The 92,566-nt window shown below is 63.2% G+C and carries 83 protein-coding genes, 3 pseudogenes and 1 riboswitch (1 of these 87 cut by a window edge); of the genes and pseudogenes, 32 read left to right on the top strand and 54 right to left on the bottom strand.

The features are described from left to right. Window positions 1-112 (bottom strand): transposase (locus ABLE85_RS07700; RefSeq protein ID WP_348792133.1); only part of this gene is annotated, 112 nt, incomplete at its 3' end. 403 nt (window positions 113-515) lie between these two features. On the opposite strand from ABLE85_RS07700, the gene ABLE85_RS07695 reads away from it, so the two are divergent. The 4 genes from ABLE85_RS07695 (at window position 516) to ABLE85_RS07680 (ending at window position 4,032) form a co-directional block, all read left to right on the top strand. After that, on the top strand, window positions 516-857 hold the full coding sequence (locus ABLE85_RS07695; protein WP_348792098.1) for a metalloregulator ArsR/SmtB family transcription factor: 342 nt from the start codon (window positions 516-518) through the stop codon (window positions 855-857). Next, a complete protein-coding gene (locus tag ABLE85_RS07690) occupies window positions 854-1,780 on the top strand; it encodes an SRPBCC family protein (protein WP_348792097.1) in 927 nt (308 codons plus the stop codon). Before ABLE85_RS07695 ends, ABLE85_RS07690 begins: the two co-directional genes overlap by 4 nt. Before the next feature lie 35 nt (window positions 1,781-1,815). Beyond that, window positions 1,816-2,481 (top strand): hypothetical protein, encoded by a 666-nt coding sequence (locus ABLE85_RS07685; protein WP_348792096.1) that lies wholly within the window; start codon window positions 1,816-1,818, stop codon window positions 2,479-2,481. Between the two features lie 81 nt (window positions 2,482-2,562). After that, entirely contained in the window at window positions 2,563-4,032 is a 1,470-nt protein-coding gene (locus tag ABLE85_RS07680; protein WP_348792095.1) for a DUF3300 domain-containing protein, read from the top strand. Window positions 4,033-4,163: 131 nt separating this feature from the next. Here the strand turns inward: ABLE85_RS07680 and ABLE85_RS07675 are convergent, their stop codons facing one another. Together ABLE85_RS07675 and ABLE85_RS07670 are read right to left on the bottom strand one after the other, a co-directional pair. After that, window positions 4,164-5,831 carry an SbmA/BacA-like family transporter gene (locus ABLE85_RS07675; RefSeq protein WP_348792094.1) on the bottom strand — a complete coding sequence of 556 codons (1,668 nt, stop codon included), beginning with the start codon at window positions 5,829-5,831 and terminating at the stop codon, window positions 4,164-4,166. 682 nt (window positions 5,832-6,513) lie between these two features. Next, window positions 6,514-8,145 carry a tetratricopeptide repeat protein gene (locus tag ABLE85_RS07670; RefSeq protein ID WP_348792093.1) on the bottom strand — a complete coding sequence of 544 codons (1,632 nt, stop codon included), beginning with the start codon at window positions 8,143-8,145 and terminating at the stop codon, window positions 6,514-6,516. Between the two features lie 198 nt (window positions 8,146-8,343). On the opposite strand from ABLE85_RS07670, the gene ABLE85_RS07665 reads away from it, so the two are divergent. The 5 genes and pseudogenes from ABLE85_RS07665 (at window position 8,344) to ABLE85_RS07645 (ending at window position 11,407) form a co-directional block, all read left to right on the top strand. Next, entirely contained in the window at window positions 8,344-8,682 is a 339-nt protein-coding gene (locus tag ABLE85_RS07665; protein ID WP_348792092.1) for a DUF1127 domain-containing protein, read from the top strand. 14 nt (window positions 8,683-8,696) lie between these two features. Then, window positions 8,697-9,422: a hypothetical protein gene (locus tag ABLE85_RS07660; protein ID WP_348792091.1), complete on the top strand. Its 726-nt coding sequence runs from the start codon at window positions 8,697-8,699 to the stop codon at window positions 9,420-9,422. A 357-nt stretch (window positions 9,423-9,779) separates the two neighbouring features. Further along, a complete protein-coding gene (locus ABLE85_RS07655) occupies window positions 9,780-10,178 on the top strand; it encodes a GFA family protein (RefSeq protein WP_348792090.1) in 399 nt (132 codons plus the stop codon). A gap of 452 nt (window positions 10,179-10,630) precedes the next feature. Further along, window positions 10,631-10,774: pseudogene (locus ABLE85_RS07650) on the top strand (GAF domain-containing protein); the annotation flags it as partial. Window positions 10,775-10,909: 135 nt separating this feature from the next. After that, window positions 10,910-11,407, top strand: coding sequence for a GAF domain-containing protein (locus tag ABLE85_RS07645; RefSeq protein WP_348792132.1), 498 nt, complete (start codon window positions 10,910-10,912; stop codon window positions 11,405-11,407). On the opposite strand, the gene ABLE85_RS07640 is transcribed toward ABLE85_RS07645, so the two are convergent. Then, complete coding sequence (locus tag ABLE85_RS07640) at window positions 11,373-11,783, bottom strand: hypothetical protein (protein ID WP_348792089.1); 411 nt, start codon at window positions 11,781-11,783, stop codon at window positions 11,373-11,375. The genes ABLE85_RS07645 and ABLE85_RS07640 overlap by 35 nt on opposite strands. A gap of 164 nt (window positions 11,784-11,947) precedes the next feature. On the opposite strand from ABLE85_RS07640, the gene ABLE85_RS07635 reads away from it, so the two are divergent. Further along, window positions 11,948-12,301, top strand: a complete 354-nt coding sequence (locus tag ABLE85_RS07635; RefSeq protein WP_348792088.1) for a hypothetical protein — start codon at window positions 11,948-11,950, stop codon at window positions 12,299-12,301. 116 nt (window positions 12,302-12,417) lie between these two features. On the opposite strand, the gene ABLE85_RS07630 is transcribed toward ABLE85_RS07635, so the two are convergent. The 13 genes and pseudogenes from ABLE85_RS07630 to ABLE85_RS07570 form a co-directional block, all read right to left on the bottom strand. Beyond that, complete coding sequence (locus ABLE85_RS07630; protein ID WP_348792087.1) at window positions 12,418-13,365, bottom strand: substrate-binding domain-containing protein; 948 nt, start codon at window positions 13,363-13,365, stop codon at window positions 12,418-12,420. 65 nt (window positions 13,366-13,430) lie between these two features. Next, entirely contained in the window at window positions 13,431-14,438 is a 1,008-nt protein-coding gene (locus ABLE85_RS07625) for an ABC transporter permease (protein WP_348792086.1), read from the bottom strand. Between the two features lie 3 nt (window positions 14,439-14,441). Beyond that, window positions 14,442-15,973: pseudogene (locus ABLE85_RS07620) on the bottom strand (sugar ABC transporter ATP-binding protein). Beyond that, entirely contained in the window at window positions 15,970-17,145 is a 1,176-nt protein-coding gene (locus tag ABLE85_RS07615; protein WP_348792085.1) for a Gfo/Idh/MocA family oxidoreductase, read from the bottom strand. Before ABLE85_RS07615 ends, ABLE85_RS07620 begins: the two are co-directional and overlap by 4 nt. Window positions 17,146-17,157: 12 nt before the next feature. After that, window positions 17,158-18,213: a sugar phosphate isomerase/epimerase gene (locus ABLE85_RS07610; protein WP_348792084.1), complete on the bottom strand. Its 1,056-nt coding sequence runs from the start codon at window positions 18,211-18,213 to the stop codon at window positions 17,158-17,160. Between the two features lie 165 nt (window positions 18,214-18,378). After that, entirely contained in the window at window positions 18,379-19,689 is a 1,311-nt protein-coding gene (gene xylA, locus ABLE85_RS07605) for a xylose isomerase (RefSeq protein ID WP_348792083.1), read from the bottom strand. 88 nt (window positions 19,690-19,777) lie between these two features. Next, window positions 19,778-20,803: a LacI family DNA-binding transcriptional regulator gene (locus ABLE85_RS07600; RefSeq protein ID WP_348792082.1), complete on the bottom strand. Its 1,026-nt coding sequence runs from the start codon at window positions 20,801-20,803 to the stop codon at window positions 19,778-19,780. Between the two features lie 579 nt (window positions 20,804-21,382). Beyond that, window positions 21,383-22,864, bottom strand: a complete 1,482-nt coding sequence (locus ABLE85_RS07595; RefSeq protein ID WP_348792081.1) for an oxygenase MpaB family protein — start codon at window positions 22,862-22,864, stop codon at window positions 21,383-21,385. Window positions 22,865-23,628: 764 nt separating this feature from the next. Continuing rightward, window positions 23,629-23,982: pseudogene (locus tag ABLE85_RS07590) on the bottom strand (DDE-type integrase/transposase/recombinase); the annotation flags it as partial. 39 nt (window positions 23,983-24,021) lie between these two features. After that, entirely contained in the window at window positions 24,022-24,834 is an 813-nt protein-coding gene (locus ABLE85_RS07585; protein WP_348792080.1) for an ABC transporter permease subunit, read from the bottom strand. Between the two features lies 1 nt (window position 24,835). Beyond that, window positions 24,836-25,753 carry an ABC transporter permease subunit gene (locus ABLE85_RS07580; protein ID WP_348792079.1) on the bottom strand — a complete coding sequence of 306 codons (918 nt, stop codon included), beginning with the start codon at window positions 25,751-25,753 and terminating at the stop codon, window positions 24,836-24,838. Continuing rightward, the gene (locus ABLE85_RS07575) at window positions 25,750-26,892 is read right to left on the bottom strand and encodes an ABC transporter ATP-binding protein (RefSeq protein WP_348792078.1); all 1,143 of its coding nucleotides are present in this window, start codon (window positions 26,890-26,892) and stop codon (window positions 25,750-25,752) included. Before ABLE85_RS07575 ends, ABLE85_RS07580 begins: the two co-directional genes overlap by 4 nt. A gap of 12 nt (window positions 26,893-26,904) precedes the next feature. Next, window positions 26,905-28,002, bottom strand: coding sequence for a polyamine ABC transporter substrate-binding protein (locus ABLE85_RS07570; RefSeq protein WP_348792077.1), 1,098 nt, complete (start codon window positions 28,000-28,002; stop codon window positions 26,905-26,907). Between the two features lie 638 nt (window positions 28,003-28,640). On the opposite strand from ABLE85_RS07570, the gene ABLE85_RS07565 reads away from it, so the two are divergent. Further along, window positions 28,641-30,002 carry a glutamine synthetase family protein gene (locus ABLE85_RS07565; RefSeq protein WP_348792076.1) on the top strand — a complete coding sequence of 454 codons (1,362 nt, stop codon included), beginning with the start codon at window positions 28,641-28,643 and terminating at the stop codon, window positions 30,000-30,002. A 31-nt stretch (window positions 30,003-30,033) separates the two neighbouring features. After that, window positions 30,034-31,323, top strand: coding sequence for an FAD-binding oxidoreductase (locus ABLE85_RS07560; RefSeq protein WP_348792075.1), 1,290 nt, complete (start codon window positions 30,034-30,036; stop codon window positions 31,321-31,323). A 35-nt stretch (window positions 31,324-31,358) separates the two neighbouring features. Here ABLE85_RS07560 and ABLE85_RS07555 read toward each other — a convergent pair whose 3' ends face one another. The 4 genes from ABLE85_RS07555 to ABLE85_RS07540 all read right to left on the bottom strand — a co-directional run bounded on the left by ABLE85_RS07555 (window position 31,359) and on the right by ABLE85_RS07540 (window position 33,868). After that, complete coding sequence (locus ABLE85_RS07555; protein WP_348792074.1) at window positions 31,359-31,958, bottom strand: TetR/AcrR family transcriptional regulator; 600 nt, start codon at window positions 31,956-31,958, stop codon at window positions 31,359-31,361. A gap of 364 nt (window positions 31,959-32,322) precedes the next feature. Continuing rightward, entirely contained in the window at window positions 32,323-32,796 is a 474-nt protein-coding gene (locus ABLE85_RS07550) for a VOC family protein (RefSeq protein WP_348792131.1), read from the bottom strand. 216 nt (window positions 32,797-33,012) lie between these two features. After that, on the bottom strand, window positions 33,013-33,153 hold the full coding sequence (locus tag ABLE85_RS07545) for a hypothetical protein (protein ID WP_348792073.1): 141 nt from the start codon (window positions 33,151-33,153) through the stop codon (window positions 33,013-33,015). Window positions 33,154-33,271: 118 nt separating this feature from the next. Next, window positions 33,272-33,868, bottom strand: coding sequence for a dimethylsulfoniopropionate lyase (locus tag ABLE85_RS07540; protein WP_348792072.1), 597 nt, complete (start codon window positions 33,866-33,868; stop codon window positions 33,272-33,274). A gap of 628 nt (window positions 33,869-34,496) precedes the next feature. Between ABLE85_RS07540 and ABLE85_RS07535 the strand changes: the two genes are divergently transcribed. The 5 genes from ABLE85_RS07535 (at window position 34,497) to ABLE85_RS07515 (ending at window position 40,577) form a co-directional block, all read left to right on the top strand. Then, the gene (locus tag ABLE85_RS07535) at window positions 34,497-35,378 is read left to right on the top strand and encodes an SDR family NAD(P)-dependent oxidoreductase (RefSeq protein ID WP_348792071.1); all 882 of its coding nucleotides are present in this window, start codon (window positions 34,497-34,499) and stop codon (window positions 35,376-35,378) included. 247 nt (window positions 35,379-35,625) lie between these two features. Further along, window positions 35,626-36,879 (top strand): sarcosine oxidase subunit beta family protein, encoded by a 1,254-nt coding sequence (locus ABLE85_RS07530; RefSeq protein WP_348792070.1) that lies wholly within the window; start codon window positions 35,626-35,628, stop codon window positions 36,877-36,879. A gap of 11 nt (window positions 36,880-36,890) precedes the next feature. Continuing rightward, the gene (locus tag ABLE85_RS07525) at window positions 36,891-37,157 is read left to right on the top strand and encodes a sarcosine oxidase subunit delta (protein WP_348792069.1); all 267 of its coding nucleotides are present in this window, start codon (window positions 36,891-36,893) and stop codon (window positions 37,155-37,157) included. After that, entirely contained in the window at window positions 37,157-40,045 is a 2,889-nt protein-coding gene (locus ABLE85_RS07520) for a sarcosine oxidase subunit alpha family protein (protein WP_348792068.1), read from the top strand. The genes ABLE85_RS07525 and ABLE85_RS07520 overlap by 1 nt, the downstream gene beginning before the upstream one ends. Then, window positions 40,038-40,577: a hypothetical protein gene (locus ABLE85_RS07515; RefSeq protein ID WP_348792067.1), complete on the top strand. Its 540-nt coding sequence runs from the start codon at window positions 40,038-40,040 to the stop codon at window positions 40,575-40,577. Before ABLE85_RS07520 ends, ABLE85_RS07515 begins: the two co-directional genes overlap by 8 nt. Here the strand turns inward: ABLE85_RS07515 and ABLE85_RS07510 are convergent, their stop codons facing one another. Together ABLE85_RS07510 and ABLE85_RS07505 are read right to left on the bottom strand one after the other, a co-directional pair. Then, entirely contained in the window at window positions 40,578-41,267 is a 690-nt protein-coding gene (locus ABLE85_RS07510) for a TetR/AcrR family transcriptional regulator (protein ID WP_348792066.1), read from the bottom strand. It abuts the gene before it with no gap. Between the two features lie 83 nt (window positions 41,268-41,350). Next, on the bottom strand, window positions 41,351-42,298 hold the full coding sequence (locus ABLE85_RS07505) for a LysR family transcriptional regulator (protein ID WP_348792065.1): 948 nt from the start codon (window positions 42,296-42,298) through the stop codon (window positions 41,351-41,353). A 137-nt stretch (window positions 42,299-42,435) separates the two neighbouring features. Between ABLE85_RS07505 and chvE the strand changes: the two genes are divergently transcribed. The 5 genes from chvE to araD are packed head-to-tail and all read left to right on the top strand — an operon-like array spanning window position 42,436 to window position 49,033. Then, the gene (gene chvE / locus ABLE85_RS07500) at window positions 42,436-43,500 is read left to right on the top strand and encodes a multiple monosaccharide ABC transporter substrate-binding protein (protein WP_348792064.1); all 1,065 of its coding nucleotides are present in this window, start codon (window positions 42,436-42,438) and stop codon (window positions 43,498-43,500) included. Window positions 43,501-43,555: 55 nt separating this feature from the next. Continuing rightward, complete coding sequence (gene mmsA / locus ABLE85_RS07495) at window positions 43,556-45,094, top strand: multiple monosaccharide ABC transporter ATP-binding protein (RefSeq protein ID WP_348792063.1); 1,539 nt, start codon at window positions 43,556-43,558, stop codon at window positions 45,092-45,094. Window positions 45,095-45,150: 56 nt separating this feature from the next. Next, entirely contained in the window at window positions 45,151-46,278 is a 1,128-nt protein-coding gene (gene mmsB / locus ABLE85_RS07490) for a multiple monosaccharide ABC transporter permease (RefSeq protein ID WP_348792130.1), read from the top strand. A 3-nt stretch (window positions 46,279-46,281) separates the two neighbouring features. Then, window positions 46,282-47,253, top strand: coding sequence for an AraD1 family protein (gene araD1, locus ABLE85_RS07485; RefSeq protein ID WP_348792062.1), 972 nt, complete (start codon window positions 46,282-46,284; stop codon window positions 47,251-47,253). A gap of 34 nt (window positions 47,254-47,287) precedes the next feature. Continuing rightward, window positions 47,288-49,033 carry an L-arabinonate dehydratase gene (araD, locus tag ABLE85_RS07480; RefSeq protein WP_348792061.1) on the top strand — a complete coding sequence of 582 codons (1,746 nt, stop codon included), beginning with the start codon at window positions 47,288-47,290 and terminating at the stop codon, window positions 49,031-49,033. Between the two features lie 49 nt (window positions 49,034-49,082). Here the strand turns inward: araD and ABLE85_RS07475 are convergent, their stop codons facing one another. Continuing rightward, on the bottom strand, window positions 49,083-50,006 hold the full coding sequence (locus ABLE85_RS07475; RefSeq protein ID WP_348792060.1) for a Gfo/Idh/MocA family oxidoreductase: 924 nt from the start codon (window positions 50,004-50,006) through the stop codon (window positions 49,083-49,085). A 338-nt stretch (window positions 50,007-50,344) separates the two neighbouring features. Between ABLE85_RS07475 and ABLE85_RS07470 the strand changes: the two genes are divergently transcribed. Then, window positions 50,345-51,730 (top strand): PLP-dependent aminotransferase family protein, encoded by a 1,386-nt coding sequence (locus ABLE85_RS07470; protein ID WP_348792059.1) that lies wholly within the window; start codon window positions 50,345-50,347, stop codon window positions 51,728-51,730. Here the strand turns inward: ABLE85_RS07470 and ABLE85_RS07465 are convergent. Genes ABLE85_RS07465 through ABLE85_RS07450 form a run of 4 tightly spaced genes read right to left on the bottom strand, consistent with a single transcriptional unit; the run spans window position 51,697 to window position 55,238 of the window. Further along, window positions 51,697-52,638 carry a hypothetical protein gene (locus ABLE85_RS07465; RefSeq protein WP_348792058.1) on the bottom strand — a complete coding sequence of 314 codons (942 nt, stop codon included), beginning with the start codon at window positions 52,636-52,638 and terminating at the stop codon, window positions 51,697-51,699. The two genes, ABLE85_RS07470 and ABLE85_RS07465, sit on opposite strands and share 34 nt — an antisense overlap. Before the next feature lie 20 nt (window positions 52,639-52,658). Further along, window positions 52,659-52,799, bottom strand: coding sequence for a DUF2474 domain-containing protein (locus ABLE85_RS07460; protein WP_348792057.1), 141 nt, complete (start codon window positions 52,797-52,799; stop codon window positions 52,659-52,661). Continuing rightward, the gene (gene cydB / locus ABLE85_RS07455) at window positions 52,799-53,806 is read right to left on the bottom strand and encodes a cytochrome d ubiquinol oxidase subunit II (RefSeq protein ID WP_348792056.1); all 1,008 of its coding nucleotides are present in this window, start codon (window positions 53,804-53,806) and stop codon (window positions 52,799-52,801) included. Before cydB ends, ABLE85_RS07460 begins: the two co-directional genes overlap by 1 nt. Before the next feature lie 4 nt (window positions 53,807-53,810). Then, complete coding sequence (locus ABLE85_RS07450) at window positions 53,811-55,238, bottom strand: cytochrome ubiquinol oxidase subunit I (protein WP_348792055.1); 1,428 nt, start codon at window positions 55,236-55,238, stop codon at window positions 53,811-53,813. A gap of 385 nt (window positions 55,239-55,623) precedes the next feature. Between ABLE85_RS07450 and ABLE85_RS07445 the strand changes: the two genes are divergently transcribed. Next, window positions 55,624-56,001, top strand: coding sequence for a DUF983 domain-containing protein (locus ABLE85_RS07445; protein WP_348792129.1), 378 nt, complete (start codon window positions 55,624-55,626; stop codon window positions 55,999-56,001). A 103-nt stretch (window positions 56,002-56,104) separates the two neighbouring features. Here ABLE85_RS07445 and ABLE85_RS07440 read toward each other — a convergent pair whose 3' ends face one another. Continuing rightward, on the bottom strand, window positions 56,105-56,395 hold the full coding sequence (locus ABLE85_RS07440; RefSeq protein ID WP_348792054.1) for a DUF982 domain-containing protein: 291 nt from the start codon (window positions 56,393-56,395) through the stop codon (window positions 56,105-56,107). A gap of 159 nt (window positions 56,396-56,554) precedes the next feature. Beyond that, a complete protein-coding gene (locus ABLE85_RS07435) occupies window positions 56,555-56,989 on the bottom strand; it encodes a DUF1772 domain-containing protein (RefSeq protein WP_348792053.1) in 435 nt (144 codons plus the stop codon). 536 nt (window positions 56,990-57,525) lie between these two features. On the opposite strand from ABLE85_RS07435, the gene ABLE85_RS07430 reads away from it, so the two are divergent. Continuing rightward, window positions 57,526-57,987 (top strand): hypothetical protein, encoded by a 462-nt coding sequence (locus ABLE85_RS07430; protein ID WP_348792052.1) that lies wholly within the window; start codon window positions 57,526-57,528, stop codon window positions 57,985-57,987. Between the two features lie 455 nt (window positions 57,988-58,442). Then, the gene (locus tag ABLE85_RS07425; RefSeq protein WP_348792128.1) at window positions 58,443-59,876 is read left to right on the top strand and encodes an aspartate ammonia-lyase; all 1,434 of its coding nucleotides are present in this window, start codon (window positions 58,443-58,445) and stop codon (window positions 59,874-59,876) included. A gap of 120 nt (window positions 59,877-59,996) precedes the next feature. Here the strand turns inward: ABLE85_RS07425 and ABLE85_RS07420 are convergent, their stop codons facing one another. Both ABLE85_RS07420 and ABLE85_RS07415 read right to left on the bottom strand, forming a co-directional pair. Continuing rightward, window positions 59,997-60,320 carry a DUF982 domain-containing protein gene (locus tag ABLE85_RS07420; protein ID WP_348792051.1) on the bottom strand — a complete coding sequence of 108 codons (324 nt, stop codon included), beginning with the start codon at window positions 60,318-60,320 and terminating at the stop codon, window positions 59,997-59,999. Between the two features lie 19 nt (window positions 60,321-60,339). Then, a complete protein-coding gene (locus tag ABLE85_RS07415; RefSeq protein WP_348792050.1) occupies window positions 60,340-60,585 on the bottom strand; it encodes a DUF982 domain-containing protein in 246 nt (81 codons plus the stop codon). A 298-nt stretch (window positions 60,586-60,883) separates the two neighbouring features. Between ABLE85_RS07415 and ABLE85_RS07410 the strand changes: the two genes are divergently transcribed. Then, complete coding sequence (locus ABLE85_RS07410) at window positions 60,884-61,069, top strand: hypothetical protein (protein ID WP_348792049.1); 186 nt, start codon at window positions 60,884-60,886, stop codon at window positions 61,067-61,069. 81 nt (window positions 61,070-61,150) lie between these two features. Here ABLE85_RS07410 and ABLE85_RS07405 read toward each other — a convergent pair whose 3' ends face one another. The 9 genes from ABLE85_RS07405 to ABLE85_RS07365 all read right to left on the bottom strand — a co-directional run bounded on the left by ABLE85_RS07405 (window position 61,151) and on the right by ABLE85_RS07365 (window position 68,712). Beyond that, entirely contained in the window at window positions 61,151-61,468 is a 318-nt protein-coding gene (locus ABLE85_RS07405) for a hypothetical protein (RefSeq protein WP_348792048.1), read from the bottom strand. A gap of 148 nt (window positions 61,469-61,616) precedes the next feature. Beyond that, window positions 61,617-61,973: a cupin domain-containing protein gene (locus ABLE85_RS07400; protein WP_348792047.1), complete on the bottom strand. Its 357-nt coding sequence runs from the start codon at window positions 61,971-61,973 to the stop codon at window positions 61,617-61,619. Window positions 61,974-62,039: 66 nt separating this feature from the next. After that, entirely contained in the window at window positions 62,040-63,422 is a 1,383-nt protein-coding gene (locus ABLE85_RS07395) for an FAD-binding oxidoreductase (protein ID WP_348792046.1), read from the bottom strand. A 29-nt stretch (window positions 63,423-63,451) separates the two neighbouring features. Further along, on the bottom strand, window positions 63,452-64,585 hold the full coding sequence (locus ABLE85_RS07390; protein ID WP_348792045.1) for an ABC transporter ATP-binding protein: 1,134 nt from the start codon (window positions 64,583-64,585) through the stop codon (window positions 63,452-63,454). Window position 64,586: 1 nt separating this feature from the next. After that, window positions 64,587-65,375 carry an ABC transporter permease gene (locus ABLE85_RS07385; RefSeq protein ID WP_348792044.1) on the bottom strand — a complete coding sequence of 263 codons (789 nt, stop codon included), beginning with the start codon at window positions 65,373-65,375 and terminating at the stop codon, window positions 64,587-64,589. Further along, window positions 65,372-66,175, bottom strand: coding sequence for an ABC transporter permease (locus tag ABLE85_RS07380; protein ID WP_348792127.1), 804 nt, complete (start codon window positions 66,173-66,175; stop codon window positions 65,372-65,374). The genes ABLE85_RS07385 and ABLE85_RS07380 overlap by 4 nt, the downstream gene beginning before the upstream one ends. A 132-nt stretch (window positions 66,176-66,307) precedes the next feature. After that, complete coding sequence (locus ABLE85_RS07375; RefSeq protein ID WP_348792043.1) at window positions 66,308-67,387, bottom strand: extracellular solute-binding protein; 1,080 nt, start codon at window positions 67,385-67,387, stop codon at window positions 66,308-66,310. 1 nt (window position 67,388) lies between these two features. Beyond that, on the bottom strand, window positions 67,389-68,084 hold the full coding sequence (locus ABLE85_RS07370; protein WP_348792042.1) for an XRE family transcriptional regulator: 696 nt from the start codon (window positions 68,082-68,084) through the stop codon (window positions 67,389-67,391). Between the two features lie 154 nt (window positions 68,085-68,238). Then, complete coding sequence (locus tag ABLE85_RS07365) at window positions 68,239-68,712, bottom strand: 6,7-dimethyl-8-ribityllumazine synthase (RefSeq protein ID WP_348792041.1); 474 nt, start codon at window positions 68,710-68,712, stop codon at window positions 68,239-68,241. Window positions 68,713-68,794: 82 nt separating this feature from the next. Next, window positions 68,795-68,942, bottom strand: a riboswitch (FMN riboswitch). 303 nt (window positions 68,943-69,245) lie between these two features. On the opposite strand from ABLE85_RS07365, the gene glpD reads away from it, so the two are divergent. The 3 genes from glpD to ABLE85_RS07350 all read left to right on the top strand — a co-directional run bounded on the left by glpD (window position 69,246) and on the right by ABLE85_RS07350 (window position 74,244). After that, the gene (gene glpD, locus ABLE85_RS07360) at window positions 69,246-70,769 is read left to right on the top strand and encodes a glycerol-3-phosphate dehydrogenase (protein WP_348792040.1); all 1,524 of its coding nucleotides are present in this window, start codon (window positions 69,246-69,248) and stop codon (window positions 70,767-70,769) included. 269 nt (window positions 70,770-71,038) lie between these two features. Continuing rightward, complete coding sequence (gene ilvD / locus ABLE85_RS07355) at window positions 71,039-72,877, top strand: dihydroxy-acid dehydratase (RefSeq protein WP_348792039.1); 1,839 nt, start codon at window positions 71,039-71,041, stop codon at window positions 72,875-72,877. A gap of 152 nt (window positions 72,878-73,029) precedes the next feature. After that, window positions 73,030-74,244, top strand: coding sequence for an MFS transporter (locus tag ABLE85_RS07350; protein WP_348792038.1), 1,215 nt, complete (start codon window positions 73,030-73,032; stop codon window positions 74,242-74,244). Window positions 74,245-74,417: 173 nt separating this feature from the next. Here the strand turns inward: ABLE85_RS07350 and ABLE85_RS07345 are convergent, their stop codons facing one another. The 10 genes from ABLE85_RS07345 to ABLE85_RS07300 all read right to left on the bottom strand — a co-directional run bounded on the left by ABLE85_RS07345 (window position 74,418) and on the right by ABLE85_RS07300 (window position 86,362). Further along, window positions 74,418-74,642: an alkylphosphonate utilization protein gene (locus ABLE85_RS07345; RefSeq protein ID WP_348792037.1), complete on the bottom strand. Its 225-nt coding sequence runs from the start codon at window positions 74,640-74,642 to the stop codon at window positions 74,418-74,420. Window positions 74,643-74,877: 235 nt separating this feature from the next. Then, window positions 74,878-77,403 (bottom strand): protein translocase subunit SecD, encoded by a 2,526-nt coding sequence (secD, locus tag ABLE85_RS07340; RefSeq protein ID WP_348792036.1) that lies wholly within the window; start codon window positions 77,401-77,403, stop codon window positions 74,878-74,880. 100 nt (window positions 77,404-77,503) lie between these two features. After that, on the bottom strand, window positions 77,504-77,914 hold the full coding sequence (locus tag ABLE85_RS07335; RefSeq protein WP_348792035.1) for a hypothetical protein: 411 nt from the start codon (window positions 77,912-77,914) through the stop codon (window positions 77,504-77,506). 302 nt (window positions 77,915-78,216) lie between these two features. After that, window positions 78,217-79,404 carry a serine hydrolase gene (locus tag ABLE85_RS07330; RefSeq protein WP_348792034.1) on the bottom strand — a complete coding sequence of 396 codons (1,188 nt, stop codon included), beginning with the start codon at window positions 79,402-79,404 and terminating at the stop codon, window positions 78,217-78,219. Window positions 79,405-79,429: 25 nt separating this feature from the next. Then, complete coding sequence (locus ABLE85_RS07325) at window positions 79,430-80,623, bottom strand: serine hydrolase (RefSeq protein WP_348792033.1); 1,194 nt, start codon at window positions 80,621-80,623, stop codon at window positions 79,430-79,432. A gap of 57 nt (window positions 80,624-80,680) precedes the next feature. Beyond that, complete coding sequence (locus ABLE85_RS07320; protein ID WP_348792032.1) at window positions 80,681-81,715, bottom strand: extracellular solute-binding protein; 1,035 nt, start codon at window positions 81,713-81,715, stop codon at window positions 80,681-80,683. Window positions 81,716-81,744: 29 nt separating this feature from the next. After that, entirely contained in the window at window positions 81,745-82,545 is an 801-nt protein-coding gene (locus ABLE85_RS07315; RefSeq protein WP_348792031.1) for an ABC transporter permease, read from the bottom strand. Then, window positions 82,538-83,458 (bottom strand): ABC transporter permease, encoded by a 921-nt coding sequence (locus ABLE85_RS07310; protein ID WP_348792030.1) that lies wholly within the window; start codon window positions 83,456-83,458, stop codon window positions 82,538-82,540. Before ABLE85_RS07310 ends, ABLE85_RS07315 begins: the two co-directional genes overlap by 8 nt. A 4-nt stretch (window positions 83,459-83,462) precedes the next feature. After that, window positions 83,463-84,563, bottom strand: coding sequence for an ABC transporter ATP-binding protein (locus ABLE85_RS07305; RefSeq protein ID WP_348792029.1), 1,101 nt, complete (start codon window positions 84,561-84,563; stop codon window positions 83,463-83,465). A 134-nt stretch (window positions 84,564-84,697) separates the two neighbouring features. Beyond that, window positions 84,698-86,362 carry an amidohydrolase gene (locus tag ABLE85_RS07300; protein ID WP_348792028.1) on the bottom strand — a complete coding sequence of 555 codons (1,665 nt, stop codon included), beginning with the start codon at window positions 86,360-86,362 and terminating at the stop codon, window positions 84,698-84,700. A 147-nt stretch (window positions 86,363-86,509) separates the two neighbouring features. Between ABLE85_RS07300 and ABLE85_RS07295 the strand changes: the two genes are divergently transcribed. Then, window positions 86,510-87,541, top strand: coding sequence for a histone deacetylase family protein (locus tag ABLE85_RS07295; protein ID WP_348792027.1), 1,032 nt, complete (start codon window positions 86,510-86,512; stop codon window positions 87,539-87,541). 68 nt (window positions 87,542-87,609) lie between these two features. Continuing rightward, window positions 87,610-89,037 carry an aldehyde dehydrogenase family protein gene (locus tag ABLE85_RS07290; protein WP_348792026.1) on the top strand — a complete coding sequence of 476 codons (1,428 nt, stop codon included), beginning with the start codon at window positions 87,610-87,612 and terminating at the stop codon, window positions 89,035-89,037. Window positions 89,038-89,819: 782 nt separating this feature from the next. Here ABLE85_RS07290 and lpdA read toward each other — a convergent pair. The 3 genes in view from lpdA to ABLE85_RS07275 are tightly spaced (at most 4 nt apart) and all read right to left on the bottom strand, a layout consistent with a single transcriptional unit that may run on beyond the window. After that, window positions 89,820-91,223 (bottom strand): dihydrolipoyl dehydrogenase, encoded by a 1,404-nt coding sequence (gene lpdA, locus ABLE85_RS07285; protein WP_348792025.1) that lies wholly within the window; start codon window positions 91,221-91,223, stop codon window positions 89,820-89,822. Window positions 91,224-91,227: 4 nt separating this feature from the next. Further along, on the bottom strand, window positions 91,228-92,556 hold the full coding sequence (locus ABLE85_RS07280) for a dihydrolipoamide acetyltransferase family protein (RefSeq protein WP_348792024.1): 1,329 nt from the start codon (window positions 92,554-92,556) through the stop codon (window positions 91,228-91,230). 2 nt (window positions 92,557-92,558) lie between these two features. Next, window positions 92,559-92,566 carry the end of an alpha-ketoacid dehydrogenase subunit beta gene (locus ABLE85_RS07275; RefSeq protein WP_348792023.1) on the bottom strand. 1,006 nt of this gene lie beyond the right edge of the window, so the window shows 8 of its 1,014 coding nt (coding positions 1,007-1,014); the start codon falls outside the window, past its right edge; its stop codon occupies window positions 92,559-92,561.

The raw sequence follows: 92,566 nt of genomic DNA, 5'->3' as shown, positions 1-92,566 counted from the left end.
TCGAGGCATCGCTCACGCCATGCTTGCGGCACAAATCCGCGACCGAGACCCCGGCCTCGTGTTCCTTCAAAATCCCGATGATCTGCTCATCCGAGAAGCGGCTGCGTTTCATGTTCTGGTCCTCTCTCTGGGCCAGAACGAACTTCAATCCGGATCAAGTCAAAGGGGTAACGTCGAATGCTCTTAACGTACGCTACGTACGCTTCGGGCCCGGAGCGCCGGCCCGGTCGAGATGCGCGACGATTTAGAGACGGAGGACAAGCGTTCCCTCCATGAGCGCAACGGAAAACTCGACGCCGCCCCCATCGGCATTGGTGGTTAGCGTGTCGGCAGTGCGCGATTTGGTCCTTCGATTACGGCGTCGGCCTGCGAACATCGTTGCGAACGACCTTCATAGCGGGCCCGGTAACAGAGACCTACTGCTCCAAAGGCTCGACGAGCTTAGGTAGAGAAAACTTAGCAACCTGACGAAGTTTTCTCTTGCGCTGGCGAAAAATCAGGCGATAGTTAGCGTCATGGCTAAGCATGATCCCGATCTCTCGCCGCTCTTCCACGCTCTGGCCGACCCGACCCGTCGGTCGATCCTGACCCGACTCGCTGAAGGGCCCGCGCGGGTGACAGATTTGGCTGGTCCCACGGGACTGCGTCTGCCCACGGTGATGCGGCACCTTTCCGTACTGGAGGAGACAGGATTGATCGCCACGTCCAAGGACGGGCGGATACGCACCTGCGCCATCGTACCCGAGGCCCTGGATCCGGTGCGGACATGGCTCGATGAACAGCGGGCCATCTGGGACGCCCGGCTCGACCGGCTGGACGCATTTGTGATGAACGTGATGGAGGAACGCGCGAAATGACTTCGAACCTCAATACACGCAGCCCGACCCGTGCGGCGCCCGATGACAGGAAGGGCGGCTTCGCGACGCTGACCTTCAAGCGGGACGTGGCCGCGCCGTTGTCGGTGCTGTGGCAGGCCTGGACGGCGCCGGCCGCGCGGGCGGTCTGGGCCGCGCCCATGCCTTCCGTCACTGTGGAGTTTTTGGAGGCCGACACCAGGGTGGGTGGACGCGAGGTCTCGCTCTGCAAGGTCAAAGGCCAACCGGATATCCGCTGTGAATGTGGCTGGCTTGAATTGCTTCCGGCGGTTCGCAGCGTGAGCTACGAGGTGATCTCGTCTGGGGGCGTGACGCAATCGGCGGCGCTGGTGACGGCTGAGTTCTCAGGCACGGACGAGCGCAGCAGGCTGGTCGTGACGGTGCAGCTTTCCTCGCTGGCAGAGGATATGGAGGCCGGCTACCGACAGGGCTTCGACGCGGGACTGGACAATCTCGCCGGCGTTGCCGAGCGGACCATGGTGCTGCAGCGGGTGATCAAGGCGCCGCGATCCATGGTGTGGGGCGCGTGGATGAACCCCGAGACGCTGCCGCAGTGGTGGGGGCCGGACGGGTTTTCCTGCCGCACGCAAAGGATCGACCTGCGAAAGGGCGGCGAATGGGTATTCGACATGATCGCGCCTGATGGCACGATCTTCCCGAACCACCACCTCTATGTCGAGGTCCGGCCCGAGGAGAGGCTCGGCTATACGCTGCTATGGGGCGAGAACGGCCCGAAACATGCCGACGCCTGGGCCTCGTTCGAGGACCAGGATGGGGCGACGAAGGTTACGCTGGGCATGGTGCTCAACACGGCTGCCGAGTTTCAGGAGGCGAAGGGCTTCGGTGCCGTGGAACTGGGACTGCAAACCCTGGGCAAACTGGAACGCTTCGTCACATCCCGCTGAATGCCGCGACTTCCCGTCGGCTCGAATTTGGGCTCGTGGCCGAGGTCCTCATCGATGTCGCGCCCGTCCTCATCGACGACTGCATCCCCTCTGGAACTGGCACGGCCAGCCGGAACGGCTTACTTGAGGGCGACGACGGAATGGCCGCTTCTCGACAACATGATCCCGTAAGCTGCCCTTCCGTTCTCGGCCCGTTCTACCTTGACGTTTTTCGTTTCTCGACTGGCCAATCAGGGCCGAGGAGAAACACGATGGGTTACTCTCGATTTGATCCAGCTATACAAGGTCGCGCAGCGTGGAATGCCGGAAAGACGGTAGGGACGAAGCGACCACTCACGCAGAAACAGATATGGGCAATTCGCTTTTTTCTCGATCGCGAAGGACACCTACGTGACCGTGCGCTGACCCGCAAAACCGATTTCGATTGCAGCCCAAATGGCGGCGAGACCAACCAGAAGTATCGCTGGAAGCGAATAGTTATCCAGATCGAGCATGAGACAACTCTGCTGATGGTTGCCCCCCTCATTTTGAAAATGTCGAAGTCGACCACGTTGGCGACGGGGTGCTGGCAAGCTGAGCCCAGCATACCACCTCGTCAAACCGGCGCGCCGCGAGTGGCAAAATTCGCCTCGAGCCCGCAGGTGAACATCGGCATCAGCCTCCCGGGATCAAACAACGCCATTTGTGATGGCACGTCCTGATTGTCTTCGTTCTGCGCTGCACTAATTGCACCTCGTATCGATATGACACTCAGTACGCTACATGCCAGAAGCGAGGTCGCCATGACACGCTGGGGCTTGGGTTTGGCGGCTGCCTTCTTAGGTCTTGCCGCTAGTGTTACAACGTTTTCTGCAACTTATGCGCAGGATCAGACGCAGGCTGCGAACGCCCCGACAGCGGGCGTTTCTGCGACGGCTCCGCTCAGCGAACACGAGCTGGAGGTGCTGGTTGCTCCGATCGCACTCTATCCCGATGAACTGATCGCGGCGATCTCGCAGGCGGCGCTCTATCCGCTTCAGATCGTCGAGGCCGAGCGTTATCTTGAGCAACATGCCAAGAACAAGAGCCTGCAGCCCAAGGCAAGCTGGGACAGCAGCGTGATCTCGCTGCTCAATTATCCCGATATCGTCAAGAAGATGAGCGGTGATCTCGATTGGACCGAGAAGCTGGGCAACGCGATCACTTCTCAGCAAAAGGATGTGCTGGTCGCCATCCAGCAACTACGCCACCAGGCGGTTGCCAAGGACATCATCAAGTCCGACGACAAGATCAAGGTGACGGAGGAAAACGACAAGGTCGTCATCGAGCCGGCAAGCGCCGAAACGGTCTACGTGCCGCAATACGAGCCAGAAATGCTCTACGTGGCCGACTACCCGCCAGAGCCGATCACCTATTATCCCGAAGCCTATCCCTCCTACTGGTATCCAACTGCACCCTTCTTCGCTGCGGCCGTGACCGGAGCGGCATGGGCAGCCGCCATCGACTGGAACGACTGGGGCGTTTGGAGCGGACGCTGGGGCAACGACGTCGACATCGATTGCAAGCACTGCTTCAACAACCGCGACTTCAACGGCAAGGTGAATTTCAACGACGTCGACTGGAAGAATGTCGACCGTTCAAAGATCGACATTGACCGCGATCAGTTCGCCAAGTTCAACCAGGCGAACATCAGAAACGGTCTTGAGCGCAACAGCGCCAATAACCTGCGCAACCGGACCGCCAGCATCAAGAACCAGCGCCCATCGGCAGTCGCCCGCAACACCGGCAATGCGAAGAATGTCGGCAAGAGCACGCTCGAGGGCCTGAAGAAGCAGCCTGGCCGGGCCCAGGCGAATGCAAACAAGCCCAATGTCAAAAAGGCCGACGTCAATAAACCGAACGTCAACAAAGCAAACGCGAACAGGGCGAATGCCAACAAGCCCAATGTCAAGAAGGCGGCCAACGTGAACCGGCCCGCGGGCAAAGCGAAGGTCGCGTCCAACGCCGGTCACCGGCCGAAGAAGCCGGCAGGTGTTGCCAATGCGGGTCATCGCAAAGGGCAGAACGTGGCTTCAAATCGTGGTGCACAGGCGATGAAAAACGGCGCGCATCGCGGCTATGCCATGTCCGCACCCAAAAGCGGCGGCCGTCACATGGCTGGACCACCACGCCACCATGGTGGACATCACATGGCCAGACCGCGCCACCACGGTGGACCTGCAATGCGTGGCGGCGGAGGATCCCGCGGCGGTGGTGGCGGGCGTCGGCGCTGAGACACTGGCCATTGAGGCCAGGAGCCGACAAGCGGCTGCAACGAGAACTGGCAGTTGCGGACTTCCCTGGACAGTGCGTGCCTGAATTCCTCAGAGGTCCTGATGTCCATCGGCAGTTCATCAGCCGAATGTCAATTTTCTTGCCAGGTCCAGGTGCCATCAGCGCGGTACTCAAGAATGGCATCGTAGAAGCCGCCAGCCCCATCCGCTTTGCCGAAGTTGACGCAGGTGATCGAGCTCTGAGGAAGTCTGCCCAGCAAACGAAGAAGTTGTGCGGTATCGAGAACCGCTTCGATTTTTTCTAGCAACAGAAATCGCGGAGTCGCCAAAAAAGCTTTTGCCAAGGCCAAGAGCTGCCGCTCGTGCGTCGTCACCGACGTCTCCCAATCCTGCTCGTTGTCCAGCCCCAGATCTAATAGGTGGTCGAGCCCGAGTTCGCGCAGTAGCCGTAAAACCCGATCATCCGGTATCGACTTGTCAGGAACGAGCAGGATCTGCCGCAATGTGCCTGGGGGCAGGTAAGCTTGCTGCGGGACGAATTTGATTTCGTGCGGGCCAGGACGGATGATGCGCCCGGTGCCAGCGGTGGAAATGCCGGCCGTTGCCCGAAACAGCGCCATGCCTGGACCTTCATCGGGGCCGGTGACCAATATCCGCCGGCCGACCGGAACCGAAACAGACAAATCCTTCACTGGCGGCGTTCCGGAAGTCGAAAGCAAGGTCAGGTGCTCGTAGGCAAGACGCCCCTCGGTCTCGACTATTTCGACACCTTCCAAAGCATTTGCGCTGACCTTTTCGATCGCCTCCAGCAGAGAGTTCAGGCGCGTCACCACGGCCGCGAAAGTCGAAATCTGCTGAAACTGGGTAACGATGAAAGAAAACGCTGCCACCAGCAATGCGAAGGCAGAAGCCGATTGCGTGATCACGCCGAATTCGATTTCCCCTCGGAAAAAGGCCGGCGCGATGATGAGCGCGGGAATGATCTGGATCATCCAGTTATAGCCGGTCGTGAAGAACCCCACATTGCGGTTGACCGCCGTGATCCGCCGAAAATTGGAGATCAAATCGTCGATACGATTCATCAAAAAAGCGGCCTGCCCCCCTTCACTTCGGGACACGACGATCGCTTCGGCGTTTTCCCGAACACGAATGAGGCCGGCGCGGAAGGTGGCCTCCTTGTCGAGCTGGTCATAGTTGAGGTTGATCAGCGGTCGCCCCAGCACGATCGTCAGATAGGAGCCGCATGCGGCATAGAGCACGGCCACGACAAACAGCAGCGGACTGATCGTCCACAGCACACCGGCAAAGGCCAGGATGGTGAGGCTGCTGTTGAGCACCATGATGATGAAGGAAAGCGTGGTGGTCGTGAACGCGCGAACGTCCTCCGATATTCTCTGATCGGGGTGCGACAGTATTCCCGAAGCGTCCAGGCGATAGAACGCTTCGTCTGCCAGGTACATTCCTACGGCCCGGCGCGTCAGGAATTCCCGCCAGAGCAAGGCAAGCCGCTCCTCGGCAAATCGGGCGAACACGGCGACCAGAGTGGAAGCGGCGAACACGCCGACGTAGAACACGGCCTGCCGCATGAACTCGGCTGAACGCCGTTCGGCGATCGCACTCATGAAATTTCGGCCGACGTAGCTATTGACGACGTTGAGGGCGCTTATTCCAGCCAGGAGAGCGGCGAGGACGACAAACATCAACTTGGCCTTCCGACCGACCTCCGAGTTTGCGAAAATCCTGACCGTCCGCACAAATCGACCGGCGGTTATCCTCAGCGGAGTTTGCTGTCGCTCCATATTCTCCCCTCCGCGCGCTGCGGTTCCATAAAGGACTGTATGTAGGGCAGGGCGGCCGAGATTTTTGCCGCTTCGAACTCGCTGTAGGACAAACCAAACCAGGAGCTGGCTTCCGGTGCATGCGGACGGTTGCACACGCAAGCAAGCGCCAGTGCGTGGTCTCAGCGCGATATTACGGGCACCAATCAATGGCGAGAGTCAGGGCGTCGTGCCCTTCCTGAAAGTCGCCAATGACACGGCGATTGCCGTCAGCAGAGGGGCAAGTCTGCCTCGGCATGATGACGACGCGCCGTTTGCTGGCTTGGGACACATGGCGTACCTCGTGGCCTCAAGGCGTCATATCGCTCGCTCTATCCGACATTGACAGATGCCGGGCCCGGGCTGCAGCGGTGCGAGGCAGCGAAATTCGCTAAGCGATTGTTCACAACTTCGCTTACGAAAATCTGGCTTGCGTCAAGTCGCGTCACTGCATGAGCAAACCCGGACGGGTCGGTTCACGTCCTCAATCCAGCAAGTTGAACGTCTGCAATTTTTGTTGTGAAGCCAGAAGCCGCCGGTACGCTTTCGGCCCCAAACATCGCATTGCTCTGATCGCAGGCTGTAAGATCAGTGTTGCGCTCAGCGCGCTGAGAAGAGCCCTTTGACGTTCGTCCGCCGTTTTGAATGTGGTCGGGGCGCTCGCCTATTTGGACGGCCCGACCAATGCAAGAAAACGCGGGTTGTCGTGCAACGCTGCAAAATCCCGGTCGTGCCTTACCCACACAAGCATCTGAGGATGCTTGCCGGGAAGGCAACGCTCCAAAAGTTCAAGCGCCCTGGCTTGGTCCCCCAACAGGGCACAGACTGATGCAACATTGTAGAGAACCTGCGTGTCGTCAGCATCCAGCCACAGGGCACGTTCGGCCCACTCGCGTGCGCGTGCTCCGTCGCCAAGGATCGCCAGGGAGAAGGCACCAAAGCAGAGGGCGCGCTGATTGTCGGGGCGGAGTTCGAGTTCCCGTTCAACCCGATCGAGGCAAAGGCGCTCCATTGCCACGGAGTCGGCTTGTCTTCCAAGTGCCCAATATTGATGGCTCAGAAGTCCATAGGGCTGGAAATCGTCCGGCGCGATCGCGATTGCGCGCTCGAAATGACGAACCGCATCGGCGTAGCGTCCCTGCAACGCAAACGTATGGCCACAAAGGTGGTGCGCCTCGAAAGACATGGGATCGAGCGCGATCGCTCGTTTGAACGATCCGATGGCCTCCTGGTAACGCGCCGCAACCGCCAGCGCCCAGCCACGCGCGGCATGCGCCTCGGGCAGTTGCGGATCGAGATCGGTCGCCTGCGCGCTCAGCTCGAGCGCCTTTTCTATGGAAACGTCGGCATTCCACATGCAGCGAAACGCGCAGCAATCCGATGCCCCCGCATAGGCGCGCGCGTAGCCGGGATCGAGTTCGATCGCTTTGATGAACAGGCGATGGGCGGCATCATAGGCCTTCAGAGAATAGAGGCTCAGATAGTGCCGTCCCCGTAGATAGAATTCGTAGGCGGCGCTGCTCGTCGTGCTGATCTTGCGGATAGCCTCGCTTTCCTGCGCCAGTAGATGCACCTTCAGCGCGTCGACGATGCTGTGGGTGATGTCGTCCTGCACGGAAAAGATGTCGGACAGGTCGCGGTCATAGCGCTCGGCCCAGACAGGCGTGCCGCCCTGCGCGGCGACGAGCTGCGCATTGATCCTTACGCGCTGGCCTGACTTGCGCACGCTTCCTTCCACGATATGGGAGACGCCGAACCGGGTTGCGACGTCGGAAATGTCCACCGCTCGTCCTTTATACGTGAACACTGAATTGCGGGCGATGACGGACAGGCCCGATGCCTTCGACAGGTCGGTGATGAGGTCCGCGGTCATGCCGTCAGCGAAAAACTCCTGCTCCGGGTCCCCGCTCATGTTTGTGAAGGGCAGAACGGCCAGCGAGGGCTTGTGCGCAGTCCTTGCCGGCTGCACTGCGCCGCGGTCGTCGGCGCAAACGGACAGTTTCGCTTCATCCAGAAGGTAGCCGCGGCGCGGCACCGTCCGGATGAGCCCTTCCGCCCCGGGACCGAGCGTACCGCGGATGTCCTTCAGGCACTGGCTGAGGGAATCGTCCGATACGACGACATTCGGCCATACCGCCGCGATCAGTTCGTCCTTGCTGATGACGCGGCCGGGGTTCGTGACAAAATAGGTGAGCAGGGCGAGCGATTTGGGCCGCAGCGTTACATCATTCGCGCCGTTGCGCAGTCTACCCTGCTTGAGATCGAGCGTGTGACCTTCGAATTCGAACACCGACATGAACAACACCGCAGCCTTGGACAGTCGTTTCGGACTCTATCCTAGCGAACAAGCGGACGCACTTCTACGATCGCTCCCTCGATCTTCCGCCACAGGCACCCGGCGAAATTTCAGCGAAGTTTCATCGGTCGATCCCGACTTCGTCCCGACCGCCTGCAATGCTTCCGCAAGAATTCAATCAGAACGGGAGCAGGTGCGATGACGCTGTTCGCGAATGAGTTGGATGATAAGGCCGACGTTGCAAGCCATGTGCGCGTTCCAGCCGGCCGGCCGCCGACATGGGCGTCCATGCTGGTCTGCCGGTGGACGAAATGGCGCCATAGGCGCGCGACCCGCGCACTTCTTGACGCCCTTTCGGCGGTGCAGCTCCAGGATCTCGGCCTAAGGCGCGTCGGGTGCGGTGTTCGATGGCTCGACCATGGCGAGGCACTTCCGCGTGACCATTTCGCCTATGATGTCATTGCGGACGACGCGGCCGGTCGGGTTCGGACCGCGCGTTCCAGCATCAAGCCACAGACGCGCTTTTGCGAGACCTGAACGGGAGATCCGCCATGCATTGGTTTTCCGGCGCGGTCATCGGCACGACCGCTTTCTTCACCGGTGGCGCTCTCGCCGCCGACCTTCAGCCGATCGAAGGCGTAAACATCGATCTGGGTAGCGTCTCAGGGAGTGCTTACTACACGGTCGAGCGCGATGGCTACAGTCTTGTTGCCACCCTGGCCTCTGGCCCAGACACGACCCCAGTCCGCTTCATCTCGACACTGCTCCCCGGACAGGGGGTGATCCTTAGCGTTCCGAAAGCGGAAGGCGGCGAGGCCCTTACCTTTGAAGTCAGACGCATCGGAGATCGGATCGAGGTAACGGAACCAAAGCGCACACTTCGCGTGGATGAGCGGAACTCATCCGAACAAGGAACTCTCTTCGGTGGCTGCTCGCCAATTGGTCGGGGTTCCATCTGGTGTCTCACCCATGAGAAACGCGCCGCCGCAACCGAAGCCTACGCCGGCGATCGGAAGTTCGAAGATGTCCTTGTCGAACGGGCCGTCACTTGCTGGACGACGCCGACGGCGCTGCGCGGAATCAAACTGGAAGTGGACCTCGCTGTGAGTATCGATGACCACGGCGACGTGAATGATGTGACCATTCAGAGCTTCGCTCCGTTTTCCGATACCAGCAACGCGCTGGCACAGGATTTCGCGATGGCGCTGAAGCAGTGCAGCCCATATGCCGCCCTTAGCGAGCGCCGGATGATCCTGCATGTGAACTGGCCACTCTAACAGGAACGAGCGAGCCGCCTCGGAATTGGGCCGCGCCGACCGCCGGACACATCGGCACCGAACCGGGAGAATGCACCATGACCCGGCATGGCATGGTCCAGCCTTCAGCCGCGGGCACTCAGCCTTCGGCAACGGATCCACGCGCGGCCCTGATGATCATCGATGCCGACAGGACCGCGTGCGGCCGTGCGCTGATAGCGACCGTCGTCAGCCGGCTGCTGGTTGGGTAACGCCCCGCGCACGCGAGCACAATGGCTAGCGCCGAATGTCGGAATTGGGCGCCTGTTCGGCGCATTTAATGGCGACTCTCTCGTGCCCCGGCATGAAGCTGTCCTTGTTGACTCCAGGAGAATTTGCATGCGTGGTCATTGCTTATGTGGCGCCGTTGCTTTTGAAGTCGATGACCCGGCACAGTCCTGCGTGGTCTGTCATTGTGAAAGTTGTCGGCGGCAATGTTCTGCGCCGATGACCACCTACATTGGCGTCTTGGACGGCCAATGGCGATGGCTGGGCAAGCCACCGAAGGTGTTCAACTCTTCTCCCGGCGTGGAAAGAACATTTTGCGATCACTGTGGTACGCCGCTGTCCTTCCGCTCAAAGAACATGTCTGATGTCATGCATTTTTTTGCCGCAGCGATGGAGGAGCCGGAAAAATTTGCACCTACGCTGCATGTCGCTTTTGAGGAGAAGCTGCCTTGGTTGAAACTCGCCGACGGTCTGCCGACACGTTTTGGGCCTGACTATACGAAAGACTAGGTTTCGCACTCATAAAGGCGAAGCGACAAGCGGACGGCGCCGAGTTTTGCAAGAGCCAGGTATGCTGAAGCCTGGCAGTCATAGCGCGTGGCGATGTGGCGGACGCGGACGAACAGGTTGGGGACGGCCCCATTGCTGGCGCGTACCTTCGCACGAACCGCGCAGGAGGGCGATCAGCGGGTCAAGGAGATCGCCATTCTGGGCAGCGTCGGCGAGGCTATGACCAAGACGCTGAACGTGAAGACCGTGACCCGCATCGTCGGCGACAAGGTGCGGGAAATCTTTGCCGGCCAGGCGGTTGAGATCCTACTGATCGATGACGAGTCTGGCCTGATCATTGTCCCTTGCGCCTTCTACCGTGGCTACCATGAGCCTGAACCCTTTGCGCTGGGCGAGGGCCTCACCTCGCGGGTGATCCTCTCGGGCCAGTCGCTCCTGCTGCGCTCCTATTCCGAGGCGACAAGACCGAGACATATCTCGGTGTCCCGATTGTCGCGGGCGGCAAGGTACTGGGCGTCGTCAGCGTGCAGAGCTACCAGCCTAATGCCTTCAACGAAACGCATGTGCGATTGCTGCAGGAGCTTTCGACCAGCACGGGCGTTGCCATCGCCAACGCCCGCCTGTTCGACGAGACGCAACGACTGCTCAGGGAGAGTGAGCAGCGCGCTGCAGAGTTCGGCGCCATTAGCAAGGTCAGTGAGGCGCTGATTGCCGAGGCCGATTTCAACAGCATGATCCGGCTGATCGGCGACCAGATGCGCGACATCTTCAAGGCCGACATCGTGTACGTTGCGCTGCTCAATACCGAAACCGGGATCATCGAATTTCCGTACCAGTATGGCGACGTGTTGCCTCCTCTGAAGCTAAGCGAGGGCCTGACCGGCAAGATCATCCGGACGGGCGAGCCAGTGCTCATCAACGAGGATGTCGATGAGCGCACGATCGCGATCGGCGCCACCAATATCGGCAAGGACGCGCTGTCGTACCTCGGCGTGCTGATCAAGATCACGCAGGGCACGATGGGTGTCATCAGCGTGCAGAGCACGACGCAGGAGGGGTGGTCCAACAACCACTCTGTGCGCCTGCTCTCGACCATCGCGGCCAATGCCGGCGCGGCGCTGCACAACGTCCAACTCTATACGGAGACGCTGAAGCTCTCGCTGTCGCAGCACGCCAAAGAGGCCGCGGAAGCGACTAATGAGGCAAAGAGACCTTCCTTGCCACGATGAGCCACGAAATCCGCACGCCGATGAACGGCATCATCGGCATGATGAACCTGCCGTCAGTGACACCGGCATCGGCATCCCGAGAGATCGGATGGACCGGCTGTTCAAGTCGTTCAGCCAGGTCGCTGCTTCGACGACCCGTCGCTATGGCGGCACCGGCCTCGGCCTTGCCATCAGCAAACGCCTGATCGAGCTGATGGGGGGCGACGTTTGGGTCGACAGCGCCGAGGGCGAGGGAACCATTTTCACCTTCACGCTCACCACCCCGCTTGTTGCGTCTGGAGAGGCGGCGCACCCGCCGCCGGCGCCCGAACTCGCAGGCAAGCGCCTGCTGGTCGTCGACGACAACGCGACCAACCAGCGGATCATCGCCCAGCATGCGCAGTCCTCGAGCATGGTGCCGACCTTGAGCAGCTCGGCTGCCGATGCACTGATGAGGCTTGCGAGCGAGGACTTCGACGTCGTGCTGCTGGACATGGACCTCAGCGGCACCGATGGCAACGCGCTCGCCAAACAGATCTGCGCGCTGGGGGGCGGGGCAGCATGCCGATGGCGCTCCTCTGGGCCACGGTGCCGATCTCGGAGCAGCAGAAGCGGCAGGTGGACGAGGTCAAGTTTGCGGTCGTTCTCAATCGGCCGATCAAGGCCTCGCCGCTGCTCAATGCCTTCATGGCGATCTTTGCCGGCGCTGCGCTGCACATCGACAACACCGATCATGCCGACGATTTCTCCGTCGCCGAAACCGCCAGCAAGTTGGTAATCGACAAGCAGGCGCTCGATAAACTGCGCGTTGTCGTCGGCGGCGAAGAGGTCGACTTGATCGACTCGCTTCTCGAGGAAGGGCCGTTACCTGTCGAAAGGCTCGTTGCTTCGTACCAGGTTGGGGACGCTTACTAAATGGCTGTTACAATCGATGTGACGCGTAATCATAAGTATGGAACAAGTACATCGGCAAAAAACAAACGGGGAGGCTAGGCCTCCCCGTCGCACAAGTCATATCCTGAAACCGTCGATCAGAACGGCGAATCCGGGAAGTGGTAGTCGACGGCGTTGTCCTTGGTCACCAGCGTTGCGTCGAGGATGTAGGTGCCGTGAACCGGAACCTGGTCGAACAAATGCGCTGCCGTCAGTTCCATTGCGGTGCCAACCATTGCCGGCGGATAGAGAACGTCGACCGGGACCATATTGTCGCCGTCCATGACCTTCTTGACCATGTCCTTCGAGCCGGCGCCGCCGACGACATACTGGATGTCGGTGCGCTTGGCCTGCTCGATGGCTTCGAGGATGCCGACGACCATGTCGTCGTCCTGCGCCCAGACCACGTCGATCTTCGGATATTTGGTCAGGTAGTCCTGCATGACCTTGAAGGCATCGTCGCGGTTCCAGTTGCCGAACTGGCGGTCGAGAACCTTGATGCCCGTGCCGGCGATGCCCTTGTCAAAACCATCCTGGCGCTGCTGGTCGATCGGGATCGGCATGCCGCGCACAATGACGACTTCCGCGTTCGGTGTGGTGGCGGCAATGTACTTGCCGGCAACTTCGCCGAGCGCCGGGTTGTTGCCGGCGACGTAGAGGTCGCGGACCGAATCGTCATTGGTGGAGGGCGCACGGTCGACGAGCGCGACGAACTTGCCCTTACCCTTGACTTCCTTGATCGCGCTGACCAGCGGATCGGGATCGGTGGGCAGGATGACGAGCGCGTCGATGCCCTGCGTTTCGAGGTCCTGCACGGCGTTGGCTTGCGATGCCGGATCGGGCGAAGTCTTCACCACGACGTTCAGGTTCGGATATTCCTCCATCAGCTTCTTGGCGACGCGTTCGGCATGAAACACCACGCCGGCGGTCCAGCCATGGTCAGCGGCGGGGATCGAGACGCCGATGGTCTTCTTGTCTTGCGCCAGGGCTGTGCCCATGCTAGCGGCGAGCGCAACGCTCGCCAGTCCCAGTAGAATTTTACGCATTTTTCGCTCTCCCAAAGTTGCAGGCCTGTCTTGAATCGACCGGGCGACCCGCAGTCAGATTTCCTTCACGATCTTCGCGTCAGCGAACGCTGCACCAACATTGCGATAATGACGATTGCTCCCTGGATCGCGCCGAGCAGATACTCACTGACATAAGTCGTCAGCAGCATGATGTTGCCGATGATTTCCAGGATGAAGGCGCCGGCGACCGTGCCCCAGACGCGCCCGACGCCGCCGCGCAAGGCGGTGCCACCGACCACGACGGCCGTGATGGCGTTCAGTTCCCACATCGTGCCTGTCGTGGCCGTGGTGGAAGAAAGGCGCGGAATATAGATGAGGCAGGCGCCCGCCACGCATAGCCCCTGGATCACATAGGTCATGGTGCGCACGCGCGCGACCGAAATGCCCGAATAGCGCGCGACGTCTTCATTGGAGCCGACCGCGATCACATGGCGGCCAAACGAGGTGCGGTAAAGGATGAACGCCGCGATTGCGGCCGTGATGAAGATTGCAAGCACGGGGTAAGGAATGCCGAAAAGATTGCCGAAATAGACCGGGCGATAGGTCGCCTGCACGTCTGGATTGCCCAGCGTGATCGCGCCGCCTTGCGAAAGCCAAGTGGTCAGGCCACGATAGATGCCCATCATGCCGAGCGTGGCGATGAAGGGTTCGATCTTGCCCAAGGTGATGACCAGTCCGTTGGTCAGCCCACAGACCATGCCGATTGCCAGCATCAGCGCCATGGCAGCCATTACCATCGTCAACGGATTGGCGATGCCGCCCGCATTCATGAACATGATGGCGAGCGAGGCGATGAAGGCTGTCATGGCGCCGACAGAGAGATCAAGGCCGCCGGCGGTGATGACAAAGGTCGCGCCAATTGCGATGATCGCGATATAAGCCGAGCGCGTCATGACGTTCAGCAGATTGTTGGCCGTCAGGAAATTGTCATGGGCAAACGAGCCCAGCACCAGAAGCAGCGCCAGCGCGATGAAGGGTGCGATGGCGCGCAGGTCGACATCCTGCAAGAGGCTGCGCTTTTGCGGGGCGGCGGTGGTCGTCGTGTCAGTCATGTCTCAAGCCGCCTCATAAGTTTTTACGCCCGTCGCAAGCACGACAATCTCTCGCTCGTTCATATGTTCGCCGCTCACCTCATCGGCGATCACCCCCTCGCGCATCACCACGATGCGGTCCGAGACGCCGATCAGCTCGGGCATTTCGGATGAGACGACGATCACCGACTTGCCCTGCCGGGCGAGGTCGGCGATGAACGTATAGATCTGCTTCTTGGTGCCGATGTCGATGCCGCGCGTCGGCTCGTCGATGATGACGACGTCGGGCTTCAGCATCATCATCTTGGCGATGAGCAGCTTTTGCTGGTTGCCGCCGGAAAGCTGGCCGGCCAGCAGGTCCTTGTTGCGGGTGCGAATGTCGAATTCGGCAATCGCCTGATCGAGAGCGGCGCGTTCCGCCTTGCGGTCAAGAATCACGCCGCGCACGAAATTCTTCAGGCCGGCGAGCGTCAGGTTCACGCCGAGCGGCTCCTGCAGCAGCAGGCCCTTGCCCTTGCGATCTTCGGAAAGATAGACGATGCCCGCCTTCATGCTCTGCTTGGCATTGGCCAAGGAAACCGGCTTTCCGTTCAGGCGGATCGTACCCTTGGAGGGGCGCAGGCCGACGATGCCCTCCATCAACTCGGTGCGCCCGGCGCCGACAAGGCCGGCGAAGCCGAGGATTTCGCCACGCTTCAGCTTGAACGAGACATTGCGGGCATAACCGGGCACATCCATGTTTTCGACTTCGAGCACATAGTCCTCGCCCTCGGGTGCAACGTGATCGGGATAGAGCTTGGATACGTCGCGGCCCACCATCAATTGCGCCATGTCGAGCGGTTCGAGGTCGGCTGCCCCGCGGGTGGTAACCAGCTTGCCGTCGCGCAGCACGGTGACACGGTCAGCCAGCGCCTTCACTTCCGGCAGGCGGTGGGAAATGTAAAGGACTGCCGCGCCCGATTTGCGGATATCGGAAATCACCTTGAGCAGCGCATCGGTTTCAATCGGCGTCAGCGAAGCGGTCGGCTCGTCGAAAATGACCAGACGATGCGGCACCAGAAGCGCGCGGGCAATCTGCACCAATTGACGCTGGGCAATCGAAAGGCGGCCGACGACAACGTTCGGATCGATATTGGCGCCAAGGTTGCGCACGGCCTTCGCCGCGCCGGTATTCATGGCCTTGTCGTCGCACTCAGGCCCTTTTTGATCTCGCGACCAAGATAAATATTCTGCGCAACCGTCAGGTCGGATGCCAGCAAGATTTCCTGATGCACCAGCACGATACCGCGGTGTTCGGCGTCCACCGGTCCGCTGAAGACGACCGTCTCACCGTCAATCGTGATCGATCCGCGCGTCGGCGCCAGATGGCCCGCGAGGATCTTCATCAGTGTGGATTTGCCTGCGCCGTTCTCGCCGATGATGGCATGAACTTCACCCGAGCGGATATCGAGCGAGATGTCCTTCAGCACCTCAACGCCGCCAAAGGCTTTGGTCAGACCTTGTCCGGCCATGAAGCTCTTGTGGTCCTGCGCCTGAGGTACGATGGGCCTGTTCATCCGATCTTTATCCACACGTTGCCGGCTTGCGACGAGGCGACGGAGGCTTCGATGAACTTCATGCCGCCAATGCCGTCCTCCACGGTCGGGTAGATCACGTCGGCGTCGGCCTTCTTGCCTTCGCGCGCCGCGCGGATGGCGCGGGCTGCTTCAGTGTAGATGGTGGCGAAACCTTCGAGATAGCCTTCGGGGTGGCCGCTCGGAATGCGTGTGACGCGGGTCGCAGCAGGGCCCGCGCCGGACCCGGCACGGGTGAGCAACTGCTTCGGCTTGCCGAAAGGCGTGAACCAGAGATAGTTCGGGTCGGCCTGCGTCCATTCCAGGCCGCCCTTTGTGCCATAGACGCGCAGCTTCAGTCCGTTTTCGTTGCCGACAGCCACCTGGCTTGCCCACAGCATGCCGCGCGCGCCCCCATTGTAGCGAAGCAGGATCTGCACATCGTCGTCGAGCGGGCGGCCCTCAACGAAGGAGGTCAGTTGCGCCAGCACCTGTTCGGTCTTCAGCCCGGTAACGAAAGCAGCCAGGTTATAGGCGTGGGTGCCAATATCGCCGATCGCACCGCCAGCGCCGGAGCGCTTGGGGTCAGTGCGCCATTCGGCCTGCTTGGAGCCTAAGCGTTCCGCCGGCTCGGTCAGCCAGTCCTGCGGATATTCGGCCTGCACGACGCGGATTTCGCCGAGATCGCCATTGGCGACCATTTCGCGCGCCTGCCGGATCATCGGATAGCCGGTATAATTGTGGGTCAATACAAACAGCTTGCCCGACTTCTTCACCAGCACGGCGAGTTCTTCGGCCTCCTTGACAGTGGTGGTGATCGGCTTGTCGCAGATCACATGGATGCCAGCCTCAAGGAAGGCTTTCGCGGCAGGCGCGTGCATGTGGTTCGGCGTCACGATGGAGACGGCCTCGATGCCATCGGGGCGGGCAGCCTCCGCTTTGGCCATTTCTTCAAACGAACCGTAGGATCGGTCGGCGGGAAGGCCGAGATCGGCAGCCGAGGCCTTGGCCTTTTCGACGTTGGACGACAGAGCGCCGGCCACCAGTTCATACTGGTCGTCGAGCCGAGCGGCCATGCGGTGGACAGCGCCGATGAAGGCGCCTTGACCGCCACCAACCATGCCCAGGCGAATGCGGCCGGCGCCGGCTTCCTTCTTGCTTGCTTCAATAGCCATGTTGCGCTCCCCTCAGCTCAGGCCGAGCATCTTGCGATTTGCGGCCTCGTCGGTGCCGGCACTGGCGAAATCGTCAAAGGCGTGTTCGGTGACGCGAATGATATGCGCCTTGATGAACTCGGCGCCTTCACGCGCGCCGTCTTCCGGGTGCTTCAACGCGCATTCCCATTCCAGTACCGCCCAGCCGTCGAAATCATTGGCGGTTAGTTTGGAGAAGATCGAACCGAAATCGACCTGGCCGTCGCCCAGCGAGCGGAACCGGCCAGCGCGGTTGCCCCAGCTCTGGAAGCCGCCATAGACGCCCTGCCGACCAGTCGGATTGAACTCGGCGTCCTTGACGTGGAACATCCGGATACGGTCGCGATAGATGTCGATGTAGTCGAGATAGTCGAGCTGCTGCAGCACGAAGTGGGAGGGGTCGTAAAGCAGGTTGGCGCGAGCGTGGTTCTTCACGCGTTCGAGAAACATCTCATAGGAGACGCCGTCGTGCAGGTCTTCGCCTGGGTGGATTTCGTAGCAAACGTCGACGCCATTCTCGTCGGCATAGTCGAGCAACGGGGTCCAGCGTCTGGCCAACTCATCAAACGCGGCCTCGACCAGACCGGCCGGACGCTGCGGCCAGGGATAGACATAGGGCCAGGCGAGCGCGCCCGAGAAGGTGGCGTGGGCCTTGATGCCCATATGCCTGGAGGCGCGCAGCGCGCGCTTGACCTGGTCAACCGCCCATTCCTGACGCGCCTTCGGATCGCCGCGCACTTCCGAAGCCGCAAAACCGTCAAACGCGGTGTCATAGGCGGGATGAACGGCAACCAGCTGACCCTGCAGGTGGGTAGAGAGCTCGGTCACTTCCAAACCATGCGAGGCGGCGATGCCTTTGATCTCGTCGCAATAGTCCTTGGAGTCTGAAGCCTTCTTCAGGTCGATCAGCCGCGCATCCCAGGTTGGGACCTGGACACCCTTGTAACCAAGGTCAGACGCCCATTTGCAGATCGAGTCGAACGAGTTGAACGGCGCTGCGTCGCCGGCGAACTGCGCCAGGAAAATGGCGGGGCCCTTGATCGTCTTCATGCACTTCCTCCCGTGGCGCGCTCACGCCGAAACGTCGCTCTAGATTGGACAGGATGCCCGGCTCACCCCGTGAGCGAAATTGCTGTCATCCTATATCCTGCGATCTACGGTCACCTTCCATGCCGCCAGCTCGCCGTATGCGCGAGTGACATCGTCCGTCGCACCTTACACGTAACGGTTGACGATGTTTTCGAGCAATTCCTGCCGGCCGGACTTCGGTTGCGGTTCAATCTTCTTGTTGACGACGCGCTCGGCCACCTCCTCGAGCGTGCGCTTGCCCGTCAGCATGGCCTTGCCCTCGGCGGTCTTCCAGCCGGCGTAGCGCTCGGCCAGAGGGCCGGACAGAGCCTTGTCCTCGATCATGCGCGCCGCAGCCTTGAGGCCGCGGGCACAGGAGTCCATGCCGCCGATATGGGCGATCAGCAGGTCCTGCGGATCGAGCGACTGGCGACGAATCTTGGCGTCGAAATTGGTGCCGCCCGTCTTCAGGCCGCCGGCCTGAAGGATGTAATAATAGGCCAGCGCCATTTCCGGCACGTTGTTCGGGAACTGATCGGTGTCCCAGCCCGACTGGTAGTCGTTGCGGTTCATGTCGATCGAGCCGAGGATGCCAAGCGACCCGGCCAACGCCAGTTCGTGCTCGAACGAGTGGCCGGCGAGGATCGCGTGGCCCTGCTCGATGTTGACCTTGACCTTGTTTTCCAGGCCGAAGTCCTTCAGGAAGCCATAGACCGTCGCGACGTCGTAGTCGTATTGGTGCTTGGTCGGTTCCTGCGGCTTCGGCTCGATCAGGATCGTCCCCTTGAAGCCGATCTTCTTCTTGTAGTCGACGACCATGGAGAGGAAGCGGCCGGCCTGCAAGCGTTCCTGCTTCAGGTCGGTGTTGAGCAGTGTCTCGTAGCCTTCGCGGCCGCCCCAAAGAACATAGTTCTCGCCGCCGAGCTTCTTGGTGGCGTCCATGCAGGCCTTAACCGTGGCCGCCGCATAGGCAAAGACGTCAGGATCAGGGTTGGTGGCGGCGCCCGCCATCCAGCGTCGGCTGGAGAACATATTGGCGGTGCCCCAGAGCAGCTTCACGCCACTCTGCTTCTGCTTCTTTGCGAAAATGTCGACGATCTCGTCGAGCCGGTCCTTGCTTTCGGTGAAGCTGTCGCCTTCGGGGCGCACGTCGGCGTCATGGAAGCAGTAGTAGGGCGTGCCGAGCAACGAGAACATTTCGAAGGCGACGTCTGCCTTCAGTTTGGCGTGATCCATCGTTGGGCCAAACCAGGGCCGATAGAACGTTTGGCCGCCGAAGGGGTCGCCGCCTTCCCAGGCAAAAGAATGCCAGTAGGCGACGGCGAAGCGCAGGTGGTCCTCCATGCGCTTGCCGAGCACGAGCTCGTCCTTGTTGTAGAAGCGGTAGGCCAACGGAGTGGCCGAGTCCGGCCCCTCATACTGGATCGGTTTGATGTCACCAAAAAATCCGGTGGCCATGTCCTGTTCCGTCCCCTTCCTACAATTTCTGATGTACGTATATCAGAACGATCGGACGCGCCAGAGGGTGCGGCCAAGAATCCGGTGCTCAAGGTAAATTGTCGCGTAGATATATCTCGATACGAATGTGCTCCTGTCCCTCGATGAGGGTCCGCTGATCGGTCAGCGAACGGAGCGTCCGGATGGCGCTGCGGACTTCATGCCCGGCATCCTGATTGATGATGGCGTGAAACAGGCCGCTTTCCAGCGCGGATTGCGTATGGACGCTCAGTTCGTGTGCTACCACCATCGGCCGCCTTTCGGGCGGCCGTCCGGACAGCGCCTCGATCAGGCCCAGATTACCCGCGCCGATATTGTAGAGGCCCACGACGTCCGGGTCGCGATCAAGGCATTGCTCCACGATGCGCCGTGTCGCCGTTCGGTCGTCCCGACCCTCGACCACCGGCAGCGCCTCCAGATTGGGATATTCGGTGCGGATCACCTGATCGAAACCCATCCGGCGTTCCACATGGTCGCGCACCAGCATGGAGCCGGCGACCAGCGCAATCTTGCCGTTGACGCCTCTCAGGAAGCGCCCGAGCAGGCTCGCCGCAGTGCGTCCCGCCGCGACATTATCGATGCCCACATAGCGATGGCGCTGAAAGGACGGCGCATCGGAGACAAGGGTGACGACAGGAACATTCGCGCTATGCAGCCGCGCCAACGCCTGACGCACCGGCGGCGCTTCGGTTGCGACCAGCGCCACGCCGCCAATCTCGTTGGGGTCCAGCCGGTTGAGGATGTCGGCCAGTGCCTGCCCGTCAAAGGCAGGCGCCGTGACGACGCAAAGTTCGATCCCGTCAGGCGCCATCTGGCGACCGGCTTCGCGCGCTTCGCTCTCGAGCCTGCGCATGAAGCTGTTTGCCCCTTCGGGTATGATGAAGATAAGGCGGTAGACGCGGCCCTTGGCCAGATTGGCCGCCGCCTGGTTACGAACGAAGCCAAGTTGTCGGATGGCTGCTTCCACGCGCTGCACGGTCGAGGCCCGAACGCCTTCGCGGCCATTGATGACGCGATCGACCGTTGCGAGGCTGACGCCGGCTGCGCGGGCGACGTCGTGGACCGTGGGGCGCATCGTGGCTTCCATTCCTGTGTTACGTACATCAGTACATTCGCTTGGGCGTTTGCGTCAACGTCAGTCACCAGGTGCCATAGTGCAACCATTGAGGCCGCGCCCACGACCCACCTGTTCATGTCGTCCAAGGCGTCGTGCATTGCGGTGCTGGTGATGCCGAACACGCCCTCGTAGGGAATGCCGAGGTTATCCTGGCGCTGGGCGCGATCCCGCCCGCAGGCGGGCGGAGCCTGTGCTCATTCGAGTGCTCAAGCGGGCGTTATCGAGCCGGGGAACAGCCGTTCGCTCAAGGGCACGGGAAGGCGGCCGCACTGGGAAGTTTCGATTTTACGAGTGTTGTCTGGGCGGTAGCGTCTGCTGGAGTAACGTCAGATTGTTCCTCAGGACTTCGATGGAGAAATCGATCTTCAACACTAGGCAGGGATAAGCTGCGCGGTCTTTCTCTCGCAGGGCGCTCCTCAACTCCTGGATTTGCCCGTCCGCCATATCGAGCCGATACGCCATCCGATCGGCATAGATGTGCACCAAGGTGGGCTCTGCTTTCTCGCAGATCCGGCGTTGCCGAGCAGCCGCGATCGTCTACGGCGCGCTCGGCCGATAGGCGGATGCGTCGGTCGTGAAGTGGGCATGTCCCCAGGATGCAAGCTGCTTCCCGATGATCGCAACCAGACGTCGGTCCACTGCACCTGCAAGCATCGGTATGTTCATCGCGAGCCTGTAAGCCAGGAGGCGGCTACCGGTCACCGTTGCGGCGATGCCGTAGCAGGCCTTGTCCAGCGCATTGGGAACCACTCCCATGCCTGCGGCTCTCGCCGCATCCCCGCCCGCATAGTTCTTGACGAAGAATACCTTCGAGAACCCTTTCTCCACACGATCGAAGACGCGGGAGGTGAGGGAGTTGTCCGGCGGGAGATAGGCGCCGAGCGTCGCGCGCAGCAGATTGCCGCAGGTATCGTCATCGAAGCCCGACCGCAGTGTCGCGAGGCTCGCGGCCATCAGCGTCACGATCTCCTTTGGCGTGGTCGCCAGGAGAGTCTCGGGCAAACCGAGCAGGTAGCAACGGTAACGGCTGAGTTCGACGCGGGCCCGCTCCTCTGCCGTGAACTCGCTACGGCCCTGACGCAGCACGTCGCTTGCCATCATGGTGACCGATATGAGACCGGCCGGCATCTGATCGACCTGCGGGATCGGGACGCCGTAGATCGAGACGTCCCAGCGGCCCTTGCGCATGGCGTTGAAGCGCACCATCGCATGCATCAGGCGAACCATCGCCGCAGCACGGAAGCCATCGCCGCCGCGGGCAAGCGCGCCGGGCAGCACCGAGGTCGCGAAGAACGTCGCCGTCTCCTTGACACGCCTGGCCGCGCTCGCATTCGAAAGCGCACCGGTCAGCGCCATCGGGAGCGCAGCGTACCGGTTCATGAAGGTCGCGATGAAGGCGGCGCGGATGGCAATGGGGCTCATGATTGCCATGGCCGCCCGCTCGAGACGAGCTCCTTCCTCGACCATCGCCATGTCCAGCCAATCGGGCACCGTTTCCATCGCCGCGATGAAGGTGCGCAGTTCCGGCGGGGCGTCGGCAACGGAATCAATGCCGTGCTTGCAGGCCTGATCGACCATGTCGATCAGGCGCTTGAAGCCATGTTCCGGCATCAGGGCGGCATAAGGATCGGCCACGCGATCGCCCATGAAAGTGTAGGCGCGGATCAGTGTCATCAGGCCGTCATCAGCGAGAAGCTGGGCCCGCTCTGCCTCGCTTGCAGATCGCAGTTCATTCGGATCACCGGCAGCGCCGGCAAAGCGCTCCGGCACGGCATCAAAATCCACGGCCCCGTAGATCGAAGGCGTGGCAATGGCTTGTGACCGCACCTGATCCCAAATCTGCTGCTTATCCATGCTGCTCATCCCGATCGGAGCCGTGTCGAAGCGGCTCCCTGGAGCAACGCCGGGCGCACAATAGGAAGCAACACTTAACTCCAGCTTACCCGTGTGCACGCTCGGTTCCGGCGTTGCTTGACGAAACGGCCGATGCTCTCGGACCGGCAGTGCCTCGCGGATCAACCTTCTTCGGCGCCGCGAGAAATCCTGCCGGCCGGCGTTGAGACAGCGGCCGACTGGCTGCCGATCTTGAGGCCGCAGCACTGCCTCGGGCTGATGCCAGGCAAGCGCTGGCTTCTGCGAGCGGGGAGCCACATCTGCGGCGCGCCGTGGGAACTGGTATCCCGGTATGGAGCATCCTGCCCCGCGCACACTTCGCTTTAGGGCCGACAATTTTTTCGACATCCAGCGCGCGATAAGATTCGTTGTTTGATAGGGAATTTCCAGCGAGCGACCGGGGCCGGATCAAGTCGAAGTCAAAAGGTGGTGCGTCAAGTCCGCTTCCGACATTCCAAGCCTTAAAGCAGCCGGTCCACCTTCGGCCCAAAGCTGTCAGTCAGCAACGCGCCGATCGCGGCCTTAGAGATCGGCTTCGAGGCTTCCTGAAAAGCAGACCTTGCCGGCGACCCCGCTGGAGATCGCCTTGAAGCCGGAAGTCAACCTCCGCTTCGCGCCGCTTTGCGGTCATTCGATCCGTTTCGCTCACCTCGCACAAACCTGCTGCTCGTCTTGGCACCGTACCCCAACTCAAGCTCGCCGCAATTGCTGATCACGGCCCGTTGTAAAGCACGCCGACTACGCGACGCGCAGACGTCATCAACGGCGCCCCGGCTCGTTTGCTATGATAGGGCACATCACGGAACTAGATCGTAGTCGAAGCTGCAATTCAGAAGGACGTCGGCATGATCAGGACGATTGTAGGCGCGAAAGGCCTCACGGTTCGTTTGTCATTTGGCGAGGATATTGAACTGCTCAGCAAGTGAAGGTGCCGGAATGTAGGTGTACCTGTCCTGTCGTTTGCGGATCATGTGCACCATCTCGATGCCAGAATGGATGACTTCGGCTGCAGCCATCGACTTGAAGCCGAGCATGGCGCGGATGCAGCGCCTGATGCGCCGATGATCCTGCTCAATCCGATTGGTCAGGTATTGGCTCTTGCGGATATCGACCAGCTTCAACTGTCTGCAGGCCCGATTCCGCAGTCGGCTCTCGGCATCGCACGATCGGATTGCCTCGTGCTTGGTCTGGCTACCATGGATGACGCTGCGATCCGGTCTTCCATGGCGCTTCAATGCCTTCCGAAGAGGCACCCGTTCAGTTTATCCGACAAGAAGGCGCCGTCAAACGGCATCGCGCTGCCGCAGCCGTCGGCCGACCCGCCAGCTATAAGCGAACACGCAGGTGCCGACGAAGCCGATCAGGATGGTCGCCAGCGCGTTGACGTCCGGGCTGACACCCAGCCTGACCTTGGAGAAGATCACCATCGGCAGCGTGCTCGACCCCGGCCCCGAGACGAAACTGGCGATGATCAGATCGTCGAACGACAGGGTGAAGGCGAGCAGCCAGCCCGAGATCAGCGCTGGCGCCAGCATCGGCAGGGTGACATCGACGAACGCCCGCCATGGCCGAGCACCGAGATCCTGTGCCGCCTCTTCCAGAACCCCATCCATCTGCGCCAGCCGCGACTGCACGACAATCGTCACATAGGCCATGCAGAACGTGGCATGAGCGATGACGATGGTGGTCAGGCTGCGGCCTTGCGGCCAGCCAACGAAATCCTCCATGGCGACGAACAGAAGCAGCAGCGCCAGGCCGGTGATCACCTCCGGCATCACCAGCGGAGCTGTTGCTATGCCAGCCATCATCACCCGGCCACGAAACGGGCCAAAACGCGTCAGCACATAGCCGGCCAGCGTGCCCAATACCACCGCCAGGGTGGCGCTGAAGGCGGCCACCTTGACGCTGAGCCAGGCGGCGTTGAGCAACTGATCGTTGCTCAAGAGCTCGCCATACCACTTTGTCGAAAACCCACCCCATACCGACACCAGCCGCGAGCCATTGAAGCTCAGGATCATCATGAGCAGGATCGGGATATAAAGGAACGCCAGGCCGGCAAGGGCCATCGTCGTGACAAAGCGACCGGTCCTGAGCATGCTACGCGACCTCCGGCTTCTTGTTCCCGCGCGCCCGGATCAGCATCACCGGCGCCACCAGAATGACCAGCATCACGATTGCCACCGCCGAGGCCATCGGCCAGTCGCGATTTGAAAAGAACTCGTCCCACAGCACCCGGCCGATCATTAGCGTGTCAGGCGCGCCGAGCAGCGCCGGGATGACGAATTCGCCCGTCGCCGGCACGAACACCAAAAGGCAACCGGCCAGCACGCCCGGCAGCGCCAGCGGCAGGGTGATGGTGAAGAAGGAGACAGCCGGTCGCGCGCCGAGATCGGCTGAGGCCTCCAGCAGCGCCGCATCCAGCTTTTCCAGCACTGCATAGAGAGGCAACACCATGAACGGCAGATATGAATAGACAATGCCGATATAGACCGCCAGATCGGTATGCAGCAGCACTAGCGGCTGCTGGATCAGGCCAAGATCGAGCAGCAAGGTATTGAGCAGGCCATTGCTCTGCAGGATGCCGACCCAGGCGTAAACGCGCAGCAGCATCGAGGTCCAGAACGGCAGCATCACGATTGCCAGCCAGAAGAAGCGGGCATGCGGCGGCCGGCTGACGATGAACAGCGCAATCGGAAAGCCGATCAGCAGGCATAACAAGGTGGTGATGGCGGCAATCTTCAGCGAGTTCAGATAGGCGGCGAAATAGAGCCGGTCGTCGAGCAGAAACTGATATTTCGAGAAGGTCAGCTGGATGGTGACAGTGGCGTCGTCGACCCAGTTGAGCAGCGCCGTATAGGGTGGAATGGCGATATCGGCCTCGGCTAGCGAGATTTTCAGCACGAAGGCGAAGGGCAGTAGGAAGAACAGCAAAAGCCATGCATAGGGCAGGGCGATCACAATATTGCGGCCGAACCGCCGCCTGTCGCGGGCCGCAGGTGCGGTCTCGACGCTCATGCCGGCAACACCACGGCGCTGGCCGCCCCCCAGCTGCAATGGATCGCATCGCCCGCCTCGAAAATGGCGCCCTCGTGGCGGTCGAGATTGGGCAGCGTGACATGGATCACCCGGCCCGTGTCGAGCCGAACCTGATAGACGCTGAGATTGCCGAGATAGGCAACTTCGTCGATGGTGCCCGGCGCGACATTTTCTTCCGCATCCGGCCTGTCGTGGCTGAGATTTATCTTCTCCGGCCGGATCGCCAGATGCACGGTCTGGCCAAGCGTGCCGGTGATGCCGTGGCTGACATGGATGACACAGCCGGCCTCGTCGCAGCGCATGCGGGCATGACCCGGCTCATCCTCGATCACCACGCCGTCGAACAGATTCACCGCACCGATGAACTGAGCGACCAAACGGTTGGCGGGGAACTCGTAGAGATCACGCGGACCCCCGACCTGCACCAGCCGCCCATCGCTCATCACCCCCATGCGAGAGGCCAGCGTCATCGCCTCGTCCTGATCGTGGGTGACGACGATGAAGGTGGTGCCGAGCTGCGACTGGATCTTCATCAGCTCGAACTGGGTTTCCTCGCGCAGTTTCTTGTCGAGCGCCCCCAGCGGCTCGTCGAGCAGCAAAAGCTTCGGCTGCTTGACCAGCGAGCGCGCCAAAGCCACACGCTGGCGCTGGCCGCCAGACAGCTGGTGCGGCTTGCGCTGCGCGAAGGCGCCCATCTTGACCATGTCGAGCATGTCGGCGACCCGCTGCCGCGTCTCGGCGCGGCTCACCCCGCCGCGGCGCAGGCCGTAGGCCACATTGTCGGCCACGCTCATATGCGGAAACAGTGCGTAGGACTGGAACATCATGTTGACCGGGCGCTCATAGGGCGGCACCCCTGTCATGTCCTGCCCGTCGATCAGAATGCGGCCCTCACTCGGCTCCTCGAAACCGGCCAGCATCCGAAGCAAGGTGCTCTTGCCGGAGCCGGAGCCGCCAAGCAGGCAGAACAGTTCGGAGCGCTGGATGTCGAGGTCGATCTTGTCGACCGCCACCGTCGCGCCGAAGCGCTTGGTAATGCCCTCGATGCGGACGAAGGGAGCGGCCTGTGCCCCGCCGGCTGCTGAACCGGCGGGACGGGTTTCGGGTGCGCTGGTCATAGGTCCTCGTCGTTACTGGCCGGTCTTGATCTCGGTCCAGGCCCGCGTCAGCAACCGGTCGTACTTCAGCGAATGCGCCTTCATTGCATAGAGTTTGTCGCGCAGTTCCATGGGCGGATAGGCGCCGGGATCGTTGCGGACATCCTCGCTGATCATCGGGTCGGCCGCCAGACTGGCGTTCGGGAAGTTGATGGTGTTGGAAAGGCTGGCAAGCACTTCCGGCGAGGAAATGTAGTTGATGAAGGCGTAGGCGTTTTCAGGATGCGGAGCATCCTTCGGGATCGCCATCACGTCGAAGAACAGGATACCGCCCTCTTTCGGCATGACGATCTGCAGTTCGACGCCGTTCTTGGCCTCCTGGGCGCGCTCGCGCGCGTTGACCATGTCGCCGGCATAACCCAGCGTGATGCAGACCGAGCCGTTGGCCAGGTCGTTGATGAATTGCGAGGAGTGGAAGTAGCGCACATGCGGGCGCAGCCCCATCAGCAATTCCGTGGCTTTGGCCAGGTCCTTCGGGTCTTCGCTGTTCGGATCGATGCCGAGATAGACAAGCGCTGTCGCCATGATTTCGGACGATGAATCCAGCACCGTCAGGCCGCAATCGGCCAGCTTCGCGGCATTTTCCGGCTTGAAGAAGATGTCGAGCGAATCGATCTTGTCAGTGCCGAGCCGCTCCTTGATCATCTGCTTGTTGTAGCCGACGCCGATCGCGCCCCAAAGATAGGGCACCGAATAGGCGTTGTCGGGGTCGTTCTTCGCCAGTTGCTTCATCAGCACCGGGTCGAGATCGCCGAAATGGGTCAGCTTGGAACGGTCGAGCTTGAGATAGACGCCGGCCTTGGCCTGTCGTTCGAGGAACTGGGCGCTCGGCACGACCACGTCGTAATTGGAGCTGCCGGCGAGCAGCTTGGCTTCGAGGACCTCGTTTGAATCGAAGACGTCGTAATTGACCTTGATGCCGCTTTCTTTTTCGAAATCGGCCACTGTGGTCGGGCCGATATAGTCGGACCAATTGTAGACGTTGAGGGATTTCCCTTCATCGGCGACAGCCGGGGTCAGCATCGTCGCCGCAATCAGCGCAGCCAGAGCGCCACGTTTCAGATTTCGCATGTTTCCTCCCTTGTGTTCCCGCGCATCCGACACCGAATCCGGCCTCGTTCTAGCCGGCGCGCACGTGGACGTCGGAAAATCAGAAGACGATGTTGATGTGCAAACAGCGATCGGCGGATGCCGGACATGTTCCCGCCTCGCCGCGGCGACGGCTCGCTCCTCTTCCCTCCAGGATCACGCGCCTCCACACGCATGAACCCAAATCCTTCAATGTAGAAACAATACAGCCCCATAAGGGGAGGTCAAGCCGGTTTGCCGTCATTCTCAGTCTGCAATCGTTTTAAGCCTAGAAACCGAAGGCGAAAAACTGCCGAACAAGCGCAGTTTTTCCGCCACGCCGTCCTCAACTCGTCCGCCGGAATCCGCCTTTCCAGCAGCTACCCGGACACCCAAATCGCCAGTCAGCCTCGTGTCCGACGCCCGGCCGTTGCCAGGATGGGCAGTCAAATCAAAGGGGTTGACTTGGATTATCTACAGTGTAGAAATTCGCCTCGAAAGCTTACCCATGGCTGCGGCACGACGGGTTGCCTGACAGACTCCGCGTAGGCCAGCCAAGCGTCGCGCAGACCGGTCTGTGATCAAGAATTTCGCTGCAAAAGCCAGCGGCAACGGGGGGAATTTTCGTCATGGAGGCAAGGGTGTTTGCCGATGATCCCGATCGCGCCACCTCCGCAGCTTGCGCGGACGAGGCGCCAGAGAGCCGCTATTTCTCCGCCGCCGTCTGCGACCTCAACGGCGTCTTGCGCGGCAAGCGCATGCCCTCCTCCAAGCTGGCGCAGGTGCGCAAGGCAGGCATCCGCATGCCGATGTCGTCGATCGGCGTGGACATCTGGGGCGTCGACGTCGCCGGCACCAAGCTCACCATGGAGAGCGGCGACCTCGACGGCATCTGCCTGCCGACCGGTCGCGCCCCGGTGTCGCTGGGCTGGGCCGGCTGCGACGCGCCGCTGCTGCCGCTGATGATGTGGAAGGAGGACGGCACCCCCTATTTCGCCGACGCGCGCCATCTGCTCTCCGCGGTCCTGGCGCGCTTCGCTGCCAAGGGCCTGCGCCCGGTGGTGGCGACCGAGCTGGAATTCTACCTGCTGGAGGCGGAAGGCACGCCCGCCCCCGCCGGCTTCAGACCCGGCACGATCAGCGGCGATTTCGACAACATCTACTCGCTCGACGAGCTCGACGCCGCCAGCGCCTTTCTCGACGACGTCTACCGCACCGCCGAAGCCTGCGGCATCGAGGTGGAGGCGGCGATCGCCGAGGGCTCGCCGCGCCAGTTCGAATTCAACTTGCTGCACCGTCCGGATGCTCTGAAGATCGCCGACGACACGGTTTTCTTCAAGCAAATTGTCAAGAACATCGCCCGCCGCCACGGCCATGTGGCCTCCTTCATGGCCAAGCCCTGCCGCGAATGGGCTGGCTCAGGCATGCATGTGCATTTCTCAATCGTCGACGACAAGGGCGCCAACATCTTCAATGACGACACCAATAGAGGTGCCGACGCGATGCGCCATGCCGTCGGCGGCCTGCTCGCGACGATGACCGAAATGACGCTGGCCTTCGCCCCGCACCTCAATTCCTACCGCCGCCTGTGCCCCGGCGGGCTGGCGCCCACTACGGTTGCATGGGGCTATGAAAACCGCACTTCGGCGGTGCGCATCCCAGCCGGCGACCCCGTGGCGCGTCGTATCGAGCACCGCGTCGCCGGTGCCGACGCCAACCCCTATATCGTGCTCGCCGCCATTCTCAGCGCCGCGCTGTACGGCATCGAGGGTCGGATCGAGCCACCAGAACCGCTGCGCAACAATTCGCACGATGCCGATTGCGAGTCACTCGCCCGCGACTGGCGGCAGGCGCTCGGATGCTTTTCGGCATCGGAACGGGTGCAGGCGCTGCTGCATCCGGAATTCGTCAACGCCTTCGCCGCCTGCAAGCGGCAGGAGCAGGACGAATTCGGGGCCCGCATCAGCGAATTCGAACTCGCCACCTACCGGCTTTCGGTCTGATCCGGCCGGCACTGACCCGGGACCAATCGACATGGCCGAACCCTATTGCAGTTCCTATTACGCGGCGACCGCCAACCACACCGCGCCGTTTCCCCGGCTGGAAGGTGAGGTCGACTGCGACGTCGCCATCATCGGCGGCGGTTTCACCGGCATCGCCACGGCCGTGGAACTCGCCGAGCGCGGCGTGCGCGTGGTCGTGCTCGAGGCAAACAGCATCGGCTGGGGCGCTTCCGGGCGCAATGGCGGGCAGGTCACCGGCTCGCTTTCCGGCGATAGGGCGATGGAGAAGCAGTTCCGCCGCAAGCTCGGCGCGGAAGCGGCTGAATTCGTCTGGAACCTGCGCTGGCGAGGGCAGGACATCATCAGGCGGCGCGTCGCGAAATACAATATAAGCTGCGACCTCAAGCATGGTCACATGCAGGCCGCCTACCAGCCGTCACACATTGCCGAACTGGAGGACATGCACCGCGCCGCCTGCGAGCATGGCATGGGCGATGAGGTCGAGATGGTCTATGGTGCCGACCTGCGCCAATATGCGGGAACCGACATCTACCATGCCGGCCTCGTCAACCGCCGTAACATGCATCTCCACTCGCTCAATCTGTGCCTGGGCGAAGCCGATGCGGCCCGTTCGCTGGGTGCGCGGATCTTCGTCGATTCGCCGGTGAAGAAGATCGTCCATGGCGACCGGCCCGAACTCGTCACCGCGTGGGGCCGGGTGCGCGCCGACAAGGTGATGATTGCCGGCAATGGCTATCACCATCTGGCGCCAGGCAAGCTTGCCGGCATGCTGTTTCCGGCCACGCTCGGCATCGTCGCCACCGAGAAACTGCCGGAAGATCTGGCCAGAAGCGTCCTGCCACAGGATTTCGCCGTCTACGACACCCGCTTCGTGCTGGACTATTACAGGTTGACCGCCGACCGCCGCCTGCTGTTCGGCAGCGGCACCAACTACAAGGGCACGGAAAGCACCGACATCGGCGCGCCGATGCTGCCGGCGATCGTCAAGACCTTCCCGCAACTCGCCGATGTGAAGATCGATTTCGCCTGGGAAGGCCAGGACGGCATCACCATCAACCGCATCCCGCAACTCGGCAATGTCACGCCCAACGTATTCTACGCCCAAGGCTACTCCGGCCACGGCATCGCCACCTCGCACATCATCGGCGAGATCATGGCGGCGGCGATCACCGGCGACAGCCGGGATCTCGACGTGTTCGCCAGCGCCCGGCACTGGCGTCTGCCCGTCGGCCGTTATCTCGGCAACCGCGCGCTTGCCATCGGCATGTGGTATTTCCAGAAGCTTGAAGCGCTGCGCTGATTTTTTGTCCAAATTGACCGACCGGGACTGGCCGGTCAGGCCTGCGCAGCCTGCGCGACGATGCCGTCGAGCAGCATTTCGATGCTGAGCGCGAACACCGCGTTCGGCGCCATATCCTGATAGAGCGGCATCGCCCCCTTCAGCAGCGGGTGCGAATGATCGGGTAGTTCCGCCAACTCCTCCATGTCCTGCAGGCTGGCCGGGCCAATCAGCCCCCCCACCTCGCCCATCGCCAGCCCGGTGATGCAGGCATACCAGCCAAGGCAGATCGACGGCACGTCACGAGCCGGAATGCCGGCCTCGCGCAGCGCCCCGTGTACCATTTCCATATGGTCATAATCGGCCGGGCCGGTGTAGACGAAATGCTGCATCAACCAGAAGCTCTTGGGAAAACGCAGCGCCACGCTGCGATACTGATCGGCCAGATGGCGCATGCGCCCACGCCACGGCAATGAGCCGGGTGCGATGCGCAATTGCGATTCCAGCCGCCCGGCCATCGCTCGGTATAGGCCTTCCTTCGATTTGAAATGATAGAGGATCGACATCGGATCGCAGCCGACCCGCACGCCGAGCTTGCGCAGCGTGAAGCCGGCCTCACCGCCAGCCTCCATCAGCTCCAGCGCCGCCTCGACCATCGCGTCCTTCGACAGGCCGCGCGGACCGGGACTGGCTCTTTGTCTGGGAGTGGTCATTTCGCTCATTCACGGAACTGCCGCTGGCGGGGGCTTCAGCACTTTTGGGCGGAACGGAAATCTAGAATATCGGAAACCTTCTGTCGATGCCGCCAGCGACCTTAGCTTTGGTGCATGGATGTTCAGCGGGCGTGGTGTAGGCGAGCGGCGATGCCTTTCGTTGATGGAACTGGATCTCGACGTCCCCGATCATTAGACGCTGAGCGCGCCGCGCGCGGACATGGCAATCGCCCAACCGAGCATGCCCGGACGGTGTCTTCGTCGACGCCACCGCGACGTCGATGGTTAGGGGGCACACTTGCCGCGATCAGCCGCGCCGAGCGGCCTCGATCGCGGCGACGTCGATTTTCGTCATTTGCATCATCGCCTCGAAAGCTCGTTTTGCCTTATCTCCGCCGGTAGCGAGCGCCTCGGTCAGCACGCGTGGCGTAATTTGCCAGGAAATGCCCCATTTGTCCTTGCACCAGCCGCAGGCGCTTTCCTGTCCCCCATTGCCGACGATGGCGTCCCAGTAGCGATCGGTCTCTTGCTGATCGTCGGTAGCGATCTGGAACGAGAAGGCTTCGCTATGTTTGAACACGGGCCCGCCATTGAGGCCGAGACAGGGGATGCCAACGACCGTGAACTCGACGGTCAGTACGTCGCCCGCCTTGCCGAACGGGTAGTCGCCAGGGGCACGGTGGACTGCGGTCACCGTGCTGTCAGGAAAGGTCTCCGCATAGAAACGGGCTGCATCCTCGGCATCCTTGTCGTACCACAGGCAGATCGTATTCTTGGCAATAGCCATAGCTTGTCCTTTCGCTTCTGACACCTATTCCGGCCAGCTGAAGGCTCTTCTGTTGTTTGAAAAGCGCTCGCAGGATCAATGAAACTCCTCATAGGGAGTTTCATGTCGCTCCCGATTGCCAGGAGCGTGCGGAAATTGGCGCGGGGCGTCAATACTGTTGCGTTCAGTGATAAAAGCGACTGCAGACGCCAAGGGCGGGGCGGGGGCTCCCTATTCCGCAATCAGGAAGAAATCCACGGCTGCAAACGTCAACGCCAGACCGCCGATGAACACGAGCCAGGTGATGATGGAAGAGCGGATTTCGGATCTCTTCTCTGCGGCGGTGCGATTGTCCTTGTCGGGCTCAGTCACTTGGCAACTCCTGTCAGTGGCTGGGTCAATGAGCGCATCTTACAGGCAGGCTCAAGTAGGGCCATGGAGCGGAAGGACGCAGGCCGCCTCGGATCAGACGGCAGATGGACGCGGATGGTTATGCCTGCGCTAGCAAAGCCCAGAACGCAAGCAAGGGCGTGTCCAGCGAACGCATGGCGTGCTTAATTCCTGGTTCGTTGTAGAACGATCCGCCAATGCCGGGCGAGAACCATTGGCTCTCACCGTGCTGGAACTCTCCTTGCGAGAGGACGAGGTAGGTTTCTTCCGGCGCATGGTCGTGATCCGGGTACCTGACGTCCGGCGCCAGCAATGAAACGCCGAGCCAGATGTCATTTCGGTCCTCGAGCCCGCGCGGCCCGACAATCATCGCGTTGGCGTGGCCGTCGGCGAAATTGTGGCTGGCGGTCCCGTCGTATTTGGGCCGGCGCGTCCATTCGAGCCTTGGCTCGATTGCCGCGAACCGCTCGACGAGCGGGCGTAGATGGTCGTGGGCGCGGGCTGCCGCGAGCGCTTCGTCGAGACAAGAGCAAACGGGCAAGCGGCTGCCGTTGTGCGAGTGCCCGTGAACCGGCTCCTTCAGCGCGAAAAAAATCTGCTGGATCGACCGACGAGATTGTGGGCTCCGGGCGCACTGGTCGAATGCATTGAAGGCGGCGTCAAGGAAAAGTTGGAGGGCTTCTTGCCGGAGCGTCATCGGTCCCCGCTGCGTTCGAGAGAAGCCGCAACAAACCAGACTTGGCCCTTGCCGGCAACACCTTCAGAATCGGCGGTCGATGCGATTGGCCGAGTGATGCCCGTTCCCTCATCAAGCCCGCCCTGACTGGGCGGGCTTCGTGTGTTTACCGGGCTCGGGCGTCCAGATGCGCAAAAGCCGCAAGGTCATTCAATATTTTACTCCGGAAGCCGCAATAATCGGTTCATGCGCCAGCGCTTCCGCTACTCTGTCGCCGTATGTCGCGGCTTCCTGGAAGGTGCGTTCAGAACTCGAGACAATTGACATGGGGACCTCCTTCTTTCAGGGGGCGCCTGATGTCTTCCGATTTGTTCGCGAACGGAAGCGCAGCCGCCGGTCGCGCTGCGGGAGTCAGCACTGCAACCCGCATCGCCTTGTCGTGCGCGCCGGTTCTTCCATTACGATGCATCGCCAGGCTGCCGGTTCCGAACACGCCTTCTGGCTCGCTTCGCAGCGGTTTCTTCAAGTTTCGGTCTGGCGAAGGTCTTGACCAGTCAGGCACCACAAAGCGAAAAACGGCACGCGCAGATGCGCGCCGAGTTGGCTTGCCACATTCAGGCAAAAGCAATCACGAAAGATCAGGACATTCATGACCATTACGTTCGAAAACCAGGTCGCGATCGTGACCGGAGCCGCCAGGGGATTGGGCAGGGGCTACGCTGAGGCGCTGGCGCAGCGCGGCGCGAAGGTCATCGTCGCCGACCTCGGGGAGGGTGCTGAGCTGGCGGCCGAAGCGATCCGCAGCGCCGGCGGCGAAGCGAAGGCCTGGGACATCGACGTCACCGACTTCGAAGCGGTCCAGCGGATGGTGGATCGAACCGTCGCCGATTGGGGCCGCCTCGACGTCATGATCAACAATGCGGGCATCCTCCGCGACAAGACTTTCGCGAAGATGGAACTCGGCGACTTCAGGGCGGTCCTCGACGTCCACCTGATGGGGTCGGTCCATTGCTGCAAGGCGGCATGGGACGTGATGCGGGAGCAGAAATATGGCCGCATCCTGCTGACCAGTTCGTCGTCGGGCATGTACGGCATCTTCGGGCAGGCCAATTACGCCGCCGCCAAGGCCGCGATGCTGGGCTTCATGAACGTCCTGCATCTCGAAGGCGAGCGCTACGACATTCGCGTCAATAGCATCCTTCCGAACGCGATCACCGCAATGACGGAAGGGCTGCTCAAGCCCGAAGCCGAGCGCCTGCTCGCGCCTGAGGCCGTGGCGCCCGGGGCACTGTTCCTGGTCTCGAAGGATGCGCCGTCCCGCGTGCTGCTGGCCGCCGGAGGCGGGAGCTTCGCCCGCGTCTACGTGACCGAGACGGAGGGCATCAGCCTGTCAGGCGAGGCGCTGTCGCCGGAAGGCGTGGCGGCGGGCTTCGAGGAAATCAGCGACCGCTCGAATGCTCGGGAGATCATGAGCGGCTTCGAACAGGCCGACAAGCTGGCGGCCTCCGCGGCCCGGACGCTTGCGCAGTAGACGGGCGGGAAAACGGGCCGACACCCCTAGACATCAGTGTCTAGTCTTCGTAGTTTTCGCCCTGATCGGGAGGACGTCGGTTAAATTGTTGTCGCTCTGCCGGGTGGGACTTGGTCGCGCGGCCATGGCCCTGAACCCGCCGCGAGCGACGGCTGAGCCGCGCCTCCGCTTTCAAGATTGCGTGCATCGTTTGCGCTTTGCCTTGTGACCAGGGCAACGCAAACGCTGAGACCAGGAACATGAACCGATGACCCGCCGCTATTCCGCGCTTTCCTTGTTCAAGGAAGGTCTAGCCGGCCAGAAGGGCTGGGAGCCCGCCTGGCGCTCGCCCGAGCCGAAGAAGACCTATGACGCGATCGTCATCGGCGGCGGCGGCCATGGCCTGGCGACCGCCTATTACCTGGCCAAGAACCACGGCATCACCAATGTAGCCCTGCTCGAAAAGGGCTGGATCGGCGGCGGCAACACCGGCCGCAACACCACCGTGGTGCGCTCCAACTATTATTACCCGGAAAGCGTGGCGATCTACGATCTCGCACACCGGCTTTACGAGGGGCTATCCGCGGATCTGAACTACAACGTCATGCTTTCGCAGCGCGGCATGGTGTTTTTGGCGCACAGCATCAACGAGATGGAGATCACCGCGCGGACGGTGAACGCAATGCAGATCAACGGCATCGACGCCGAGATATTCTCGGTGGACGATGTGCGTCGCGTGGCGCCGATGCTGAATTTCTCGCCCAACGCTCGCTTCCCAATCCTCGGCGGCGGCTGGCAGGGCAGGGCCGGCACCGCGCGGCACGACGCGGTGGCCTGGGGCTATGCGCGCGGCGCGAGCCGGTTGGGCGTCGACATCATCCAGAACTGCGAGATCACGGATTTCATCATCGAGGGCGGGCGCTGCCGCGGCGTGCACACCACTCGCGGCTCGATCCGCGCCGACCGCATCGGCATGGCGGTGGCCGGCCATTCCTCGGTCCTTGCCGCCAAGGCCGGTTTCCGGCTGCCGGTCAATTCCTATGCCCTGCAGGCCTGCGTGTCCGAGCCGGTCAAGCCGATCCTCGACACGGTCGTGCTTTCGCCGGGCACCGGCGTCTATGTCAGCCAGTCGGACAAGGGCGAGATCGTCATCGGCGGCGCGCTCGACCGTATCCCGTCCTATGGCCAGCGCGGCAACCTGCCGGTGTTGGAAGGCGTGATCGCGGGGCTGCTGGAGATGTTCCCGACCTTCGCCCAGCTCAAGCTGATGCGGCAGTGGGCGGGCATCGTGGATGTGGTGCCGGATTCCTCGCCGATCATCGGCGAGTCGCCGCTGCCCAACCTGTTCATCAATTGCGGCTGGGGCACGGGCGGCTTCAAGGCCATTCCGGCGGGCGGCACGCTGCTCGCGCATCTCTTGGCGACCGGCAAGCACCACGACATCAGCCGCCCCTTCGACCTCGACCGCTTCGCCTTCGGGCGGTTGCTGGACGAGGCGGCCGGCTCCGGCATCGCGCACTAGGACCCCAAACCATGCAGCTCTTTACCTGCCCCTTCTGCGGTCCGCGCGACGAGACCGAATTTCATTTTGGCGGCGAATCCGGCAATCTGAGGCCCGACGGCACCGATGTGACGGCCGACCGCTGGGCCAGCTACCTCTACATGCGCGACAACCCGAAAGGCGCGGCGCGCGAAATCTGGGTTCACATGAATTGCGGCGAGTTCTTCGTGATGGAACGTGACACCGTCAATCACAAGGTCGAGACGTCGATTGCGCTCGACAGCGCGGAGCATGCCTGATGACCGCCTCGCGTCTTTCCTCCGGCGGCAGCGCCATCGACCGCTCCCGGCCGATCTCCTTCAACTTCGACGGGCGCACCGTTCAGGGTTTTGAGGGCGACACCATCGCGTCGGCGCTGTTGGCAGCGGACGTCGCGGTCGTCGGCCGCAGCTTCAAATATCACCGGCCGCGCGGCATCTGGGGCGCGGGCGTCGAGGAGCCGAACGCGCTGGTCGATGTGGCTGGCAGCGTTCGCGCCACGCCCAACACGCGCGCCACCACCGAGCCGGCGCGCTCGGGGCTGGTTGCGAAAAGCGTCAACGCCTCGCCGAACGCGGCTGCGGACCGCAACGCCTTCATCGACCGCTTTTCGCGCTTCATTCCGGCTGCCTTCTACTACAAGACCTTCATGTGGCCGGACTGGCACCTGTTCGAGCCACGTATTCGCGCTGTCGCCGGGTTGGGCAAGGTCGACCCGGACTGGAAGTCGCCCGGACCGGCCGACCAGATCAACCGCCATTGCGACGTGCTGGTGGTGGGTGCCGGCCCAGCCGGTCTCGCCGCGGCAAAGCTCGCTGCCGGCGCGGGCAAGTCCGTCATCTTGGTGGACGACCAGCCCCTGCCTGGCGGATCGCTGCTCCATCGCGACGCCGAGATTGACGGCAAGCCGGCGGCTGCCTGGATCGATGAGACGGCCGCAGAGCTGAAAGGGGCGGGGCATCTGGTCCTGTCCTCGACCACCGCGTTTGGCATCTACGACCACAATCTGATCGCGCTGAACCAGCGCCACAACGACGGTCGGCCCGATACGCTGTGGCGGGTGAGGTCGCGCCAGATCGTTCTGGCCACTGGTGCCATCGAACGGCCGCTGCCCTTCGCCAACAACGACCTGCCGGGCATCATGTCGGCGGATGCAGCACTTGCCTATCTGCGCCGCTACGCCGTGCTGGTAGGCCGCCGTATCGTGGTCGCCACCAACAATGACAGCGCCTATGAAGTCGCTGTCGCGCTGGCCACCGCGGGTGCGGACGTCACGCTGGTCGAGATTCGCAAGAATGCGCTGCCGGCCGCGCCGTCGGGCGTGAAGCTGCTTGCCGGCCGTACGCTTGTCTCAGCGCGCGGCGGCATGCGCGTCGAGGGCGTGACGCTCGATGACGGCACGTCGCTTGCCGCCGACAGCGTCGTGGTTTCGGGCGACTGGACCCCCACCGTCCATCTGTTCTGCCAGGCGCGCGGCAAGCTTGCCTGGGACGAGACGCGCGCCGCATTCCTGCCGGGCGATCCGGTCGAGGGTATTTCGGTCGCAGGTGCGCTGAGCGGCGCGGTTGCGCTGTCCGATGTTTTTTCGAGCGCCGCTAAGGCGACGTCGGCTATCGGCGAGACGAAGACTAAAGCGCCGCGCAGCACCGGCGCGGAAGCGACCGGCGGCGTACTGGCCGCATGGCCGATCCCCGGCGCCAAGGGCCGCGTCTGGATCGACTACCAGAACGACGTGACGGCAAAGGACGTGGAACTCGCCGCGCGCGAGAACTTCGTCTCCGTCGAGCATCTCAAGCGCTACACCACCCTCGGCATGGCGACCGACCAGGGCAAGACTTCGAACCTTGTCGGCCTCGCATTGATGGCGAACATCACCGGCCGCACGGTGCCGGAGGTCGGCACCACCACCTATCGTCCGCCGTTTACGCCAGTGCCGCTGGCGAGTTTTTCCGGCGCGCTCGGCGGCGAACTGATGTCGCCGGTGCGCCGTCTACCGCTGGAGAATGTGCACCGGGCAAACCGCGCCGTCTTCCAGGAATATGGCGGCTGGCTGCGCCCGGCCCATTATGGCGGGGCAGGCGCCGATGCCGACCGGACGATCCAGGACGAGGCGCGCCGTGCGCGCCAGTCGGTGGCGCTGTTCGACGGCTCGACGCTCGGCAAGATCGAGGTGATGGGGCCGAAGGCGGCCGAATTCGTCGATTTCATCTATTACAACACCATGTCGACGCTGAAGCCCGGCCGCTGCCGCTACGGTTTCATGCTCTCGGAAAATGGCGTGGTCTTCGACGACGGCATTCTGGTGCGGCTGGACGAGAACCGCTTCGTCGTCTCCTGCTCCACCTCGCACGTGGCTTCCGTGCATGCTCGGCTGGAGGAATGGCGGCAGGATCGTTTTGGGCGCGGCGCGGTATACATTCACAATGCCACCTCCGAAATGGCCACGTTGACCGTCTCGGGTCCGAACTCGAAAAAGCTGCTCGAAGCGCTCGACCTCGGACTATCGCTGGACGATGCCGACCTGCCGCATATGGCGATAGGCGAGGGCAGGTTCGGCGAAGATGCCGTGCGCATCGCGCGCGTCAGCTTCACCGGCGACCGCAGCTACGAAGTGTCGATCCGCGCCGACCGGGCCGAGCCGCTCTGGGCGCGCATGCAGGAAACCGGCAAGGCGCTCGACGCGGTGACCATCGGCCTCGAGGCGCTGATGATCCTGCGGGCCGAAAAAGGCTACATCGTCATCGGCAAGGATACCGACGGCACCACCTTGCCGCACGATCTGGGCGTCGACGGGCCGCGTACCAAGCGCAAGAACGAATATGTCGGCCGCCGCTCGCTATTCACGGATGTGGCCGTGCAGGACAGCCGCCTCCAGTTCGTCGGCCTTACCGTTGCCGAGGGCGAGCCGCCGCTGGCGACTGGCACCCACGCCATCGCCAAGAGCGGAGGCAAGCTCAGAAGCCAGGGTTTTGTTACCTCGAGCTATCATAGCCCGACGCTCGGTCGGCCAATCGCACTTGCGCTGATCGAGCGCGGCGCGTCCCGTCACGGCGAGACGATTGACCTTCAACACCTCGGCATGCTTCGGCACGCGACGATCACCGGCCCCTGCGCCTTCGACCCTTCAGGAGAGCGGCTCAATGCGTAATCTTGCGGAAAAATGGGCGGTCGTGCCGGACTGGCAGACCGCTGCCATCGAAGTTCCGGGCCTTGCGATCCGCTCGCTGGCGGGCCTCAGCCAATATCTCGTCAGCGGAAAACTGGACGCTTGGAGCAAGGCGTCGGGTGTCTCTGCACTCGGTGTTGGTGCGTTCGGCAAGGCCGAAGGCGATTGCTATGCAGCGCAGGTCGCGCGCGACCGGATGCTGGTCGTGTCGGCTACGCCACTCGGCATCGAGCCGGGTTGGCATGATGCGGGCTTCGGCGTGACCGTCGTCAGCGCCGGGCTGCAGGTCTTTGAGGCCGAAGGCTCTGCGACCGCCGAACTGATCGCGCGCGCGACCACGCTCGACTCGAGCGCCGGCAGTGCATCGGCAGCGCTTTCCTTTGCGGGCGCAAACGCCGTGGTCTACCGCCATGGCGACAGGCTGCGCATCCATGTCGACCGCGGGCTTGCGACCTATCTCTGGACGTGGATGGAAACGGCGGCCAGGAACATCGCGGCCACCGCGAAGGGCTAATTAGCCTTTCGCTTCACCTGACCTGAAGCGGGCGATGAACTCGTCGAACGCGGCGATGTCCTCCGGCCCGGGCTCCTGACCGCTGAAGGCGAGCAGATAGGCCGGCACGTGCGAGACCCGGATGTCGAGCGCCTCGTCCAGGTCGAGCGTGTAGTGGCCGATCTGCATGAAATAGAGCACCCGCGCGCGTATGAACGCGTTCTCTTCGTCATAGCCATAGCGGCGATACATGGCCGTCAGCGCCTCGACGCGCCGCCTGTCGGCCTCGTCAATCACCGCACGGATCGAGGGATCGCGACGCGCCCAGATACGCACGGCGATGTCGAGCTTGGGGTCGAACAGCCTATCGTCGACCCAGCATTCGAAGACGTTCAGGATGGCGCGGTTGATGTTGGGCGCCGGCCGCATGGCGTGCTCGACCACGGGGTCGGTGTTCTTGCGCAGCCAGTTCTGTAGGAGCTGGTCGTGCAGATCCTGCAGGCTTTCGAAGAACCAGTAAAAGCTTGAGCGCGAGACGTTCAGCTTCCTGGCCATGACCTGGATCTTCACCTGGTCGATGCCGTCCTCGATCAGCGTTCGAATTGCCAGGTTCAGCCAATCGTTCCGGGTCGTTCTTGCGGCGCCGTCACCGGTTGTCTCGGTGGCGGGGCTCCGTTCCGGGCGGCTGGCTTTCTGTTCGGATGTGGGCATCGGTTCCCCTGTGCTTTCTCCCTTATAGGGGCAAGCGATGCGCCTTGGCACCGGCATTTTGCGACCTGTGTGTCGCTCTGATGTCAGCCAGAAGCTCGCAGCCGCGCGGCTTCTTCCAGCACCAACGTATGCAGGCGGCTGGCGGCCGGGGAGAGGCGGCGGCCGCGATGGGTGATGATGTGATAAGGGGACACCTCGATTGGGACGGCGAGGTCGACGACGGTAAGCGAGCCTGTGCCGGTTCCCTCCATCAGGCGCGCCACTTCGAGCGACATGGGCGCGATCATGTCGGATTCCACCAGAAGCGCCATCATCAGGACCAGCGAGGACGTGGCGACCACATCGTCGGGCACGCGCAGCCCGGCGTGGATGAAGGCGGCCTCCACGGCCTGCCGGATCGGCATGCCGCGCTCCTGGGTTATCCATGGGTGGTCGGCGAGAGCGGCGAGCGGCACGTTGCGCCGGCTTGCGAGCGGGTGGCCGCGGCGAACCACGCAGCGCACGCTTTCGATCTCGCCAGGAACGATGTCGAAGGCATCCACATCCGAATCCGGCAGCAGGCGGCCGATGATGAAATCGTAGTCGCCTTCTTCCAGGCCGCGCATGAGCTGGATCGACGGAACCACGTCGACGCGCAACTCGACATGCGGGGTGACGGCCTTCAGCCGACGGATCGCCGGCACCAGACAGCCGACGGCCGGACCGGTGACCGCGCCCGCCTGGACGAGGCCGCTACGGCCCTCGCGCTCCTCCTGCATTTCACGGGCGAGGTTTTGCATCTCCGTCAGCATCGTGTGGGCGCGGCGCACGAGGATCTCGCCGAGCGGCGTCGGCGTCATGCCGCGTGGATGCCGCTCGAACAAAGGCGCCCGGACAAGCCGTTCGATCTCGGCGAGGCTGCGCGAAGCGGCGGGCTGGGTGAGCGCCAGCGCCTGGGCGGCGGCCTGGATCTGGCCATGCTGGGCGATCGCCGCCACCAGCCTGAGATGGGCAAGCTTCAGGAAGGGCAGAGAGGAAAGGGGAAACGCCATTTCGATATACCAATTTTGGTATGCATTCCGGAGATAATTCGATTTGCCCGTTATGTCGATAGGTCCTATCTCTGGCTATCCGTTTTTGCGGAAGAGGTTTCGGGGTTGGAGGAAACCCCGTCCAAAGGGAGGACAACATGAAGATCAGGTTTCTTGCGGCGACTGCCGCACTTGGCGCTTGCCTGCTTGCCGCCCAGGCATGGGCCGACAGCAAGGGGCTGGTCGGCATCGCCATGCCGACCAAGTCGTCGGCGCGCTGGATCGACGACGGCAACAACATGGTCAAGCAGCTGACGGAGGCCGGCTACGACACCGACCTGCAATATGCCGAGGACGATATCCCCAACCAGCTCGCCCAGATCGAGAACATGATCACCAAGGGCGTGAAGGTGCTGGTGATCGCCTCGATCGACGGCACGACGCTGACCAACGCGCTGGAAAACGCGCAGGCCGCCGGCATCAAGGTGATTGCCTACGACCGCCTGATCCGCGAAAGCGACGCCGTCAGCTATTACGCCACCTTCGATAACTTCAAGGTCGGCGTGCAGCAGGCGACCTCGCTGGTCAATGGCCTGAAAGAGCGCTTCCCGGACGTGAAGCCCTGGAACGTCGAGCTGTTCGGCGGCTCGCCGGACGACAACAACGCCTTCTTCTTCTACAACGGCGGCATGTCGGTGCTGCAGCCGTTGATCGACTCCGGCGACATCGTCATCCCGTCGGGGCAGATGGGCATGGACAAGGTCGGCACGCTGCGCTGGGACGGCGCGGTGGCGCAGGCCCGCATGGACAACATCCTGTCGGCCAACTACTCGCAGAAGCAGCTGCATGGCGTGCTTTCGCCCTATGACGGCCTGTCGATCGGCATCCTGTCGTCGGTCAAGGGCGTCGGCTACGGCTCGGGCGACCTGAAGATGCCGATCGTCACCGGCCAGGACGCCGAGGTTCCCTCGGTCAAGTCGATCGTTGCCGGCGAGCAGTATTCGACGATCTTCAAGGACACGCGCTCTCTTGCCGGCGTAACGGTCAAGATGGTCGACGCCGTGCTTCAGGGCACGCAGCCGGAAATCAACGACACCAAGACCTACGACAACGGCAAGATGGTCGTTCCGTCCTATCTGCTGGAGCCGGTCTCGGTCGATGCCTCCAACTACGAGGACGTGCTCGTCGGCTCGGGCTACTACAAGGCCGATCAGCTGAAGTAAGGTCTCGGCGGGGCGAGGGGGCGTCGGCGCCCCCTCGCCCCGACGGAGGAACGGCATGACTGCGCTTCTTGAAATGCGGGGGATCGGCAAGTCCTTCCCGGGCGTGCGGGCGTTGAACCGCGTCGACCTTCGGGTCGAAAAAGGCGAGATCCACGCGATCTGCGGCGAGAACGGCGCTGGCAAATCGACGCTGATGAAGGTGCTTTCCGGCGTCTATCCGCACGGCTCCTATGAGGGCGAGATCGTCTATGACGGCCGCCCCGTGGCCTTCCGCGGCATTCGCGACAGCGAGACCGAAGGCATCATCATCATCCATCAGGAACTGGCGCTGGTGCCGCTGCTCTCCATTGCCGAGAACATCTTCCTCGGCAATGAGGTGGCCACGCGCGGTGTGATCAACTGGCCGCTCGCCTTCCAGCGCACCGAGGCCCTTTTGAGGAAAGTCGGACTCAGCGAGGCGCCGACGACGCCTGTCGAAAAGCTCGGCGTCGGCAAGCAGCAGCTGGTCGAGATCGCCAAGGCGCTCGCCAAGGACGTGAAGTTGCTGATCCTCGACGAGCCGACGGCCGCCTTGCAGGAAAATGACAGCCAGAAGCTTCTCGACCTCCTGCGTGAACTCAAGGCCCAGGGCGTCACCGCCATCATCATTTCGCACAAGCTCAACGAGATCCGGCGCATCGCCGACCGCGTCACCGTGCTTCGTGATGGTTCCACCGTCTCGACGCTGGCGCGCGAGGACGTGAGCGAAGAACGCATCATCCGCGACATGGTCGGCCGCGACATGGCCCATCGCTATCCTGAGCGGACGCCCCAGATCGGCAAGGTGCTGATGGAGGTGAAGGGCTGGAATGTCGGCCACGCCGACCAGCCGCGACAGATGATCCGCGACGCGGGCTTTTCCGTGCGGCGCGGCGAGATCGTCGGCATCGCCGGGCTCATGGGCTCGGGACGCACCGAGCTCGCCATGAGCCTCTTTGGCCGCAGCTATGGCCGCTATCTCTCCGGCGAGGCGACCATCGACGGCAAGCCGGCCGACCTTTCCAGCGTCAGCCGCGCCATCGATGCCGGCCTCGCCTATGTCACGGAAGACCGCAAGGTGCTCGGGCTGATCCTCGAGGAGCCGATCACCCGCAACGTCTCGCTCGCCAATCTTTCGGGCATCGCCAGCGGCTGGATTCTCGGCAAGGGCCAGGAGCACAAGGTTGCCGAGCAGTACCGCCGGGCGCTCAACATCCGCACGCCCGGCGTGCACCAGCGGGTGGTCAACCTTTCGGGCGGCAACCAGCAGAAGGTGGTGCTGTCGAAATGGCTCTTCACCGACCCGCAGGTGCTGATCCTGGACGAGCCGACGCGTGGCATCGACGTCGGCGCGAAATATGAAATCTACGCCATCATGAACGAGCTGGCGGCGCAGGGGCGCGGCATCGTGATGATCTCGTCGGAAATGCCGGAACTGCTCGGCATGTGCGACCGCATCTACGTCATGAATGAGGGCCGCATCATCGGCGAGCTTTCGAGGGAGGAGGCCAGCCAGGAGCGCATCATGGGTCTCATCATCCGCGACGGAAACGAAAACAGGGAGCACGCAGCGTGACAAGCGCCATCAATACCCTGCGGGTGCAGCTTGGGGGCAACCTCCGCGAAAACGGGATGATGCTGGCGCTGCTCGCCATCGTCTTCTTTTTCCTCGTGGTGGTGCGCGCCGTGCAGGACGTGGACTTCCTGTCGGCGCAGAACATCACCAACCTGTTCCTGCAGAATTCCTACGTCATCATCATGGCGCTCGGCATGCTCCTGGTGATCGTCGCCGGGCATATCGACCTGTCGGTCGGCTCGGTCGCGGCCTTCACCGGTGCGGTGGCCGGCACGCTGACCGTGTATGGCGGCTGGCCGGTCTATGCCGTGATCCCGGCGGTGCTCGTTGTCGGTTCGTTGATCGGCGCCGCGCAGGGCTACTGGATCGCCTTCTGGCGCATCCCTTCCTTCATCGTTACGCTTGCCGGTATGCTGGTCTTCCGCGGCCTGACGCTGTGGCTGCTGGCCGGCCAGAACATCGGCCCCTTTCCGCGCGCCTTCCAGTCGCTCTCGACGGGTTTCATACCGGACATTTTCGGTGTCGATCGCCCCAACGTCACGGCGCTTTTCGTTGTCGTTCTCGCCATCGCAGCACTCGTCTGGCGCAGCCTGAAGAGCCGCAACCAGGACATCGCCTTCGGCATGGAGGTTGGCTCGTCCGCCATGTTCTGGCTGCGCAACTGCCTGATCGCCGTGGCGCTGCTGTTCGTCGGCTGGAAGCTGGCGAGCTTCCGGGGCCTGCCCAACGTGCTTCTGGTCATGTCGGTGCTGATCGTCGCCTACAGCTTCTTTACCAACCAGACGACCACCGGCCGGCGCATCTACGCCGTGGGCGGCAATGAGAAGGCGGCGCGGCTCTCGGGCATCAAGACCGAGCGGCTCGTCTTCCTCACCTTCGTCAACATGGGCGTCCTTGCCTCGCTCGCGGGCATGATCGTCACCGCGCGGCTCAATTCGGCAACGCCGAAGGCTGGCATGGGCTTCGAGCTCGACGTGATCGCGGCGGTGTTCATCGGCGGCGCATCGATGTCCGGCGGCTCGGGCAAGGTGGTCGGTGTCGTCGTCGGCGCGCTCATCATGGGCATCATGAACAACGGCATGTCGATCATGGGCATTGGCATCGACTACCAGCAGGTCATCAAGGGGCTGGTGTTGCTGCTGGCCGTTATCTTCGACGTCTACAACAAGAACAAGCAGGGCTAGGAAATGCTTCTCAGTCAGATCAGGGGCGGCGGCGTCGCGGTGCGCGACGGCGCGACGCCCACGGCGCGGCTCGTTTCCGGCGCCACCATTTTCGAGCTCGCGCAGGCGGCGATTGCGTGGGGACGTCCGCTTCAGAGCCTTATACCCCAGGGCGGCGAGACGCTAAACCTAGCTGAGCTCGCGGCAATGGGCGCGCTGGACGTGCCGCTGCGCCATCCCGATCCGTCGCGCATGTTCCTGACGGGCACGGGGCTCACCCATACCGGCTCCGCCTCGGCGCGCGATGCCATGCATGCGCCGGCCGAAGGGCTGTCCGACAGCATGAAGATGTTTCGCATGGGGCTCGAAGGCGGCAGGCCGGCGGCCGGAAGCGTCGGCGTGCAGCCGGAATGGTTCTACAAGGGCACGGGCGCTTCTGCGGTCGCGCCGGGCGATCCGCTTGTCTCGCCGGCCTTCGCGCTCGACGGCGGCGAGGAGCCGGAAATCGCCGCCTTCTACCTGATCGCGCCCGACGGAACGCCTTGGCGCGTCGGCTTCTCGCTGGCCAACGAGTTTTCCGACCACGTGACCGAGCGGATCAACTATCTGTTCCTCGCCCACTCCAAGCTGCGCCCGGCCGCCTTTGGGCCGGAACTGCTCGTCGGCGAGCTTCCCGGCGACATTCGCGGCACGTCGCGCATCCTGCGGGGCGGCAACGTGATCTGGGAAAAGCCTTTCCTGTCGGGCGAGGCGAACATGTCCCACTCAATCGCCAATCTCGAGCATCACCATTTCAAGTACGGCCTGTTCCGCCAGCCGGGCGATCTGCACGTGCATATGTTCGGCACGGCGACGCTTTCCTTTGCCGACGGCGTCAAGCCGGAGCAAGGCGATGTCTTTGAAATCTCGGCACCGGATTTCGGCCTGCCGCTCGCCAATCCGCTGGCGATCGCGAAGGAGCCGACCGAGCGCGCCGTCGCCGTCAAGGTCTTGTGACGGCGACCGACAGACCAGGAAAGAGAGGCCGACTATGAGCCGTTTCACGCCCAAGCCGTGGCCGCGCAAGCTACGTTCGCAGGAATGGTACGGCGGCACCAGCCGCGACGTCATCTATCACCGGGGCTGGCTGAAGAACCAAGGCCATCCGCATGACCTGTTCGACGGCCGCCCGGTGATCGGCATTCTCAACACCTGGTCCGACCTTACCCCTTGCAACGGCCATCTGCGCGAGCTTGCCGAAAAGGTGAAGGCCGGCGTATGGGAAGCCGGCGGCTTCCCGGTGGAAGTGCCCGTCTTCTCGGCATCGGAAAACACATTCCGCCCCACCGCGATGATGTTCCGCAACCTCGCGGCATTGGCGACGGAAGAGGCGATCCGCGGCCAGCCGATCGACGGCTGCGTGCTGCTGGTGGGCTGCGACAAGACCACGCCGTCGCTGCTGATGGCTGCTGCCTCCTGCGACCTGCCCTCTATCGTCGTCACCGGCGGGCCGATGCTCAACGGCTGGTTCCGCGGCGAGCGCGTCGGCTCGGGCACGCATCTGTGGAAATTCTCGGAAGCTGTGAAGGCAGGCGAGATGACCCAGGCCGAGTTCCTCGAGGCCGAAGCCTCGATGAGCCGCTCGACCGGCGCCTGCAACACCATGGGCACGGCTTCCACCATGGCCTCGATGGCCGAGGCGCTGGGCATGGCGCTTTCCGGAAACGCCGCCATTCCGGCCGTCGATTCCCGCCGCCGCGTGATGGCGCAACTCACCGGCCGCCGCATAGTGCAGATGGTGAAGGACGACCTGAAGCCGACCGATATCATGACGCGCGAAGCCTTCGAGAACGCCATCCGCGTCAACGGTGCGATCGGCGGCTCGACCAACGCCGTGATCCACCTTCTGGCGATTGCTGGCCGCGTCGGTATCGATCTTACGCTCGACGATTGGGATCGGCTCGGCCGCGAGGTGCCGACCATCGTCAACCTCATGCCGTCGGGCAAATATCTGATGGAGGAGTTCTTCTATGCCGGCGGCCTGCCCGTCGTCATCAAGAGGCTGGGCGAGGCGGGGTTGCTGAACAACGATGCGCTGACCGTTTCGGGCGAGACGATCTGGGACGAGGTGAAGCACGTTGCCAACTACAACGAGGACGTCATCCTGCCGACCGAAAAGGCGCTGACGCAGCATGGCGGCATCGCTGTGCTGAAGGGCAATCTCGCCCCCAACGGCGCGGTGCTGAAGCCCTCGGCGGCCTCGCCGCATCTCCTAAAGCATCGCGGCCGCGCGGTCGTTTTTGAGGACATCGACGACTACAAGGCCAAGATCAATGACGACGCGCTCGACATCGACGAGACCTGCGTCATGGTCATGAAGAATTGCGGCCCGAAGGGCTATCCGGGCATGGCCGAGGTCGGCAATATGGGCCTGCCGCCCAAGGTGCTGAAGAAGGGCATCACCGACATGGTGCGCATTTCAGACGCGCGCATGTCCGGCACGGCCTACGGCACGGTGCTGCTGCACACCTCGCCCGAGGCGGCTGTCGGCGGCCCGCTGGCGGTGGTCAGGAATGGCGACATGATCGAGATCGACGTGGCCGAGCGGCGCATTCATCTGGATATATCGGACGAAGAACTGCAGGCGCGGCTGGCTGCGTGGGCGCCGAATGCGCCGGCGCCGCAGGGCGGGTATATGCAGATATTCCACACCCATGTGCAGGGTGCCGACACCGGCGCGGATTTTGATTTCCTGCGCGGCTGCCGTGGCGCGCCGGTCGGCAAGGATAGCCACTGAGAAGGAGCTTTCGTGCGGGAAGGCGGTGCCGAATGGCACCGCCTCGTCATCAGTCGAGGAAGGTGTCTGTGACGCGCCGTTGACCGAGCAGGAAGGCATCCGCCACGTGGATCAGCGGCGACAGGTCGAAGTCTGAGCCGCCGGCGCCCACGAGTTCGACGAAGCGCCGGTAGAGATTGCGATATTCCGTGTCGGGCTCGGCCATGCGCTGCACGCCGTCTATGGCGAGACGGCTGCCGCCCTGCGAAAGAACGAGCTCGCCGCCGTCGGTTGCAACGCGAATGTCCCAGGTCTGCGGGCCGGTCTGGCGCCAGTCGAACACCGCCTCGACGGGCGCGCCCGAAGCCGTGCGGAAGGCCAGCGAAGCGGCGATCGGCGCGTGGCGGTTTTCCGGAAAGTCCAGCGTCGAGGCGACGAGATGCATCGGCTCCGGCAGGATGCGCGTGACGATCGAAAGGGCGTTGATGCCGGGGTCGAAGACGCCGAGGCCGCCCGGCTCCCAGATCCATTGCTGGCCAGGGTGCCAGTGGCGCACGTCTTCTTTCCAGTCGATGTGGACGGAGCGGATGGTCTTGCCCGCCAGGAAGGCGCGAGCAGGCTCGACGCCCGCCGCCTCGCGCGAATGCCATGTGGCGAAGATCGTCAGGCCCTTGGCGCGCGCCATGCGGCCGAGCGCCTCCACTTCCGCGATCGACATGCCGGGCGGCTTTTCCAGCATCAGATGCTTGCTGGCGGCAAGGGCGGCCTGCGCCTGCTCGAAGCGTCCTTGCGGCGGTGTGCAGAGCGAGATGGCGTCGACCGCCGTGTCGCTGGCGAGAAGCGCGTCGACGTCGTGGAAATAGGGAAAGCCCGGCAATCCGGCATGGCGGCTCGCGATGGCGGCGAGTTCGACGCCCTCCGTCGCCGCGATGGCGGGAAGATGCTGGTCGCGCGCAATCTTGCCCAGGCCGACAAGGCCCAGTCTGATGGTCATGGATTTTCCTCCGGCGGGGCCCCTCTCGATAGGTCATACTATTTCGCTGCGAAGAAGATCGTCAATCTGCCCTCAACCTGAAAACTTGATGTATTTCAATGCAATGTAGACCGTCGGGTCTGCGGTCAGCCTCCGCCGCGCTTCGAGATCGTGCCTGCCGCAGGCGGACAATCTGCTGATCTTCGCAGGACCGACCCTTGGACGTCTCAGGCTTTGGCAAAGTTGCTGTCGGCTCTGCCTTTAGCCAAATCGTAATGCCGGCCATCACCTCGCAGGCGGTGGCCTTTGGCATACATCATGCATATATATGGATATTGGACGTTTAGATTTTCGGTGCGATGACGATGAACTGGTCGCCTTCGATCTCCAAGGCCGATGGCCCCCTCTATCTGGCGATCGCCGATGCGCTGTCGGCTGACATCGCCTCCGGCCGGCTGCCCGCCGGCTTCCGGCTGCCGCCGCAGCGGACGCTGGCCGACCAACTGGGCATAGATTTCACCACCGTGAGCCGGGCTTATGCGGAGGCCCGCAAGCGCGGTCTGGTCGAGGGTCGCGTGGGGCAGGGCACCTATGTGCGGGCAAGGCGGCAGGCGGGACCGGCACCCCTGGTCACCGGTGTCATCGACATGAGCATGAACCTGCCGCCACGCTTTGACGATCCGGAGCTTGCCGGCCGGATGTGGGACGGCATCTCTGGGCTGCAGGCCAGCGATGGGATCGAGCTTCTGATGCGTTATCAGGAGGCTGGCGGCACGTCGCGCGACCGCGCCGCGGGTGCCACATGGCTGGCGCCACGGCTCGGCGAGATCGGTGCCGAGCGGCTGCTGGTTTGCCCCGGCGCGCAAGGGGTGATGCTCGCTTTGCTGGGCGCCCTGGTCGCTCCGGGTGAAACCGTCGCAGCCGAAGCGCTCACCTATCCAGGGTTTCTGGCCGCAGCCGAGCACCTGCGCCTGCGCGTTGCCGGTGTGGCGGTCGATGCCGAGGGGCTTGTTCCGGAGGCCTTCGAAGAGCTTTGCCGCGAGCGTGCGCCGAAGGTCCTTTACTGCAATCCCACGCTGCACAATCCGACGACGGCGACGCTGTCGCTCGCCCGGCGCGAACGCATCGCGGCGATCGCGCGCGAGCACGATGTGCTCATCATCGAGGATGACGCCTATGGCGCGTTGCCGCTGAACCCTCTGGCGCCCTTTGCGGCGCTGGCGCCCGATATCACCTATCACATCGCCGGTCTTGCCAAATGCGTCGCGCCGGCCTTGCGCGTTGCTTATCTGGTCGTGCCCGAGGGGCGCAGCCTTGCGCAACTTGCCGGCGCCATCAGGGCGACGGCGGGCATGGCTTCTCCGCTGACCATGGCCATCGCCACGCGCTGGATCGAGGACGGGACTGCGCAGGCGGTTCTCGCCGCGATCCGGAAGGAGACGCGGGAGCGGCAGGCGATCGTTTCGCAGACCTTGCCGCCGGAACTCGTGCAGGCAAACCCCGAAGGCTTTCATGCCTGGCTGAAACTCCCAAGCCATTGGAGCCGCGGCGACTTTGCCGCGCGCCTGCGCTCGGAAGGCATCGGCGTGGTCACCAGCGATGCCTTTTCGGTTGGCGGGACTGCGCCCGAAGCCGTCCGGCTGGGCCTCGGGGCCGCTCCCGATAGGGCCTCGCTCTCGGCCAGCCTGCAGAAAATCGCTGAGCTGCTCGATCAGCAATCGGCCATGGCGTCGATGGTGGTTTGACGCGCCGGCGGAAACGGCCCGGCGAACGGCACGACACGCGCCATGCCGAGGATTTCGTTGAGCGCCACCTCGTCGCTCACGCGTCGGAACATGCCCGGCGACATCCACGGCGCATGGCCGTCGACATTGGGCGCGCCGCGGCCTTCGCGAACATCGTCGATCCAGAGCGTGCGGGTTTCGAGCGAAATGCGCGTGAGTCCGGTCGCGTTCGGCACGCCGGCATGGGCATGCGCGCTGGAGAAGGCGATGATCTCGCCCGGCGCGATCACCACCGGGGTGGCATCGGCTACCTCCAGTTGCTCGGTCAGATGCGGGATTGCCTCGTCGGCATTGACCGCGTTGCGCCCGCCGGCCTTCGACCGCTCCAGAAGGGCGGCAAGGTCGAAGCCGGCGCTGGTGTTGGCGACCGGGCGATCCCATAGCGAGGGGTAGATCGCGAATGTGCGGCCGGCTTCGATTTCGTAGATCGGCGCCCACCAGTTCGTCTGCGCATAGAGGTTCGAGCCCCAGGTGTCGCGATGGAAGGCGATGGTCGCCGTCGTGCGGGCACGCGGCACAACGCTGCCGGGGTCCTGGTGCGGCTGGAACCGCAGGTAGAGGCTGTCACGCGCCAGACCGTCCGCATCGAGCCCCGCCGCCTCGAAGACCGCGCGCCACAACCGCCTCGCCTCGGGCGAGCGGGCAAAGTCGCGCTGCCGCTGCGCAAAGCTCTCCGTCTGCTGCTGGTGTGACAGGTGCCTGTGTATCTCGATGGGTGCGAAAGGCGCGAATGCTTCTTCGAGGAAGGTGCGCGTGAAGTCGACCAGATTGTGCATCGGCTGAAGTGCGTCGAGACGAAGCACCTGGCCGGCATAGATCCGGTCGTGAAAATCGCGCGGCTCAAGCGCCCGCGAAACGCTGGTGTACATGGGATAGCTCCGGTGTCGGGTCAGGCGGTGAGGCCCGCGAGGTTCATCAAGATGCGGAAGGCGAGCGCCACAAGACCAAGGCTCAGCACGCTGGCGGCCCAGATCAGCACCAACCAGCCGATCCGCTTCGGCCAGTTGGGCGAAGGGGATTGCACGGTCATCAGTGGTAGCCTTCTCCGGCCTTCACCTTGCCGCGGAAGACGTAATAGGACCAGGCCGTATAGGCGAGGATGATGGGAATGATGAACAGCGCGCCCACCAGCGTGAAGCCCATGCTTTGCGGCGGCGCGGCGGCTGCGCGGATAGAGATGTCCGGCGGGATGATGTTTGGCCACAGGCTGATGGCAAGCCCGCTATAGCCGAGGAACAAAAGGAAAAGCGCCAGCAAGAACGGCCCCCCATGCGGCTCGCCCTGCAGGCTGCGCAGGATAAGCCAGGTGCTGACCAGCACCAGCACCGGCACCGGCGAGAACAGGACGATGTTGGGGAAGCTGAACCAGCGCTCGGCGATCGCCGGATGGGCAAACGGCGTCCACAGGCTGACGATGCCGATGAGCACCAGCAGCAACAGCGTGATCGGCCTGGCAAGCGCGATCATGCGTGCCTGCAGCGCGCCTTCGGTCTTGATGATCAGCCAGGTGCTGCCGAGAAGCGAATAGGCGACGAGCAGGCCAACACCGGTGAACAGGCTGAACGGCGTGACCCAGTCGAGCGCGCCGCCGGCATAGGCCCCGTTCTCGACCGCAAAGCCGTTGAGGAAGGCGCCGAGCGACACGCCCTGAAAGAAGGTCGCGATATAGGAGCCCCAGGCAAAGGCATGGTCCCAGAAGGCCCGATGGTGCGGGTCGGCCTTGAAGCGGAATTCGAAGGCCACGCCGCGCCAGATCAGGCCCAGCAGCATTAGCACCAGAGGCAGGTAGAGCGCGCTGAGGATGATCGAATAGGCGAGGGGAAAGGCAGCCATGAGTGCTGCGCCGCCCAGCACCAGCCAGGTTTCGTTGCCGTCCCACACGGGAGCCACCGTGTTGACCATCACGTCGCGATCCTCGCGGTCGCGCACGAAGGGGAACAGGATGCCGATGCCGAGATCGAAACCATCCATGACGACATACATCATCAGGCCGAAAGCGATGATGAAGGCCCAGACTACGGGAAGATCGATGCCCATCGTATCAGCCTTTCCTGCCGTGGTTGTTGGGCGTGAACAACTCCATCTGGTCCGGTGCGGCCGAAAGCGGACGGGACGGTCGGCCGGTGATGTGTTCCTCTTCCGACGGCTCGTGGTCTTCGGGGCCCTTGGCAACCAGCTTCAGCATGTAGCTTGTGCCGACGCCGAAGACGATGAAATAGACCACTATGAACGCGGCGAGCGTGGCGCTCATCGCCAGCGCCGAATGGCCAGACACCGCATCCGCCGTGCGCATGATGCCATAGACGACCCAGGGCTGGCGGCCGATCTCGGTGGTGAACCAGCCGGCGAGGATGGCGATCAGGCCGGTTGGACCCATCAATGTGGCGAAGCGCAGGAACGGACGCGCCTGGAAGAGATGGCCCTTCCAACGCAGCCACAGAGCCCAAAGGGCGAGCAGCAGCATCAGCGCGCCGAGCCCCACCATGACGCGGAAGCTCCAGAACACCACGGTCGAGTTCGGCCGGTCTTCGGGCGCGAATTCCTTGAGGCCCGGGAACTGGCCGTCCCATGTGTGGGTCAGGATGATGCTGCCGAGGCGCGGCACCTGCAGCGCATAGAGCGTCTCTTCCTTCTGCATGTCCGGCCAGCCGAAGAGGGTCAGCGGCACGGCCTCGCCCGGCTTGTTCTCCCAATGGCCCTCGACAGCGGCGATCTTGGCGGGCTGGTATTTCAGCGTGTTGAGGCCGTGCAGGTCGCCGATGAAGATCTGCACCGGTGCCGAAAACAGCAGCATCCACATGGCCATGGAAAGCATGGTGCGCACGCGGTTATTGTCGTTGCCGCGCAGGAGATGCCAGGCGCCGGATGCGCCGACGAAAAGCGCTGTCGACAGATAGGCGGCAACGGTCATGTGCGCGAGGCGGTAGGGGAAGGAGGGGTTGAATATGACCTCCAGCCAGTTCACCGGCACCACCACGCCGTTGACGATGTCGAAGCCCTGCGGGGTCTGCATCCAGCTGTTGGAAGCAAGGATCCAGGTGGCGGAGATCAGCGTGCCGGCCGCAACCATGATGGTGGAGAAGAAGTGCAGGCCCGGCCCGACCTTGTTCCAGCCGAACAGCATCACGCCCAGGAAGCCGGCCTCAAGGAAGAAGGCGGTCAGCACCTCGTAGGCGAGCAGGGGGCCGGTGACGCCACCGGCGAAGGCCGAGAAATAACTCCAGTTGGTGCCGAACTGGTAAGCCATGACCAGGCCCGAGACGACGCCCATGGCGAAATTGACTGCAAAGATCTTCGACCAGAACAGGTAGAGGTCACGATAGGCCGTGTCGCGCTTCCACAGCCAGAGCCCTTCCAGCACCATGAGGTAGCTTGCAAGCCCGATCGTAATTGCGGGAAAGATGATGTGGAAGGAGACGGTAAAGCCGAACTGTATGCGGGCCAGTTCAAGTGCTGTCAGTCCGAACATCTGGGACCCCTTCTGCAAGCACTACCAATGCTGCACAAGGCTGCGCACAAGCCGAAGACCTTCCGATCGCCGACGAATATTACCCAGCCTCACTATCGCTCTTATCCTGATCCCAAAAAGGCCAAAAGTCGACGTAGACACTTTGCCCCATGAGGCGCGGTGTCCTGCGTCAATTTTGCATGCAATATCTTGCTGAAAAATCCATACATTGCATGCATTATATGTCAGTTATATGCACTACCGGTTACATGAGGGCAGATTGGGGCCCTATGTATGGACATGAATGGCGGGTCGGCACTGCGCCGGGCTTCACGACCTGTCGCAAGAGGCGACCATGACACAGAGCAGATATTCGGCCGAAGGCTTCACACCCACCGACAATCCCATGAAGACCGGCGCGCTGGGGCGTTGCCCGCGCTGCCAGATGGGGCACCTTTTCTCGGGTTTCCTCAAGCTCGCACCGCGCTGTGAAGTCTGCGGGCTCGACTATTCCTTCGCCGATCCGGCGGACGGACCCGCCTTCTTCGCGATGACCATCGCTGCCGTGCCGGCACTGGGCTTCGGCGTCTGGTTCCAGGTGACGTTCGGCCTGCCGCTCTGGGCGCATCTGTTCACGACGCTGCCGCTGACGGTGCTGAGTTGCATGGCGCTGCTGCGTCCGTTGAAGGGCTGGCTGGTCTGCTCGCAGTTCTTCCACAAGGCCGAGGAAGGCTCCATCGACTTTGAGTGGCACGCGAAGGCCAAGCAGAATAGCGAGGCCTGACAAAGTCCAGCCTTGTGGGCGGAGGCCGTCCAGATGGAAAAGCCCCGGCTTGCGCCGGGGCTTGTTCGGTCACGGTGTCCCGCTCGGCTGGGTGGCGACGAGGTCAGGCCGCCAGCCACTCCTCGGCGGCGCGCGAGGTGGATTCCTCGTGTGCGTCGGGCACCAGAATGCCTCGGGAGCGCGCAAACGCTATGAAAGCGATGCGAGCTGCGTCGACGTCGGTCTCGTTGGTAAGCGCGCTTCGGCAGACGTTGAGTGCCATTGCGTGCATCGGTCCGCGATTCCCATTCCACTCTATCAGCGCCTCATAGGCTTCCCAGACGTTGTCGACGTCACGGGGAAAGCCGAGGCCGACAAAGATCGCGACAGGCTGTGTGAAACGCTTGGTGTTCATGAGTGTCTCCAAATGGCGCGAACCTGAGCTGATTGCGCAGGCCCGACGTTACACGGGGCAGGGCAGAACGCGCGACTTGGCTCTCGGTTGCATCGAAATCATACAAAGGTGGACGGGGTCGTATAGGAGGAAGGCGTCGGGAGGGGCGCCGCGCCGGGCTCACGCCGTGGAAAGGCCGACGAGAAATGCGATCGCGGCCAGTGCGCCGAGAAGCGTCCGGACCGCGTGGAGCGTGCCCCATTTCTGGATCAGGGTCCGTGTTTGCGGACCTGCCTTTGTCTCGTCGGAGGCCATGAGTTCGTTGTTCGTGGGCATGATGGCCAGGAGCGTCCACGGCCAGTTGGCGATCATCAGGATGGCGCCGACCAGGAACCAAAGTCCGCCCAACTGCCACCACGCGATCAGCCCATGCACACAGCCGACGGCCGCGAGCGGGGCCTGCATTGCGAAGCCGCGCTTGTAGGCAGGCTTCCATTCCGAGAGCAGGGCCACGTCATTGAGGGTAAGGCGTGCCGGCTGCTCCGCGACGTTGATGTACAGCGCAGCGCCCGTGAAAACCGCGGCGCAGATCAATGCAAGGTGGCCGAAAAGCATTTTCTTGGCTCCGATCCCGCCCTGGCGCGCCGGGAACAATCTAGCCAGGCTCGAAGGCAGACTTGCAGGTGGCCGGCCTCATGAAGCCCGCCGCCCGAAAGCATTTTAAACGTCATGACGCAGTCCTCTCCAGTCAGTTGCTAACGGGTCGATTGGTTGCGTCTGGTCAAATGGAGTGCCAATGAAATGGTTCCGCTGGGCTTCGGGAGCTGTTCGGCCGCGCACTGCGCCTCTTTTTCAAATTTTGCCCGTCCGTGTCGGGAAAATGCCCGGGAAATAGGGGGGTATATTCCTGATGTCGATAGGAATTTGTCGGACAAAATCAAATACACTAATTGAGTATATAGTCAGGTTTTATCGCCGCTAAGTCAGTAATTTTCATAATTATTGTTTCATGAGGCTAATCAAATAAAAGTGTTTATCCTGATTTGTTATCAATCAGCCCATCGTCAACAATGACCAATTGCCGGCGGCTCTTTGTGTATTGGAGGGTCGCTTTCTTGAGTTGAAGTATTCACCGACGAAAGGAACCCAACATGAAGAAGCTCTTCCTCGCCGCTACGGCACTTGTCGCGATGACGACCCTTGCGGCTGCTGGACATGTCAGCACCAGCGCTGGCGGCTCCAATGGCAACAACAACGGCAATGGCAATGTCGGATCTAACAACGGCAACAACAACGGTAATAACAATACGGGGGCGAACAACGGAAATAACAACGGCAACAACAACACCGGGTCGAACAACGGCAACAGCAACGGAAATAACAATTCAGGTTCGAACAACGGCAATAACAACGGAAATAACAATTCAGGTTCGAACAACGGCGACAACAACGGCAACAACAACAGCGGGTCGAACAACGGCAATAACAACGGCAATAACAACGTGGCTTCAGGCGGCGGCGGTCACCATCACCACCACGGGAAAGATCATAAGCACCATGGCGGGAAGGACCACCACCACGGCAAGCCTCCTAAGTCCGGCAGCGCCGACTAATCTGGCCCGCTCGCGGATCCGGCTACAGCGCCAGTTTCATGTCCTGGCGCTGGTGTCGGCGTGGCCGGCTGCACGCGTGCAGCCGGCCATGTGGCCGGTTTCGCTCTTATTGACGACGGGTTCGACCGCGCTGGATGCGCCTCTCCCCGGAGGGGGAAACGCGGGTGGCGGCCCTAAGATCGAGCTCTGACTTGCGCCGTTCGGATCATGCCGGCGGCGTGTGCTGGGCGCGCGGCGGGTCCGTTCGAAGGGGGCGCCGGAGCGCGTCATCGCCACGATGCGATAGAGGGAGGGGACGCCACCATTAAACCAGACAGGGAGCTTCCGCACGGGAACTCCCTGTTTGCCATCCGCGCCACTGTAGATTACACAGATCCGGTTTGGCGTCGCCCTGTAGCTGCACGCACGATTCGTTTCCCCTCCCAAAGAATACGGACTTTTCCCTCATCATGGATATGCAGCCTGAACCGAGCGCGTCGGACTCGGCGACGCGGATTGAAAGCGACCTGCTTGGCGAGATGCGCTTGGCGCAGGAGCACCTCTACGGCGTGCAGACCGCGCGCGCGGTCGAAAACTTCCCGATCACCGGCGTTCTGCTGAACGAGTACCCGGAACTGGTGCGTGCGCTGGCCATGGTCAAGAAGGCGGCTGCGCTTGCCAACGAGGAGCTGGGGACGATCACGCCCGCGCAGGCGGAAGCCATCGTGCAGGCCTGCGACGAGATCATCGCCGGCAGGCATCACCAGCATTTTGTCGTCGACATGGTGCAGGGCGGCGCGGGAACGTCCACCAACATGAACGCCAACGAGGTCATCGCCAATGTCGGCCTGGAGAAGATGGGCCGCGCGCGCGGCGACTACGTGCATCTTCATCCGAATGACCACGTGAACCGCTCACAGTCGACCAACGACGCCTATCCCACCGCCGTTCGCGTGGCGGTGCTGATGCAGCATGAGGAACTGGTGGCTGCGCTTCAGCATCTCGCCGAGGCATTTTCGGAAAAGGCGAAGGCGTTTTCCGGCATCTCCAAGGTCGGCCGCACCCAGCTTCAGGACGCCGTGCCGATGACGCTGGGGATGGAGTTCGCCTCCTTCGCTGTGGCAATGGAGGAAGACGCCAAGCATTTGCGGCAGACGGCCGAGCTGCTCAGGCCGGTCAATCTGGGCGGAACCGCGATCGGCACGGGCATCGCGGCTCCTGCCGGCTATTGCGAACGTGCGATCGCGCATCTGTCGGCCGTGTCGGGCTACGAGTTCAGCCGCGCCCGCGACCTGATCGAAGCCTCCTCCGACCTCGGCGCGCTGGTCAGCTTCTCCGGCGCGTTGAAACGCGTGTCGATCAAGCTGTCCAAGATCTGCAACGATCTCAGGCTACTCAGCAGTGGCCCACGCGCGGGCTTGCGCGAAATCTCGCTGCCGGCGGTTCAGCCAGGCTCATCGATCATGCCCGGCAAGGTCAACCCGGTTATCCCCGAGGTGGTGACGCAGGTGGCCTATCAGGTCATGGGCAACGACGTGACGGTGGCGATGGCCGCCGAGGCCGCGCAGTTCCAGCTTAACGCCATGGAGCCGGTGGTCGTGTTCAACGTGCTGAATTCGATCCGCATGCTGACGCGCGCCGCGACGGTGCTGCGCGAGCGCTGCGTGGTCGGCATCCAGGCCAACGCCGCCCATTGCGAGGAGCAGCTGCGCGGCAGCCTGGTGCTGGCGACCGCGCTGGTGCCCCATATCGGCTACGAGAAGGCCGTGCAGGTGGCAAAGACCGCGCAGGACACCGGGGCGACCGTCCTCGAAACCCTCGAGCGGCTGGGCTTCCTCTCGGCCGCCGAGTTCCAGGCAATTCTGGCTTCCGAAGGCATATGCGGATCGGCTGCGGTGGCGGCGAACTGAGCTTCCCTCGGCCTTGAATGAAAAAGACCGGGCGTCCTGTCATGGGCGCCCGGTCTTTTACTTTGATCTGCCGTCATGTGCGGCTGGCTTGCCAGCGGATGCCCGGCCGAAGACCGATATCTAATGGATCTGCAGGGACAATTTCGCGCGGCTGCGTCTCAGCCGGCTGCGAGCAGCCCCCGATGTCAGGATCGAGACGTCCTTGGCCAGAAGGCCACCGACCCGAGCGAAGTTGAAGAAGGCTTTGCGCGCCTTCTCCGTCGTTTCCTGGCCGACCGTGGCGGCGAAGCATGCGTTCAGCGCGCGCTGGTAGACCGGCCCCTGACGCCCGACGGGCCAATTGAGGAGGAAGTCCACTGCCTGGTCGACATTGTAGATTTCCGTGACCGGCTCCCCGGCCTCAAGTGCCAGCCGAACCGGCATGAAAAACTGCAGACTGTCCATCCTTTCCTCCCTGTCTCGCTCACTCGAACAGGATTCCGGCCTCGCGCGCAGCTTCGGTGAATGCTGCCCGCGCCACTTCGGCCTTCTTCGTGCCCTGCAGAACCTCGAGACAAGCCTGACGTGCATCGCGATGCGTCTTGGAGCCTGCAGTGGGCCAGCGGTTCGTGAGGATGTCGACAGCCTGGCGAGCATTGGTGACGTTGTAGACATCTCTGGTAAGCCCAAGCGATATCGACACCGGCTTATCGAACCACCCATAGTCCATGATTGCCGCCCCTAGTACGCTGCACCCCATAAACGCGCAACAGTGAAGGAAGTTGCAATAAAAATGGCGATCCAGAGGGCAATATTCAAGATACCGGGAGGGGTGCCAAAGTGCTTCGGGCCCGGCAAATTGCTGGAAGTCGCCGGGCCCGATTTCGAATGCTTTGGCAGGTCTCGGGCGACCTTGTCAGGAGGTTGCGGGGAACGCTTTGCCGGCTCGCGGAGCGATTTCACCGCTCGTGCGTTGTGCGCTAATTGCGGCCGAAAGCCCCGCGCCCGAATGCATGTAGGAGAGGATGATGCGGCGATACATGACGTGGACGTTGCTGGCGGTCGTGACCGCGATTGCCGGATGCCAGAGTGTCGGCACACCGGAGTACTCGCGCTACGACCGGGGCTGCGACGATCGCCCGGCGGATTCAGGAATGTGCCAGCAGCCAACCAACTGGCGGCTGTTCGACCCGGTGCGCTGGGGTTGGGAATAGGTCAGATTCAAGGCCAAACCGTTTCGCAGCCAGATTGAGAGGTCCTAAACCTGTCTAACCCGATGGATCGCGCGGCCCAGCTCAGTCGTCGTTCGAAGCGTTGAGGTCTTCCGGGCGCAATCCGTCCTCGGCGTCCCGGTCGTAAAGCACGGCGCGCACGAAGATCGTGTTGGCCGCGCCGGGCTCGATGGAGAAGGCGCCGAACTGCAGGGCGTCCGGATCGTGCTCGGGAATGTGCAGCGTCACGCCGCCGCCGGGTCTCGACGTCGCCGACAAGGTGAAACGCACGCCGTTGGCCAGCGTGACCTCGATCTCGTCGGCATCGATCTTGACCGCCTTGCCGTCGCGAACCGCGCGGAAGGTGACCGCGCCGTGATTGCCATGGTGTTGCTGGTCCATGCCGCTCTCAAGAGCCCGAACCACTCCGCCACAGGCGGAGCTGGAGCTCTAACTCCTTGTTTCGGCGAATGGTCTCGACCCGAAAAGTTTGCAACTTTTCGGGCCCGAGCGCCAGTAGGGATTTGCGGAATGCGGCCGGTGAGGCGGCTCAGTCTTCCTGATGCATGATGTAGAGCTTGCGCGTCTTCTCATGGATCGTCCACTCGCCGCGCCAGCCCTTGGGCAGCACCAGCACTTCGCCGGCGCGCACCTCTTGCGTGCGGCCGTCCGGGCCGTGCAGCGAGACGCGGCCAGACACGATGTGGCAGGTCTCCGAATTGTGATCGCGTGCGGCGGTGAAGCGACCGGGCGTGCACTCCCACACGCCGATTTCCAGTTTGCCGTCCGGCGAGGTCCACAGCGTCGCCGCCGCCTCTTCCTGGTTGCCCTCAATCGAAGTGGGCTTGGGTTCCGGCGCGCCGAGATCAATGCTGGCGAGGTGGGCGAAGGTCTGGAAATCGATCATGAAAATCTCCGAGTAGGTACTAAAATGCCAAGTGTTGAAGGGGAATTCAGTTTGCGCTCGCCGGGCTCAGTGCCCAGTGATGCTGTCGGCAAGGGCTGCGAGCTTTGAAGTCTGCTGAAGGCCGGCTTCCTCGCGCTCGTCGGCGATGCGGTAGAGTTGGTACATGGAGTGCACGCCCAGCCAGCGCATGGGCTCGGGCTCCCACTTGCGCACCCTGCGGTTGACCCAGGGCAGGCGGGTGAGCTCGGTGTCGCGGCGCAGGATGAGGTCGCGCAGCGTGCGGCCCGACAGGTTCGAGCTCGACACACCGAGGCCGACATAGCCGCCGGCCCAGGCGATGCCGGTTTCCTCGTCGAAACCGGCGGTGGTGCACCAGTCGCGCGGCACGCCCAGCACGCCGCACCAGGCATGGTCGATCTTGAGGTTGCGGGTCTGCGGCAGCAGCCGCATCAGGATCTTGTAGAGCGCGTCGATGGTTTCCTGCTGGGTCTGGCCCCGCACGTCGGTCTTCGACCCAAAACGATAGGGGACGCCGCGTCCGCCCATGGTGATGCGGCCCTCGCGGGTACGCTGGGCGTAGCAATAGGCGTGCGCCGCGTCGCCGAGCAGTTCGTGACCCTTCCAGCCGATCTCCTCCCAGAGCTCATCCGAAACGGGCTCGGTGACGATCTGGGCGCTGTTGAGCGGCAGCCACAGCCGTTCATTGCCGGGAATGCCGGCGGTGAAGCCCTCCGTCGCACGCACGATGATCGGCGCGCGCACGGTGCCGCGATTGGTCGTGACCTTGCCTTTCTCGATGCCGAGCACCGTGGTCTGCTCGTAGATCGGCACGCCGAGGCGCTCGACGGCGTCCGAAAGCCCGCGCACCAGCTTGGCCGGCTGCACCCGCGCCATGCCGCGCAGTACATAGCCGCCCTGGACGTTGTGAATGTTGATGCGCTCGCGGGCTTCCTGCGCGCTCAGGAATTGAAGGCGGTCCGCCGGCATTTCCCAGGCTTTCGTCTCTTCATACTCGGCGCGAGCGCGGTCGAGCTGAGGCTTGTTGGTGGCGACGGTCAGGTTGTCGACCCGCAAAATGTCGGCGTCGATGCCCTCGGCTTCGGTCACCGAGACCACTTCGTTGACCGTGCCGTACATGGCGCGCTGCATGTCGACGACGGCGCCGCGCGTGGAAGTCTTCAGATATTTTTCGCGCGACCAGTTGAAGCTGCCCGACAGCCAGCCGCCGTTGCGGCCGGAGGCGCCGAAGCCGGCGAATTCCTTTTCCACGATGGCGATGCGGATCGAGGGATCGGCCTTCTTCAGATAATAGGCCGTCCATAGACCGGTATAGCCCGCGCCGACGATGCAGACATCGGCTTCGAGATCACCCGGCAGCGGCGCGCGATAGCCTGGCAGGCCGATATCGGCATACCAGAAAGAGATGTTGCCATTGACTTTGGCGTGCATGTCTTGGGTCCTGCGGAGTGAGGGAAGGATCAGGTCAGGGTCAGGTCGGCCTGGGCGTCGTCGGCCAGCAGCTTGGAGTCGGCGATCGACCAGCGCAGGTCGACCTCGTCGCCGATCGAGAACGATGCCGCTTCCAGCGACGCGCGCACGATGGCGACCGAGCCATCCTTGAGCGTGACCTGGTATTTCGAGCCGGAGCCGAGATAGATCGCTTCGCTGACCTGGCCCGCCAGGCTGTTCTGCCCGTCGGCGAGCGAGGTGCCGCGCGAGACGATGGCCAGCTTTTCCGGGCGCAGCAGGATCACTGGGTTGCGGCCACCGGACAGCGTCTGCCTGGCCGCCACCTTCTGCCCGGCGATGCTCAGGCCGGTCTCGCCGCCGGCGGTTTCGGCCGCACCGCGCAAGGTAGTGGATTCGCCGATGAACTTGCCGACGAACAGCGTCGCCGGCTCGTCATAGAGCTCGCGGCCGGTGCCGACCTGCTCGATGCGGCCGCGGTTGAACACGGCGATGCGGTCGGAGAGCACCAGCGCTTCCTCCTGGTCGTGGGTGACGTAGACGAAGGTGGTGCCGAGCTCGCGGTGGATGCGCTTGATCTCCAGCTGCAGCCATTCGCGAAGCTTCTTGTCGAGCGCCCCGAGCGGCTCGTCCATCAGAAGCAGCGGCGGGTCGAAGACGATGGCGCGGGCCAGAGCCACGCGCTGTTGCTGGCCGCCGGAGAGCTGGGCGGGGTAGCGATGGGCGAAGTCGGCCATCTTGACCATGTCGAGAGCGCGCGCCACGCGGCGGTCGCGCTCGGCCTTGTTGACGCCACGCAGGGTGAGCGGATAGGCGACGTTCTTGCCCACCGTCATGTGCGGGAACAGCGCATAGTGCTGGAACACCACGCCGATATTGCGCTTGTGCGCCGGCACGCCGACGATGCTCTGGTCGCCGACGGACAGTTCACCGGAAGTGACGTCGGTGAAGCCGGCAACCACGTTGAGCGTGGTGGTCTTGCCCGAGCCGGAGGGGCCGAGCAGGGTCATGAACTCACCCGGCTCGATGTGCAGGCTGACATCGTCTAGCGCGGTGAAATTTCCGTAGCGCTTGGTGGCATTTCGGATGCCGATGGCGGCGCCTCGTGCGCGCCCTGCGGACGTGGACATGTTGGTCGTGTGCATGTCAGCTTCTTTTCGAGTTCGAGCCGATGATCAGCCCCGCAGTGATGATCAGCGACGTGGCTAGGAAGATGATGGTTCCGACGGCGGCGACCGTGGGATCGGCGTCGCGGGTGATACTGGTGTAGATCTGCACTGGCAGGGTCTTCAGGTAGGGGCTGGTGATGAAGAGTGCCACGATGATCTCGTCGAAGGAGGTCACGAAGGCGAACAGCAGTCCCGAGAGGATGCCGGGCGCGATCAGCGGCAGCGTGATGGTGCGGAAGGTGGTGAGGCGGTTGGCGCCGAGGCTGGCGGCAGCCGTCTCAAGCCGTACGTCGAACACTTCAAGGCTCGCCGACACGGCGATGATGACGAACGGGATGGCCAGCATCGTGTGCGCGATGACGAAGCCGAGCGTTGTGCCGACGAGCTGGTAGTTGAGGTAGACGGCGTAGATGCCGATCGCCAGAACCACGCCGGGCACGATCATCGGCGTGATCAGCAGCGCGCGCAGGATGCCGGCACCGGAGTGCTTCATGCGGCTGAGGCCCAGCGAGGCAAGCGTGCCGACGACGGTGGCGGCGACGGCGACGATGGCCGCGACGCGGAGCGAGTTGAAGAAGCTCGTCAGCCATTCCGGGTTGGTGAAGAAATTGGCGTACCACTGCCAGGAGAAGCCGGACGGCGGGAAGGCCAGCGACTTCTTCTCGTTGAACGACATCGGGATGATGACCAGCGTGGGCATCACCAGCCAGACGGCGATCAGCAGGCAGAACAGGCCGAGGATGATACGGAAAGGCTTCATCGTCACGACCTCGCCGATTGCTTGTGGCGCTGGCGCATGAGCGGCGCGGCGAGAGCCAGCAGCACGAAGGTCGACACCAGGAGCACCACGCCCATGGCGCCGCCGCGGCCCCAGTTGAGCAGGCTCAGCACCTGGCTCTGCACCAGCGTCGACAGCATGGTGCTGCGCGGGCCGCCCAGCAGGGCCGGCGTGATGTAGAAGCCGAGCGCCAGGATGAAGACGATGATCGCGCCGGCAAACACGCCGGGCAGCGACAGCGGCAGATAGACCTGGAGGAAGGCAAGCGAGGGGCGCGCGCCGAGGCTACGCGCGGCTTGCACCAGCCTGAGGTCGATGCCGCGCATGACCGAATAGAGCGGCAGGATCATGAAGGGCAGCAGCACCTGCGCCATGCCGATGACGACGCCGGTGGGCGTGCGGATGAGTTTCACCGGGCCGAGGCCGACCGACTTGATGATGGAATTGATGACGCCCGAATCCTGCAGCAGGATGACCCATGCCAGCGTGCGCACCACGCCGCTGACCCAGAACGGCACCAGCACGCACATGATGAGCACCAGCCGCATGCGCGGGCCGACGACCGTCATGAGATAGGCGTAAGGATAGGCCGCGATCACGCAGACGAGCGTGACCCAGGCCGAGATGGAGAAGGTGCGGGCCAGCACCTGGAGGTTGACCGGGGTGGAGAAGAACCAGACGTAGTTCTGCAAGCCCCATTCGGGTTCGGAGAAGCTGCGCGACACGATCGTCAGCAGCGGATAGGCCATTGCCGCGATCAGCAGCAGGACGGCCGGCAGCGTCAGCAGGGATGGATAGGCGGCAAGCCGCCACCGTCGCTGCGGCGTTGCCGCGCGATCTGCCTGCCGGGGGTCGAAACCCCCGGACGCGGTCGTGTTAATAGTCTGGCTCAATCTTTCAGCCCCGGTCTGGAGTATGGCTTAGTTGCCGGCCATGAGCGCCGTCCACTTCTCGGAGGCGTAGTCGAAGTTTTGGACCCAGAACTTGATGTTCTGCTGGTAGCCCTGCTTCACGCGATCAGGCGTGTTGGTGAGGAAGGCGGCGACCGACGCGTCAACGTTTGGCTGGGCCTCGCCGTTGATCGGCGAATAGGAGGTCTGTTCGGTCAGGATCTCCTGCTCCTTCTTGCCGAGATAGGCATTGATCAGCGCGTAGGCCGCATCCGTGTCCTTCACGCCGACCGGAATGGTCATCTGATCCATCACGACCATCCAGTCCTGCCAGACGGGTGTGTACTGGGCGCCGTTGTTCACGGCGGTCATGGCGCGCCCGGTCCACATCATGATCATGTCGGCTTCGCCGGATTCGGCGAGCTGCTGGGATTCAGCACCCGTCTTCCAGAAGATCGTGTCGGGGCCGATTGCCTTGATCTTGGCGATGCCCTTGTCGATATCTTCCTTGGTCATGTTCTCTGCCGAGCCACCTTCGGCGAGCACGGCCTGCTCGATCAGCGCGCCGATCGGGCTGCCGCTGCCGTCGATAGCGCGTGTGCCGGGGAACTTCTCGGTGTCGAGGAAATCTTTCCAGTCCTTGGGCGGGTTATCCTTGTAGGTGTCGTTCTTGTACATGAGAACGATGCCGTAGTTCATCGCCGGCACGCTGCACTCGCCGACCTGGCCGGGCGGGATGTGCGAGATGTCGAGCTTGGAAAAGTCGAGCTTCTGGAACAGCGTGCCGCAATGCACGTAGGGCGGCAGGTCGTCCGTATCGACGACGTCCCAGGTAACGTTGCCGGATTCCACCTGCGCCTGCAGCTTGGCGATCTCGGTGGGGCCGTCATTGAGCAGCGTCACGCCGGTCTTGTCGACGAAGTCCTTCATCGCCGCGACCTGGCCATCCTGGTAGATGCCGCCATAGGACACGAAGGTCAGCGTCTTGCCCTTGAGCGAGCCGTCCACGATGGTGCCGGCTGGCGGAGCATCCTGCGCCATGGCTGCGTTGGCAATCAGCGCGAGCGCGGTTGCGCCGGCGATGCCGAACAGTGTCGATTTGGTACTCATTCTATACTTCCTCCAATAACCCGCTGTCTGTTTGTGGCGGCCCGGATGCGAGTGGTTTCCGGGCCACGTATTGGTCGAGATCGACGGCGCCGCTGGTGGGCGGCGCAATGATCCACAGCACCTCGGCCGGCGTGTCGCCGATGTTGATGGTCTTGTGCGGCGTCGAGGTGGCGTATTCGATGCTGTCGCCTTCGCCGAGGATGAAGCTCTCCTCGCCGAGCGTGAGCTGCAGGCGCCCGCGCAGTACGATGAACATCTCGTGCGCGTCGCCATGCGTGTAGGGCTGGTCGCCGGTCGAGCCGCCGACGGCGAACTCGCCGGAATAGACTTCGACGGCGTGGATGGGACGCCTCGACAGCAGCGTCTTGCGATAGCCTTCGCTCACCGGCAGCGCCGGCCGCTCGGCGCGCGTAAGCACCTGGTGCGGCGAGATCTCGGCTTCATCGAAAAGGTCGGCGACGCTGATGCCGAGCGCGTTGGCGATCAGCATCAGGGTCGAGGTGTTGGCTCCCGAAAGGCCGCGCTCGAGCTGGCTGAGAAAGCTGGCGGTCGTGCCTACCATGTCGCCGAGTTGGCGCAGGGTCAGCCGCCTTGCAGTTCGATAGGCCTTGACGCGGTCGCCCAAAATGGTCGACCGCCGCGCTTCCAGCTTGGCTCTGGCACCGCCGGCAACGGCGTCCTCCTCCGCAATTTTCATCCGTCCTCCCACGGTTACTTTACAGTCTATTAAGTGCCTTTGCGGATAGCAAGCCGGATTCTTGCGGCTGCTTGGAGGGCTGTGGAAGGCTTGTGCCGGGTGCTCCAGGCAATCTGCGTGGCCGCCCTGCGGCCACGCAGTGATTGTTCAAGGTCTACGCGGCGACTGCTACCCGCGCATCGAGGATCTGGTGGCAGGCGTTGGCGGCCTCCTTGCCCTTCACCGTGAAGTGCTCGAAGAAGAACCTGTGGTGTTCCTCGCTTTCGTGGAAATTGTGCGGGGTGAGCACGGCCGACAGCACCGGAACATTGGTCTCAAGCTGCACGGTCATCATGCCGTCGAGCACGGTGCCGGCCACGAAGTCGTGGCGATAGATGCCGCCGTTGACCACGAAGGCGACGCCGAGGATGGCGTCATAGCGGCCGGTCTCGGCGACCAGCTTGGCATGCAGGGGAATTTCCAGCGCGCCCGGTACGTCGAAGACATCGACGACGGTCTTGCCGTTCGACAGCGCCTGCGTGTTCTCGATGAACGAGTTCACGCACTGGTCGACGATGTCGGCATGCCAGCGCGCGCGGATGACGGCGACGCGGCGGGTTTCGAATTCGCGAGGGGATATCTGATTCATGGGTCCTTCCTTCTGTTCATGCCCAGAATCAGGACGCACGAGACGAAGCGCCTTCCACCCACTGCGGGCGGCTTGCGGCTCCGTTCGTTCTCTTTCATCCGGACTATGACCGTCGGCTCCGGAATTCAACCGGATCTGCTGACCTTTCCGGATGTCCCGGAAAGCGCTCGCGGGCTCGAGCTTTCGCTCTTACCGCCGGTGGGGAATTTCGCCCCGCCCTGAGAACTTGACGGCGACATTTATGGGCAGAGACGGGCAGCGCGTCAATCCCAGTCCCCGGCCGCTGGTCAGGTGTGGAAAAGCCGGCTTTCGTTTTTGTCGTTTGTGAGCCGACTTTGCTTTCGTTTTGAAGGACGGACGAGTTTATCGAAAGTGCGTGATCGCGCCATTCCTAAGGGAGACACCGGGTATCCACGAAAGTGTAGCGCCGATAGGCGTATTTTCGTTTGACATTCGTTCTGGTTTCGAAATATTTCTAAATCGACTGAGGTAATGGCCGGAAATCCGGACCGAGAGCGCATCGAGTGCAGCCCGTGAGCGAACTTCCTATCCATGACATCTTCATCATCGGCGGCGGCATCAATGGCTGCGGCATTGCCCGCGACGCCGTCGGCCGCGGCTATTCGGTCTGCCTTGCAGAGATGAACGACCTCGCCAGCGGCACCTCCTCGGGTTCGACCAAGCTCATCCACGGCGGCCTGCGCTATCTCGAGCATTACGAGTTCCGGCTGGTCCGCGAAGCGCTGATGGAGCGCGAGGTGCTGTGGAAGATGGCGCCGCACATCATCTGGCCGATGCGCTTCGTGCTGCCCTTCGCCAAGGGCCTGCGCCCCGCCTGGCTGATCCGGCTCGGCCTCTTCCTTTACGACCATATCGGCGGCCGCAAGCTACTGCCGGCGACAAAGACGCTGGACATGCGCCGTGACCCGGCTGGTAAGCCGCTGAAGCCGCTATTCTCCAAGGCGTTCGAATATTCCGACGGTTGGGTCAACGATGCCCGTCTCGTGGTGCTGAATGCGCGCGACGCGGCCGACCGTGGCGCCGACATCCGCACCCGCACCCGCGTGATCGGCTTGCGTCGCGAGGGCGACCACTGGGTGGTACGGCTGGAAAATACGCGCACCGGCGCGCAGCACGAGGTGAGGGCGCGCCTCGTCGTCAATGCCGCCGGCCCCTGGGTGGACGCGGTTCTGTCCGGGCCGTTGGGCAAGGCCGACGTGCACAATGTGCGGCTGGTGCAGGGTAGCCACATCATCGTGCGCAAGAAGTTCGACGATCCGCGCGCCTATTTCTTCCAGAACAAGGACGGGCGCATCATCTTCGCCATCCCCTACGAGGACGATTTTACGCTGATCGGCACCACCGACCGGGACTACAAGGGCGATCCGCACGATGTGAGGATCAGCGAAGCCGAGACCGATTATCTTTGCGCAGCGGCGAGCGAGTATTTTGCCCAGGCCGTGCGGCGCGAGGACATCGTCTGGACCTATTCGGCGGTGCGGCCGCTCTACGACGACGGCGCTTCCAAGGCGCAGGAAGCGACGCGCGACTACGTGCTGAAGGCGGACGATGCCGAAGGCGCGCCGATCATCAACGTCTTCGGCGGCAAGATCACCACCTACCGTCGCCTGGCCGAATCCATGCTGGAGAAGATCGAGGCCCATCTCGGGCAGCGCGGCAAGCCGTGGACCGCCGGCGCGCCGCTGCCGGGCGGCGATTTCTTCGACACCGGCTTCGAAGGCCAGGTGGAAAAGCTCACGCACGCCTATCCCTTCCTCGATGCCGCCCACGCCCGCCGGCTGACGCGGCTTTACGGCACGTGTGCCTTCGCGTTGCTCGGCGAGGCGAGTTCGGCTGCCGATCTCGGCCGCAATTTCGGCGCGGACCTCTATGAGGCAGAGGTTCGCTACCTGATGGAACAGGAATGGGCCGAGACTGCCGAGGACGTGCTATGGCGGCGCACCAAGCTCGGCCTACATATGAGCCCAATACAGCGGCAGGTGCTCGCCGAGTTCATGCGCAGCGTGAGCGCGGAGAGGAAGGACGCGGTCGAGTAGGCCAGCGCGATCGTCGCTGAACCAATTGCGGCAAATTTGCATGCCAGAGGGTGACGCGGCGTCGGATTTTCGCTAAGAGGGAGTAACCGCGGGTACGGTTCGGGCGCGAGAGACGGGGTTGCTCCGGCTTTTGCCGCCTGAAAGGTGTCTGCGGGCAGGGTTGCGGTCGCTTGCGAAAAGATCGGCTGCATCCCGCAATTGCTTGTTTTGTCGAGCGATCCCGGCGGGAACCGATGCCGGAGTAGACGACATAGCTTAGGAAGATTCCGATGCCAGCCTATCGTTCCCGCACCACCACCCACGGCCGCAACATGGCCGGCGCGCGCGGCCTTTGGCGCGCCACCGGCATGAAGGACAGCGATTTCGGCAAGCCGATCATCGCCGTGGTCAACTCCTTCACCCAGTTCGTGCCGGGGCACGTGCATCTCAAGGATCTCGGCCAGCTCGTGGCGCGCGAGATCGAGAAGGCCGGCGGCGTGGCCAAGGAGTTCAACACCATCGCCGTCGACGACGGCATCGCCATGGGCCACGACGGCATGCTCTATTCGCTGCCGTCGCGCGAGCTGATCGCGGACTCGGTGGAATACATGGTCAATGCGCACTGCGCCGACGCCATGGTCTGCATTTCCAACTGCGACAAGATCACCCCCGGCATGCTGATGGCATCGCTGCGCCTCAACATCCCCACTGTCTTCGTTTCGGGCGGCCCGATGGAAGCCGGCAAGGTGGTGCTGGCCGGCAAGGAGCATGCGCTCGACCTGGTCGATGCCATGGTTGCGGCGGCCGACGACAAGATCTCGGACGAAGACGTGAAGGTCATCGAGCGCTCGGCCTGCCCGACCTGCGGCTCGTGCTCGGGCATGTTCACCGCCAACTCGATGAACTGCCTGACCGAGGCGCTCGGCCTTTCGCTGCCCGGCAACGGCTCGACGCTGGCGACGCATGCCGACCGCAAGCGGCTGTTCGTCGAGGCCGGCCATCTCATCGTCGACCTGGCCCAGCGCTATTACGAGCAGAACGACGAAAACGTGCTGCCGCGCAACATCGCTTCCAAGCAGGCGTTCGAGAACGCCATGACGCTGGACATCGCCATGGGTGGCTCCACCAACACGGTGCTGCACATCCTGGCCGCCGCGCACGAGGGCGAGATCGACTTCACCATGGACGACATCGACGCCCTGTCGCGCCGCGTTCCGGTGCTGTGCAAGGTCGCGCCCGCCAAGGCCGACGTGCACATGGAAGACGTGCATCGCGCGGGCGGCATCATGGCGATCCTGGGCCAGCTCGACAAAGCGGGCCTGCTCAACCGGGATTTGCCGACCGTCCACACCGCGACCCTCGGCGAAGCGCTCGAGCATTGGGACATTTCGCGCTCCAAGAGCCAGAGCGTGCGCGACTTCTTCCTGGCGGCTCCGGGCGGCGTGCCGACGCAGGTCGCCTTCAGCCAGGACCGTCGCTGGGACGAGCTCGACCTCGACCGCGCTAACGGCGTCATCCGCTCGGCCGAGCATCCCTTCTCGAAGGATGGCGGCCTTGCCGTGCTCAAGGGCAACATCGCGCTCGACGGTTGCGTGGTGAAGACCGCCGGCGTCGACGAGTCGATCCTGAAGTTCTCCGGCCCGGCCAAGGTGTTCGAGAGCCAGGACGCGGCGGTGAAGGGCATCCTCGGCAACGAGGTGCAGGCCGGCGACGTGGTGGTGATCCGCTACGAGGGGCCGCGCGGCGGTCCGGGCATGCAGGAAATGCTCTATCCGACCAGCTATCTGAAGTCGAAGGGCTTGGGCAAGGCCTGCGCGCTGCTCACCGATGGCCGTTTCTCGGGCGGCACCTCGGGCCTGTCGATCGGCCACGTTTCGCCGGAAGCTGCCACTGGCGGCGCGATCGGGCTGGTGCGCGATGGCGACATCGTCGACATCGATATCCCCAACCGCACGATCAGCCTGCGCCTTGACGATGCGACGCTGGCCACCCGCCGCACCGAGCAGGACGCCAAGGGCTGGAAGCCGGCCGAACAGCGCAAGCGCAAGGTGACGACCGCGCTGAAGGCCTATGCGGCTTTCGCGACCTCGGCCGACCGTGGAGCCGTGCGCGACCTCGGCGACCGCTGAGCGATCCGAAATCGGGGCGGCGGCCTGACCCAAGGAAAGGTCGCCGCCTGACATATGACGCGGCTATGGAGCCGGGTCTAACTTGGCGGTGGCAGGCAACGTGCCGCAACGGAGCCATGCGCCTTTTGCCGCCCTTGAATGGGATGACCATCGTGACCGATGCATCGACTACAGCTGGCCGGATCCAAGCGGACAACACTGTTTTCGCGATCATTCTGGCGGTGAGTTTCTGTCACCTTCTCAACGACATGATGCAGTCGCTGCTAGCGGCGATCTATCCGATGCTGAAGACGGGCTATGGCCTGGACTTCTGGCAGATCGGCCTGCTGACAATGGCTTTCCAGGTCACGGCCTCGCTGTTCCAGCCGCTCATCGGCATGTACACAGACAAGCGGCCGATGCCTTATTCGCTGCCGCTGGGCATGGGCTCGACCATGTGCGGCCTGCTGATCCTCTCGCATGCAGGCAACTATCCGATGCTCTTGCTGGGTGCCTCGATGATCGGCATCGGCTCGGCCGTGTTCCACCCCGAATCCTCGCGCGTGGCGCGGCTGGCGTCCGGTGGCCGCTTCGGCCTGGCTCAGTCGCTGTTCCAGGTGGGCGGCAATTTCGGCTCCGCGCTGGGGCCGCTTCTGGCCGCCTTCATCGTCGTGCCCAAAGGGCAGACGAGCGTGGCCTGGTTCTCGGCCGCGGCGCTGCTGGGCATGATGGTACTGTGGCAGGTCAGCGGCTGGTACAGGCGCCACGGCGCGACCTCGGCCAAGCGCCTTGCGAAGTCCGGCAGCATCGCCCTGCCGCGCCGCAAGGTGGCGATTGCGCTGGTGGTGCTGGCGACGCTGGTGTTCACCAAGAACATCTATATGGCTAGTTTGTCGAGCTACTACACCTTCTACGTCATCCATAAGTTCGGCGTTTCGGTGCAGGAAGCGCAGGTGCTGCTGTTCATCTTCCTCGGCGCCGTCGCGGTCGGCACGGTGGCGGGCGGCCCGATCGGCGACCGCTTCGGCCGCAAGTTCGTGATCTGGTTCTCGATCCTGGGCGTTCTGCCCTTCACGCTGGCGCTGCCCTATGCGGACCTGTTCTGGACCCGCATCCTGACGGTGCTGATCGGCCTGATCCTGGCTTCGGCCTTCTCGGCCATCGTGGTGTTCGCGCAGGAACTGGTGCCGGGCCGCGTGGGCATGATCTCGGGCATCTTCTTCGGCTTTGCCTTCGGCATGGGCGGCATTGCCGCCGCCGTGCTGGGCATCGTCGCCGACGCCAAGGGCATCGACTTCGTCTACCAGATCTGCTCCTACCTGCCGTTGCTGGGCCTGCTGACGGTCTTCCTGCCGTCGTCGCGGGAAATGCGCCGGCAACTGGCTTGAACGACAAAGCGCGAGGGCAGACAACTGCCCTCGCGCTTTTCAGTACGGCCGTGCCGGCCGAATATCTTCGCGCGTTGCGCGCTCGGAGCCGCCATGGCGGCGGCGGTAAAAGCGGCCTCTCGAAAATTCCTACCGCTTGAACCCGGCTTGATGCCGAGGCGCTTGAGAGCCGCTCAAGCCTTCTTCAAAAACTCCGTCCGCAGAACCAGACCCTTCACCTGCTTGGTGTTGCACTCGACTTCGGCAGGGTTGTCGGTCAGGTGAATGTTCTTCACCAGCGTGCCGCGCTTGATGGTCTCCGACGTGCCCTTGACTTTCAGGTCCTTGATCAAGGTCACCGAGTCCCCGTCGTTGAGCCGGGTTCCGTTGCTGTCTTTCACGATGATGTCGTCGGGCAATTGATGTCTTCTTTCATGCTGGGGGAATTGAGCCGATCGGCCGGGCCTGGGTTAGGCAATTATCGACGGATCTGCAATGGCGTGCACCTGTATGGCTGCTCAACGGGCGGCGCCCATCCGGGTTCCATGACACCAGGCAGCGTGGACAGGTGACCGCAAACAAAAACGGCGCCCCGAAAGGCGCCGTTTTCGTTGTTCGCTCCGCTCCGAGGGATCGGAGCGGAAGGATCTTGCGTCAGCTCTTGGCCGGCACCGTCTTGCTCTCGACGCGCTGCGGGTGGTGCTTGGTCCACCAGTCGCCCAGGAAGAGCAGGATCGGCGCTGCGATGAAGATCGAGGAGGACGTGGCGATGACAACGCCGAACACCATCGGCACGGCGAAGTTCTCCACCGCACTGCCGCCCCAGATCGCCATCGGCAACATCGACAGCAGGATCGCGACTGAAGTGTAGATACAGCGCGCGAACACCTGGTTGATACTCATGTCGATGACCTGGCGCAGCGGCATCTTCTTGAAGAGGCGCAGGTTCTCGCGCATGCGGTCATACACCACGACCTTGTCGTTCACCGAGTAGCCGATGATGGTCAGGAGTGCGGCGATGGCCGTCAGGTTGAAGTCCAGCCCGACCAGCGCGAAGAAGCCGACCATCTTGGTTGTGTCGAGGATCAGCGTTGCGATTGCGCCGAGTGCGAAGTTCCACTCGAAACGCCACCAGATGTAGAGCAGCATGGCCACCGAGGCCAACACCACCGCCATCACGCCCGAATGCGCCAGCTCGCCGCTGACCTTCGGTCCGACGACGTCGACGCGGTCGAACTTGACGCTCTGATCGAGCTTCTGGACGGCGTCCTTGACCTTGGTCACGGCGGCCGTCTGAGCCTGCTCTCCGCCTTCCTGGCGCTGCACGCGGATCAGCACGTCGTTGTCGCCGCCGATGCGCTGCAGGGTCACTTCACCGAGGTCCAGGCCGCTCAGCGTGCTGCGCAGGGTCGCGAGGTCCGCAGGCTGCGAGGTGGTGATCTCCACCTGGATGCCGCCCTTGAAGTCGATGCCGTAGTTGAGGCCCGGCTTGATGAACAGGCCGATGGACGCCAGCGACAGCAGGATCGAGAGACCGATGCCGAAGAAGCGGGCGTTCATGAAGGAGATCGAGGTCTTCTCCGGGAAGAAGTGCACAAGCGGCTCGATCTTGATGGTCTTCATCTTACGACGGCGGATCACCTCGGTCATGATCACCTTGACGATCGCCACGGCGGTGAACATCGACAGACATGTGCCGATGATCATGGTGATGGCGAAGCCGCGGATCGGGCCCGAGCCGAACATGAACAGCAGCGCTGTCACGATCAGCGAGGTCACGTTGGCGTCGACGATGGTCGAGAAGGCGCGCTTGAAGCCGTGGTCCAGCGCGGCAAAGGCGCTTAGGCCCTTCTTGGATTCCTCTCTTATTCGCTCGTTGATGAGGATGTTGGCGTCCACGCCGAAGCCGATGCCGAGGATGATACCCGCGATACCGGGCAAGGTCAGCGTCGCGCCGAGGATGGCCAGCACGCCGATGGTGAGGATCAGGTGCAGCAGCAGGCCGAAGTTGGCGATCATGCCCCAGCTGCCGTAGAGCGTCAGCATGAACAGCACGACGGCGACGAAACCGGCGATACCGGTGTAGAGGCCCATGCGGATGACGTCCCCGCCGAGGTCCGGACCGACGGTGCGTTCCTCGATGACGGTAAGCGGGGCGGGCAGGGCGCCGGCGCGCAGCAGGGCCGAGAGCACGGTGGTGTCCTCGACGGTGAAGCTGCCGCTGATCTGGCCCGAACCGCCGGTGATCGGCTCACGGATGGTCGGCGCGCTCAGCACCTTGCCGTCGAGCACGATGGCGAAGGGACGGCCAACATTTGCCTGGGTGATCTCAGCGAACTGGCGGGCGCCGACGCTGTCGAAGCGGAAGGAGACAATCGGCTCCTGCGTGCGCTGATCGAAGCCGGCGCGGGCATCCGTAAGGCGTTCGCCGCTCAGCGCGACGCGGTCCTCGATCGGATATTGCTGCTGGGTCTTGGCATCCGGCATCATGGTCACGCCGGGAGGCAGCGGCTGGCCGGGCTCCACATTGTTGGCGACCATGTGGAATTCCATCTTGGCCGTCGAGCCGAGCAACTGGCGCAGGCGTGTCGGGTCCTGCAGGCCGGGCAACTGCACCAGGATGCGGTCGGAACCGACGCGCTGGATGGAGGGCTCGGCCACGCCGACCTGGTCGACGCGCTGGCGCACGATCTCAAGACTCTGCTGGATCGCCGCGTCGATGCGGTCGCGGATACCGGCTTCCGACAGCGTCAGCTTGATCTGCTTGTCGGTCGAGGCGACGTCGATGTCGGCCGTTCCGGCGCCGAAGCCGGAGGAAACCGGCATCGCCAGCTTCTTCAGCACGTCGAGTGCCTGGGCGCGCTGGGTGTCATCATCGATGTTGATGACCACGGCATCGCCGGCCACGCGGGCCGACTGCACGGGGATGCGCTCCTTGCGAAGCGCGCCACGCGCGTCGTCCAGCAGCGAACGCAGACGATCGGCCTTCAATGCATTGGCGTCGACTTCGAGCACGAGGTGGGAGCCGCCCTGAAGGTCGAGGCCGAGGGTGACCTGATGCCTGAACCAGCTCGGCATCTTTTCGAGCATGGAGGGCGGCATGGCGCTTGGAAGGGCGGCGAAGACGCCGATAAGGACGATGATGACATAGCTCATCACCACCCATTTGGAAGTTCGCATTGCTTCTGGTCCTGTCTATGCGCAACGCCGGCCGCTTCAGCCAGTCAATCCGCAGTCATTTTTCAAGAATGTGTAGTCGCTGTCGAGCGAAACGCGTCGCTCAGGCCGCCAGTGGCGGCGCGCGGGCGCGATGAACCAGCGCGCCGGCTTCGTGAAGGCTTTCCGGAACGGTTTCGGAAAGGCATGGGCGCAAAGCTGCGGCGACATGCCAGGATGCCGAGGGCAGGATTGCCGGGCCGGCATCGCCGACGGGAAGCTGGGATTTCTGCGCCAGACCGCGCCATTCGGCGATGGCCACCAGGCGCTGATGGTTAATCAGGCTGGTGCGCCCGCCCGCCGGGTCGCCGGTACGCTGGCCGGCGGCGCCAATGCTATCGGTTTGCAGCCGGAAAGCGCGGGCAGGAGAAATCGCGCCGAGAACGCCATGCGCGGCGGCCAGCGCCACGACGAACCAAAGCAGCACGGCGGATGCATATCCGCGTCCCGTCGGTTGGTCGGCTTTGAACATCATCGTGCGAGGTCGTTCCTACGGCTTCGTTATCCAAGTGTAACACGAGGACACAAATGCTCCTACACCATTGCGCTACAAACGCATAACCCCAAAAGATCAGGCGAAAATCTTTGAAGAGCTTTTTGTGCCGGGTCGAAGTGCTGAGCACAGCTGCACGTCCATCCGGACGTGTAGATCAAGGACCGAGATTCCTCTCTTCAATGCGTCACAAATGGGGCGAAGCGAGCGACAAATGCGCCCGATTCGCCCGGATCATGCTCCTCGGCGATCACGAAACGCGGAGGTTTCGCGAATGTAGTCAATCAGAGCCGCTTCGAGACCTCATGGAAGAAGGCGAGGTTCTGCTTGTCGAGCTCGTCGTCGACGGGCAGGGGCTGCGACGCGATCTTGACCAGAACCACTTCGTTCGCCGGATCGACATAGAGCCACTGGCCGTGGATGCCGATGCCGCAATAGGGCTCGCCCTCGAAGCCGGTCTGGTACCATTTGTTGCGATAGCTGCCATTGGGCATCAGGAAGGCAAAGTCGCCCTTCTTCCAGGCCTCGCGGTCACCACCGGTGGCAGTGTCCTTGACCCAGCTTTCGGGCAGGATGCGCCGGCCCTCGTAGACGCCGCCGCAGCGCATCAACTCGCCGACGCGAGCAAGGTCGCGCACGGTAACCGAGATGCCGCCGGCAGCGCGCGCGGTGCCTTCACCGTCAACGGTGATGCGGCCGCCGCGCTTGGCGCCGAGCGGTGTCCACAGGCGCTCGACCATGAGGTCGGCATAGCGCAGACCAGAGGCGCGCTCGACGATGACGCCGAGCAGGTCGGAATTGGGCGAGCGGTAGCGGAAAACCTCGCCGTGCTCGCCGGCGCCCTTGCCGATGGTCATGATGAAGGAAAGCAGCTTCTCGCTGTCGGGGCCGTTGGTGTTGGGGTTCCAAAGAGTCGCGCGGCGATAACGCGCGAAGGCGCTTTCGGGATCGAGATAGAGCTCCTCGAAGTCGATCGTGCTGGTCATGTCCAGCACATGCTGCACCGTGGCGTCGGCAAAGGCCGTGCCTTCGGCTTCGGGAATGTAGCGCGTGACCGGGGCTGTTGGGTCAAGCAGGCCGTCGGCCTGCAGCGAGCCCGCGAGGATCGCGGTCAGCGACTTCGAGATAGAGAAGATGATGTGACGGCCGCCCGGCGCCATGTGCGGGGCGTTGTATTCGCCTACCACCTTGCCCCCCTTCAGTGCCACGAAGGCGTCGGTGTGCGTGCGTTCGAAGAAGGCGGCCACGGTCTCGGACCCGGCACCGGTGACCACCGTCTCGCCCAGCAACGCGCCCAGGTCTCCGGCCGGCGCTTCAGGCGCGTCGGTGGGAGCGGCGATCTCCGCGCTCGGCACCAACTCGCCGACATGCTGGAAGGCCCAGCGGTTGTAGGGGTGGGTGCGCCAGTTCTCCAGCGTGACGTCGGAGCGGGCAAAGCCGAATTGGCGCGCGAAAGCGGTCTGGGCGGTCATGTTCTGTCCCTCGGGAATTGCTGAATCAGGCGAGTGCGTCGGCGATCGCGTGGATCGCTCTCAAAGTGCCGACTGAATAGTCGTGATTGGTGAAATCCGGATAGGTCGATAGTTTCACCACCACCATCTGGTGATCCCAGTTGATATGGATTAGCTGGCCGAAGACGCCCCGGCACATCAGCGAGCGAGAGTGCGCATCCTCGATCCAGAACTGGTTCTTGTAGGAGCCGGTCGGAAAGCTCTTGCTGTAAAGCGGGCCATGAATGCCGGTTCGGGTCGCCTCGATCCAGTCCGGCGGGACCACGCCGCCGCCATTATCCAGGATCAGCTGCCCGAAACGGGCATAGTCCCGAAGCGTGGCGTTGAAGCCGCCATCGGCCAGCGCATAGCCGGCGCTGTCTACGGTGAAGCAGGCGCTTTCTTCCGCACCGATCTTCTGCCAGAGCTCTTCCGACACAAGCTGCGGCAGGCGCTTGCCGGTGGCGCGTTCCATGGCAAAGGCGAGAACGTCGGTTTCGATCGAACGATAGACGAACTCCGCACCGTGCGGCCGCTCCGTCTCCGACAGGCCGAGGATCATCTCCCACATATGCGTCGGCCATTTGAATGCCGGGTCGGTGCCCGGCGGGATTGGCTTCCAGCCCGCGGCGACGTCGACCTGTCCCATCTCGGAATAGGGGTTGGCATATTCCTCGCTGAAGCGGACGCCGCTTCTCATGTCGAGGACATGCTGCAGCGTGGCGCCGCGCCATCCCGTCTGTTCCAGTTCGGGCAGATAGCGGGTCACGGGCGCGGCAGGGTCGATAATTCCACGGCCGGCGAGAATGCCGAACACCGTCGCAGTGACCGACTTGGCGACGGACTGCGACAGATGCAGCGTGCGCGGCGTCATGCCGTTGAAATAGCGTTCGTAAACGACCGCGCCCTTCCTGAGCACCAGGAAGCCGTCGGTGTAGGTCTCGTCGAGATGACCGGCGAGCGTCTGCGCGCCAGCGCCCTCAGCGACCGGCAGATCGTCGAGATTTCGTTCGTTGCGCGGCAGTTCGCGCACGGGGCCTTCGCCGCGCCAGACTTCGGCCGTGGGCAGAAGCTCGCGAATGTGCTGAAAGGCCCATCTGTTCCAGGGCGGCCGATCCCAATCCAACCGCGGCGGCACCATCTGCGGCGGCGATCCTTGCATGATGGGAGGAAGTGGATCGCTGTTGCGATAGGAGGTCATGGCAGCCTGGTCGGGAAGGGGCGGCCCGACGGTGTTCGCCGGGCCGCGATCATGCTGTTACTTCTGAAGCTCGGTCCAGATCTTGGTGTAGAGCTCCTGCGTTTCCGGCGAGCACATCTTCTGCAGTTCGCCATGGGCCTTGTCGGCCTCCGGGATCACGACTTCCGGCGCGTCCTTCATGTCATCCGGCATGTATTTTTCCGAGCCGGTGATGGCGTTGGCATAGCGGTGGAAGGCCGAGAGGCCGGCCGCATTCTCCGGGTCCATGATGAAGTTCTGGAAGAGCTTGGCGTTCTCGACGTTCTTGGCTTCCTTCAGCACGACGACGTTGTCGCTCCACAGGCCGAAGCCTTCCTTCGGGTAGGAGTAGTGGATCTGCGGATGCTCCAGCCGCTGGCGCAGGGCCGAGCCGTTCCAGTCGCTGGTTGCCATGAAGTCGCCGGCGCCCATGCGCTCGATGGTGTTGTATTCCATCGCGACCCAGTTCGGCTTGGCCGCGACCAGCATGTCGCGAACCTTCTTCAGCAGGGTTTTGTCGTCGGTGCACTGTTCGCCGCCGAGATACTTGATCGCCGCGAACATGACGTCGCCCATCTCGGGCACGACGTTGACCTTGCCCTTCAGCTCGTCAGGGGTGTTGAAGATGATGCCCCAGCTGTCGGCCGGACCCTTGTAGGCGTCGGTGTTGACCACGATGCCGATCGTGCCCCAGGCCCACGGCACGGTGTACTTACGGCCGGGGTCGAAGTCGGGATTGGCCCATTCGGGCGCCACGTTCTTGAAGTTCTCCATCGTGGAGGGATCGGTCTCCTGAATGAGGCCTTCCTCGATCCAGATCGGCACGTAGGTCTGCGACGGGATCGCGATGTCGAAGCCGGTGCCGCCCTGGCGCACCTTGGCAAGCGCGGTGTCGTTGGAGTCGTAGTCGGTGATCGTCACCTTGACGTTGAACTTCTCCTCGAACTTCTTGATCACCTCGGGGCTGGTGTAGTTGCCCCAGTTGTAGATGTTGAGCTCGCCTTCGGCGCGGGCGAGGCCCGTCGAGGCAAGCAGCGCCAACCCGATTGCCGGCGCGGTGGTCTTCCAGTTCATGGCAGTGCTCCCATTGGTTGTCTGCGGGTTCAGTCGCGTTTTCTGCTGGCGAAGAAGAAAAGCGTCACGATGAGGATCGAAAGCAGCAGGAAAGCCGTCGAAATGGCGTTGATCTCGGGCGTGATGCCACGGCGGATCTGGCCGAGCATGTAGGTCGGCAGCGTGTCCTGCCCGCCCAGCTTGACGAAGTTGGTGATGACCACGTCGTCGAGCGAGATGACGAAGGCGAGCATGAAGCCGGCCAGGACGCCCGGCCACAGAAGCGGCAGCGTCACGCGCCGGAACGTCTTCCACGGCGTGGCGTAGAGGTCGGCCGCGGCGCGCTCCAGCGTCAGGTCCATGCTTTCCAGCCGTGCCCGGATGGGCAGATAGGCGAAGGGAATGCAGAAGGCCGTGTGGGCGGCGATCAGGTAGCCGAGGCCGGCATAGCCGGTGAAGACCTTGACGCGCGAGAAGAAGATCAGCAGCGCCACCGCGGTCACGATCTCGGGCACCATCAGCGGCTGGTTGATGAAGGCGTATTTGAAGGTCAGTCCGCGATAGGATTTCGTCCGCGTGGTCGCGAGCGCTGCCATGGTGGCCGCGATGGTTGCGAATGTCGCGGCCAGCACCGCGATCTGGAACGACCGGATGGTGGCGTCGATCACCTGGGCGTTGTTCCAAGCCGAAACGAACCATTTCAGCGAAAAGCCGCCCCATTCCGAGGTGGAGGTCGCCGCGTTGAAGGCATAGGCCACCAGGATGATGATGGGCAGATAGAGCGCGACGAAGCAGATGACCGCGATGGTGGTGAAGCCCGGCAGGGCCTTGAGGTCGAAACTCTTAGCCATGACGCACCTCCGAGGAGCCGGCGTTGCGCACATAGGCAAGCAGCGCGATCATGACCATCGCCATCAGCGTGATCGAGATGGATGCGCCGAGCGGCCAGTTGCGGCCCTGGCCGAACTGCAGCTCGATGAGGTTGCCGAGCATCATGTTCTTGCCGCCGCCGAGCAGGCTGGGCGTGACATAGGCGCCGAGTGAGGGGATGAAGACCAGGATCGAGCCGGCGATGAGGCCGGGCTTGACCAGCGGGAAGATGATGCGGCGCAGCACCGCAAAGCGCGAGGCATAGAGGTCGTAGCCCGCTTCCACGAGGCGGAAATCGAGCTTTTCCATGCTGGCGTAGAGCGGCAGGACCATCAGTGGCAGGTAGACATAGACCATGCCGATCATGATCGCGACATCGGTGAACAGGATCTGGATCGGGGCGTTGATAATGCCGGCCTTGATCAGCAGGGTGTTGATGATGCCTTCGTTGCGGATGATCTGCAGGATCGCGAAGGTGCGGATGAGCAGGTTGGTCCAGAACGGAATGGTGATCAGGAACAGCCAGACCTCGCGCGTGCGCTCCGGCCGCGTCGCGATGAAATAGGCGGTGGGAAAGCCGAAGACCACCGTCAGCAGGGTCGTCCCCAGCGACAGTTTCACCGAGCGCCAGAAGATGGCCAGATGCGCGTCCGCGAAGGACAGCGTGTCGTCGAAGATGTCCCGTTGCAGGAACACGCTGACCCAGCCGTCAGTGGAGAATTCCCACTTCACGTCGCCATAGGGCCCGGGCGCGAGGAAGGAATAGACGAGAACGATCAAAAGCGGGCCGATGGCCGCCAGGAAGATGATCATCAGCGCCGGCGTCGAAAGCAGCCAGCGGTTCCTGATGTCCTGACGTTCGGCGCTGCGGGCGGATTCCTGTGCGCTCGCCATCTGTTCAGTCCCTCAGGATCTGCGCGACGTCTTGGCCGAACTCGATGCCGACGCGCTCTGCCTTGGCAAAGCCGTTATGGCCGTTTCGGCTGTTCTGCTGGCGCACGATGAAGGGCGTGCCGTCGTCGAGGCGCACGTGGAAATGCGTGTCGGTGCCCAGATAGACCACGTTCTCGACATGGCCGAGATGGGCGGCAGCGCCGTTCGGCGCCGCCACGCGCGCATGCTCGGGCCGGACCACGATGGTGACCTTGCCTTGCGGGCTCAAGCCGGAAGGGCAGGTGGCCGGGATCTCGGCGCCGGAGGACAGCCGCACGGTCGCGCGGCCATCGCCGGCCGAAACCACCTCGGCGTCGAGGAAGTTGGTCTCGCCGATGAAGTCGGCGACGAAGCGCACCGCCGGGCGGTCGTAGATGTCCCAGGGTGAGCCGACCTGCAGGATCTTGCCCGCCGACATGACCGCGATGCGGTCGGACATGGTCAGCGCTTCTTCCTGGTCGTGCGTGACGAAGATAAAGGTGATGCCGGTTTCGTGCTGAAGGCGCTTCAGCTCGATCTGCATTTCCTTGCGCAGCTTGTAGTCGAGCGCCGAGAGCGGCTCGTCGAGCAGCAGAACCTTCGGCTGCGGCGCCAGTGCGCGGGCCAGCGCCACACGCTGCTGCTGGCCGCCGGAGATCTGGCTGGTCTTGCGGTCCTTCAGCGCTTCCATGCGCACCAGCCTCAGCATCTCGGTGACGCGCGCCTCGATCTCGGCCTTGGGTTTGCCCAGCATCTCCAGGCCGAAGGCGATGTTCTGGCCCACGGTCATATGCGGGAACAGCGCATAGCTCTGGAAGACGGTGTTGACCGGCCGCTTGAAGGGCGGCAGCGGGGCGATGTCCTGGCCGTGAAGCAGGATCTGGCCCTCGGTGGGGAAGTCGAAGCCGGCGATCAGCCGCAAAAGCGTGGTCTTGCCGCAGCCGGAAGGCCCCAGAAGAGTGAAGAACTCGTTTTCACGGATCGATACGGAGACGTTGTCCAGCGCCGCGAACTGCGCCGCTCCCGTACCGAACAATTTGCTGACACCGTGGACTTCAATCGCATTTTTATCCGGCATTTCCGGCACGCGTTCCCCTGTTGCTGGCTCGCTCTTGTCGGCGAGGCATCTTTCGTCTGCAATTGTCAGCACATGCCGTTGGGATTGGCAACTGGCCGACTGAACAAAGATTCAAGTGGATGTTTCCTGCGACCCGCTTGTCTCTATGCCTGGTATGTGATCCGGCCGCCGCAGATGGTGGTGGCGGGGCGAATTTCGTGTAGTGCGTCCGGCGCGGTCGCCTCGATGTCGCCCGACAGCACGACGAGGTCGCCGAGGAAGCCGGGCTTGAGCTGGCCCTTGCGGCTCTCGGCGAACTCGGCATAGGCGCCTTCGACCGTGTAGGCGGCAAGTGCCTCATGCAGCGAGAATCGCTGGTCGGGCATGTCGTCGGCCCATTTTTCACGCATCATCGAAGCCTGCATGCCGGCGATCGGGTCGATCGGAGAGACCGGCCAGTCGGAGGCGAAGACGACATGCGCACCAGCCTCCTTCAGCGTGCGCGAGGGATAGCTGACATGCCAGCGCTCGCGGCCGATGCGCGAGACGGTCGGCTCCAGCGGCAGGCCCATCGAGCCGGGCGGATGGGGAGGCTGCATGGAAGCGATGACGCCGAGGTCGATGAAGCGCGGGATGTCGGCCTCGGTGGTCACCTCGATGTGCTCGATGCGGTGGCGGCTGTCGCGCTTGCCGTTTTCCTTCCGCGCCGCCTCGTAGCCGTCGAGCACGGCACGCACAGCGCCGTCGCCGATGGCATGGACGGCGATCTGCAGGCCGCGCCTGTCGATCGCCACGGCCAGTTCGCGGAACTGGTCTGGCGTGAACAGCGGCTCGCCGACCCAGTCGGGCCGGTCGGCATAGGGCTCGATCATGACGGCCGTCCACGAATCGAGCACGCCGTCATAGAAGACCTTGACCACGCCGGAGTGCAGGTAGTCGGACGAGTAACGCTCGGCCATGCTTGAGGCTTTCTCCAGCATGTCGAGCGTCATGAAGTTTTTGTAGTGGAAGGGAACCTGCACGCGGCAGGAGAGGCCTTCCTCGGCATCGATCTCCGACAGCAGGTCGAGCTGGTAGAGATTGCCGTCCATGTTCTGGATCGAGGTGATGCCGTGCTTGGCGCACCAGGCAAGGCCGCGGCGCATGATGTCGCGGTCGGCATCGCGTTCGGCTGTGCTCGGTGCCGGATCAGGCTCGCCGCCTGTGGACAGACCAAGGCGCGTGCGCTCTTCGCCGGCCAGTTTCAGCACCGGGCCGAAGGCTTCGTTCTCGCGCAATTCGCCGGTGGCGAGACCATCCTCGCCCATGACGACCTCGTTGCCCGGGCCGACCTTCTTGCCGTGCAGGACGCCGGCCATCTCCAGCGCCTTGGTGTTGGCCCACATGGTGTGATGGTCGGGCGCGGCCATGGCGAAGGGGCGGTCGGGCAGGATGCGGTCGAGATGGTGGCGCGTCACGGTTTCGGCGGGCAGCACCGTGTAGTCCACGCCCTGGCCCACGAGCATCTTCGCGTCGGGGCGGGCGGCGGCATAGTCGCGGATCACCTTCTGCAACGCCTCGAAGCCGTACACGCCCTGAAGCTGGAGATGCGCAAGCTCGGCCGCGCCGGAGAACAGATGCATATGCGCTTCGATGAAGCCGGGAACCACCGAGCCGCCCTTGGCATCGATGATCCGCGTGTCGGGGCCTTTCCGATCGAGGATGGAGCCATTGTCGCCGACGGCTAGGATCAGCCCGTCCTTGACGGCGATGGCCTCGGCCTTGGGATTGGCCTCGTCCATGGTCAAGACGCGGCCGTTGGTGACGATCAGATCGGCATGGGAAAGCATTTCGGTCTCCGTGACCCGCCTACGCTAGCAATCGCCGGAAACTTGGGATGATGCCAGATTAGCCATCAGTCTTGGCACAGAAGCACACTTGTGGAAGGCCGCCGCCTGCGGCTAGGGTCACGCCCCGAACCACCAAGGGGACAGTGAATGAAGACAATCTTTTCTCCGCTGCACGCCGGCCACGCCGGACAGATGGAGCTGGTTGCCGGTGAGATCGTGCCGGGCTTCGAGAAGCCTTCGCGTGCGGAGTACATCAAGGCACGGGTCGAGAGCGAGAAGCTGGGCCCGATCCTGGCGCCGACGGAGCACACGCTGGACGCAGCCAAGCGCGTGCACCGCGCCGACTATATCGATTTCCTGCCGACTGTCTGGCCGCTGTGGCAGAAGGCAGGTTATCCGGGCTCGGCCATGGCCTTCACCTGGCCCACGCGCGGCCTGCGCGGCGACGTGCGTCCGACGCGTATCGATGCATTGCTCGGTTACTACTCCTTCGACGCCGGCGCGACCTTCGTCCAAGGCACCTGGGATGCGATCAAGTCGTCCTATGATGTCGGCCTGACCGCCGCCGAGGTGGTGAAGGCCGGCGAGCGGGCTGCCTTTGCGCTCTGCCGTCCGCCCGGGCACCATGCGGGCGCCGCCTTCATGGGCGGCTACTGTTTCATCAACAATGCCGCCGTCGCGGCGCAGTGGTATCGCGACCAGGGTGCGGCCCGCGTGGCGATTCTCGACGTCGACTACCACCACGGCAACGGCACCCAGGAAATCTTCTATGAGCGCGACGACGTGCTGGTGCTGAACCTGCATGGCGACCCGAACACGGAATATCCGTTCTTCCTCGGTCATGCCGATGAGCGCGGCGCTGGCAAGGGCGAGGGCTTCAACGTGAACTATCCGATGGCGCCGGGAACGCCGTGGGACAAGTGGAGCCTCGCGCTCGAAGACGCCTGCACCAAGCTGGCCGCCTATGGGCCGGACGTGGTCGTCGTGTCGCTCGGTGTCGACACCTTCGAGAAGGACCCGATCAGCCAGTTCAAGCTGAAGAGCGAGGACTATCCCAAGATCGGCCAGCGCATTGCCAAGCTCGGCCTGCCTACACTTTTCGTCATGGAAGGCGGCTATGCGGTCGAGGAAATCGGCATTAATGCCGTCGGAGTGCTGACGGGCTTCGAGAACGCCTGACCTAACCGGGCGTCACGGAGGCGCCCTGCCATTTCACGCAAGATCTTTCACGGATCGGAACGGAAAACATGAGCAATCATCTGAAATTCTACATCGACGGTGAATGGGTTGCGCCGGTGAAGCCGGCGACGCTGGACGTCATCGACCCGTCGACCGAAGAAGCCTACACCACGATCTCGGTCGGCTCGAAGGCTGACGTCGACAAGTCCGTCGCCGCAGCGCGCGCGGCCTTCGCCAGCTTCTCGCAGACCACGCGCGAACAGCGCCTGGCGCTGCTCAACAAGGTGCTGGAAATCTACATGCGCCGCTACGAGGACGTGGCGCAGGCGATCTCTCAGGAGATGGGCGCGCCGATCACCTGGGCGCGCGAGGCGCAGGCCGCCGCCGGCCAGGTGCATCTCGAATCGACCATCAAGGCGCTCGAAGACTACGAATTCAGCCATCAGCGCGGCGGCACCATGGTGGTGAAGGAGCCGATCGGCGTCTGCGCGCTGATCACGCCCTGGAACTGGCCGCTCAACCAGATCGTCTGCAAGGTGGCGCCGGCCATCGCCGCGGGCTGCACCGTGGTGCTGAAGCCGTCGGAAATCGCGCCGATCAGCGGCATCGTCTTTGCCGAGATCATGCATGAGGCGGGCGTGCCGAAGGGCGTTTTCAACATGGTCAACGGCAACGGCCCGGATGTCGGCCAGGTGATGGCCGAGCACCCGGATGTCGACATGGTGTCCTTCACCGGCTCGACGCGCGCGGGCATTCTCGTTGCCAAGGCCGCGGCCGACACGGTCAAGCGCGTGGCGCAGGAACTGGGCGGCAAGAGCGCCAACATCATCCTGCCGGATGCCGATTTCGAGCATGCCGTGCGCGAGGGCGTGAACGCCTGCTTCGGCAACACAGGCCAGTCCTGCGATGCGCCTACGCGCATGCTGGTGCCGGCTTCCCGCCACGACGAGGCGCTGGAGGTGGCGAAGGCCACTGCCGAGGCGCACCGCACCGGCGACCCACGCTCGACCGAGACCCAACTCGGCCCGGTCGTCAGCCAGCTCCAGTACGACAAGATCCAGGGGCTGATCGAAACCGGCATCGCCGAAGGCGCCAAGCTGGTGGCCGGCGGCGTCGGCCGCCCCGAGGGCCTGAACCGCGGCTACTACATCCGCCCGACCGTGTTCGGCCATGTCACGCCCGACATGACGATTGCGCGCGAGGAAATCTTCGGGCCGGTTCTTTCGGTCATCTCCTATCACGACGAGGATGACGCGGTGCGCATCGCCAACGACACGGTCTATGGGCTTGCCGCCTATATCCAGTCGCAGAACATCGAGAACGCGCGCCGCGTGGCCTCGAAGATGCGCGCCGGCTCGGTCTACCTCAACTACCCGGCCTGGGACACGCACGCGCCCTTCGGCGGCTACAAGCAGTCGGGCAACGGCCGCGAATATGCCGACTGGGGCATCCACGACTTCCTCGAGATCAAGGGCATCGTCGGCTACGCCGGCTGATGCCATCCAGCGCGGCGGTGCAAACGCCGCCGCGCCCGAATTTCTACTCCCCATGTGCGGAGAAGGCGGGCGAATCCGCCATCTGGGCTCATCCGCAGCGTTCGTCACGGACCGTTATCGTACTGCTTGTTGAGAGTGCGAGGCTTGGATCCCCGCGATCCTGCCTTTCTTGCCGCTTGATGGGCACGCGGCTCGGCGGCCAGGACGCGAGGATGACGGCTGTATTGGTTGCTTGCGCTAATCTTTGAGGTAGCGATTGCTGCTACTGCCACCCGTCGTCCTCGGGCCGGAGCACGAGCGGAGCGAAGTGCGAAGGTTCCGGGGACCCATGCCTCAACCGCAGTGCAGCCAGAGGCAGTAAAGAATGTGCGATGTGAAGTAACTCGGCGATGGCTCGTAAGATTGAGCCTTCATGGCGTCGGGCCTACCTTGCCACGCGCATCGCCCAAAAGAAAACACCCGCCAGGGGAGGAGGTCCGGCGGGTGCTTCTAAAGGTGGTCGACAATCGGGAGGAGGTGAAAGTCGACCGTATCCGGATTGGCCTGGGAGGAGGGTGGCCGCACCGAAATTGCCTCCTCTAAATGCGCCCTTTCGGCCGCGAAGACAATTGCCAATGGCGCATGGCAGCCTTGCAATTTTGTGCGATGCAACATTCTGCCGCACTGATGTTGCGATGCGAGATCAGCTGTTTTTGGCGAGGCGGCATGATGTGTTTCGGCGCGGGAGCGCACGGCATGGACCACCCCCTCCCGGCTTTCGAAGGTGAGAGGCCGCGCCACACTCAAATATGAATGGCGTGGCCGAGCGCCTTCAGCGCGGCCTCCTGGAAGGCTTCGCCTTGGGTCGGATGAGCATGGATCGTGCCGGCGATGTCTTCCAGCCGCGCGCCCATCTCGATCGCCAGCCCGAAGGCGGTGGCGAGTTCCGAGACGTGCTGGCCCACCGCCTGGATGCCGAGCACCAGATGGTTGTCGGCCCGCGCCACAACGCGTACGAAGCCGGCCTCGCCCTGCATGGTCATGGCGCGGGCATTGGCGGTGTAGGGGAACTGGCCGACCTTGATCTCGTGGCCCTGCGCGCGCGCTTCTTCGGGCGAGAGGCCGGCGCTCACCACCTCCGGGTCGGTGTAGCAGATGGCCGGAATGCAGCGCTTGTCCCATGAGCGGCGGTTGCCGGCGACGATCTCGGCCACCATCTCGCCCTGCGCCATGGCGCGGTGCGCCAGCGTCGGCTCGCCGGTGACGTCGCCGATGGCATAGACACCGCGCATGGAAGTGCGGCACTGGCTGTCGATGCGCAGGAATTTTCCCGCACGGTCGAGGTCCAGTTCTTCCAGCCCCCAGCCTTCCATCACCGGCTTGCGGCCGACCGTGACGAGAATCTTGTCCGCGGGAAGTTCTTGTTCCTGGCCGTCGGCGGTCTTGACGATGAGGGCGTCGCCCTTGGCCGAAAGGCCCATTGCCATTGCCTCTGTCAGCACAGCCACGCCAAGCTCGCCGAGTCGTTTCGCCACCGGCCGGGTCAGTTCGGCGTCATATTGCGGCAGGATGCGTGGCAGGGCTTCCACTACCGTCACCTTCGAGCCGAATTTCGCGAAAGCGGTGCCGAGCTCCAGCCCGATATAGCCGCCGCCCACGACCACCAGCCTTTCGGGCACCTTCGTCAGGGAGAGTGCTTCAGTTGAGGAAATCACCGGCCCGCCGAAGGGCAGGGCGGGCAGTTCCATCGGCATGGAGCCGGTGGCGATAACCGCCGTCTCAGTGCGGATCACCTGCGTGCCGGTCTCGGTCTCGACCTCCACCGTCTTGCCGTCGCGGAACTTGGCGCGGCCATGCACGATCTTCACGCCGGCCTTCTTCAGCAGGCCGACCACGCCGTTGTTGAGGCGGCCGACCACGCCGTTCTTCCAGGTCATGGTCTTGGCGAGGTCGAGCTTGGGTGCTTCGACGGTAATGCCGAGCGTGCCCTTGCCGTTGCCGTTGGCCATGCGCACGGTCTTTTCGAACTCATCGGCGGCATGGATCAGCGCCTTGGACGGGATGCAGCCGATGTTGAGGCAGGTGCCGCCGGCTTTCTCCATCTCCACGATCACCGTGTCGACGCCGAGCTGGCCGGCGCGGATGGCGCAGACATAGCCGCCCGGGCCTGCGCCGATGACCAGAAGCTTGCAGGAGATGTCTTTCATCGGCTCAGCCCTCGACGAAAATCAGCGCCGGCGTCTCCAGCAGCGTCTTGATGCGCTGAATGAAAACTGCGGCATCCCAGCCGTCCACCACGCGGTGGTCGAAGCTGGAGGAGAGATTCATCATCTTGCGCGGAATGAACTGCGTGCCGTCCCATACGGGCCGCACCATGATCTTGTTGACGCCGACGATCGCCACTTCCGGATGGTTGATGACCGGTGTGGTGACGACGCCACCCATGGCGCCGAGCGAAGTGATGGTGATGGTCGAGCCCGAAAGCTCCTCGCGCGTGGCCGTGCCTGCCTTGGCGGCATCGGCCAGGCGGCTCACTTCAGCCGCGCAATCCCAGATGTCGCGCGCCTCGGCATGGTGCACCACGGGCACCATCAGGCCGCCCGGAGTCTGCGTGGCGATGCCGATATGCACGCCGCCATATTGATGCACCACACCCGCCTCGTCGTCGAAGATGGCGTTGACATTGGGCTGGTCGGCAATGGCCTTCACCATCGCCCGCATCAGGAAGGGCAGTAGTGTCAGCTTCGGCTGGTCGGCGCGCTTTTGCTTGTTGAGCGCCGCGCGCAGATCTTCCAGTGCGGTGACGTCGATTTCCTCGACATAGGTGATGTGCGGGATGCGCGACTTCGCCACCGCCATCTTCTCGGCGATGCGTCGGCGCAGGCCGACCACCTTGATGTCCTCCACCGTCGTGTTCCGGATGAGGCCGGGCGCCGGGGCGGGGGGGATCTGCGGGCCACGCGCCAGGAAGGCGTCGATGTCTTCATGGGTGATGCGGCCGGCCGGGCCAGTGCCCGGAACCTGGCGTAGGTCGATGCCCGCTTCGGTCGCGCGCAGGCGCACGGCAGGTGCTGCTATCGGCTTTTCGCCCTCGGCGCGCGGCGCGGCGAACTGGGGGCGGGCCGCAAAATGGTTGCGGCCGTTTGTCGGAGCCGGTTTTGGCGCGGACGCAGCGGGAGCGGCAACCGGCGCGGCTGGCTTTGCCTCTGTGCCCTCTGCCAGCTTGGCGGCAGGCTCGGGCTTTGCCGCTTCTACAGTTTTTGGAGCTTCGGCTGCGCTTGGCTCTTCAGCCGCTCCCCCCTCCACCTTCAACCGGATCAGCGGCGAACCGACGGCGATAACGTCGCCGACCTCCGCGCCCAGCCAGGTGATCTCGCCATGGACGGGCGAGGGGATCTCGACGGTCGCCTTGTCGGTCATAACGGCGGCGAGCAGCGTGTCCTCGCGCACGAGGTCGCCGACCTTGACGTGCCATTCCACAAGCTCGGCTTCGGCCACGCCTTCGCCGACGTCGGGAAGCTTTATGACGTGCTCGGCCATGCTCACGCCT

The sequence above is a fragment of the Mesorhizobium sp. KR1-2 genome (assembly GCF_040045035.1).
In the GTDB taxonomy this organism is placed as follows: domain Bacteria; phylum Pseudomonadota; class Alphaproteobacteria; order Rhizobiales; family Rhizobiaceae; genus Pseudaminobacter.
Note: the sequence above shows the minus strand (reverse complement) of the source record. Positions and strands in the feature narration are given on the sequence as shown.

Coding starts and splice junctions, on each gene's coding strand:
- ABLE85_RS07510 (WP_348792066.1), bottom strand. CDS start 41,267: ATGCCCACATCCGAACAGAAAGCCAGCCGCCCGGAACGGAGCCCCGCC.
- ABLE85_RS07610 (WP_348792084.1), bottom strand. CDS start 18,213: ATGAAGACGATCAAGGGCCCCGCCATTTTCCTGGCGCAGTTCGCCGGC.
- ABLE85_RS07325 (WP_348792033.1), bottom strand. CDS start 80,623: ATGACCTCCTATCGCAACAGCGATCCACTTCCTCCCATCATGCAAGGA.
- ABLE85_RS07300 (WP_348792028.1), bottom strand. CDS start 86,362: ATGCTTTCCCATGCCGATCTGATCGTCACCAACGGCCGCGTCTTGACC.
- ABLE85_RS07440 (WP_348792054.1), bottom strand. CDS start 56,395: ATGAACACCAAGCGTTTCACACAGCCTGTCGCGATCTTTGTCGGCCTC.
- ABLE85_RS07290 (WP_348792026.1), top strand. CDS start 87,610: ATGAGCAATCATCTGAAATTCTACATCGACGGTGAATGGGTTGCGCCG.
- ABLE85_RS07670 (WP_348792093.1), bottom strand. CDS start 8,145: ATGTCGGTGTTCGAATTCGAAGGTCACACGCTCGATCTCAAGCAGGGT.
- ABLE85_RS07310 (WP_348792030.1), bottom strand. CDS start 83,458: ATGGCGAGCGCACAGGAATCCGCCCGCAGCGCCGAACGTCAGGACATC.
- ABLE85_RS07295 (WP_348792027.1), top strand. CDS start 86,510: ATGAAGACAATCTTTTCTCCGCTGCACGCCGGCCACGCCGGACAGATG.
- ABLE85_RS07425 (WP_348792128.1), top strand. CDS start 58,443: ATGCAGCCTGAACCGAGCGCGTCGGACTCGGCGACGCGGATTGAAAGC.
- ABLE85_RS07580 (WP_348792079.1), bottom strand. CDS start 25,753: ATGAGCGTCGAGACCGCACCTGCGGCCCGCGACAGGCGGCGGTTCGGC.
- ABLE85_RS07400 (WP_348792047.1), bottom strand. CDS start 61,973: ATGATCGATTTCCAGACCTTCGCCCACCTCGCCAGCATTGATCTCGGC.
- ABLE85_RS07430 (WP_348792052.1), top strand. CDS start 57,526: ATGAAGAAGCTCTTCCTCGCCGCTACGGCACTTGTCGCGATGACGACC.
- ABLE85_RS07660 (WP_348792091.1), top strand. CDS start 8,697: ATGCATTGGTTTTCCGGCGCGGTCATCGGCACGACCGCTTTCTTCACC.
- ABLE85_RS07695 (WP_348792098.1), top strand. CDS start 516: ATGGCTAAGCATGATCCCGATCTCTCGCCGCTCTTCCACGCTCTGGCC.
- ABLE85_RS07600 (WP_348792082.1), bottom strand. CDS start 20,803: ATGCGCCCCACGGTCCACGACGTCGCCCGCGCAGCCGGCGTCAGCCTC.
- ABLE85_RS07675 (WP_348792094.1), bottom strand. CDS start 5,831: ATGGAGCGACAGCAAACTCCGCTGAGGATAACCGCCGGTCGATTTGTG.
- ABLE85_RS07420 (WP_348792051.1), bottom strand. CDS start 60,320: ATGGACAGTCTGCAGTTTTTCATGCCGGTTCGGCTGGCACTTGAGGCC.
- chvE (WP_348792064.1), top strand. CDS start 42,436: ATGAAGATCAGGTTTCTTGCGGCGACTGCCGCACTTGGCGCTTGCCTG.
- ABLE85_RS07530 (WP_348792070.1), top strand. CDS start 35,626: ATGACCCGCCGCTATTCCGCGCTTTCCTTGTTCAAGGAAGGTCTAGCC.
- ABLE85_RS07635 (WP_348792088.1), top strand. CDS start 11,948: ATGCCGATGGCGCTCCTCTGGGCCACGGTGCCGATCTCGGAGCAGCAG.
- ABLE85_RS07645 (WP_348792132.1), top strand. CDS start 10,910: ATGATCCGGCTGATCGGCGACCAGATGCGCGACATCTTCAAGGCCGAC.
- ABLE85_RS07640 (WP_348792089.1), bottom strand. CDS start 11,783: ATGCTGGGCGATGATCCGCTGGTTGGTCGCGTTGTCGTCGACGACCAG.
- ABLE85_RS07320 (WP_348792032.1), bottom strand. CDS start 81,715: ATGAACTGGAAGACCACCGCGCCGGCAATCGGGTTGGCGCTGCTTGCC.
- ABLE85_RS07570 (WP_348792077.1), bottom strand. CDS start 28,002: ATGCGAAATCTGAAACGTGGCGCTCTGGCTGCGCTGATTGCGGCGACG.
- ABLE85_RS07585 (WP_348792080.1), bottom strand. CDS start 24,834: ATGCTCAGGACCGGTCGCTTTGTCACGACGATGGCCCTTGCCGGCCTG.
- ABLE85_RS07395 (WP_348792046.1), bottom strand. CDS start 63,422: ATGCACGCCAAAGTCAATGGCAACATCTCTTTCTGGTATGCCGATATC.
- ABLE85_RS07665 (WP_348792092.1), top strand. CDS start 8,344: ATGACGCTGTTCGCGAATGAGTTGGATGATAAGGCCGACGTTGCAAGC.
- secD (WP_348792036.1), bottom strand. CDS start 77,403: ATGCGAACTTCCAAATGGGTGGTGATGAGCTATGTCATCATCGTCCTT.
- ABLE85_RS07690 (WP_348792097.1), top strand. CDS start 854: ATGACTTCGAACCTCAATACACGCAGCCCGACCCGTGCGGCGCCCGAT.
- ABLE85_RS07505 (WP_348792065.1), bottom strand. CDS start 42,298: ATGGCGTTTCCCCTTTCCTCTCTGCCCTTCCTGAAGCTTGCCCATCTC.
- ABLE85_RS07365 (WP_348792041.1), bottom strand. CDS start 68,712: ATGAATCAGATATCCCCTCGCGAATTCGAAACCCGCCGCGTCGCCGTC.
- ABLE85_RS07460 (WP_348792057.1), bottom strand. CDS start 52,799: ATGACCGTGCAATCCCCTTCGCCCAACTGGCCGAAGCGGATCGGCTGG.
- ABLE85_RS07450 (WP_348792055.1), bottom strand. CDS start 55,238: ATGTTCGGACTGACAGCACTTGAACTGGCCCGCATACAGTTCGGCTTT.
- ABLE85_RS07445 (WP_348792129.1), top strand. CDS start 55,624: ATGAAGACCGGCGCGCTGGGGCGTTGCCCGCGCTGCCAGATGGGGCAC.
- ABLE85_RS07575 (WP_348792078.1), bottom strand. CDS start 26,892: ATGACCAGCGCACCCGAAACCCGTCCCGCCGGTTCAGCAGCCGGCGGG.
- xylA (WP_348792083.1), bottom strand. CDS start 19,689: ATGGCCACCGGATTTTTTGGTGACATCAAACCGATCCAGTATGAGGGG.
- ilvD (WP_348792039.1), top strand. CDS start 71,039: ATGCCAGCCTATCGTTCCCGCACCACCACCCACGGCCGCAACATGGCC.
- ABLE85_RS07535 (WP_348792071.1), top strand. CDS start 34,497: ATGACCATTACGTTCGAAAACCAGGTCGCGATCGTGACCGGAGCCGCC.
- ABLE85_RS07555 (WP_348792074.1), bottom strand. CDS start 31,958: ATGGTCGAGGCGGCGCTGGAGCTGATGGAGGCTGGCGGTGAGGCCGGC.
- araD1 (WP_348792062.1), top strand. CDS start 46,282: ATGCTTCTCAGTCAGATCAGGGGCGGCGGCGTCGCGGTGCGCGACGGC.
- ABLE85_RS07625 (WP_348792086.1), bottom strand. CDS start 14,438: ATGACTGACACGACGACCACCGCCGCCCCGCAAAAGCGCAGCCTCTTG.
- ABLE85_RS07525 (WP_348792069.1), top strand. CDS start 36,891: ATGCAGCTCTTTACCTGCCCCTTCTGCGGTCCGCGCGACGAGACCGAA.
- ABLE85_RS07515 (WP_348792067.1), top strand. CDS start 40,038: ATGCGTAATCTTGCGGAAAAATGGGCGGTCGTGCCGGACTGGCAGACC.
- ABLE85_RS07520 (WP_348792068.1), top strand. CDS start 37,157: ATGACCGCCTCGCGTCTTTCCTCCGGCGGCAGCGCCATCGACCGCTCC.
- ABLE85_RS07475 (WP_348792060.1), bottom strand. CDS start 50,006: ATGACCATCAGACTGGGCCTTGTCGGCCTGGGCAAGATTGCGCGCGAC.
- ABLE85_RS07680 (WP_348792095.1), top strand. CDS start 2,563: ATGACACGCTGGGGCTTGGGTTTGGCGGCTGCCTTCTTAGGTCTTGCC.
- ABLE85_RS07630 (WP_348792087.1), bottom strand. CDS start 13,365: ATGCGTAAAATTCTACTGGGACTGGCGAGCGTTGCGCTCGCCGCTAGC.
- ABLE85_RS07615 (WP_348792085.1), bottom strand. CDS start 17,145: ATGGCTATTGAAGCAAGCAAGAAGGAAGCCGGCGCCGGCCGCATTCGC.
- ABLE85_RS07390 (WP_348792045.1), bottom strand. CDS start 64,585: ATGCACACGACCAACATGTCCACGTCCGCAGGGCGCGCACGAGGCGCC.
- ABLE85_RS07560 (WP_348792075.1), top strand. CDS start 30,034: ATGGCCGAACCCTATTGCAGTTCCTATTACGCGGCGACCGCCAACCAC.
- ABLE85_RS07280 (WP_348792024.1), bottom strand. CDS start 92,556: ATGGCCGAGCACGTCATAAAGCTTCCCGACGTCGGCGAAGGCGTGGCC.
- ABLE85_RS07330 (WP_348792034.1), bottom strand. CDS start 79,404: ATGACCGCCCAGACCGCTTTCGCGCGCCAATTCGGCTTTGCCCGCTCC.
- ABLE85_RS07370 (WP_348792042.1), bottom strand. CDS start 68,084: ATGAAAATTGCGGAGGAGGACGCCGTTGCCGGCGGTGCCAGAGCCAAG.
- ABLE85_RS07375 (WP_348792043.1), bottom strand. CDS start 67,387: ATGAGTACCAAATCGACACTGTTCGGCATCGCCGGCGCAACCGCGCTC.
- ABLE85_RS07465 (WP_348792058.1), bottom strand. CDS start 52,638: ATGTACACCAGCGTTTCGCGGGCGCTTGAGCCGCGCGATTTTCACGAC.
- ABLE85_RS07655 (WP_348792090.1), top strand. CDS start 9,780: ATGCGTGGTCATTGCTTATGTGGCGCCGTTGCTTTTGAAGTCGATGAC.
- araD (WP_348792061.1), top strand. CDS start 47,288: ATGAGCCGTTTCACGCCCAAGCCGTGGCCGCGCAAGCTACGTTCGCAG.
- ABLE85_RS07405 (WP_348792048.1), bottom strand. CDS start 61,468: ATGGACCAGCAACACCATGGCAATCACGGCGCGGTCACCTTCCGCGCG.
- ABLE85_RS07410 (WP_348792049.1), top strand. CDS start 60,884: ATGCGGCGATACATGACGTGGACGTTGCTGGCGGTCGTGACCGCGATT.
- ABLE85_RS07335 (WP_348792035.1), bottom strand. CDS start 77,914: ATGATGTTCAAAGCCGACCAACCGACGGGACGCGGATATGCATCCGCC.
- ABLE85_RS07315 (WP_348792031.1), bottom strand. CDS start 82,545: ATGGCTAAGAGTTTCGACCTCAAGGCCCTGCCGGGCTTCACCACCATC.
- ABLE85_RS07470 (WP_348792059.1), top strand. CDS start 50,345: ATGACGATGAACTGGTCGCCTTCGATCTCCAAGGCCGATGGCCCCCTC.
- mmsB (WP_348792130.1), top strand. CDS start 45,151: ATGATGCTGGCGCTGCTCGCCATCGTCTTCTTTTTCCTCGTGGTGGTG.
- ABLE85_RS07415 (WP_348792050.1), bottom strand. CDS start 60,585: ATGGACTATGGGTGGTTCGATAAGCCGGTGTCGATATCGCTTGGGCTT.
- lpdA (WP_348792025.1), bottom strand. CDS start 91,223: ATGAAAGACATCTCCTGCAAGCTTCTGGTCATCGGCGCAGGCCCGGGC.
- mmsA (WP_348792063.1), top strand. CDS start 43,556: ATGACTGCGCTTCTTGAAATGCGGGGGATCGGCAAGTCCTTCCCGGGC.
- ABLE85_RS07540 (WP_348792072.1), bottom strand. CDS start 33,868: ATGACGCTCCGGCAAGAAGCCCTCCAACTTTTCCTTGACGCCGCCTTC.
- cydB (WP_348792056.1), bottom strand. CDS start 53,806: ATGGGCATCGATCTTCCCGTAGTCTGGGCCTTCATCATCGCTTTCGGC.
- ABLE85_RS07435 (WP_348792053.1), bottom strand. CDS start 56,989: ATGCTTTTCGGCCACCTTGCATTGATCTGCGCCGCGGTTTTCACGGGC.